This window comes from Atopobium sp. oral taxon 810 str. F0209, assembly GCF_000466405.1.
Lineage (GTDB): Bacteria > Actinomycetota > Coriobacteriia > Coriobacteriales > Atopobiaceae > Olegusella.
On sequence record NZ_KE952949.1, the window covers coordinates 77,498 to 180,055 of the forward strand.

97 protein-coding genes, 2 tRNA genes and 1 other RNA gene are annotated in these 102,558 nt (G+C 51.4%); 67 read left to right on the forward strand and 33 right to left on the reverse strand.

Annotated elements, in window-relative coordinates; all coding sequences use genetic code 11:
• Nucleotides 1-273: 273 nt before the first annotated feature.
• The 5 genes from efp to HMPREF9069_RS04570 all read left to right on the forward strand — a co-directional run bounded on the left by efp (nucleotide 274) and on the right by HMPREF9069_RS04570 (nucleotide 2,981).
• Complete coding sequence (gene efp / locus HMPREF9069_RS04550) at nucleotides 274-846, forward strand: elongation factor P (RefSeq protein ID WP_035438479.1); 573 nt, start codon at nucleotides 274-276, stop codon at nucleotides 844-846.
• A 127-nt stretch (nucleotides 847-973) separates the two neighbouring features.
• Entirely contained in the window at nucleotides 974-1,342 is a 369-nt protein-coding gene (locus tag HMPREF9069_RS04555; protein WP_021625990.1) for an Asp23/Gls24 family envelope stress response protein, read from the forward strand.
• A 6-nt stretch (nucleotides 1,343-1,348) separates the two neighbouring features.
• Nucleotides 1,349-1,957 carry a transcription antitermination factor NusB gene (nusB, locus tag HMPREF9069_RS04560; protein WP_021625991.1) on the forward strand — a complete coding sequence of 203 codons (609 nt, stop codon included), beginning with the start codon at nucleotides 1,349-1,351 and terminating at the stop codon, nucleotides 1,955-1,957.
• Complete coding sequence (locus HMPREF9069_RS04565; RefSeq protein WP_021625992.1) at nucleotides 1,957-2,241, forward strand: hypothetical protein; 285 nt, start codon at nucleotides 1,957-1,959, stop codon at nucleotides 2,239-2,241. The genes nusB and HMPREF9069_RS04565 overlap by 1 nt, the downstream gene beginning before the upstream one ends.
• A gap of 5 nt (nucleotides 2,242-2,246) precedes the next feature.
• Nucleotides 2,247-2,981 (forward strand): TlyA family RNA methyltransferase, encoded by a 735-nt coding sequence (locus tag HMPREF9069_RS04570; protein WP_021625993.1) that lies wholly within the window; start codon nucleotides 2,247-2,249, stop codon nucleotides 2,979-2,981.
• A 54-nt stretch (nucleotides 2,982-3,035) separates the two neighbouring features.
• On the opposite strand, the gene HMPREF9069_RS09575 is transcribed toward HMPREF9069_RS04570, so the two are convergent.
• Complete coding sequence (locus tag HMPREF9069_RS09575; RefSeq protein WP_021625994.1) at nucleotides 3,036-3,173, reverse strand: hypothetical protein; 138 nt, start codon at nucleotides 3,171-3,173, stop codon at nucleotides 3,036-3,038.
• 193 nt (nucleotides 3,174-3,366) lie between these two features.
• On the opposite strand from HMPREF9069_RS09575, the gene HMPREF9069_RS04575 reads away from it, so the two are divergent.
• Together HMPREF9069_RS04575 and HMPREF9069_RS04580 are read left to right on the forward strand one after the other, a co-directional pair.
• Nucleotides 3,367-4,221: an NAD(+)/NADH kinase gene (locus tag HMPREF9069_RS04575; protein ID WP_035438480.1), complete on the forward strand. Its 855-nt coding sequence runs from the start codon at nucleotides 3,367-3,369 to the stop codon at nucleotides 4,219-4,221.
• Nucleotides 4,222-4,223: 2 nt separating this feature from the next.
• A complete protein-coding gene (locus HMPREF9069_RS04580; protein WP_021625996.1) occupies nucleotides 4,224-5,855 on the forward strand; it encodes a DNA repair protein RecN in 1,632 nt (543 codons plus the stop codon).
• A 59-nt stretch (nucleotides 5,856-5,914) separates the two neighbouring features.
• Here the strand turns inward: HMPREF9069_RS04580 and HMPREF9069_RS04585 are convergent, their stop codons facing one another.
• Together HMPREF9069_RS04585 and HMPREF9069_RS04590 are read right to left on the reverse strand one after the other, a co-directional pair.
• Nucleotides 5,915-6,712 carry a TatD family hydrolase gene (locus HMPREF9069_RS04585; RefSeq protein WP_021625997.1) on the reverse strand — a complete coding sequence of 266 codons (798 nt, stop codon included), beginning with the start codon at nucleotides 6,710-6,712 and terminating at the stop codon, nucleotides 5,915-5,917.
• 5 nt (nucleotides 6,713-6,717) lie between these two features.
• Entirely contained in the window at nucleotides 6,718-7,533 is an 816-nt protein-coding gene (locus tag HMPREF9069_RS04590) for a tRNA threonylcarbamoyladenosine dehydratase (RefSeq protein ID WP_021625998.1), read from the reverse strand.
• Between the two features lie 255 nt (nucleotides 7,534-7,788).
• Here HMPREF9069_RS04590 and HMPREF9069_RS04595 point away from each other — a divergent pair, with 255 nt between their 5' ends.
• The 11 genes from HMPREF9069_RS04595 (at nucleotide 7,789) to HMPREF9069_RS04650 (ending at nucleotide 20,560) form a co-directional block, all read left to right on the forward strand.
• Nucleotides 7,789-8,076: a hypothetical protein gene (locus tag HMPREF9069_RS04595; RefSeq protein WP_021625999.1), complete on the forward strand. Its 288-nt coding sequence runs from the start codon at nucleotides 7,789-7,791 to the stop codon at nucleotides 8,074-8,076.
• A gap of 110 nt (nucleotides 8,077-8,186) precedes the next feature.
• On the forward strand, nucleotides 8,187-9,167 hold the full coding sequence (locus HMPREF9069_RS04600; protein ID WP_021626000.1) for a site-specific tyrosine recombinase: 981 nt from the start codon (nucleotides 8,187-8,189) through the stop codon (nucleotides 9,165-9,167).
• Between the two features lie 851 nt (nucleotides 9,168-10,018).
• Complete coding sequence (locus HMPREF9069_RS04610) at nucleotides 10,019-10,450, forward strand: division/cell wall cluster transcriptional repressor MraZ (protein WP_021626003.1); 432 nt, start codon at nucleotides 10,019-10,021, stop codon at nucleotides 10,448-10,450.
• A gap of 39 nt (nucleotides 10,451-10,489) precedes the next feature.
• Nucleotides 10,490-11,449: a 16S rRNA (cytosine(1402)-N(4))-methyltransferase RsmH gene (gene rsmH, locus HMPREF9069_RS04615; protein WP_084170328.1), complete on the forward strand. Its 960-nt coding sequence runs from the start codon at nucleotides 10,490-10,492 to the stop codon at nucleotides 11,447-11,449.
• Between the two features lie 178 nt (nucleotides 11,450-11,627).
• On the forward strand, nucleotides 11,628-12,101 hold the full coding sequence (locus tag HMPREF9069_RS04620; protein WP_021626006.1) for an FtsB/FtsL family cell division protein: 474 nt from the start codon (nucleotides 11,628-11,630) through the stop codon (nucleotides 12,099-12,101).
• A gap of 1 nt (nucleotide 12,102) precedes the next feature.
• Nucleotides 12,103-13,890: a peptidoglycan D,D-transpeptidase FtsI family protein gene (locus HMPREF9069_RS04625; RefSeq protein ID WP_021626007.1), complete on the forward strand. Its 1,788-nt coding sequence runs from the start codon at nucleotides 12,103-12,105 to the stop codon at nucleotides 13,888-13,890.
• Nucleotides 13,891-13,904: 14 nt separating this feature from the next.
• Nucleotides 13,905-15,365, forward strand: a complete 1,461-nt coding sequence (locus HMPREF9069_RS04630) for a UDP-N-acetylmuramoyl-tripeptide--D-alanyl-D-alanine ligase (protein WP_021626008.1) — start codon at nucleotides 13,905-13,907, stop codon at nucleotides 15,363-15,365.
• Nucleotides 15,365-16,396 (forward strand): phospho-N-acetylmuramoyl-pentapeptide-transferase, encoded by a 1,032-nt coding sequence (mraY, locus tag HMPREF9069_RS04635; RefSeq protein ID WP_021626009.1) that lies wholly within the window; start codon nucleotides 15,365-15,367, stop codon nucleotides 16,394-16,396. The genes HMPREF9069_RS04630 and mraY overlap by 1 nt, the downstream gene beginning before the upstream one ends.
• Before the next feature lie 76 nt (nucleotides 16,397-16,472).
• A complete protein-coding gene (gene murD, locus HMPREF9069_RS04640) occupies nucleotides 16,473-17,894 on the forward strand; it encodes a UDP-N-acetylmuramoyl-L-alanine--D-glutamate ligase (protein ID WP_021626010.1) in 1,422 nt (473 codons plus the stop codon).
• Nucleotides 17,887-19,446, forward strand: coding sequence for an FtsW/RodA/SpoVE family cell cycle protein (locus HMPREF9069_RS04645; RefSeq protein WP_021626011.1), 1,560 nt, complete (start codon nucleotides 17,887-17,889; stop codon nucleotides 19,444-19,446). Before murD ends, HMPREF9069_RS04645 begins: the two co-directional genes overlap by 8 nt.
• A complete protein-coding gene (locus HMPREF9069_RS04650) occupies nucleotides 19,436-20,560 on the forward strand; it encodes a UDP-N-acetylglucosamine--N-acetylmuramyl-(pentapeptide) pyrophosphoryl-undecaprenol N-acetylglucosamine transferase (protein WP_035438481.1) in 1,125 nt (374 codons plus the stop codon). Before HMPREF9069_RS04645 ends, HMPREF9069_RS04650 begins: the two co-directional genes overlap by 11 nt.
• An 85-nt stretch (nucleotides 20,561-20,645) precedes the next feature.
• Here HMPREF9069_RS04650 and HMPREF9069_RS04655 read toward each other — a convergent pair whose 3' ends face one another.
• From HMPREF9069_RS04655 to HMPREF9069_RS04680, 6 genes are all read right to left on the reverse strand, one after another.
• The gene (locus HMPREF9069_RS04655; RefSeq protein ID WP_021626013.1) at nucleotides 20,646-22,133 is read right to left on the reverse strand and encodes an ABC transporter ATP-binding protein; all 1,488 of its coding nucleotides are present in this window, start codon (nucleotides 22,131-22,133) and stop codon (nucleotides 20,646-20,648) included.
• Nucleotide 22,134: 1 nt separating this feature from the next.
• Nucleotides 22,135-22,857, reverse strand: coding sequence for an energy-coupling factor transporter transmembrane component T (locus HMPREF9069_RS04660; RefSeq protein ID WP_021626014.1), 723 nt, complete (start codon nucleotides 22,855-22,857; stop codon nucleotides 22,135-22,137).
• On the reverse strand, nucleotides 22,857-23,447 hold the full coding sequence (locus HMPREF9069_RS04665; protein WP_021626015.1) for an MptD family putative ECF transporter S component: 591 nt from the start codon (nucleotides 23,445-23,447) through the stop codon (nucleotides 22,857-22,859). Before HMPREF9069_RS04665 ends, HMPREF9069_RS04660 begins: the two co-directional genes overlap by 1 nt.
• Before the next feature lie 17 nt (nucleotides 23,448-23,464).
• Nucleotides 23,465-25,204: an ABC transporter ATP-binding protein gene (locus HMPREF9069_RS04670; protein ID WP_035438484.1), complete on the reverse strand. Its 1,740-nt coding sequence runs from the start codon at nucleotides 25,202-25,204 to the stop codon at nucleotides 23,465-23,467.
• A complete protein-coding gene (locus tag HMPREF9069_RS04675) occupies nucleotides 25,201-26,895 on the reverse strand; it encodes an ABC transporter ATP-binding protein (protein WP_198009720.1) in 1,695 nt (564 codons plus the stop codon). Before HMPREF9069_RS04675 ends, HMPREF9069_RS04670 begins: the two co-directional genes overlap by 4 nt.
• 97 nt (nucleotides 26,896-26,992) lie before the next feature.
• The gene (locus HMPREF9069_RS04680) at nucleotides 26,993-27,616 is read right to left on the reverse strand and encodes a TetR/AcrR family transcriptional regulator (RefSeq protein WP_021626018.1); all 624 of its coding nucleotides are present in this window, start codon (nucleotides 27,614-27,616) and stop codon (nucleotides 26,993-26,995) included.
• Between the two features lie 284 nt (nucleotides 27,617-27,900).
• Between HMPREF9069_RS04680 and murC the strand changes: the two genes are divergently transcribed.
• The 10 genes from murC (at nucleotide 27,901) to HMPREF9069_RS04730 (ending at nucleotide 37,365) form a co-directional block, all read left to right on the forward strand.
• Nucleotides 27,901-29,328, forward strand: a complete 1,428-nt coding sequence (gene murC, locus HMPREF9069_RS04685; protein WP_156894166.1) for a UDP-N-acetylmuramate--L-alanine ligase — start codon at nucleotides 27,901-27,903, stop codon at nucleotides 29,326-29,328.
• Nucleotides 29,328-30,242 (forward strand): UDP-N-acetylmuramate dehydrogenase, encoded by a 915-nt coding sequence (gene murB / locus HMPREF9069_RS04690; protein ID WP_021626020.1) that lies wholly within the window; start codon nucleotides 29,328-29,330, stop codon nucleotides 30,240-30,242. Before murC ends, murB begins: the two co-directional genes overlap by 1 nt.
• 11 nt (nucleotides 30,243-30,253) lie before the next feature.
• Entirely contained in the window at nucleotides 30,254-31,543 is a 1,290-nt protein-coding gene (locus tag HMPREF9069_RS08860; RefSeq protein ID WP_021626021.1) for a cell division protein FtsQ/DivIB, read from the forward strand.
• 366 nt (nucleotides 31,544-31,909) lie between these two features.
• On the forward strand, nucleotides 31,910-33,043 hold the full coding sequence (gene ftsZ, locus HMPREF9069_RS04700; protein WP_035438487.1) for a cell division protein FtsZ: 1,134 nt from the start codon (nucleotides 31,910-31,912) through the stop codon (nucleotides 33,041-33,043).
• Between the two features lies 1 nt (nucleotide 33,044).
• A complete protein-coding gene (locus HMPREF9069_RS04705) occupies nucleotides 33,045-33,851 on the forward strand; it encodes a purine nucleoside phosphorylase YfiH/LACC1 family protein (RefSeq protein WP_021626023.1) in 807 nt (268 codons plus the stop codon).
• A gap of 23 nt (nucleotides 33,852-33,874) precedes the next feature.
• The gene (locus HMPREF9069_RS04710; protein ID WP_021626024.1) at nucleotides 33,875-34,627 is read left to right on the forward strand and encodes a YggS family pyridoxal phosphate-dependent enzyme; all 753 of its coding nucleotides are present in this window, start codon (nucleotides 33,875-33,877) and stop codon (nucleotides 34,625-34,627) included.
• Between the two features lie 94 nt (nucleotides 34,628-34,721).
• Nucleotides 34,722-35,405, forward strand: a complete 684-nt coding sequence (locus HMPREF9069_RS04715) for a cell division protein SepF (protein ID WP_021626025.1) — start codon at nucleotides 34,722-34,724, stop codon at nucleotides 35,403-35,405.
• Between the two features lies 1 nt (nucleotide 35,406).
• Nucleotides 35,407-36,213, forward strand: coding sequence for a pyrroline-5-carboxylate reductase (gene proC, locus HMPREF9069_RS04720; RefSeq protein ID WP_021626026.1), 807 nt, complete (start codon nucleotides 35,407-35,409; stop codon nucleotides 36,211-36,213).
• A gap of 9 nt (nucleotides 36,214-36,222) precedes the next feature.
• The gene (locus HMPREF9069_RS04725; RefSeq protein ID WP_021626027.1) at nucleotides 36,223-36,486 is read left to right on the forward strand and encodes a YggT family protein; all 264 of its coding nucleotides are present in this window, start codon (nucleotides 36,223-36,225) and stop codon (nucleotides 36,484-36,486) included.
• 159 nt (nucleotides 36,487-36,645) lie between these two features.
• Nucleotides 36,646-37,365: a DivIVA domain-containing protein gene (locus tag HMPREF9069_RS04730; RefSeq protein ID WP_035438488.1), complete on the forward strand. Its 720-nt coding sequence runs from the start codon at nucleotides 36,646-36,648 to the stop codon at nucleotides 37,363-37,365.
• A 609-nt stretch (nucleotides 37,366-37,974) separates the two neighbouring features.
• Here HMPREF9069_RS04730 and rnpB read toward each other — a convergent pair.
• An RNA gene (rnpB, locus tag HMPREF9069_RS08890) (RNase P RNA component class A) lies at nucleotides 37,975-38,343 on the reverse strand.
• A gap of 209 nt (nucleotides 38,344-38,552) precedes the next feature.
• On the opposite strand from rnpB, the gene HMPREF9069_RS04740 reads away from it, so the two are divergent.
• From HMPREF9069_RS04740 to HMPREF9069_RS04750, 3 genes are all read left to right on the forward strand, one after another.
• Nucleotides 38,553-39,086 (forward strand): PTS sugar transporter subunit IIA, encoded by a 534-nt coding sequence (locus HMPREF9069_RS04740; RefSeq protein ID WP_035438489.1) that lies wholly within the window; start codon nucleotides 38,553-38,555, stop codon nucleotides 39,084-39,086.
• Between the two features lie 9 nt (nucleotides 39,087-39,095).
• Complete coding sequence (locus tag HMPREF9069_RS04745; RefSeq protein ID WP_035438582.1) at nucleotides 39,096-39,737, forward strand: IMPACT family protein; 642 nt, start codon at nucleotides 39,096-39,098, stop codon at nucleotides 39,735-39,737.
• A gap of 77 nt (nucleotides 39,738-39,814) precedes the next feature.
• Nucleotides 39,815-40,318 carry a GNAT family N-acetyltransferase gene (locus HMPREF9069_RS04750; protein WP_021626032.1) on the forward strand — a complete coding sequence of 168 codons (504 nt, stop codon included), beginning with the start codon at nucleotides 39,815-39,817 and terminating at the stop codon, nucleotides 40,316-40,318.
• Between the two features lie 147 nt (nucleotides 40,319-40,465).
• Here HMPREF9069_RS04750 and HMPREF9069_RS04755 read toward each other — a convergent pair whose 3' ends face one another.
• Both HMPREF9069_RS04755 and HMPREF9069_RS04760 read right to left on the reverse strand, forming a co-directional pair.
• Nucleotides 40,466-41,944, reverse strand: a complete 1,479-nt coding sequence (locus tag HMPREF9069_RS04755) for a C1 family peptidase (RefSeq protein ID WP_021626033.1) — start codon at nucleotides 41,942-41,944, stop codon at nucleotides 40,466-40,468.
• A gap of 91 nt (nucleotides 41,945-42,035) precedes the next feature.
• Entirely contained in the window at nucleotides 42,036-43,412 is a 1,377-nt protein-coding gene (locus HMPREF9069_RS04760; RefSeq protein WP_035438490.1) for a C1 family peptidase, read from the reverse strand.
• A gap of 157 nt (nucleotides 43,413-43,569) precedes the next feature.
• Here HMPREF9069_RS04760 and HMPREF9069_RS04765 point away from each other — a divergent pair, with 157 nt between their 5' ends.
• Both HMPREF9069_RS04765 and HMPREF9069_RS04770 read left to right on the forward strand, forming a co-directional pair.
• Nucleotides 43,570-44,964 carry a CCA tRNA nucleotidyltransferase gene (locus tag HMPREF9069_RS04765; RefSeq protein WP_021626035.1) on the forward strand — a complete coding sequence of 465 codons (1,395 nt, stop codon included), beginning with the start codon at nucleotides 43,570-43,572 and terminating at the stop codon, nucleotides 44,962-44,964.
• 377 nt (nucleotides 44,965-45,341) lie between these two features.
• Nucleotides 45,342-45,644 (forward strand): hypothetical protein, encoded by a 303-nt coding sequence (locus HMPREF9069_RS04770; RefSeq protein ID WP_021626036.1) that lies wholly within the window; start codon nucleotides 45,342-45,344, stop codon nucleotides 45,642-45,644.
• Between the two features lie 72 nt (nucleotides 45,645-45,716).
• Here HMPREF9069_RS04770 and HMPREF9069_RS04775 read toward each other — a convergent pair whose 3' ends face one another.
• The 11 genes from HMPREF9069_RS04775 to HMPREF9069_RS08870 all read right to left on the reverse strand — a co-directional run bounded on the left by HMPREF9069_RS04775 (nucleotide 45,717) and on the right by HMPREF9069_RS08870 (nucleotide 52,407).
• Complete coding sequence (locus HMPREF9069_RS04775) at nucleotides 45,717-47,084, reverse strand: hypothetical protein (RefSeq protein ID WP_021626037.1); 1,368 nt, start codon at nucleotides 47,082-47,084, stop codon at nucleotides 45,717-45,719.
• Nucleotides 47,081-47,632 (reverse strand): hypothetical protein, encoded by a 552-nt coding sequence (locus HMPREF9069_RS04780; RefSeq protein ID WP_021626038.1) that lies wholly within the window; start codon nucleotides 47,630-47,632, stop codon nucleotides 47,081-47,083. Before HMPREF9069_RS04780 ends, HMPREF9069_RS04775 begins: the two co-directional genes overlap by 4 nt.
• A gap of 69 nt (nucleotides 47,633-47,701) precedes the next feature.
• Nucleotides 47,702-48,124, reverse strand: coding sequence for a leucine-rich repeat domain-containing protein (locus HMPREF9069_RS09390; protein WP_021626039.1), 423 nt, complete (start codon nucleotides 48,122-48,124; stop codon nucleotides 47,702-47,704).
• 18 nt (nucleotides 48,125-48,142) lie between these two features.
• The gene (locus HMPREF9069_RS04785; protein ID WP_021626040.1) at nucleotides 48,143-49,081 is read right to left on the reverse strand and encodes a hypothetical protein; all 939 of its coding nucleotides are present in this window, start codon (nucleotides 49,079-49,081) and stop codon (nucleotides 48,143-48,145) included.
• A 2-nt stretch (nucleotides 49,082-49,083) separates the two neighbouring features.
• Complete coding sequence (locus tag HMPREF9069_RS04790) at nucleotides 49,084-49,332, reverse strand: hypothetical protein (RefSeq protein WP_021626041.1); 249 nt, start codon at nucleotides 49,330-49,332, stop codon at nucleotides 49,084-49,086.
• Nucleotides 49,333-49,672: 340 nt separating this feature from the next.
• Entirely contained in the window at nucleotides 49,673-49,858 is a 186-nt protein-coding gene (locus HMPREF9069_RS04795; protein ID WP_021626042.1) for a hypothetical protein, read from the reverse strand.
• The gene (locus HMPREF9069_RS04800; protein WP_021626043.1) at nucleotides 49,855-50,283 is read right to left on the reverse strand and encodes a hypothetical protein; all 429 of its coding nucleotides are present in this window, start codon (nucleotides 50,281-50,283) and stop codon (nucleotides 49,855-49,857) included. The genes HMPREF9069_RS04795 and HMPREF9069_RS04800 overlap by 4 nt, the downstream gene beginning before the upstream one ends.
• Complete coding sequence (locus HMPREF9069_RS09760; RefSeq protein WP_021626044.1) at nucleotides 50,280-50,966, reverse strand: putative minor capsid protein; 687 nt, start codon at nucleotides 50,964-50,966, stop codon at nucleotides 50,280-50,282. The genes HMPREF9069_RS04800 and HMPREF9069_RS09760 overlap by 4 nt, the downstream gene beginning before the upstream one ends.
• 7 nt (nucleotides 50,967-50,973) lie before the next feature.
• Nucleotides 50,974-51,855 (reverse strand): hypothetical protein, encoded by an 882-nt coding sequence (locus HMPREF9069_RS04815; RefSeq protein WP_021626045.1) that lies wholly within the window; start codon nucleotides 51,853-51,855, stop codon nucleotides 50,974-50,976.
• An 11-nt stretch (nucleotides 51,856-51,866) separates the two neighbouring features.
• Nucleotides 51,867-52,136, reverse strand: a complete 270-nt coding sequence (locus tag HMPREF9069_RS08865; protein WP_021626046.1) for a hypothetical protein — start codon at nucleotides 52,134-52,136, stop codon at nucleotides 51,867-51,869.
• 25 nt (nucleotides 52,137-52,161) lie between these two features.
• The gene (locus HMPREF9069_RS08870) at nucleotides 52,162-52,407 is read right to left on the reverse strand and encodes a hypothetical protein (RefSeq protein WP_021626047.1); all 246 of its coding nucleotides are present in this window, start codon (nucleotides 52,405-52,407) and stop codon (nucleotides 52,162-52,164) included.
• A gap of 384 nt (nucleotides 52,408-52,791) precedes the next feature.
• Here HMPREF9069_RS08870 and HMPREF9069_RS04825 point away from each other — a divergent pair, with 384 nt between their 5' ends.
• The 5 genes from HMPREF9069_RS04825 to HMPREF9069_RS04840 all read left to right on the forward strand — a co-directional run bounded on the left by HMPREF9069_RS04825 (nucleotide 52,792) and on the right by HMPREF9069_RS04840 (nucleotide 57,672).
• Nucleotides 52,792-52,959 (forward strand): FibroRumin family radical SAM-modified Cys-rich RiPP, encoded by a 168-nt coding sequence (locus tag HMPREF9069_RS04825; protein WP_084170329.1) that lies wholly within the window; start codon nucleotides 52,792-52,794, stop codon nucleotides 52,957-52,959.
• A gap of 1 nt (nucleotide 52,960) precedes the next feature.
• Nucleotides 52,961-53,113, forward strand: a complete 153-nt coding sequence (locus tag HMPREF9069_RS09020) for a FibroRumin family radical SAM-modified Cys-rich RiPP (RefSeq protein ID WP_021626049.1) — start codon at nucleotides 52,961-52,963, stop codon at nucleotides 53,111-53,113.
• A 129-nt stretch (nucleotides 53,114-53,242) separates the two neighbouring features.
• Nucleotides 53,243-54,646: a FibroRumin system radical SAM peptide maturase gene (locus tag HMPREF9069_RS04830; RefSeq protein WP_021626050.1), complete on the forward strand. Its 1,404-nt coding sequence runs from the start codon at nucleotides 53,243-53,245 to the stop codon at nucleotides 54,644-54,646.
• The gene (locus HMPREF9069_RS04835; protein WP_021626051.1) at nucleotides 54,643-56,763 is read left to right on the forward strand and encodes an excinuclease ABC subunit UvrA; all 2,121 of its coding nucleotides are present in this window, start codon (nucleotides 54,643-54,645) and stop codon (nucleotides 56,761-56,763) included. Before HMPREF9069_RS04830 ends, HMPREF9069_RS04835 begins: the two co-directional genes overlap by 4 nt.
• An 87-nt stretch (nucleotides 56,764-56,850) precedes the next feature.
• Entirely contained in the window at nucleotides 56,851-57,672 is an 822-nt protein-coding gene (locus HMPREF9069_RS04840) for a sce7726 family protein (RefSeq protein ID WP_051317791.1), read from the forward strand.
• On the opposite strand, the gene HMPREF9069_RS04845 is transcribed toward HMPREF9069_RS04840, so the two are convergent.
• The 4 genes from HMPREF9069_RS04845 to HMPREF9069_RS04860 all read right to left on the reverse strand — a co-directional run bounded on the left by HMPREF9069_RS04845 (nucleotide 57,669) and on the right by HMPREF9069_RS04860 (nucleotide 61,172).
• Nucleotides 57,669-58,739 (reverse strand): hypothetical protein, encoded by a 1,071-nt coding sequence (locus tag HMPREF9069_RS04845; RefSeq protein WP_035438492.1) that lies wholly within the window; start codon nucleotides 58,737-58,739, stop codon nucleotides 57,669-57,671. The genes HMPREF9069_RS04840 and HMPREF9069_RS04845 overlap by 4 nt on opposite strands.
• Nucleotides 58,740-58,795: 56 nt before the next feature.
• Nucleotides 58,796-59,866 (reverse strand): XRE family transcriptional regulator, encoded by a 1,071-nt coding sequence (locus HMPREF9069_RS04850; protein WP_035438493.1) that lies wholly within the window; start codon nucleotides 59,864-59,866, stop codon nucleotides 58,796-58,798.
• Between the two features lie 14 nt (nucleotides 59,867-59,880).
• Entirely contained in the window at nucleotides 59,881-60,201 is a 321-nt protein-coding gene (locus HMPREF9069_RS04855) for a toxin RelE (RefSeq protein WP_021626055.1), read from the reverse strand.
• Nucleotides 60,202-60,299: 98 nt separating this feature from the next.
• Nucleotides 60,300-61,172, reverse strand: coding sequence for a 5-methylcytosine restriction system specificity protein McrC (locus tag HMPREF9069_RS04860; protein WP_021626056.1), 873 nt, complete (start codon nucleotides 61,170-61,172; stop codon nucleotides 60,300-60,302).
• 42 nt (nucleotides 61,173-61,214) lie between these two features.
• On the opposite strand from HMPREF9069_RS04860, the gene HMPREF9069_RS09395 reads away from it, so the two are divergent.
• Together HMPREF9069_RS09395 and HMPREF9069_RS04870 are read left to right on the forward strand one after the other, a co-directional pair.
• A complete protein-coding gene (locus tag HMPREF9069_RS09395; RefSeq protein ID WP_232204043.1) occupies nucleotides 61,215-61,541 on the forward strand; it encodes a hypothetical protein in 327 nt (108 codons plus the stop codon).
• 79 nt (nucleotides 61,542-61,620) lie between these two features.
• On the forward strand, nucleotides 61,621-62,940 hold the full coding sequence (locus tag HMPREF9069_RS04870; protein ID WP_021626058.1) for a tyrosine-type recombinase/integrase: 1,320 nt from the start codon (nucleotides 61,621-61,623) through the stop codon (nucleotides 62,938-62,940).
• A 73-nt stretch (nucleotides 62,941-63,013) separates the two neighbouring features.
• Here the strand turns inward: HMPREF9069_RS04870 and HMPREF9069_RS04875 are convergent.
• Together HMPREF9069_RS04875 and HMPREF9069_RS04880 are read right to left on the reverse strand one after the other, a co-directional pair.
• Nucleotides 63,014-63,090, reverse strand: a tRNA-Glu gene (locus HMPREF9069_RS04875).
• A 22-nt stretch (nucleotides 63,091-63,112) separates the two neighbouring features.
• A tRNA-Gln gene (locus tag HMPREF9069_RS04880) sits at nucleotides 63,113-63,186 on the reverse strand.
• A 316-nt stretch (nucleotides 63,187-63,502) separates the two neighbouring features.
• Between HMPREF9069_RS04880 and HMPREF9069_RS04885 the strand changes: the two genes are divergently transcribed.
• From HMPREF9069_RS04885 to HMPREF9069_RS04900, 4 genes are all read left to right on the forward strand, one after another.
• A complete protein-coding gene (locus HMPREF9069_RS04885) occupies nucleotides 63,503-63,739 on the forward strand; it encodes a hypothetical protein (RefSeq protein ID WP_021626059.1) in 237 nt (78 codons plus the stop codon).
• Nucleotides 63,740-63,924: 185 nt separating this feature from the next.
• Complete coding sequence (locus tag HMPREF9069_RS04890; RefSeq protein WP_021626060.1) at nucleotides 63,925-67,311, forward strand: ABC transporter ATP-binding protein/permease; 3,387 nt, start codon at nucleotides 63,925-63,927, stop codon at nucleotides 67,309-67,311.
• Nucleotides 67,312-67,467: 156 nt separating this feature from the next.
• Complete coding sequence (locus HMPREF9069_RS04895; protein ID WP_232204044.1) at nucleotides 67,468-68,901, forward strand: D-alanyl-D-alanine carboxypeptidase family protein; 1,434 nt, start codon at nucleotides 67,468-67,470, stop codon at nucleotides 68,899-68,901.
• A 76-nt stretch (nucleotides 68,902-68,977) separates the two neighbouring features.
• Nucleotides 68,978-70,249: a lysylphosphatidylglycerol synthase transmembrane domain-containing protein gene (locus HMPREF9069_RS04900; RefSeq protein WP_021626062.1), complete on the forward strand. Its 1,272-nt coding sequence runs from the start codon at nucleotides 68,978-68,980 to the stop codon at nucleotides 70,247-70,249.
• Between the two features lie 102 nt (nucleotides 70,250-70,351).
• On the opposite strand, the gene sdaAA is transcribed toward HMPREF9069_RS04900, so the two are convergent.
• Nucleotides 70,352-71,953, reverse strand: a complete 1,602-nt coding sequence (sdaAA, locus tag HMPREF9069_RS04905) for an L-serine ammonia-lyase, iron-sulfur-dependent, subunit alpha (protein ID WP_035438495.1) — start codon at nucleotides 71,951-71,953, stop codon at nucleotides 70,352-70,354.
• Nucleotides 71,954-71,992: 39 nt separating this feature from the next.
• Nucleotides 71,993-73,516: a glutamate--tRNA ligase gene (gltX, locus tag HMPREF9069_RS04910; RefSeq protein WP_021626064.1), complete on the reverse strand. Its 1,524-nt coding sequence runs from the start codon at nucleotides 73,514-73,516 to the stop codon at nucleotides 71,993-71,995.
• A 324-nt stretch (nucleotides 73,517-73,840) separates the two neighbouring features.
• Here gltX and HMPREF9069_RS04915 point away from each other — a divergent pair, with 324 nt between their 5' ends.
• From HMPREF9069_RS04915 to HMPREF9069_RS04945, 7 genes are all read left to right on the forward strand, one after another.
• A complete protein-coding gene (locus HMPREF9069_RS04915; RefSeq protein ID WP_035438497.1) occupies nucleotides 73,841-74,572 on the forward strand; it encodes a P-loop NTPase family protein in 732 nt (243 codons plus the stop codon).
• On the forward strand, nucleotides 74,573-77,050 hold the full coding sequence (locus tag HMPREF9069_RS04920; RefSeq protein WP_021626066.1) for a YhgE/Pip domain-containing protein: 2,478 nt from the start codon (nucleotides 74,573-74,575) through the stop codon (nucleotides 77,048-77,050).
• Nucleotides 77,051-77,144: 94 nt separating this feature from the next.
• Nucleotides 77,145-77,927, forward strand: a complete 783-nt coding sequence (locus tag HMPREF9069_RS04925) for a TetR/AcrR family transcriptional regulator (RefSeq protein WP_035438499.1) — start codon at nucleotides 77,145-77,147, stop codon at nucleotides 77,925-77,927.
• Between the two features lie 14 nt (nucleotides 77,928-77,941).
• Nucleotides 77,942-80,275 (forward strand): replication restart helicase PriA, encoded by a 2,334-nt coding sequence (priA, locus tag HMPREF9069_RS04930; protein WP_021626068.1) that lies wholly within the window; start codon nucleotides 77,942-77,944, stop codon nucleotides 80,273-80,275.
• A 105-nt stretch (nucleotides 80,276-80,380) separates the two neighbouring features.
• Nucleotides 80,381-80,932 carry a peptide deformylase gene (gene def, locus HMPREF9069_RS04935; RefSeq protein WP_021626069.1) on the forward strand — a complete coding sequence of 184 codons (552 nt, stop codon included), beginning with the start codon at nucleotides 80,381-80,383 and terminating at the stop codon, nucleotides 80,930-80,932.
• A gap of 1 nt (nucleotide 80,933) precedes the next feature.
• The gene (locus tag HMPREF9069_RS04940; protein WP_353640731.1) at nucleotides 80,934-81,860 is read left to right on the forward strand and encodes a methionyl-tRNA formyltransferase; all 927 of its coding nucleotides are present in this window, start codon (nucleotides 80,934-80,936) and stop codon (nucleotides 81,858-81,860) included.
• Nucleotides 81,860-83,296 carry an RsmB/NOP family class I SAM-dependent RNA methyltransferase gene (locus tag HMPREF9069_RS04945; RefSeq protein ID WP_035438501.1) on the forward strand — a complete coding sequence of 479 codons (1,437 nt, stop codon included), beginning with the start codon at nucleotides 81,860-81,862 and terminating at the stop codon, nucleotides 83,294-83,296. The genes HMPREF9069_RS04940 and HMPREF9069_RS04945 overlap by 1 nt, the downstream gene beginning before the upstream one ends.
• Before the next feature lie 189 nt (nucleotides 83,297-83,485).
• Here HMPREF9069_RS04945 and HMPREF9069_RS04950 read toward each other — a convergent pair whose 3' ends face one another.
• Both HMPREF9069_RS04950 and HMPREF9069_RS08875 read right to left on the reverse strand, forming a co-directional pair.
• Nucleotides 83,486-84,481, reverse strand: coding sequence for a hypothetical protein (locus tag HMPREF9069_RS04950; RefSeq protein ID WP_021626072.1), 996 nt, complete (start codon nucleotides 84,479-84,481; stop codon nucleotides 83,486-83,488).
• A 418-nt stretch (nucleotides 84,482-84,899) separates the two neighbouring features.
• A complete protein-coding gene (locus tag HMPREF9069_RS08875; protein ID WP_021626074.1) occupies nucleotides 84,900-86,258 on the reverse strand; it encodes a thiamine diphosphokinase in 1,359 nt (452 codons plus the stop codon).
• Nucleotides 86,259-86,391: 133 nt separating this feature from the next.
• Here HMPREF9069_RS08875 and HMPREF9069_RS04960 point away from each other — a divergent pair, with 133 nt between their 5' ends.
• The 16 genes from HMPREF9069_RS04960 (at nucleotide 86,392) to ffh (ending at nucleotide 102,211) form a co-directional block, all read left to right on the forward strand.
• A complete protein-coding gene (locus tag HMPREF9069_RS04960) occupies nucleotides 86,392-86,595 on the forward strand; it encodes an FmdB family zinc ribbon protein (RefSeq protein ID WP_021626075.1) in 204 nt (67 codons plus the stop codon).
• Between the two features lie 272 nt (nucleotides 86,596-86,867).
• On the forward strand, nucleotides 86,868-87,056 hold the full coding sequence (gene rpmB, locus HMPREF9069_RS04965; RefSeq protein ID WP_021626077.1) for a 50S ribosomal protein L28: 189 nt from the start codon (nucleotides 86,868-86,870) through the stop codon (nucleotides 87,054-87,056).
• A gap of 162 nt (nucleotides 87,057-87,218) precedes the next feature.
• A complete protein-coding gene (locus HMPREF9069_RS04970) occupies nucleotides 87,219-87,563 on the forward strand; it encodes an Asp23/Gls24 family envelope stress response protein (protein WP_035097790.1) in 345 nt (114 codons plus the stop codon).
• An 88-nt stretch (nucleotides 87,564-87,651) separates the two neighbouring features.
• Complete coding sequence (locus HMPREF9069_RS04975; protein ID WP_035438503.1) at nucleotides 87,652-89,316, forward strand: DAK2 domain-containing protein; 1,665 nt, start codon at nucleotides 87,652-87,654, stop codon at nucleotides 89,314-89,316.
• Between the two features lie 15 nt (nucleotides 89,317-89,331).
• Nucleotides 89,332-91,503 carry an ATP-dependent DNA helicase RecG gene (locus HMPREF9069_RS04980; RefSeq protein WP_035438504.1) on the forward strand — a complete coding sequence of 724 codons (2,172 nt, stop codon included), beginning with the start codon at nucleotides 89,332-89,334 and terminating at the stop codon, nucleotides 91,501-91,503.
• On the forward strand, nucleotides 91,500-92,138 hold the full coding sequence (rsmD, locus tag HMPREF9069_RS04985) for a 16S rRNA (guanine(966)-N(2))-methyltransferase RsmD (RefSeq protein WP_021626081.1): 639 nt from the start codon (nucleotides 91,500-91,502) through the stop codon (nucleotides 92,136-92,138). The genes HMPREF9069_RS04980 and rsmD overlap by 4 nt, the downstream gene beginning before the upstream one ends.
• Nucleotides 92,119-92,628 carry a pantetheine-phosphate adenylyltransferase gene (coaD, locus tag HMPREF9069_RS04990; RefSeq protein ID WP_021626082.1) on the forward strand — a complete coding sequence of 170 codons (510 nt, stop codon included), beginning with the start codon at nucleotides 92,119-92,121 and terminating at the stop codon, nucleotides 92,626-92,628. The genes rsmD and coaD overlap by 20 nt, the downstream gene beginning before the upstream one ends.
• 89 nt (nucleotides 92,629-92,717) lie before the next feature.
• The gene (locus HMPREF9069_RS04995; RefSeq protein ID WP_021626083.1) at nucleotides 92,718-93,209 is read left to right on the forward strand and encodes a hypothetical protein; all 492 of its coding nucleotides are present in this window, start codon (nucleotides 92,718-92,720) and stop codon (nucleotides 93,207-93,209) included.
• Between the two features lie 5 nt (nucleotides 93,210-93,214).
• Nucleotides 93,215-93,766, forward strand: a complete 552-nt coding sequence (locus HMPREF9069_RS05000) for a YceD family protein (RefSeq protein WP_021626084.1) — start codon at nucleotides 93,215-93,217, stop codon at nucleotides 93,764-93,766.
• A 163-nt stretch (nucleotides 93,767-93,929) separates the two neighbouring features.
• Nucleotides 93,930-94,109: a 50S ribosomal protein L32 gene (rpmF, locus tag HMPREF9069_RS05005; protein ID WP_021735096.1), complete on the forward strand. Its 180-nt coding sequence runs from the start codon at nucleotides 93,930-93,932 to the stop codon at nucleotides 94,107-94,109.
• Nucleotides 94,110-94,208: 99 nt separating this feature from the next.
• Nucleotides 94,209-95,207, forward strand: coding sequence for a phosphate acyltransferase PlsX (plsX, locus tag HMPREF9069_RS05010; protein WP_035438506.1), 999 nt, complete (start codon nucleotides 94,209-94,211; stop codon nucleotides 95,205-95,207).
• 65 nt (nucleotides 95,208-95,272) lie between these two features.
• Complete coding sequence (locus tag HMPREF9069_RS05015) at nucleotides 95,273-95,512, forward strand: acyl carrier protein (protein ID WP_021626087.1); 240 nt, start codon at nucleotides 95,273-95,275, stop codon at nucleotides 95,510-95,512.
• A 9-nt stretch (nucleotides 95,513-95,521) separates the two neighbouring features.
• Complete coding sequence (gene rnc, locus HMPREF9069_RS05020) at nucleotides 95,522-96,289, forward strand: ribonuclease III (protein ID WP_021626088.1); 768 nt, start codon at nucleotides 95,522-95,524, stop codon at nucleotides 96,287-96,289.
• Nucleotides 96,289-99,831: a chromosome segregation protein SMC gene (gene smc, locus HMPREF9069_RS05025; protein WP_021626089.1), complete on the forward strand. Its 3,543-nt coding sequence runs from the start codon at nucleotides 96,289-96,291 to the stop codon at nucleotides 99,829-99,831. The genes rnc and smc overlap by 1 nt, the downstream gene beginning before the upstream one ends.
• Nucleotides 99,831-100,739, forward strand: a complete 909-nt coding sequence (ftsY, locus tag HMPREF9069_RS05030; protein ID WP_021626090.1) for a signal recognition particle-docking protein FtsY — start codon at nucleotides 99,831-99,833, stop codon at nucleotides 100,737-100,739. The genes smc and ftsY overlap by 1 nt, the downstream gene beginning before the upstream one ends.
• Before the next feature lie 53 nt (nucleotides 100,740-100,792).
• Nucleotides 100,793-102,211 (forward strand): signal recognition particle protein, encoded by a 1,419-nt coding sequence (gene ffh, locus HMPREF9069_RS05035; RefSeq protein WP_035438509.1) that lies wholly within the window; start codon nucleotides 100,793-100,795, stop codon nucleotides 102,209-102,211.
• Nucleotides 102,212-102,558 lie beyond the last annotated feature (347 nt).

Sequence of the window (102,558 nt, forward strand, 5' to 3'; positions counted from 1 at the left end):
AGGACTGCGACAGTTGAAACGATATGTGGCGTTTGGCATCTGGCGTGAAATGAAGTGTGGCTTTTGACAATAGGCATGGGACAATACGCAGCGGATAGTGCCTCGGATGAAGAGATGTGCTGATTTGCCTACGTAACCTCGGGCTGGCAAACTAGTCAAGATGTGTAAAAGCGCGACTCAGGCTTTTTGTGCTGCGTTTCTTGGCGTATAGTTAGCACGTATGCGAGTTGCCTGTCGCAGGTAGGCAGGCTGTAACAAAGAAGGGCAGCACCAGTGGCTACAACAACTATTAGCACCGCAGATTTTCGCAATGGCATGGGTATTTATCTCAACAATCACTACTACACTCTTGTTGAGTTTCAGCATGTCAAGCCTGGTAAGGGCGGTGCTTTTGTGCGCTACACCCTCAAGGATTTGCAGTCTGGCAAGACTCTAAACAACCAGACCTGCAATGCAGGCAGCAAGTTTGAGAGTGTCCAGCTTATTACCCATGAGATGCAGTATCTCTACAATGATGGCATCAACTATGTTTTTATGGACAACGAGACCTACGATCAGGTAACCGTTGATCCCAGCTACATTGGCGATAATGCTCAGTGGCTCAAGGAAAACGACACTTGTCAGCTGCTCTACGCTGATACCGAGCTTCTTGGTGTCCAGCCTCCCATGTTTATTGAGGCCGAGATTACTCAGACTGATCCTGGTTTTAAGGGCGACACTGTTCAGGGTGGTACTAAGCCTGCTACCATCGAGACAGGTGCCACTATTCAGGTGCCTATGTATATCAACCAAGGCGAGCGTGTTAAGGTTGATACGCGTACGGGCAAGTTTGTCCAGCGCGTTTAGTTTTTGCGTTTGATTGTGCGCTGACGTTTATAGTTGATGTGACGTTGGTATAGGCGTTGGTGCACATTTGAATTGTTTGTTCACAGCCGTAGGCGGCTTGTCCGCGGCGCGTCCGAAAGGATCTCACATGTCTAGCTCAGAGCTGAACATCGAAGGTATCGGCATCTCGCGCACGGTCGTGTCATCCATTGTGGCAGCTGCGGCCGAGAAGGTCGAAGGCGTTGCTTCTGTGGGCCAGAAGGCCACCGCTTCTAATTTGGTGTCGTCCTTCTTTGCTACGGGTTCTGCAACGCCCGAAAATGACCCAGTGGATGCTGAGGTTGTTGATGGTAAGCTGCACGCCACTGTGCATCTAACTGTTTTGTATGGCTATCCATTCACCCAGCTAGCTGCTTCTGTACGTGAGGCTGTTGAGCTGGCAGTCCAAGAGCAGATGGGCGTTCAGGTTGACGCTGTGGATGTGTGCATCGATAGCATTGTCTTTCCCAAGGAGTAGCCTCTCGTGCTAAAAAATGGATCTTTTGTCGGACGTAGCCTCGCCCGCTCTCAAGCGCTGCAGTTGCTTTTTCAAGCTGAGTTGCGTGATCGTAGTGTTGAGGACGTCCTAACTCAGGGACCTTGTCTTGAGAAGGGTCCCCTGGATGATTTTGGTCGTGAGTTGGCCTTGGGCGTTGAGGACTCTCTGCGCGAGCTTGATACTGTTATTTCAGCACGTTCTGCAGCTTGGCCTGTGGAGCGTATGCCGTTGGTTGACCGCAACTTGTTGCGCATTGCTATCTACGAAATGCTCTACGTTAAGGAAGTTGATATTGCTGTTGCCATTGATGAATGCGTCGAGTTGGCAAAAGCATATGGCACCGATGAGACTCCGCGTTTTGTGAATGGTATTTTAGGTCGTGTTGCCGATCAGCTTGAAGCAGGAGAAGATCCTGTTGAGTTGTCACGCGCAGAGCTCACATCGCGTAAGGCGTCGTCTGCATCGGGCTTTGGCTGGGAGAGCGAAGCTGCAGGTAACGAAGCTGGGGATGCAGATGCTCTTGATAGACAGACCGCAGTCGAGGTCTTTGAGGGTGCCGATGGGGATGTAGTCACCAGCGGAGGAGAGCTCTAATGGCAAAGCCCGATATTTCACAGTATCGTAGTTTCGACCAGATTTGTGACCGTTTAGACGGAATTATCGGATCTGTGCGCGATAAGGATACTTCCCTCGAGCGTTCACTTGACTTATTTGATGAGGCAATTGCTTTGGGTTCGGCAGCAGTCGAGATGGTCGATGTGACTGAGCTGTCTCCTACAGAAGAAGCGCGCCTTCAGGAAGAGGCAGCCAAGGCCACAGAGGACGTTTCTTCTAATGTTGATGCTTCAGTTGAGCAGAGTCCTTCTTCGCAGGATTAGCTGTAATGGTACGTAGGCGTCTCGATCTTGAACTGGTAGAACAGGGATTTTTTTCGAGTCAAACCGAGGCTGCTGCAGCGGTACTTGAGGGACGTGTCTCTACTTCTCATAAGCGGCTAGAGCACCCTGGAGACCAAGTTAAACCAGGCATTTTTTTGCATGTACGCGGGGCACTTTTTTATGTGTCACGTGGTGGCCTCAAGCTGGAACATGGTCTGGCCTATTTTGGTGTCGACCCTACCGGGTTTGCTTGTCTTGATGTGGGCTGCTCTACAGGTGGTTTTACTGATTGCTTATTGCAGCATGGCGCGGCAACTGTGCTTTCGGTGGATGTAGGTCGTGCTGAGTTTTCTTGGGCGTTGCGCAACGACCCGCGCGTGACCCTGCTTGAGGGTACTAATATCGTGGATGTAGCGACTCCTGAGCGTTGTTCCACCATTGACCTTGCTGTATGCGATGTGTCCTTTACCTCTGTTGAGACAATTTTGCCTGCCGTGATGGCCCTGCTTAAACCCACGGCTGCTTTTTTGACTCTGGTAAAGCCGCAGTTTGAGGCTCCGCGCGAGGATGTAGGCGAAGGTGGTATTGTCCGAGACCCCGCTGTTCGTCTTGCCACCGTACAAAAGATAGCTGACGCTTTTAGCCAAGCAGGTCTTTGTGTGGTGGGTAGCTGTGAAAGTCCCATTACTGGGCGTAAAGGCAACATCGAGTATCTCCTGTACGGTACTCGTAGCCGCTAGTATCTTGCGTTTGATGTCGCCTTTCATTTCCGAAAAAACTCCCAAGCTTTCACGCTAACTTTCGGTGCGCTGCGAACCCAGCCCGAAAAGGTCCCAATTTTCTCGTTCAATGAATCGTGAATCCTTTTCTGTTGGCAGCAGAGAATTGGAAACCTTTAGGGCGGCGGCGATGGCGGCGGGGAAGGAAATCATGTGCCCTTTTAGGTGGCGGTACCCAGCATTGGAGGTGGGATCAAAAAGACACTTTTGCGAAAGAGGATGGGGCGCGGGACGCGCAAAGGCTGGTGGGTGATACACTGCAGATAAGTTGAAACGTTTTCGCAGAACGGTGAAAACGAGTGCGCACTACTCGCTTGTTGCCAAAACTGCGTTGAATGGAGCCGATGTGAAAGTCCTTTTTGTCCCCAATTATTCACGGGAAGCCGCAGCGGAGGGTGCTCGTCAACTCGCCGAGTGGCTGGAAGAGCAGAACGTTGAGGTTGCATGGGCTCCTGATAAAAAGCTCTTCCCCAATGCACCGGCTGATACAGAAGATGTCAACCTTGTAGTCTCGTTGGGTGGCGATGGCACGCTTCTGCGTGCGGCGCGTCTCGTAGGCTATCAGGAGATCCCTATCATGGGTATTTCCTACGGTCACTTGGGTTTTCTTACTTGCGGTGAGCCAGACGAGATGTTCAAACTGGTGGAAGCAGCACTGGTGGGAGAACTGCACGCTTCCAAACGAGCAACTCTCGACATCGAAGTTGAGTTTGAGCAGGAAGATGACTCTACATGTATGGAACATCATTTTGCGCTTAATGATATGGCGCTCACGCATGGCGCGCGTGGTGACATGATTGTCTTTGATGTGGCGGTCTCAGGTCACCATATCGACCGCCTACGTGGCGACGGTTTTGTTGTGTCAACAGCGACGGGTTCGACAGGCTATGCGCTCGCGGCGGGTGGTCCCATCGTAACGCCCGAGTTCAAAGGCATGGTTTGTGTGCCAGTTGCTCCTCATACGCTGATGGCGCGTGCATTTCTTACCTCGCCGTCTGATGTTGTTGAGATTACTATCAGTGATGAGCGCAACGCAGACCGTCTCTTTTATGCTGACGGTCAGCCTATTGGTGATGGTAAACATCGCGGCATCAAAGCGACTGTGCGCCGCGGTCCTTCGGATATTATTCTTCTTGACCATAGTTCTAGGAGTTTTTACGAGTCGGTTTCACGCGTTTTTTATGGTAAAGCAGGACAATAAACATGATTGATGAGTTGCGTGCGCGTGATGTGGCGCTAATAAAAGATGCAACAATCAACCCGGCTGCAACAGGGCTTACGGTACTTACTGGCGAGACGGGTACAGGTAAGTCTGCTCTACTTTCTTCAATAAAGTTGCTGATGGGTGAGCGCGCCGATGCGGGAGCAGTACGTGAAGGCGCGGATGCCCTTGTTGTAGAAGCTCGTCTTTTTCTTGCCGATGGTGATCCTGATGGCATGATTGTGCGTCGGCGTGTTGAGGCTGGAGGCCGGGGTCGTGTAGATATTGATGGGCATATGGCTTCGGTGCGTGAGCTTGCTGAGCAAGTTGGTAGTTCAATTGATTTGTGTGGGCAGCATGAGCATCAACGGCTTATTAGTCAGTCAAGTCACGCCGCAATGCTTGATGGCTGGATTGGGAACGCAGCGTATGAAGCTCGGGATGCATATGGTGAGGCATTAGCACATGCGCGCGCGGTGTCGCGCGAGCTCGAGCGTGTGCGCGAAGATGGGCGCAACGCGACTGAGCGATTAGATGAAGCGCAGTTTACGCTTAATCGCATCAATGCGGTTGACCCTCACGAGGGTGAGTACGAGGAGCTCGAAGAGCAGTTGCCGCGCTTTGAGCATGCTGAAGCGTTGATGGGCGCCGCTTCGACGGCACATCGGGCGCTGACGGGCGATAATGGTGCGGAAGATCAGCTTTCTGATGCCATATCAAATCTGCGCGAGGGTGCGCGCTATGACAAGCAGCTCGCCCAGCTCGCAGACACTCTTGAAAACGCACTGATCGAAATTGAGGATGCGTCGCGTGAGTTGCGTGATTATCGCGATTCGGTGGACTTTAATCCTGTCGAGCTTGATCAAATGCAAAGTCGTATGGCAAGTCTGCGTGGTCTCATGCGCAGCTATGGCCCTGGTATACAAGACGTGCTTGAACGTCGCGAACGCGCGTCGCGTATTGTGGCGGCAGCAGCTGATGGAGGAGAAGCTCTGCGTAGAGCGGAGGCGGCGTTGGCTGCAGCTGAGGCCACACTTGCTCAAAAGGCAGACGCGCTCGATGCGTTGCGCCAGGAGGCAGGACCTCGCTTTGCTCGAGAAGTAAGCGAGCAAATGACCTTTTTACAGATGGGCAGTGCCTCAATAGAGTTGGCTGTAGAACGCTTGCCGCGCTCGCAGTGGAGTAGCGAAGGGCCTAGCCGCGTAACATTGATGTATCGCCCTGCTGCAGGTCTTACCGCGCGACCCCTTAGGCGTATTGCTTCGGGTGGTGAGGTAAGTCGCGTGATGCTTGCCATCAAGGTGGTACAAGGTGAGACGGACGTTAGCGACACGCTTGTCTTTGATGAGGTGGATGCTGGTGTTGGCGGTGCTACTGCCGTAGCACTGGCACAGATGCTTGCGCGCTTGGGCAAAAGCCATCAGGTAATTGTTGTGACTCACCTCGCACAAGTGGCAGTCCTTGCTACACGTCATTATTTGGTGTCCAAGTCCGATGGGAATGTGCCCGAGACGACCATCGAACAAATCACTGGCGAAGAGCGCGTTTATGAGATTGCCCGTATGCTTTCGGGTGATGAAACAGCAGCGTCTCTTGCGCATGCCCGCGAAATGCTTGAGGAAGCAGCGCGCTAGCGCAATGTAGCGATAAGTGTGGGATTGCTTGAAACTTTATAAAGGAAGGAAGCAGCGCACTAACGTAGCGTTGCAATAAGTTGCTGACTACGCTTGGAAACTTGCTCTGCCAATATAGTAGGTTCAACCTTACGTATATTTGCAAGCTGCAGTAGCGCTTGATGTAGCGCATCAGACATGCTCTGTGCAATATGTACCGCGTTTGCCGCATCGTCTCTCGGAGGATAATCAGTTTCAAGTAACAGTCGCTCAGCAGGCAACTGGCGTGCATATTCGCGCCCGCGCTTGGAGGCGAGCATAAGTTTGCCTATTGAAAAAAGACAACCTGCGCGTACGGCTCGTGTGAGTTCGGGACTGCTTGCAGAAAACCAGTGTATGATGCAAACACAACTGCGTACTACATCCGTCTCTTCCAAAATATCTAACACGGTATCTACCGAACGAACCCCATGAATAGACAAGATTGAGCCTGGCTGGATATGGTGTGCAAGACGGTCAAATGCTGCAATCTGAGCATCCTTAGAACCCAGGTGAGCAGCCCCAAAATCCAACCCCACCTCTGCGACCAAACACGGTTTTTTTGTAAGCAGATCTTCTGCGGCGCGTAGCTCTGCTTCCTTGCATTGACTAGCCCACCACGGATGGAGACCTACGCCCGCAGACCAATCGGTTCCTGCAAGTATCTGGGTGACCTCTGTGTGGCGCTCGGGCGTAACCATGCAGCAGAAGCCTCCTGCTATGTTGCGCTGTTTAAGTTTGCGTGTGGTATCTGGGATATTGGCGCAAAAATCTAGATGGCAATGCATGTCATACAAAGGGATAGGCAAATCGAATATGTCGGCAGAAGAACTCTTCATCTTTTTTACTTTCCCGCACCTGCGCCGCCGACTCCAGCATCAGGTCCACCCTTAATACTAGCAATACGACAAATCACATGTCCCGCGAGCATCTGACCCATGATGGGTGGCATAAATGATGCGGTTCCTAGAGGAGAACGCTCACCTGCGGCAGTACCTTTTACACGATTGAGCGGCACTTCAGTTGAGAAAAGCACCTCAAGCTTTTTGACTCCGCGTTTGCGACAAAGCTTGCGCAAGTCTTTACAGAGCGGGCAGGTATGTGTCTGGCTAATATCGGCAAATTGCAGCAGCTCAGGGCGGACTTTGTTGGCAGCTCCTGTAGCGGCTACCAGGGGAAAGCCCCGTCCTTCACGTTCGAGTTTTTGCACAAGATACGCTAGCTCGAGTTTTTGCGAGATGGTATCAATTGCGTCGATAACATAATCGAGCTTGCCAAGGTAGGGTTCAAAAAGCTCGGGCAGATTATCCCGTGTGACAAAAAGATGGTGTGTCTCAACCTTGCAGGCAGGGTTGATGTCGGCAATCATTTGACGCATTGCGTCGGTCTTGGCCATGCCAATTGTGGAATGGAAAGCGAGCGCTTGTCGATTGATATTGCTGGGTTCAACAACGTCGCGGTCGACCAAAATAAGATGTCCGATGCCACCACGCGCAAGTGCTTCCACGCAGCTGGAACCCACGCCGCCTAGTCCTATCACCATTACACAGGCGCCGCTAAGTTTTGCGAGCCCGTCTGCACCAAAGACAGGTAGCAGGCGGTCTTGCGCTGAACTATTATTTTGCGAACTAAGAAGCTGGCTGGTGGTTATGGCTGTCATATATATCCTCGATAAGCTATTCCGGCAGTTGCAGGCCGCCTACCATTTAAATAGGAAATACCAGCCTGCTATTTGTAAATATAACTAAAACGATTTGTAATTATTAGCCTAGAGCTGAGTGTTAGGCGAAGACCTTGATTACGTGAAGGAAATATTAATAAAAAGTTAGGCCTAGATTTAATAACTTGTATCAATATATAGCTATTACAAGCGGTGCATACACGCTTTAGGTTTGCTCAAAAGTAAAGGCACGCTATGACTGCTCAAGATGTAGAAGCAAAAAAGAGAATTTTTTCATGGCCCGTAGTCATTGTCGTTGATACCGTGATACTCCTTATTGTGGGATATTTGACTTGGAGAGGTATCGTAGACTCTAATCTATTCGGTCTTGTTATAGGAACATTATTTGCCCTCTCAGTCTTTGAAGACGCATGGATGAAAAATGCTGAGGGGGAGCGTGGCACAGCCAAGCTTTTTGTTTGCTTAGGACTCATTGTCTTTGCTGCTGATGTTATCTCCTATATTGTGTTGTCTGGCAGATAGGTTCGTCTGACGATGTAGAACGATGACATGGGATCGGGGTCATCATTAATTTTATAAAGACTTACATCAGAGATTAGCCACTACCATTGTAGGGAGGTAGTAATCCAGCAATGAATCTTGATCAAGCTCGAGATGATTTTTTGGGCTATCTCACTATTGAGCAGGGAAGCTCACGCAATACTACTGCCTCCTATGGTCGTGACTTGCAGCGCTATGTCGACTATCTTGCCAAGCAAAACATCACGGCTCCGGATTCTGTTAAACGTGCAGATGTGGAGACCTATATTGCTACGCTTTCAGATGAGGGCTATGCAGCGCGTTCCATTGATCGAGCCGTATCGGCCATCCGTAGCTTTCACCGCTTTATGGTGGCTGATCAAATTTGTGAAACATTGCCGACAGCAGATCTACCTGCACCTAAGGCTCCACTTCACCTACCCGATGTGGTGTCGCGCGAGCGCATGGCACGTCTTTTAGATGAGCAAAACTTTGAGGTGACACCACGTCCAGGCGAGAAGGAAGAGTCTTTGCGTTTCCGCAAACGAGTTGCCTGTGGTCTGCGTGACAAAGCAATGCTTGAGCTGCTATATGGTTGTGGTTTGCGTGTCTCGGAACTCTGCGGACTCGACCGGCGGACAGTCTTTCTGGATGATGAGCTGCTGCGTGTCTTTGGCAAGGGTTCAAAGGAACGCGTTGTTCCCATTATGGGAGCAGCTGCACGAGCGCTTGTGCGCTATTTGCAGGATGGACGTCCCGTGCTGGAGGGTAATCGCAGTGGAGATGCCATTTTTCTCTCTACAAGAGGAACGCGCATTACGCGCCAGGCGGTGTTTTCGATAGTGGCAGAGGCGGGGGAGCGTGCAGGCATTCCGACTCCCGAAGGTGTTGATGGAAAGCGTCATGGTTTGCATCCGCATACATTGCGTCACAGCTTTGCAACGCATTTGTTGGAAGGTGGTGCGGACTTGCGCGTTGTGCAGGAGTTGCTGGGACATGCGTCGGTTTCGACGACGCAGCTATATACCCATGTCGACCGTACTCATCTGCGCGAAGTGTATCTTGAGGCTCACCCTCGAGCGCATATTAGCTAGTTTTTTTGAGCTGTACTATGGCTTTATGGCGGTGCAATAGCGCCGCTCTGCTTCACACAATTTCTGCTTCACAAAAGCGCACTCACAAAAAACGTGCTCATCATTCGATAAAGGGTGCTTTATGAACCCGTTGTCTTCCATTTAATGCAGACGGTTCAAAACCGTACCAAACAGCTCGAGAAAGTGCAGGTAAATTTTCTTCCGAGGGTGCATCTTGAACCCGATGCAAGCAGAAGGGTGCTTATTGAACCGCCTGCAGGTAAAAAGGTGCTTCTTGAACCCGATGCATAACGTTTTCCACAGAAGGTTCAAAAGCGTACCAAGTGTGTGGAGAAACCCCAGATAAAAAATGGCGCGAGGGTGTTTATTGAACCGCCTGCAGGGAAAAGGGCGCTTATTGAACCCGTTGTGGGCAAAAGGGTGTTTTGTGAACCGCCTATGGGAAGGTACAGCTGGAAGGGTGCACGGCGGAGCTGGCTGCGACGGTGCATAATGCGTGGCTGGGCACAAAATGTGAGAACGGTTACAGGTACACCATTAAATCTCCACATTGAGAAAAATAAATTTTGCATTGAATTTCTTGTGGTTATCACAAATGCATTCCACTACATATAGTGGTTTAAAAAATTGAAAGTACTTTCTTTTTAAGAAAGCGCAGGATGTGACTGACACTAATTCTCAATTTCCCGACGGCATTTTTGCCGTTCGGGGCGCTTTAGTAGCTTTCGGCATAAAAATGTCTAATTGTGTCGAAAAGTGTCGCTAATTCCCTCTATAGTATTGCCACGGCCCTTTTTGGGGCGAGTGTTTGTTGTTGAGAAGAACAGTGACGTGTTAGAAGGGAGGCTCAGATGTATCTCACTGGTTCCAAGCGTGCAAACCTTGATTCCAAGTGCCGTCTGACCCTTCAGGCTGACTATCGCCGCGATTTTCCTGACGGCAAAATCAAGCTCGTTCCCGTTCAGGGCGCATTGTACGGATTCACTCTTGAGGGCTATGTCAGCTGGGTCACCGGCGTCTGCCCCAACGCGAGCGATCCCAAAAGCGCCGACGCCCGTCGTGCCCGTGCGCTCAATTCTCATGCTGTTGAGGTCGACATTGATGCCGCTGGCCGCATTAGCGTGGGCAAGTCGAGCGAGCACGACCGCGAACGTCTTGGTCTAAAGCGCGAGGTTGTGATTGCTGGTAACGGCGATCACTTCGAGATTTGGGATGCTGCCCGTTGGGATCAGTTGCAGGCGGATGCAGAGGACGAGGAATTTGAAGCATATCTCTTTGGCTAATCCAAGGTTGTATGTTTTGCCGCTGAAGGAGTGAAGGTTTTGACAGAAGAATATCGACACGTACCCGTGATGCTAAACGAAGTCCTCGCCGTGCTTGATCCCAAAGCAGGGGATGTAGTTTGTGATTGCACGCTTGGGGGAGCAGGGCATAGTGTCAAGCTTGCCGAGCGTATTGCACCTGATGGACTTTCAATTGGCATCGATCAGGATGATGCAGCACTTGCTGCAGCAACCGAGCGCTTTGATACTGAGGTGCCGGAAGCTGAGCGCATCTTTCTCAAGGGCAACTTTGACGAGATGGATAGCTTGCTGCTTAAAGCTGGAGTTCCCGGAGTAGATTGTTTCCTCTTTGACTTGGGAGTTTCTTCTCCGCAACTTGACGTTCCCGAGCGTGGCTTTAGCTACCACGAGGACGCACCACTTGATATGCGCATGGATCCGGAAAACAATCCAAAAAACGCAGCAGAGGTCATCAACACTACAAACGAATCCGACCTCGCCCGGATCCTCCGCGTATATGGGGACGAACGCTTTGCCAAACGTATTGCTCACGAGATTTGCAAACGGAGGGAACAGGCGCCAATTGAGACGACGCTTCAGCTGGTAGATGTTATCAAGTCAGCAATTCCTGCAGCAGCGCGCCGCAGTGGTGGACATCCTGCGCGTAAGACCTTCCAAGCGTTGCGCATCGAGGTAAATCATGAACTGGATGCACTCGAGCAGGGCCTGCGCGCGGCAGTTCGTTGGGCTAATCCTGGTGGCCGCATCTGTGTGATTTCGTATCACTCACTTGAGGATCGTATCGTCAAGCATGTGTTTGCCGAGTACTCACATGACAACACGCCGCCTGATATTCCGATTTCGACTTACGTGCCGATACTCAAAGTCACGACCCGCAAGCCCCTCATCGCCACTGACGAGGAGGTTGCCCAGAACGCGAGGGCAAGAAGCGCGCTTCTTAGAGCCGCTCTCAAGCTCGACGAGAAGGGCAAGGTATAGCAACTCCGACCCTCGGGTCGTCTTGCAAGGTGTTATTGCACTATCGCAGCATAAATGAAGTACTACGCAACAGCACAAAGTAGAACGAAGCTTAAACGCACTACCAACGCAGTACCAATGAAGTACTACCGCAACACAAACGATGGAGAGCTGAAGCTCTCAGATAGGAAGCAGAACAATGGTTTATGAGGGGGCCGAGGCACTTCGTCTCGAAGGCGCACAAGTACGTAGTGCGCGCCCCTACGGCGCACCAGTTGCTGCCCCCTCCTTCGAGGTTTACGAAGGTGGTGGTCTCGACGCTCGTGCCCGTCAGGGAGTCGATTCTACATTCATCTCTCGTGTGCGCATGGTTGCCATTGTGGTGCTTGCCGTTGTTATTGTGGGAGCATTTCGTGTAGCTCTATCTGCGGCAACGGTGAATTCACTTCAGGCTAGTTTAGGCTTGCGGAGCAAGGTTGAGAGTTTGCAAAACATGAATGCTAAACTTGAGATTGAACGTTCAGTAGAGTCTTCCTCACAACGTATTATTGCGATTGCAACTCAGAATTACGGCATGGTATACGCCAGCGATGTGGATACCATCAGGCTTGATCACAAAAGCACAGATACAAGCAGCGCAATCTCTGAAGCCTCGAGTAAAGTCGAGTCCTAAGATGGCCCGCTCGAGGGGTCGAGGCTTCGGGGATGTACCCGGAGCCTCTTATGATGAGGCTCGCCGCAATCGTGAAGAAAAGCGTCGCCAGCGCTTTGGATCGCAAGGTCAGGGTGCGACCGATTATGGCTTTGCTATTATCTTTCGCTGGTTTTTAGCGGTGGCTATTGTGGTTGCCGCGCGTCTACTTATTTTGCAAGTGATTGATGCTCCCAAGCTTGCGGCTACAGGCAAGGCGCAGCGTACCAATACCATTGCACTGCATGCCAAGCGCGGCACTATCTACGATCGCAATGGTAATGTGCTTGCGGTGAGCGAAGACTGCAAAACCATCTATGCCAATCCTAAAGAAATATCTGATGTACGCAAAGCTGCTCGTGCGTTGGCAAAGGTGTTTGGCGGCATGTCTTCGGACTATATTCCCAAACTGCGCCAAGATGCGAGTTTTGTCTATGTGCGTCGTCAGGTTGATACCAAGCTTGCAAAAGAGCTTCAGACCGAACTTAAAAAAAACAAGCTCACAGGCATTTACTTTCTCGATGACACTAAACGTGTCTATCCCTACAAAGGGGTGGCGAGTCAGGTACTTGGTGTTGTCGGCGTAGATGGGGAAGGTCTTTCAGGCCTTGAACTTTACTATGAAGACATTCTGCATGGCAGCGATGGTGAGATGATTATGGAGCGCGGCCTGTATGGCGAGCCCATTGCAGGTGCTACTGCCGAGATTACGCCTGCCAAAAATGGTGCTGACATCATGATTGGTCTTGATATCAATATCCAGCAGGTTGCCGAAGAACAAATTACTGAGGCAGTCAAGACCTATACCGCTGATTCTGGCTCGGTTATGGTGACCGATCCGACAACGGGGGAAATCCTTGCTGCTTGCTCGACACCCCTTCTTGATTTGACGGACCTTTCGGAGGCAGAAGCTGCAGCCTATACCTTGCGTCCAGTCACTAGCTCATACGAGCCGGGTTCGATTTTTAAAGTTCTTACCGCTGCTATCGGTGTTGATAACAAGTTAATGGAAGACACAAGTACCTGGACAGTGCCTGCTGAGGTCAAGGTAGGCGACAATTATGTTACCGATGTCGATAACCGTGACTATACAATGACCATGAGTCTCCGCGAGATTATGCGTCGCTCGTCTAATACTGGTATGGCTCTCATTGGTCAGCAGGTCATCGGTCCCAAGCGTTTCTCGCAAGGTGTTGATGATTTCCATATTGGCCATAAAACTGGTATTGACTATCCCGGTGAAACCAAAGGCATTGTGAAAACAATGAAGCAATACGACGGCTCTACTCTGGGCAATATGGCCTTTGGTCAAGGTCTTGCCATTCCTATGGTGCAAATGGTTGAGGCGGTGGGCTCTGTTGCCAACGGCGGCACGCTCTATACTCCTCATTTTCTCAAGACCAAAGATGACAAAGAGGTGGAGTGGAAGAGTCATGGCAAATCTGTCTCATCCAAGACTTGTGCCATGGTGACCGATATCATGCGTACCGTTGTCGATGAAGGCACAGCAATGGATGGTGATGTTGAAGGTTACGATGTCGCAGCAAAAACGGGTACAGGCCAGCAGGTGACCGAAGATGGATCTGGCTACAAGCCTGATAGTTTTGTGTCTTCCCTTATCGGTTTTGCAAATGCTAGTGACCCTCGAGTTTTGGTCTATGTAGGTCTTAACGGTACGGGATATCACGGCTCCGCAGCAGGACCTGCATTCTCGGCTATCATGAGTGAAGCACTTTCTGACATGGGAGTCAGACCGGCGAGTGATGAATAGCGCAAGGAGTGCCGATGCTAGATTTGAACGTTGCAGATATTGCGGCTGCAACTGCTGCAACTATAGTGTGTGGAGATACAGACAAGCAGGTCACAGCAGTAGAAACAGATTCGCGCCGCGTAGCGGCGGGGATGCTTTTGGTTTGCTTTCCTGGTGAGCATGTTGATGGCAATGATTTTGCTGCATCTGCAGTAAAAGCAGGCGCTGCTGCTATCGCTTTGACACGTGAACCTACATTCGATCTTGTGGCTGCAGCTCAGAGTGCCTCCTGTGCGCTCCTGCGCGTTGCGGATGATGACCCTACAGAATTTATGCTACGTCTGGCCGAGGCGTGGCGTCTTCGCAACCCCCAATGGGCTGTTGTAGGCGTAACGGGCTCGGTAGGTAAAACCACTACCAAAGATTTGCTAGCAGCGGGTCTCGGTGCTTGTTGGAAGACACATGCTACTGCAGGCAACTTTAATAATCTGATTGGCCTGCCCCTCACCTTGCTTTCGGCTGATCCCAGCGATGAAGTTGTGGTTTGTGAGATGGGCATGAATCACAAAGGCGAGCTTTCGCGTCTTACCAAAGTAGCGCGTCCAACTGTTGCTTTGATTACCAATGTTGGTACGAGTCACATTGGCCTGTTGGGTAGCCGCGAAAATATTGCACGCGCCAAAGCAGAAATTATCGAAGGTCTCCGGCCCAGCGCCGTGCTGCAGCATGTATCAATCGGTGACGTGCAATCTTGTTTGGTTATGACCAGCGACAATGATTTTGCCCCCTTTATTGAAGAAGAGTTTTGCCGTCCTGCAGCAGTTGAGACGAGCTATGTTGGTGTAGGCGAGCAGAGCACCTTGAGCTGCAGCTCCATTGCTCTTGACGAGTTGGGGCGTCCTGAGTTTGATGTGAGCTTCCCCGATGGCGCTATACGCCACAGCAAGTTGCAGGTCCCTGGCGCGGCGGTTGTTTCTGATTATCTCCTTGCTCTTGCTATTGCCGAGCGCTTAGGTGCCAATAGAGATAGGGTCTGCTCTGCTATGGAGCACATGTCTGCTTCTCATATGCGCCTTGAGGTAGTTGGCGGTGGCGAGCAGCCCCGTCTTATTGATGACTCCTACAATGCTAGTCCCACCTCAATGGCAGCTGCTCTCGATGTACTTGCATCTCTTCCTTGCACCGGCAGGCGTATTGCAGTGTTGGGCGAGATGGGGGAGATGGGCGTTGAATCTGCCCGTCTTCATGAGTACGTGGGCTGTTATGCAGCGGCGAAAAAACCTGACCTTATTGTGTGGGTTGGTACAAAAGATGCAGCCCTTATGCGCGAAGCGGCGCTCGTTATGGGGTTTTCTGATGACCGTATGGAATCTTTTTCTGATGCAGCAGCCGCGCTTACCACTATCAAGCCTATCCTTAATGCCAAAGACCTTGTTTTGGTGAAAGCCTCGCGTTCGGCAGGCCTTGATGCGTTTGTGAAAGGAGTACTTGCCTAATGTTTGGCAGTCCTGCATACCCTAGTTACCGAATCTTTTTAGCAACTGCTATTGCCGCAGTGGTTTCTATAGTGCTCATGCCGTTCTTTATCAAGCTGATGCATCACGAACATGTAGGACAGCAAATTCGTGCTGACGGTCCTGGAACCCATCTTGTCAAACAGGGCACTCCAACGATGGGCGGCATTATTATTTTGCTTGCTGCCTTAGTAGCGACAGCTATTCAGGCGCATTGGACGCCTGGTCTCAAGCTTGCTGTAATTGCAACTTTGCTTACAGGCTCTTTGGGTCTGCTTGATGATATTGAGTCAGTGGCTCACAAACGCTCGCTCGGTTTGACTCCCGGCCAAAAGATGCTTGGGTTAGCTTTGATTTCACTGGGTTTTTGTACCCTTGCGGTGAATTTTTGTTATGTGCGTCCTACAGTGGAATTTCCAGGCGGTTTTACCATTGATTTAGGGGTATTGACTTCTCATTTTTTGATTTTTGGTAAATGGGTTCATTTCCCTTGGCTCTACCTTATCTTTGTATTCTTGCTTATGGCTGGTCTGTCCAATGCGGTCAATCTTACCGATGGTCTGGATGGCCTGGCTGGTGGCTGTTCGATGGTTGTTTTTTTGATTATGGCGCTGGTTGCTTTTTCATATGATGAAGCAAATCTTGCCGTTTTTGCAGGGTCTCTTGCTGGCGCTATTGTTGGTTTTCTCTGGTATAACTGCTATCCTGCTCAGATTTTTATGGGTGATACAGGTTCTTTAGGTCTAGGTGCCGCTTTTGCAGCTCTTGCGGTACTTACCAAAACCGAGGTGAGCTCGCTGGTCATGGGAGGTCTCTTTATCGTTGAGGCACTTTCAGTCATGATTCAGGTTGCGTCCTTCAAACTGACGGGAAAGCGTGTCTTTTTGATGGCTCCTCTTCATCACCATTTTGAAAAGAAGGGCTGGTCGGAGACCAAAGTTGTCATTCGTTTTTGGATTGTGTCTGCTGCTTTTGCAGCGCTTGGTTTTGCTCTGTACTTCCAGCTTCGCTAGGGCAGAGTAGAGAAAAAAAGAACTTGTAAGAGACGCGGTTTTAAGCGTCTGCTAGTTGCTGGGGGAGTCTTGCAAGATGACAGAAAGCCAAACTATTCTGGGTCATGTGCTCGTCCTCGGAATGGGGATGACTGGCGAGTATGTCGCGCGTTATTGTGCGGCTTTGTTGGGCGGTCGCGTCTTGTCTGTCACACTTTATGGTGGGGCAAGTTCTGCTAAAGGTGATGCAAGTGAGGCTTTAACGGCGCAAGGTGTTCACTGCGTGCTGGGCTGCGAAGCAGTGGAGGGCAACTATGATCTCTGCATTGCTTCTCCTGGTATTTCTGAATTTTCCCCTTTTTTTGTGGCAGCCAAAAACTGCAGCAAGGAGATTATTTCTGAGCCCGAGTTTGCCTGGTGTGAATCGCCACGCAATTGGATTGCTATCACAGGTACTAATGGCAAGACCACCACAACTAGCTTGACGACTGCGATTTTGCACGAAGGTCAGCTTAGGGCAACGTCGGTAGGCAATATTGGCTTTCTTGCGACCAAAGCACTTGCAGGGCGAGCTGACGATGAATGGTTTGTGGCAGAGCTTTCGAGTTTTCAATTGGCCTGTAGCAAGACTTTGCATCCTCGTGTTGCGATGCTGCTGAATGTAACGCCTGATCATATCGCTTGGCATAAGTCGATTGAAAACTACGCCGCTGCCAAAGAGCGCATCTTTGCCAATCTTGAGGCAGATGACCTCGCTATCATCTCTGATACCGATGCGTGGTGCTGTGCTATTGCAGAGCGTCTACAGGCTCGCAATCTGCGGGTTTGTCTGCTTAATCCTGCACGTGATGCAGGTAGTTCTTGTGCTGCTTTTGTGCGAGCGGGGCAGTTAGTAGTTCGCCTAGACGGTACTGAGTACCTTTTGGTGCGTGCCGACGAATTGCAGATAAAAGGTGAGCATAATCTTGCTGATGCACTTGCTGCTGCGGCTGCAGCACTTGAGTTGGGCATTGATGCTGAAGCTGTTAATCGTTGCTTAAAAAGCTTCCATCCGCTTGAGCACCGTATTGAACCCTGTGGTGAGCTTAAGGGCGTTCACTTTGTGAATGATTCCAAGGCTACCAATGTTGATGCCACAGAAAAAGCGTTGGCAGCTTTCAAACCAGGCTCGTTGGTGTTGCTACTTGGTGGCCATGACAAGGGCACTAATCTTGATGAACTGAGCAAACTTGTAGTCAAAACCTGTGCTGGCGTTGTTTGTTTTGGCGAAGCAGGACCGCGTTTTGCAAAGACTATCCGTGCACATGTAAGTAAAGACTCGACGCTGCATCTGCGGACTGTGGCACATCTTGCTGATGCTGTGGATACCGCTTGGGAGCTTGCCCATGATGGTCAGACCATCTTGCTATCTCCCGCCTGCTCTAGTTTTGATGAATTTTCTGGTTTTGAAGAGCGTGGGCGTGTCTTTAAGGACCTTGTAGTCCGCCTCATTGCTGCAGGAGGTTTGCAGCATGAATAGAAGCGGTAGACGTGACGCATCTTCGCGTCAAAGAGGAAGAATCGAGCGGGCTATCAGTGGATGCCCCGAGCGTTTTGTACGACCTTTGACCCTGTTTTTGGTGGCATCCTTTGCGCTTTTTCTTTTTGGCTTGGTGATGATTTATTCTGCCTCGTCCATTATGGCGCTCACGAGTAAAAACTTTAACAACGATACTACTTTTTTTGTTTCGCGCCAGCTTAAGTATGCCGCTATTGGACTTGTGATTTTGGTCTTTCTTGCAAAGGTTGATTACCACATTTGGGGCGTTAAGTTGCTGCCAGTGTTTTGGGTCATTACCTTAGTGTTGCTGCTTATTGTTAAATTCACCTCATCTGGCTCTGATTCTTATGGCGCTACTCGTTGGATTTCCATTGCTGGTTTTAGATTTCAACCGTCCGAGTTTGCAAAAATTGTCATTGTGCTGACGGGTGCCAATCTTGCGCACGCATACTTTGAGGATGACTCTATTCCCTTTAAAAAATTTGTTTGGCTTTCTGTGGTTGGTATTGGTCTGCCCTTGTTGCTCATCCTTATTCAACCTGATAAGGGTACGACGATGATCTGTGCGGCAACACTGCTGGTTATGGTCTATCTCAGTGGCGTACCAGGCAAGCCCCTTGTTATGCTTGCGGGTGTTGGCGTCGTATTTTTCTTTGCCTATTCAATGAAAGATGCTTATTCGCGTCAGCGTATTCTTACGGTCTTGAACCCTTGGTCTGATCCTCTTGTTACGGGGTATCAGATTATCCAAGGTTTTTACGCCTTTGCGGCTGGCGGTATTTTTGGCGTCGGCATTGGAGCAAGTAGGCAAAAATACTCGTATCTTCCCTTTGCCCACAACGACTTTATTTTTGCTGTGGTAGGCGAAGAATGTGGTCTTGTAGGCACTTTGGGTGTAGTTGCAGGTTTTGCAGTGATCTTTTGGGCAGGTATGCGCATATCTCGCAATGCGCCTGACCTTGCCGGTAGGCTTATTGCTGCAGGTAGTGTATCGATGATGGTAATTCAGCTCTTCGTTAATATCTGTGGCGTTTTGGCAATTATGCCCATGACGGGTAAGCCCGTACCGTTCCTGTCTTATGGCGGATCTTCGATTATTTCAACATTGATGACAGTAGGCGTGGTGACATCAGTCGCTCTGCATTCACGCCTGGAAGAGACTGAGTCTGATCGTCGTCGTGAAGATTTCTCACTTGCGTCTCGCGGTCGCGCGCCTCGGAGTTATGAGGATAGCGGTATGGTTGGAGAAGCAGTGCCACGTTCTGTTCGTCCGTTAGGTACGCCTCTAACGCAGAGTACGCCGCTTACATCCAGCTCTGCTCGTCCACGTTTTCAAGTATACGAGGGTGGGAGTGGTAATCCTGTTGCTCAGCCACGTGCCAATCACACAGATTTGCAAAATCGTGGTCGCATTAGCGAAGATGCATATGGTCGCAGAAGAATAGACCTGGGACCGGATGCAGCGGAGCGCCTGCGTCCCAAACGCAATAATTCGGCTCGTCAAAGAAGGAGTGATCGACGTGGAAGATAAGCTCAAGATTGCTATTGCTGCGGGCGGTACTGCAGGCCACATCAATCCTGCGCTGGCGCTTGCCGATGAACTTGCTTCTCGCGGTCATGAAGTGCTTTTCTTTGGCCAGTCAACTCGTCTTGAGGCTCAACTAGTGCCGGCAGCGGGTTTTGATTTTGCACCAATTTGTGTAACGGGTTTTGATCGCAGTCGTCCTTGGACTGCCTTGAGTGCAGTTTGGCATATGCATAAGGCCGAGGGTACGGTAGGCAAGATTGTGGCTGACAAAGGCATACCCGATGTTGCTATTGGCTTTGGTGCCTACATTGAGATGCCCTTGCTGCGTTGGTGCGCATCACATGGCGTACCTTATGTGCTCCATGAGCAAAATTCTGTACCAGGGCTTGCCAATAAACTTTGTGCCAAGCATGCGTCTTGCCTCTGCTTGTCGTTCCCTGCAGCGCGTGGTGCCTTTGCGGGCAAAACAGGCGAGCAGACCCAAGTGGTGCTTACGGGAAATCCCGTGCGTCGCGCTGTAGTGCAGGCGAGTAGACGTGCAGGCCGTGCTACTTTTGGCATACCTGAGGATGCCACGCTACTTTTAGTCTTTGGCGGTAGCCTAGGTGCTCGTCACCTCAATCATCGTATTGCTGAGCTCAAAACACAGTTACTAGCACAGGATAATCTCTATATCATTCACTCGACAGGTGCCAAGGACTATGACGAGACGCTTGCTGCTTTGGATTTGACTGCAGAGGAGAAGGCTCGCTGGCAACTGTTGCCGTACATAGAGGATATGGGAGGAGCACTAGCAGCTGCTGACCTTGTCGTATCTCGCGCAGGCGCTTCGTCCATTGCAGAAATTGCAGCGCTTGCAGTGCCCTCGGTATTAGTTCCTTATCCTTTTGCAACAGAAAATCATCAGGAGACCAATGCTCATTTGCTGGTAGATGTAGGGGCCGCTCTCATGTACATCGATGAGGCTATTGATGAGCAAAGCTTTGCCGATGGCCTGTTAGGATTGCTCGCGGATGCCGATGCTCGCGCTCAGATGCGCACCGCTGCTCAAGGTCTTGGTGGGGCAACTGCTGTTGCAGCTTTGGCAGATCAAGTGGAAGCCACCGCTCGTCGTTAAGGTCGTTGGACACACGGATGCATAGATTGACACAGGTCAGATGCACTTCTGACCTTGAGGTATACTCCGAACCCCATGTTCCAAGCTAGTTCAGAAAAAACGAGGCTATTCGCGAGGCAGTCTCGTTGTTTATGAAATAGCTTTCAGTGGCGTATCCTCCATCCATCTGCACAACATAGTCAGCGCACAATGCGATGAGTTCCAGGTCATGGGTAATGATGAGAGTTGTCTTCCCAAGATTGCAAAGCATCTTCAGTACTTGAGCGGTCTGGCGCATGTGGCGGTAGTCGAATCCACTTGTAGGCTCGTCGAAAATTAGTATCTCCTCATCTGCGGCTAGTGCGCTGGCAATGGCCACGCGCTGTTTCTGGCCACCTGAGAGTGCCATTGGATGTTGCTCCGAAAGGTCTTCCATATCCATGAGTTGAAGCGCCTTGTGTGCCTTTTTCTCGCGCAGATCTTTTGGGATTGCCCCTGGCACACTGATTAACACTTCTTCCAGCACACTGTCAGTGAATAGCTGGTGGTTCACGTCTTGCATGACCATGTAGCAGAAAGACAGCATCTTGCCAATGGGAATTTCTTTTCCGTCTAGGAACACTGTGCCTTTTGCTCGTCTGTTCAACCCGCAAAGCGTTCGTGCCAGCGTGCTCTTGCCGGCACCGTTCCGTCCAACTATGGCTGTGATGTGGCTTTGGGGGAATGCTAAGTCCGGAATATCTATACCGAGCGTGCCTGAGTAATGGAAACAGACATCCTCGAGCCTTATCATGGGGGCTCTACTCGTGCTTCGGGTGGGGAAGGAAACAGAGCCTAGATCTGTCGTCCGAAGACCCATCCCCGCACATTCCCTAGTGGTCATCGCGGCGAATACATCCGCGTCCAGCGACTGGATAATCTCTCCATCGCGGAAGACTAGCACACGATCGGCAAGTCCTTTCAAAAAGAAGAGTCGGTGCTCTGCAATGATGACCGTCTTGCCCTGCTCCTTCCATAGGGCGAGCGTCTTTCGCAGTGCCTTGATGCTCTCCATATCCAAGTTGGACGACGGCTCGTCCAGTACAATTACGTCGCTGCCTGCTACAGCTACGCTACCGCAGGCAATCTTCTGCTTCTCGCCGCCAGACAGTGCGAACATATTCCGTCTCAACAGCGGTTTTAGGTCGAGTAGCTCGGCTGTATTAGCAATGTTATGTTTAATTTGCTTTGGGTCTCGTCCCTGGTTTTCTGCGGCGAAGGCCAATTCACTCGTGGTATCTACATTGAAGAACTGGTTGCGAGGGTTTTGGAAGACGCTGCCCACGCGTTTGGCCGTCTCGTAGAGGGGCTGTGCGGTAACGTTTTTGCCCGCCAGCAGAACCTCGCCTTTCAGATTTCCCTCGAAGTAATGGGGAATGAGCCCGTTGACTAGTCGACAGGCAGTTGTTTTCCCACAGCCCGAGTTGCCAGTGAGGACAACGAACTCACCAGTTTGGATGGACAGGCTCACGTCTTTCAGGGCCGAACGCATCCGAACGCTTCCGTCCGAGTCCGTTACACGATAGGCATAATAGACGTCTTTGAACTCGATCATGTCAAGTCACCACAAACAGAACTAGTACTGCTATGAGCAGTGTCAGCAGGATATAGTCGCGTGCGCGGAAGCCGACCTCGCAGATGTGTGTGCGTCTCACGCTGCCGCCGAGCCCCTTAGTCAATGCTGCCTGCGAGAGCTCGTCGGCGATACGCACGGTACTCATCATGACGGGGACTAGTTCGTACTCTATGCGCTTCACGAAACCTGAATGCATACCGGTAACCTGCCGCATCCGCATAGCATCGGTGATGGCGCTATTCTCTTCGGCGATTGTTGGAAAGAAACGGAACATCACTGATAAGGGAATCGTCACTGTAGACGGTATGCGCATACGTTCCATAGCGGCGATGAACTCGGCAACAGTGGTGCTCTGCATCACACAGTACCCCATCACGATGGGTGCAAGGAATCGTGAAATAAGCCCACCTAATATCATGACAATCATGTTGAGTGCACCGCTGGTTAGTCGGAAGGCTGCACCCTCCATTAATAATGCGAAGACATAGAGCGCTGTGTAAACTGCAGCGAACTGCCAACGTTGGAGTGCCAAGAGCCCGAGCAGCGGCAGGATGCAACAGACTAGACGCAGCCAGAAGTCGATACCGACGATGCTGCCATCAATCATCACGGAACTTACGGTCAGAATGGCGAGCAGTCCAACCCTGGGATCCAGAAGCGAACGCTCGCCAGTGATTTGGAATGTACTTAACTCAGCCTGCATCAGGCCATGCCCGCCTTCCTGAAGTGCTTCTTCAGTACTGCTGAGCCCATAAGACCGCCGATAATGCCGCCCACAAAGCACAGCGCGATCAATACGAACAACGCCCAATCTGGTGTGAGGCTGGCAAGGGTGTCTACGTAGGCTTGACCGTAGCTACTGACAAGGCCGGCAAGGTAGTTGTCGCGATAGCTGAAGAACAAGGGTAGCGCCATGCCTATCATCCACAAGGAAAGAATGCCAGAAGAGAGTACACAGGATTTCACACTCTTGTATTGGCCAGCCTTAAGGATCAGGTCGGCGCACAATCCAGCAGCAATTGCGATGAAGAGTACCGGCCAAGGTCGTCCCATCACCAGCTCCAGCAGGCCTAGGATAAGTGCCATGATGGTTACCATGCCAAATTTCTTCGCCCTTGTGAGGAAGAGCATATACGGGATTCCCGCAACGATGGGGCAGATGGCAGGAAGAAGAACCAACAGGATTGGGATATACCCGATGAAGCTGACGACGAAAAACACCATGAAGTAGAGTGAGGTGAACACGCCAATATTGATGAGGTCCTTTACGGCAAGTTTGTTGTTTTCTTCCATATTTTTCCTCCTTTTGCTTATTTGTCCATGAAACTACGCATGGAAGCTCTTTTTTGGACCATGTCCGCGTAGATGCCGCCTTGCGTTATGAGCGTCTCGTGGCCCCCGCGCTCGACGATTTGTCCGTCGTTCACCACCAGAATCTGGTCAGCACCAGCGATTGTGTGTAGGCGGTGAGCGATGACCAGCACGGTCTTGTTATTCACGAGCTCAGATATTGCATCCTGGATGTACCTCTCGTTATCCGCGTCTACGCTGGCTGTGGCCTCGTCCAAGACGACGATGGGGGCGTCCTTGAGAATGCAACGCGCAATGGAGATGCGCTGCTGCTCACCGCCGGAAAGTGACATGCCGCCCTCGCCGACCATTGTGTTGAAGCCTTGTGGCAGTGCCATGATAAAGTCGTAGCATCGGGCCTTCTTTGCAGCCGTGTACACTTCTTCTTTTGAGGCGTCCGTGCGACCCATGGCGATGTTGTTATATATCGTGTCTTGGAACAAGTAGACCCGCTGGAATACCATGCTGATATTGTCCATTACCTGGGCAAGCGGTACCTCGCGGATGTTCTTACCGCGAAGTCGTATACTGCCTTCCCTCACATCCCAGAAGCGGGTGAGAAGGCTGGCGATGGTTGATTTGCCGCCGCCAGAGGGTCCGACGAGTGCCGTCATGGTGTTACGTTGCGCTACAAAGCTGATTTTGTGAAGGACATCTTTGTCTCCGTAGGCGAAGCTGACATTCTCAAACTCGATTTCTGGTGAGCCATTGGTTGGGATTGCCTTGTTGCCGCTGTCCGAAAGCTCTGGTTCAGCGAAGATCGCCTCAATGCGATCTAAACAAGCATCCATCACGGTGAGCCGTGCTACCTGCCCGTAAAAGGCTTTGAGCGGCCTGAACAGCTCGAACACAAACAGCAGCATACCGATGAAGAAAGTAAGCGATAGAGATCCGCTTTGATATAACAGCCACATGGCGCCGAGCATTGCGGCACTGCCGAACCCGCAGGTCAGGTTGAGTGCCTTCGCCCACGGTTTGAAATCGAATTCGAAGCTCAAGTTCTTGTCGCATGATGCTTGGAAGCTTTCCGTTAACTCCTTAGACTTCTCACCCAGCATGTTGTAGGTCTTGATGATGCCCATGCCCTCAGTGAAGTCGATGACAGCCTCGGTGAGCTGCTGACTTGTCTCTTGACGCTCGTTGGAGTGCATCAGTGTGTTCTTCTTCATGGCCTCACCGATGCAGAACACAATGCTGGTGATGAGCAGACCAAGCAACCCCAGTCGCCAGTCGAGAATGAACAGGAACAGGATGAAGATGACAGTGGAAAAGATGTAGCTCATCAAGTCGGCCAGTACCATCATCAGGTTCTCTTCGATAAAGTTCATATCAGTGGAAAGAACGGAGCTTATACGTCCGATGTTACCCTCCGTGAAGAAGCCCATAGGCATCTTTCGTAGGTGTTCACCTAGCTTTAGGCGCATGTTTGCAAAAATCTCGAAGCCGGCTGCGGACTGGAGCCGATCGGCGATATTTTGGAACACGCACTGCAGCGCAATGCAGGTTACGATCGCGATGCCCGCCCAGAGACAGCTCATGTTCGTGACGGTGTTGTTTAAAAAGCCCATGATCAGGAAGAACATAACCACGATGGGCGCTTTACCCAGAAACGCCTTCAAGAAAGAGCATACGGCGGCCCCATAGATCCTCCTGCGCAAGTCCTGCGCAACCTTCAGGATTCTGCTGATGAATGCGATCATGCCCTTACCTCCCATGCGGCGCTCTCCTGCGCAGCCGCCCACAGGCGTCGGTATTCCTCCGAAGCACCCAGCAGCTCTTCATGCGTGCCTTGCGCATCTATGGTGCCGTCTTTTAGCACAACTATCTTGTTCGCCCCTGTAATGGTGTGCAACCGGTGGGCGATGACCAACACAGTCTTGCCCTTTATAATCTCGGAGATGGCGGCGTTCATCTTCTCCTCGTTTTCCGGGTCGATGAATGCAGTTGCCTCGTCCAGCACGATGACCGGAGAATCCTTCAGTAATGCCCGCGCGAGAGAGATGCGCTGTCGCTCGCCGCCGGATAACATCTTTCCACCATCGCCTGCGGGCGTGTCGATTCCTTGGGAAAGACGCGCAAGGAACTCATCGCATTGTGCACGGCGGGCAGCTTCTAACACCTCCTCACGGCTGGCCTCAGGTCGGCCAATGAGGATGTTCTCGTACAGACTGGTGTTGAACAGGAACTGCTCCTGAGAAACGTAGGAGATCTGATCGTTCAGTGCCTCGATGCGCATGTCGGTTAGGTCCTGCTCGCCCAGTGTGATGCGTCCGCTGTCAAGGTCGTAGAAGTGTACCAGCAGCTTTGCCAGGGTGGATTTCCCGCTGCCGCTCTCGCCTACAAGTGCTGTCATGGTGCCTTCATTCAGTTCCAGGTTGATGCCATGGATGACCTCGGTATCCTTGTAGGTGAAGTGCACATTCTCGAAACAGATATCGTGGTTTGCGCCCTCAAAGCTGCGCTCGGATTGCTTGAGCGCAGGATGCTCAATAAGCTTCTCCAGCTCGTCGATCTTGTAGTTGAGTTGCGGGAACTTACCGCCGAAGCTCATGGCCTTCAGCAGTGGTGACCCCACTGCAAACGACATGCACACAACTAGGATGAGGTTGGCCAGCGTGCTCCAGCCCTGTAACACAAACCAAGCACCGACGGGAATCGTGAACAGTGCCACACAAGGGATGATGCTGGAATAGAGCGCCATCCAGGGCCAGCAGACCTTGTACCACGCCAGCGTGAAGTCGCGGTAGCTCGTGATGTCGGTCTTAAAGCGCTTATAGCTTTCGCCGTCGCGGTTGAAGATCTTCACGACCTCCATGCCGTTGATGTACTCGATGATGGTGTTGTTCATCTTTGCTGCTGAGCCGTAGTAGGCATCCATGCGACTCATGCCTGCCTTGTACATCATGCCCATGGCCAGCAGGCCCAACGGCAGGGAGGCGATGCATAGCAGGGTAAGTTTCCAGTCCACGAAGAACATGGCTAAAATCACAATAACTGGTACGAGCAAGTTTCCGATGCCTTCGGGAATGGCGTGCGCAAGCAAGATCTCGATAGTTTCGATGTCATCGGTGAACATCTTTTTGATGCGTCCGTTGCCTAGTTCACGAATGGTGCCAAGCGGCTGCATCTCCAGCTTTTGCTGCAGGATGGTGCGGATATTCTTCAACGTGTTATAGGCACAGATATGGGAATATTCAAGGCCTTTCACATACAGTACTGCGTTGCCCGCCAGACACACCGCTGTACACGTCACTATTAGCAGCACGTATCCCATTTCCAGCGATTGTCCTGCGATTAGTGGAACAAGGATTTGATACAGGAAGAAGTATGGGACGACGCCCAACACGATGGCGATGCAGACGCACGCCACTGCCTTGTATGTGTAGCCCATGTATCCTTCCATGTATGGTCGGACTTTTTTAAACACTGAATCACCTCTCTTAGTTAGATTTATCTAACTCGATAGCTAAAAAATAAACTCTTCTTTATCAGGCCTTCGGCTCCGAAAAGCCAAGGGCGCGATGCCAATCGATGAATTGGATGGTCAGCTGACAGTGGAGCCGGATTTCCTCGTCGGTGAAATCATGTATGAAAGGTTCGAACATCGTGCTCCAGAATGCGGTTGTCAGCACGTGAAGTTCCCGCGGAGTGATGCCGACTCTGGCAAGGCTGCGATCCGCTGCTGCTTGATAACACTTGTAGGTTTCCGCGCATACTTTTTCGACAATCTTGTGTTGGAAGTCCTGATAGCGCGTTCCCTCCGAGCACTTGACGAGCAGTGTGAAGCCATCTTTTCGGGCGATCATGAATTCGAACCACCAGTCCATATAGCCTTCGGTTAGCGTCCACATGTCGTAGAGCTGATCATCTGTCATTGTGGAGTAATTGATGCTCTTGGATGCAATGACCGCGTCGATATCGTCCACGGTAGGCTGCACCAGTGCCTGGAAAAGGTCTTCTTTTCCACCGTAACGCTTGTACAACGCTCCCGTTGTGACGCCAGCCTTCGCGCAAATTTTACGCAGAGATGCGTTAAGAAAACCCTTTTCTAGAAATTCTTCTTTTGCACTCTCCTTAATCATTGGATCAATTGCTTTATCGAAGGTTGCCATACTGCTCCTATGTGCAGATTTCAAGTGTGATAACGTTGTTATCACAGTAAGTTAATGCTTGCTAACTTAGATGTCAACCATGATTTTCTTGCGGCATTACGTTGGGACTGTTTGTGCGTTGGACGGCACACAATCTCTTTCGAAATGAAGTCATGACGCGCTGCTGAGTAGGTGACGAGGCAAGATAAGAGGGTCTTTTCATGGCAACTGCTTGCTGCAGCTGCCCGAATATCTTTCTATCCGCTAAAGTATTCAAGAATGTATTTGCAAGAGAAGAGGCTTACATGACTCAAACTATCCAGACACCTAAGTTCTCGAGCGCGCATTTTATTGGTATCGGCGGCGCAGGCATGAGTGGTATTGCGCTTGTTCTTTTTCAGCGGGGTTGCAAGGTTACAGGCTCGGATCTCAAGAACTCGCGTTACGTGCGTGACCTTGAGCATGCAGGTATTGATGTTCGCATTGGTCATCAAGCAGCAACTATTGATGAGCTTAAGCCCGATGTGGTTGTTATTTCTACCGCAATCCCCGAGACCAATCCCGAGCTTGCTCGCGCGCGCGAGCTGGGTATTACCGTCTGGCGTCGCGCTCAGATGCTTTCTGCGTTAGGAGAGGGTGCAAAGACGATTGCCGTTGCTGGCACCCATGGAAAGACCACCACAAGCTCTCTGGTGGCTACGGTTCTTGATCATCTAGGTTGTGACCCTTCCTTCCTCATTGGTGGCATCGTTGAGGAATATGGCACCAATGGTCGCAATGGTTCTGGCGGCTACTTTGTTTGCGAAGCAGACGAGTCTGACGGCTCTTTCCTCTTTCTCAATCCCAATGTGGTTGTTGTAACCAATATTGAGGCTGACCACCTCGATCACTACGGTACGCTCGAGAATATCGAGAAGACCTTTTGTCAGTTCATGGACTTGGTAGGCAAAGAAGGCGCCATTATCATCTTTGGTGACAATCCCCACTATGTTGAGCTCGCCAAGTCTACAGGTCGTAAGGTTGTGACCTATGGTTTTGGCGAAAATGTTGACTATCGTTGTGTGCCCAGTGAGGCTCAGCGAGGTTTGCAGAGTTACTTTGATGTGGTCTGCCCTAGTGGTGTGACATTGCACTCTGGTCTGCATGCCAATCCAGGTAAACATAACATGGCAAATGCGACAGCGGCACTGGCTGTAGCAGGTGTTTTGAATCTTGATCTTGAAAAGGCAGCTGCATCTGTAGCCGAGTTCAGAGGTGCTCACCGTCGTTTTACTCATGTAGGCGATGCAGCAGGTATCACTGTGGTTGATGATTATGGACATCACCCCACTGAGATTGAGGCTACTCTTACGGCTGCTTCCAAACTTGACTTTGAACGTGTTGTCTGCGTTTTTCAGCCGCATCGCTACAGCAGGACTCAGGCGCTGGCTAGTGAATTTGGCACTGCTTTTGATAATGCTGATGTGCTCGTAGTTACTGACGTTTTCTCTGCTGGTGAAATGCCAATTCCTGGTGTTTCGGGCAAGACGGTTGCCAATTCGGTCAAGGGCAATGGGCATGTTCAACAGGTAGAATATCAGCCCAGTCGCCGTAAGCTTATTTCCCAGCTTGTCCAACTATGTCGTCCGGGTGATTTGGTGATTACTCAGGGCGCAGGCGATATTACTCAGGTGGGGCCAGCTTTGCTTGATGCTCTGCGAGAGCGTGATATGGAAGGGACAACCGAGGGCTAGTGAGCGTATTTAATGCCTACATAGCCCTTTTGGGGAAGATAAATGGTGAGGTAAAGCGAGACGTGCCTTTGTCTCGCTTGACTTCTCTGCGCATTGGTGGTGTGGCAGCGCTTTATGTTGCCCCACGTGACTATGCGGCACTTTCACGTACGATAGAAGTGCTAGGCACTCAGAAACTGCCTTGGGTTATTTTAGGCCGTGGGTCATCAATACTTGCTTCTGATGAGGGCTATCGTGGTTGCGTTATTGTCCTGACAGGTGAGTTTGACGAGCTTAGTGTAGATGGTTCAACTGGCATTGTGACTGCGGGCGCCGCCACGCGTCTGGGTAAAACCTGTTCGGCTGCCCTTACAGTAGGACTTTCTGGTATGGAGTTTCTCGCAGGTATTCCTGGTAGCGTAGGCGGGGCACTCTCAATGAATGTAGGTACTGAGCGTTGCTGGCTTAATAGTATCGTGCATGATGTAGTGAGCTTTAAGCCTGGTGGGGGGCTTGTTCGTCGCCGAGCCGTAGAGATTGATTGGGGCCGTCGTTGGTGCTCTTTGCCAGCAGATGAGATTATCCTTGAAGTTAGTTTTTCTTTGCAGTCAGCTAAGGCAGAGACGATTGCTCAGGAGATGGAAACTCATCTTGCTGAGCGCAGAATTTTGCCTTTAGGTGCTCAGAGTTGTGGGGCGCTTTTTGTAGAACCACGCGCTGCTTCGGTACATGAATTGGTGCGGCGCTGTGGTTTGCGCGGATCTCGTGAAGGTGGCGCACAGCTGCATCCCAGCCAAGCAAATTATGTGGTCAATCGCGGTGGAGCGTGCGCTGCTGATGTACTTGCTTTGATGAATCGTGTACATAGTGAAGTCTTGGCGTATAGTTCCGTTGATTTACGTTCCGAGGTTAAGCTCCTCGGTTTTGAGGTATAGGGGAGTCACGTATGGCTCAAGACAACACACCCAAAAAGCCAACTCCTCGCAAGCCTACCCCGCGAAGCAAAGCTTCTGTGACTGTGGGTCGCAAGAAGAGTGCACCTAAGCTTTCGGTACCTGCTAGCAGTACAGGTTCACGCCTACCTAAAGTGGGCAAGCGTTCTGCTCAAACAGGGCGCCTACAAACCCCTTCGACGGCAGTTGCGGCGGCTCCTAAAAAGAAGCAAATCTTTGCCGCTCCATCTCCTGCCGTACGCCGCAAGCAGCGTCAGTCAGCAACACAGCCTGATGAGGGTACGCGGCATACACCAACCCTCAAGGGTGTAGCCATTGCGGTTATTGTAGTGGCCACGCTCGCTGTTATCGCTGTTATTGCGCTTACCATCCTCTCACATACAGCCGTCTTTACTATTAACAATGTGGTTGCGACCTCTAGTGAGCATGTCTCTGATAGCAGTATCGTGCGCCTTGCTCAAGTAGAAGAGGGGGCAACGCTGCTCAATCTTGACGCTGACAAAATTGAGGAAAACATCAAGCGTAATCCTTGGGTTGCTGAGGTACATCTGTCGCGCGTCTTTCCTTCGACCCTAAAGATTACAGTGACCGAACATAAGGTAAGAGCCTTGGTCATTATGAATGGCAGTGAGGTTGTGTGGTGTTTGGGCGACGGTGGTGTGTGGCTCGAACCTATCTCAGTCAAAGCCGAGAGCGGTGAAAGTTTCAAAGCCGCTGTACTCAAGAAAGCTCAGAGTATGGGAGCTCTGCTTATTGCAGACTCACCTGCAAAGCTCAATCCACGCGCTGGTTCTAAGGCCACAGCCGAGAGTCTGCAAGCTGCTATCAAATTTGAGGAAGGCTTTACCGAAGAGCTTTCAAAGCAGATCTTGAGCTATTCTGCACCGTCTGCAGCGAGCGTGAGTTGTACGCTCAAGTCAGGCGTTACTGTTTCTTTGGGTAAGGCAACAGATATTACTGCCAAGGAATCAGTTATCTTGGCTTTGCTCAAAAAGCATGCGGGCAAGATTACCTATATCAATGTCCGCGTAGCAAGTAATCCGTCATATCGCATGGTTGACTCGGATAATGTCCAAGAGGGAACTGGAGCCTTAGGTGAAGGCGCCAGTGCTGATGACTCTGTCATTGCAGCAAATTCCAGTGGGTCAAAGACTCAGGATGATGCGAGCTCTGATGAGGGTAGTAGTGATGTGTCTGATGAGAGTGGCCAGAGCCCTGAAGGCGACAATGACAACTCTCAAGCAGATTCAAGTTCCACAGATGAGTCAAGTCCTGAAGCTTAAAGTATCTACCTTGAGACTTTTGGCACATTTGCAGCTAAAGGATTTAAGAGTCCACGTTAAGACTGGACAGATGGTTAAATAAGCCGCTTTTTCCTGCAATTTCCACAATTCAAAAATTTTACTTGACGTGACTCCGTGCATGTGCAAATATAACGCGCTTTAGAACAAACATCGAGGTCAACTTGAGGTTTAGGGTTTCTCGAGCTTTTCTAAAGTGCGTTCTGCCGCGCAAGCGGCGATGCACGGAGGCGCGGCAGAAAGAAGTACTACATGGCAAAAAACAGGAATGTACGTAAACGCAACACACATGCAATACAGGCACAGACGAACCAAAGAGTCGCACAACAAGCAACAGGAGGTCCTACCATGACGAACGACGATAACCTCAACAATTACCTTGCAGTCATCAAGGTGGTTGGCGTCGGCGGCGGCGGCACGAACGCTGTCAACCGCATGATCGAAGAGGGAATTCGTGGTGTCGAGTTCGTGGCCATCAACACGGACGCACAGCAGCTTGCCATTTCCGATGCTGACATCAAGGTCCACATTGGATCCGATTTAACCAAGGGTCTGGGTGCTGGTGCTCGCCCTGAGGTTGGTGCTGAGGCTGCTGAGGATTCTCATGATGAGATCAAGGCTGCACTTGCTGGCTCCGATATGGTCTTTATTACAGCCGGCGAGGGTGGCGGCACAGGCACGGGAGCCGCTCCCGTTGTTGCCGATATTGCAAAAAATGATCTGGGCGCTTTGACCGTTGGCGTTGTAACTCGTCCCTTTACCTTTGAGGGTCGTAAGCGTTCTGCTAATGCCGTTGACGGCATCGAGCAGCTTTCTGAGAATGTCGATACCCTCATTGTTATCCCCAACGATCGCCTTCTCGATCTTTCTGAGAAGAAGACCACGATGCTTGAGGCGTTCCACATGGCAGATGATGTCCTCTGCCAAGGTACCCAGGGTATTACCGACCTCATTACTGTTCCCGGTTTGATTAACCTCGACTTTGCAGATGTCACCACCATCATGAAGGGCGCTGGCACCGCAATGATGGGTATCGGTACTGCTTCCGGTGACAATCGTGCAGTCGACGCTGCCGAAGAGGCCATTTCCAGCCGTCTGCTTGAGAGCTCTATTGATGGCGCTACTCGCGTCCTGCTTTCCATTGCTGGCAACAAGGACTTGGGTATCCAAGAGATTAATGATGCTGCAGACGTTGTCGCTAAAAATGTTGACCCTGAGGCCAACATCATCTTTGGTACCGTTGTTGACGAGAGCCTTGGCGATCAGGTTCGTGTGACCGTTATCGCTACTGGTTTTGATGGTGGCAATGTCCAGGAGAAGCTGCCTGAGATGAATGTTGACCGTAGGTCTTCTCGCTCAAGCCGTCCTGCCACTTCTAGCTCTCGCAGTACTCAGAACACCACCCGCAACTCCACTCCTCAGCAGTCGGGCAATGACAAAGCTTTTGACATTCCCGATTTCCTCAGGAACAGCCGCATCTAGTATGCAAGCGCCGACTCTTTCCCGTCACGAGTCGTATGGTGTGACCCTGCTTGGCGATTTTGCTCGTCCTGGCGGGGTCACGCTTGCATTTACGGAACGCACAGGTGGCCGTTCACTGTCTCCCTTTGCTTCTCTTAACTTGGGGGATGCCTGTGGCGACGAGCCAGAGGTAGTGAACGCCAATCGCAGGCTTGCTCTTGAGGCATTGGGCTGTGAAGACTATGCAAATAAACTCATCAATCCTCATCAGGTACATGGTGATCATTTAGTTGTTTTGAGTGAGAAGGATAACGAAGCGTGGTCTGCAGCTTTTGCCGAGGCGCGAGCCGGTGCTGATGGCGTCATCTGTACCGTACCCAATGTGCCCGTTTTGCTTTGCTTTGCTGACTGTGTGCCTGTCATTCTCGTGTGTTCAGGTGGCTTTGCAGTAGTGCATTCAGGTTGGCGAGGAAGTATTGCGCGTATCTCCCAAAAAGCGGTATCTGTGCTCTGCGCAAAGACGGGAGTGTGTCCCCGCGAAATCAATGCGTACGTGGGTCCGCATATTGGACGGATGGACTATGAGGTGTCCGCTGATTTGGCTAAGCGTTTTATAGGTGAGTTTGGTGAGGCAGCGGCGGCTGACGTGCGCCATTTGGATTTGGGCTTTGCCGTGCGTGCGGCTTTGCTTGATGGGGGAGTTATTCCTGAGCGCATTGTTAGTGTTGAGGAATCAACAGCGAGTACGACAGGTCGCTTCTTTTCGTATCGCGCCGAGCACGGTCACTGTGGCCGCCATGGTGCACTAGCTTTTATGGCTGCAGAATAGCTTTTGTAGAGGAGGGAAGTGTAATGAATCCGCTTATCGATCAGAGTTACCGTGCGTCTGAGGATTACGAAACCTTCCTCATTGCGCGTCGTGCTGAAATCGTAGAGCGTATCGAGGCTGCTGCTCGACGTGTTAATAGAGATGTGGCCGAGATTTCTTCCATTGCTGTCTCAAAAACGGTTGATGTGCCTCAGCTTGTCTCAGCATATATGGCGGGCTATGAATGCTTTGGTGAAAACCGTCCACAAGAGCTCAGGCGCAAATTGGGACTGCTGGCAGATGTGCCTGGCCTGCCGCGTCAGCGCTTTCATATGATTGGCAACCTGCAAAAAAACAAAATCAATCAGGTGCTGGATTGTGATGTTGAGCTTGTGCATTCAGTGTCGTCTCTTGAGCTGGCTCGTGCGATTTCTAAGCGTGCACAAGCTCGGGACAAGCAGGTTGCTATTTTGCTTGAAGTTAACGTATCTGGTGAGCAATCCAAGTCGGGAATGACAGTGGTTGAGGCGCTGATGTGCGCCAATGAAATCGCAGCTCTACCTGCGCTTTCGCTTGAAGGCTTGATGACCATGGCACCGGCAGGAAATAGAGACGAGGCGCGGCAGACTTTCTCGGGTCTACGTGAACTTCGTGATCACCTGCATAAGGTGACAGGGTTGCCTTTAGAGATACTTTCTTGTGGTATGAGCGGTGATTTTGAGATTGCCGTGGAAGAAGGGGCGACCCTGTTGAGATTGGGTCGTGTGGTGTTTAGCCCTGACTTTCATTTGGAATAGTGGGGCAGAGTGGGTACGACCGTCTTGTTTGAGACGTGCTATATGAGTGAATGAGTGAAATTTGCGGCTTGCCGCGTGGAAGAAGGAGTAGGCGATGGGTTTTCTAGACAACTTGAGGGATAAATTCCAGCAGAACCGCGGTGACGAATATTACGATGATCAGGATTACGATGATGGTTACTACGACGATGAGCCCGAAGAGAATACCTCCGAGCACGTAGGTTTGCTTGGCAACTCTCGTCGTCCTGAGCCCGAGAGCGTCTCGGTTTATACTCGCTCTGGTCGTCCTGTTGCAGGAGGTGCCCCCGCTCAGACCGCGCCAGGCTATGGTGACTATCGCAGCGAAGAGCGTAGTGTGACGCCTCGCTCCCATCGTCCCTACGATGAGGACAGTTATGCAGCTCCTACGAGCCGTGACTATGGCATGGATGATAGTAGTGCCAGCAGCAATGTGACTCCTGGCGATTTGGGCGGCAGGACTATTGCTCGTCCGAGCTCTAGCGTGCTTCCTCCCTATGTACTCAAGCCTGCAGCGTATGACGATGTTCAGATGGTTGTTCGTCGTGTCCGTACCAACCAGCCCGTTGTGCTGGTTTTCCGTAATACCAATATTGAGGCCGCCAAGCGTATCTTGGACTTCTGCTTTGGGTTGGCCTGTGGTTTGGGCGGTGCCGTTCAGGAATTGGGCGACCGCGTTTTTGTTGTCCTGCCTGCTGGTATTGAGCTCTCTGATTCTGATATCGAGAAACTTGTCAACGACGGCGACTTGGTGAAGTAGCATGTCTCAGCTCGATTTTTCACTTGGGGTTATAGGCGCTGGCTCTATGGGCGCAGCTATTGTGCGTGGCCTGCTGGAAGCGGGAGCACTACCCGCTGAGCGCGTTTTTGTCTGCAACCCTGGTGAAGCAAAGCGTGCAGTTTTTGCTCAGCTTGGCTGCCCTGTGTATGCTGATGCTGCAGATCTTATGGCGGCTGATACCGATGTGGTTATTCTTGCGGTTAAGCCACAAGTGTTACCCGCCGTTATGGCCGAGATTGCCGATAGTGTGGCAGGGCGCTTGCTTGTTTCTATTGCGGCGGGTGTTCCTCTTGCCGTGCTAGAAGCAGCGCTACCTGGTGCGCGGGTACTACGCGTGATGCCCAATTTGCCCATTCAGGTGCGTTCAGGTGCCTCTGCACTCTGTGTGGGTACTTCTGCGACCTCAACTGACGTTGCGCGCGTCTCAGCTATTTTTGAGACGTTGGGCGCCTGTGCACAGATGAGCGAAGTACAGCTTAATGTCGAGGGTGCCGTCGTAGGTTGTAGTCCTGCTTTCTTTGCTTTGGTGATTGACGCGTTTACGCGTGCAGGCGTGCGCGCGGGACTTCCTGCGACGTCATGTCGAGAAATGTTGATTTCTACAATGGAAGGTGTTGCTCGTCAGTTGAGAGAAGGGGAAGAGCATCCCCGTGCATACATGGAAAAAGTGACATCTCCCGGTGGTACAACTGCTGAGGGTTTGCGGGCTCTGGAGCCAGCATTGGTTGAAGGCGCGTATACTGCTGTCGATGCAGCTCTTGCGCGCACGCGAGAGTTGGCTGGATAAGGAGCGCGAATGTTTGCATTTATTTCTTTTTTGATGAGAGTGCTTGATTTTTATGAACTGCTCATCGTTGTGTGGGTTATTTTAAGCTGGATTCCTCTGTCGGGTGATGGCATTATCGGTGACGTGGCAGGGGCGCTCGATAGGATTGTCCGCCCATATGTGGATATCTTTAGGCGTTTTATGCCAGTTGTGGGAGGCTTGGATTTTTCTCCCGTTATTGCGATGGTTATTCTCGAGGTCGTCAAACGCGGTCTTGTGGGTATACTCATATAAGCTTATGAGCATGAGTTTTGTGCTTGTGGGCAGACGTGGGCTTTGCTTGCTTTGTGCGGTATTCAATCCGAGCATGCCCAAGTGTACATGGCAATGTGCATTCGAGTAAAATTGCTGATAGTTTGCCTTGTAAGGCATGTATAGATGAAAGGGATAGAGATGGCAATCACACCAGCCGACATCGAACAACTTACCTTCTCTCCGTCTAAGAATGGTTATGACACCGAGGAGGTTGACGCTTTCCTCGATACACTTTCTGCTGAGCTTGACGCTATGCTGCAAAAGATTGCAGACCTCAAGTCTCGCCTGACCAACGCTGAGTCCCAGCTTGGTGCATCCCAGGCACAGGTTTCCGAGCTGCAGATTCAGCTTGAGAATGCTAATGTCGCCGCTGCCAATGCGGCTGCAGCTCCGGCTCCCGCCCCTGCACTCAATGCACTTGCTGCTTCCGAGAGTCAGATTTCCAAGGTCTTGATTGTGGCTCAGCAGAGCGCAGATAAACTGGTTGCTGATGCTCGTGAAAACGCTGAGTCCATTCGCAATGAGGCCGATCAAAAGGCTCGTGAGGTTATTCGTCAGGCACTTGCTGAGAAGCAGGCCGAGCTTGATGAGATTGATCGTCTCAAGCAGTCCCGTGAGGACTTCCGTGGTGAGTACAAGAAGCTTCTGCAGCACTTCATGGATGACGCTGACTCTGTTTTTCCTGCGCGTGCGTTGCCCAACCCCAACGGTAGTGTTGCCGCACCTGTAGCTACGCCTGTGGTTGCACCCGCGACTCCCGCTGCCGCTCCTCAGGATGCTGGTGCAACTGTACTTACCAGCAGCATTGGTGCCGCTACCCCTGTGACCTCTGCTGATGATTTCAACGACCTCGACTAGTTTTGGTTTTGACGTAGCGGTGTGGCAGCATTGATATTGTTGTCGCGCTGAAGCAGTTGTGTTGTCTGTGCTGTTGTGGCTACCAGCAGTAATGTCAACGTTCCGACCCCGTTTCTACGGGGTCGTTTCATTTTTGTAGCTCTGCTTCTCCAATCAGCATTGTTTTGCTTGCCAAACGCCACACCTTCTTTCAAGCAGCACGGCCCTGCTTGCCAAAAGCCACGTTCTGCTTCAGATTGCACGGCTCCGCTTGCCAAACGCTACGGATTCTTTCAGTTGGAGCAGCCCTACGTGCCAAACGCCACGTTCTGTTTCAGAAAAAATGTCAAAAGCCACGTTCTGTTTCAAAGGACCTGACGTTTGCGCAGGTAGATTTTTTGGGCGTGAAGAGATGTGTGGCTTTTGGCTAAAAAAGTGAAGTAGAACGTGGCTTTTGGCATTCGGTATGAAGCAGAACGAAGTTACGTGGCTTTGGAGTTGGGTGAGGAATCGTGAATCCTTTTAGAGTCGATGTGTGGTGCCACAAGCTTTTAGAGTCGATGTGTGGTGCCACAAACTGGCATAAGAATTAGGAACCTCGGGCGAGATGAGAGCGTGTGACAAGAAGAAATGCGAAGTGGGCCGATGAGCCGGGTTCTGTCGTGGACAATCATTTATCTACGAACGCCATTACTGGCGTTCTCTAGCACGCTACCCGAGCGCGGTGCGGGCAACACCATGGCGCTCCTATATGCGCTTGCTCCGGAAGGGGCTTGCCAAGCCACCCAGTTGCCCGAGTGCTGGTGGTCTCTTACACCACCGTTTCAGCTTTTCTCTCACTCGCCGAGGCGAGCAGCGGGAGTCTTCTTTTCTGCGGCGCTTTCCGTCGGGTCACCCCGCCTGGCTGTTAGCCAGCTTCCTGCCCTGTGGAGCCCGGACTTTCCTCATGACAGCATTACCGTTGCCGGAAAGCTGCCCCGCGATTGTCTGACCCACTTCGCACGAGCGATGATACCACGCGCAAGGGTGTTACTGCTGTGCAATTATTCACCTGCAGCTAGAGCATACAAATGCGCGAGATGATTAAGAGACGTTACAAAGCAGTTGTGTCCTGAGTTCTGAAATTTTTGGTCCCGGCCTCTATAAGTTATGATGAGTAAGTGCCGATGTGCACCGATCAGCGATTGTGTATGAAAGGGACTGGGAAGATGAGCCTCTTGGATAAATTTCGTAAGACAAATGCGGCAGAAAAGCCCGAGACGATTGCGTTGCAGCTTGCTCCAAATACTGTTGTGGCACCTTGTTCGGGTAAGGGTGTATTGATGGCAGACCTGCCCGATCCAGTTTTTGCGAGTGGAGTTATGGGAGCGTCTTATGGCATTGAACCTGTGGGTGATGTGCTGTATGCACCAGTTACAGGTACGGTGACTGCAACAACTCCCACCTTACATGCGCTCGGACTTGAAAGCGATGATGGGGTAGAGGTTCTGCTTCATATTGGTGTGGATACAGTGACCCTACGAGGCGATGGCTTTGAGTCTTTTGTCTCTCAAGGGCAGCATGTCATTGCAGGTGAGGCACTGATGCGTTTTGATCGCAATAAAGTTAAGGCAGCGGGTTTTGCAGATACCATTATTACTGTTGTCACCAATTCTTATGATTTTGCGCAGGTAGATACCATTGAAGCGCATGATGTTGAGGTTGGGCAGACGATTATACATATCACTCGAGCCGAGGCATAAATGTCGCCTATGTCACGGTCATCATATTTGACTTTGCCTTCTGGGCGAGAACTCAATTCCGAACTCATTGATAAGCGGAGTCGTTTTATTGCTCAGCTCGTTCATGTGGACAACGAACGTGCTGCTGACGAGTTTGTTGAGCAGATCCGCGCACGTCATCACGATGCGCGCCACCATGTACCCGCGTGGATATTATCCGATGGTAGGGAGCGTTGTTCGGATGATGGAGAGCCGCGAGGTACGGGTGGCATGCCAGTGCTAGAGGTACTGCGTGGTGCAGGTTTGGTAGATGCGTGCTGTGTGGTAACTCGCTATTTTGGTGGTACGTTGCTGGGGCCGGGCGGTTTGATGCGTGCTTATTCTGGGGCAACTAATCAAGTGGTTCAGCGGGCGCGCGAGGAAGATGCGATTGTCGAGATGACACTGGTAACCCCTGTGACCTGTGTTATTCCCTATGCGGTTTACGGACGAGTAGAACGTCTTGTTCAAGATAATGGTGGCAAAATTCGCGACAGCATTTTTATGGAAGATGTGCAGCTCAATTGCGTATTTCGTGCGGGAGATGAGATAGCATTTATCGAAGCAATGCGTGAGCTTGCAGCAGGGGATGAGCTTTGTAGTGTTGGCGAGTCTCGCTTTGCCGAGTTTTAGCCTTCAGATGCCGAACGATAGAGTGCCAATATGATTCAATTTCTAAAATTAGTTAATTAAAGTAGGCGGGGACATAGATGTTGGAAGTTGAGTCACTGTCCGATATATATACGGTACGACAGTTAGATAATAAAGATGTTTATAAAGTTTTAGAGCTTGAAAAGGGAAACCCCTTATATTTTGAATTTGCCCCTCCTGCCCCCTCAGTTGATAGCATTCTTGATGATATGAGGGTTCTTCCTCCCAATATGAGATATGAAGATAAATACTATGTTGGATATTTTGATCACGTTTCATTAGTTGCAGTAATGGATATTATTGTCGGCTATCCGCAAAAAGAGACGATTTTTATTGGCTTCTTCATGATGAACAAAGTCTTTTCAGGGCGAGGTATTGGAAGCAGAATAATCGCTTATGCACTGAATAAGTTTTTAGAGATGGGATATTCTAAAGCAAGATTGGGATATATGAAGAATAATATGCAAAGCAAATCGTTTTGGTATAAATGCGGTTTTATTGAGACAGGAGAAGAGGTAGAGATTGACAGGGGGACGGTTGTTGCGATGGAGAAAGTACTGTAGGTGAGTATCAAGAGGTGTTGACTTGTATTAGTGCCTCTCAATTAGGCGCATTTTTTATCCTATAGAGATAAGCAAAAAACCCGCAGGCCACATGTTCTGACCTGCGGGTTTTCTGACTTGTATAGTTTGCTTTTAGGGCTGTAGCTTTTAGGCCTTTGGAGCAACCGCAGCAGCGATAGCCGACCAAGGATCTACATCCGTAGCAGGTGTTTCGTCCCACTGACGCAGAGTTTCGGCGTCGACAAACTCTCGACGTACAGATACCTCACCACCATACAAACGGAACCAATCAGCAGAAACTACCAAGTATCCGTCCTTACAAGCATCCTTACCCCAACTATTTTCAACACGCCAAGCCACGGGTTCGCCCTGCTCATCTAGCTCAACACCCTGGAAGGTCATAGCGTGGGTCAGAGAACTCTCGCGCATGTCGTACATGTCAGCGCGCTCCATCGATAAATCCACATCAAAGAGCGCGTCGTAATCCATGGTATCTAGCGCCAAAATTCCAGGGAAGTCCTCAATGCCACGAGGGAATTCCTGCATGACATCACAAGCCATCTCGCAAGGCACGCCTGCCTTAAGTGAAGCAATGGCTGCCTGCTCAAGCGTGTGCTGATCGACGTTGAGCATGCGAAGTTGCTTTGCACCTTCGACACTATCCATGTAGCGAATATGCCAAGCAGTGCCAAAGGGACGAGTCTCGCCTGGAATTGAAACAAGTTCTACATAGTCCTGAGGGTCTACTGGTACATAGCGCTCGGCAAACTCGCGCGGAGTGATACCACGGTCGCGTAGAACGCGGCGAGGCTTGTCATCGTCTTTATTTTTGCTATCAGCATCGTCTGCAGCTTTTGAGTCATCCTTGCGGTCATCGCCGGTCTGCTCGTATACCTTTGTTTCGTCTACCTTGGCATTCTTTCCTACAGACTGAACAAAGTCAAAGCGCACAGGTGGCTCACCCAGACACACCGCAAGAAGGCGCCATACTTCCTCAAGCATTTTCTCCTTTTCGGTGCGTAATGTTGCCTCGTCAGCACCCTCGGCATGCATCGCACGCAGAATGCTCGCATCGCGATGCAGCAGGCGCTCGAGCTGAGTATTCATTTGGGTGGAATCCTTAGAGCAGGCAGACTCGGGCATTGCATCCTTGGGAACAATGCCCCACTTGCTCACGAGATTCATTGCGTAGGGGTAGTAGCCACCATCACCCACGCCCTCCTCAAGTACAAAGCAGAGCGCGCGGTCATCAATGGGCTTATCTATCAGAGAAATGACATTTTCAAGCATGCTGTTGGACTTCTCTAGCTTGTCGTAGAACATGCCAAATGCTTGCGAAAACTCAAACGTATCAACATCTAGGAGCTTCATCGTGGCGGCACGCAGCACGTTAAATGAGGAAAACATCCAGCAGCGACCAGAGTGGCGTTGGTTGGTAACCTCGCCTGTTTTTGGGCGACTGACCGAGAATGTGTCGTGATAGGTGCGTAGGGTAGAGGCATTACGCGCGGCTTTCATAATGTTGTCAGAAGTAACAGCATTGCGAGCGACGCGGTTGCCGCGATTGGCCAAAAACTCCTCGCGACGCTCATCAGACCAGCTGGGGTCGATTGCGGATTGAGTCATTTTGAACTCCTCCTTGAGATAAATATTTCATGTAAAAGCGGAGGCGCTGCTTATCTTTTTGACAAGCAGTACCTCAAGGCAGAGCTAATTGTTAGTGGCAAAGCGCCAGCGAACCCATGGGATCCCAAGGTGCAAGTACGGTTGCTTCTTCGGTCTCATAGATGGTACGTTCCTCATCGCTGAGGTACTTCTTGTCCACAACAATCTGGAAGACGTACTCGTTAAACCAGTCGTCAGATAGGGTATCAAAGCCATCGCGGCCATGATCTTTGCCCCAGCTATTTTCAACCTTCCAAGACTGGGGTTTACCGTTAGTATCCAGACGAACGCCCTCAAGCACCATAGCGTGAGTCATCAGGGACTCGCCGTAATCCAGACGTTCTGCCTTGGTAAGACCGCCTTCTACCGTCATGCCAAGCAGCCCGTCAATATCGAGAGCAGCGGTATCCATGATGCCCTCATTGCGCAGATAGGACTGGTTAACATCGCAGCCAAACCATACAGGTAGATCGTCGCGCATCTGAGCAATAGCGAGTTCCTTGAGGCGATCGATAGGGAGGTTGAGATAGCGTACGCCGCCCGCTTCGATAACGTTGCCTAGACGTGACACGGTGAAGGTGTGACCAAAGGGCTTATCGGCAGTAGGAGCGGAAATCAGCGAGACATAGTCGGAAACCTCCATGCCTACAGCCGCCTTAAAGAACTCCTGTGGGGTGAAATGACCAGAGATAGCCTCGACCAGCTGGTCGTCTTTGTCGCGAACACGGGACTCAAAGCTCTCAGGAGGCGTGCCCAAGCAAATAGCAAGCAAATGCCAAACCTCAGAAATCATCTCGGCGCGCATTGCTTCAAGGTCATCTGTGCTTGCTCCGGCAGCGGCAGTCTCACGCAGTCGCTTGGCGCAGCTGCGCAGGTAGCGAGTTAGATAGCCGTCCATATCGCGGGTATTTTTGGAGCAGGCAGTCTCGGGCATGGCCTCCTTGGGGACAACACCATATTTTTCTACTAGTGCACGGAACATATCCCACTGGCTGCCATCGCCGATAGGGTCAGTGAGCAGGTAGGACACGAGGCGGCCATCCAAAGACTCATCGAGCGTATCGAGAATATTGGATAAAAACCAGTTGGACTTCTCCAATTTGTCGAAGAACAGGGGATATGCCTGAGAAAGCTCAAAGGTCTTGAGGTTGTATTTTTTGATGGTGCGGAAGCGCATGGTATTGAGGCTGGCAAACATCCAGCAACGACCAGAATGCATTTGGTCGCAACGTTCGCCCTGCTTGACTTCAATATCAAAGCCGAGTGCGTTTGCTGCAATGCCCTCGGGTATGCGAGCAGCCTCACGCAGACCCATAGAGCTGGTAGCATTTTTTGCAATCTGAGCCGCGCGGTCAGCAGCGAAATCCTTTCGCGCTTCGCTTAGGGCATCTGCGCCAATGGCGCGTAAACTTTCGTTTTCACTTGCCATATGACCTCCAATAGTCAATAACAGCTGTTGTGAGTACATCCTCAATGAGAATAGCACCAGGCACTAACAACGAGTCGGCGGTATACTGGTTCTACCGAAAATGCAGCGACTTTTTTACGCGCCAGCAACCCGCACTTTTGCTGAGGAAGGAAGTTGAATGCCTCTCGCGACATCAGACATCTCTCTTAAGCTCCCGAGACCTGCTCTGCGTGTAATTGAGGCGCTAGAATCTGCAGGTTTTGAGGCGTGGGCAGTTGGTGGCTGGGTGCGCGATGCCTTGTTGGCAAGGACAAGCCATGATGTTGATGTAACTACTTCAGCTAGCTGGCAGGAGTCAAAACGGGTACTTTTAGCTGCGGGAATGGCAGTGCACGAGACGGGCACGGCGCACGGCACTATTACAACTGTTTGCGATTTTATGCCTATTGAGGTTACAACCTATCGTGTTGAGGGTAGTTACAGCGATCATCGACATCCCGATGAAGTATGCTTTGTCCGCGATGTTTGCGATGACCTAGGGCGGCGCGATTTTACGATTAATGCAATGGCATATCACCCTGTTCGTGGTCTGCTTGACCCCTATGGTGGGCAAGCAGATCTTGAGCGAGGTTTGATATGCGCGGTCGGGGCGGCGAAAGAGCGCTTTGAAGAGGATGCCCTGCGCGTGTTGCGCGCGGTGCGTTTTGCTTGTCGTTTTGGCTTTGAGGTGGAAGAAGAAACGCACGCTGCCTTGGTTGCTTGTGCACCTCAGTTGGCAAATGTTGCCCAAGAGCGCATTGGACAAGAAATGCGTGGCATCGTGGAGTCAGGTCATGTTGACTGGGCATTGATGCATCAGACCGATGTTATGGTGCAGGCAATTCCTGAGCTTGCAGCGATGGTGGGCTTTGACCAATGCAGCCCCTACCATGCCTTTGATGTGCTAGAACACACGGCGCGCGTGTGTCGCGCGGTAGAGGAGTTTGAAGGGGGAGTGGTTGCCCCGGAGCTACGCTGGGCAGCTTTGCTTCACGATATTGCCAAGCCAGCGACTTTTAGCAAAGATGACACGGGACGTGGACATTTCTTTGGGCATCCCAAGGTTGGTGCTGCGATGGCAGAAAGCATTATGCGTCGCATGGCGTTGCCTAGTGAGTTGGTCAACCCTACGCGCATGTTGGTGCGTATGCATGACCATGTGGTTGTGCCTACTACGCGTTCTATCAGACGTACGTTGCGCAAGTTTGAACTTGCTTGTCCAGGTCGTGCGGTGGCGCTGACTTGGCAGTTGATTGATCTTAAACGTTCCGATGCGGTGGCCAAGGTACCTCGAGTGGCGAACTATGCCATAGAGTTGGATGTTATTGCGCGTGCCCTGCGTCGAGAAGTTGCGTCAGTACCTGCACTGACCGTACGACAGCTGGCAATCAGTGGGGCGGATGTCATAGCAGAGATGCAGCTTGAGCCAGGACCAGCAGTGGGTCTTGTGTTGGATACCTTACTGGCTGCTGTTATTAATGATGAAATCCCCAATGAGCGCGAGGCTTTGCTTGCCCAGATTAGGGGAGTATAGGCTCAAAGAAAGTCTGGCTATCGACAGTTGCAAATGATTTATGCGTACGGCGTCGGGATGCTGCATGAGAGTAACAAAAAAGGCCAGAACCGAAGTTCTGACCTTGAACATGGTAGCCCGTACCAGATTCGAATTGGTGATCTCCGCCTTGAGAGTGTCTGAAGGGGTCATGACAGCAACTGTCAGAAATTGAAAACAGTGCTTTGAACAGGCGTTTTGCGATGACACCAGTACCACCCAGTGACACCATATGACACTGGTTTTTTCGCGAAAGTCCCCCGAATGTCCCCCAATCTGGGGGCATGTGGGAGACGGGTTTTATGCAGCTAGGACCATGTTTTATGCAGTAGCGAAATAACCGATACGGAGGTAAGACGATGATGAACGAAAACTGGAACGACCTCTGCCAAGCCGAGGACATGGCATATTTCCGAGCCGACATCTGTCTCAGCTCGCCCGAGAGTTACACGCTTGAGGAGAAGAGCCAAATCTGCGACGACATGATCAGCACAAGCGCCGCCATCCTGGATGCCATGCGCGCCGACTTCGAGACCTATCCGCCCGAGCTCCGTGCAAAGCTGCTCGACGCGCTCTGCAGCTCTGGCACCGAGACGCCCGAGTGGTGGTGGGATGTGCTCGTCGGAGACGGCGACCCGCTGTATAGGGAGCTATTGGCCTAAGCAACGAGTGTTGGGCGGTATGTCATCAGTTGAAGGGCATGCCGCCCATTTCTTTGGCTCAGCCGGAAGCCGTCAGTCAAAGACAAGCACGTAGCCTTCAGTCACATCGAGAAACGTCTTGTCAACCTCGTCGTAGACCAAGGCCAGCTCCTCGTCGGTCTTCCCTCTCACGTACGCATCGCGAGCCGCAGGTTTCTTGAAGATCACCCACTTGGCCTGAGAATAGGAATACTTTGCAAAGGCTAGCCATTGCGGATAGTTGATGTCCATCGGGTTCTTGGAGAAGTAGACCTTGCCTGCGTTGACGGCAGTCGCTGCCGTGTGCCCAATGAAGAGCATGGTGGCAAGCTTTGGATGCTTTGTCCTGTCAAGCGAAAACGGTATCGAGTCCCTGACCTTATGCCCCTCTTTGATGCGCTTGAATGCATAGCCGAGCCGTACAACCACTTCCGTGATCATCACAGGTATCGATTGCGCACAGAAGTGGATGAAGTCGTAGCCTTCGTAGTACATACCTTGAACGATTTCCGCAACAGTCTGCTCCGCTTCGCCGATGCTGCCAAATTGCAGCAGGTTGAAAAGACCCATCAGCGGGGCTGGCAACCCCATGGAAGTCGTTATGTCAGACTTGAAGTGGATGATCTGCTTGGCGATGGCGGCGAAGATGTCCGCTTCGGTCCTGTCTGCGTAGTTCGCCATAACCTGGACAACGACTTTGCCAGTCTTGTCCACGGTAGTCATCGTCCCGTTCATTATGTCAGCAACCCCGAAGACAAAGCCAAGAATCGGATCATGCCCGAGCGAAAGCAGCCGGTGGTAGTATGCCGAGAGCCCTTCGACGCGGATGGTGGTATTGCGGTTATCCTGCGCGTCAAAAGGTACTTTGCTGACCTTGGAGTTTGCGAGCTGCTGCATGTCGGCTTCGGGAAAGCGCTTGTCGAAGTAGTCCCTCACGTAGTCCGAGAGCGGCGCTGACCTAAGTCCCGTAGTGGTCCTGTGAGGTACGCCAACGAGAAGGATGTCCACCAAGGCGGATATAAGACCGGCGACGGCGCTGATGGCCACGTCGTAGCGGTCGAGCCTATGCAGGGTGTTGTACTCGTCGTTGAGCATGCGCACGGCGAGCTCATTGCTGGCGAGTTCTTCCGGAGTGAACAGATCCTCGAGAGCTACTTCCCCCTCTATCTCTCGATCAGACTCCGCGCATAGCTCTTCCCACGAAGGCACGACGAGGGTCTTCTGCGTTCGCGGCGAAATCGACTGTGCGGGCTTCGCGGAACCAGGGTCGATGCCAAGCTTTCTGAGTAGCTCCTCGGAGCTGGCTATGCTTTCGTCGACAGAATGGAGATCTGGGAAAGAAATACCATCCAGTTCTCGAGCCTGGTGCTTCAGAACCTTGTTTGCCTGTCTCTCGAGCTCGTTGTACTGGTATCTGCTCATGTCGCCGACTTGCCAAGGTCGCTTGCGAGATCCTTTATCGCCTGCTGGAGCAGGATGTTCAGCCCCTGCAGATACTCGATACGCTCCTTGCTCGCGTTCGCCTCGTTCTTGAGTGCCCTGATGATTGCTTCGTGCTTCTCGAGTGCGGCTTTGTAGAGGCGCTCTTTCTCCTGTCGTAGCTGCTTGTTCTTCAGATGACTGGCAACGCCAACCCCGACTGCCGCCAACACGGCCACGGGAGCGGCGAGCACAAAGACGCCCGCAACCATCCCGCCGCCAACAAGTGTCCCAGCTGTCGCAAGGCCTGACGTGATCCCGGCGGCGGACAGACCCACCGTTCCTGCGCCGTAGAGTGCGGCGAACGAGATTGCTCCGCCACCGACGGCGCCGACGGCACCTCCGACAACCTCCGGGATGGCGCTCTCTCGAATCATCCGGCTCTTATCGTTGAGTGCTGCGTTTGCGTCGTTTACAACGTTGACAACCTGCTGAAGCGAGTCAACGCTGGGGAAGTTCATGTCCTTCTTATTGGTGACATATTTGCCCATGGCGTCCTCCGTGGTAGCGTGGGGAACTACGTTAACTTCTTATTTTACTACCCTCGGACCGCACCATCATTAGCTCACAGCGGTGAGATATCCAGCTGTCCCAGTGGCATCAATTCTCATGTAAACATAGCTCGTGTTAGAGCTCGACCACGCCGTCCCGTTTCCACCGACAAGCGCATTGCAGCTGTAGAAGCACTGCGAGCCCGAGATGCCGCTCGAAGGCAACGCCCAGGTGGCGTCTGCGTAGATCGTCGTGATGTTCCTTGAGTCCGAGAAGCAGTAGAACAGGTCAGTCAGGTGCGACGGGTCGAAGCCCCTGAAGTCAAGCGATGTGAGCCCCGTGCACGATGCGAACATGTAGCGCATCTTCGAGACGTTGCGCAGATCGCCAAGGCCGGACACCGAGGTGATCGCGCTCATGCTGTAGAACCAGTAGCACATGTTCAGAGAGGCCACATCGGCCATGTCCTCGGCGAACGTCACCGTCCTCATGCTAGACCTGTTGTCATACTAGGGCATCGCGCCTGCGGACTGGTAGACCGCATTGGCGCAGAGACGTCCGCCGGCAAGCAGCGAACGTGCGGAGTCAGCGCTGGCGGAAGCCTGAACGACGAGTTCGCCATCGGAGTAAAGATACCCGTAGATCCACGTGCGCTGGTCAGCTGCGGGATTGGTAAGAAGCCCGCCGTCATCGAGCTTACAGTAGGTCGCGCTCCCGCTGTAGGGACACCCAGTGCCCGTGCCTCCCACCAACTTGTTGCAGCTGTAGAACATCAGGTAAGAGCTCGTGATGGTTGACGCGTCGAACTCCGTCGCCCAGATCGTCTCAAGCTGTGTGCAGGAAACGAAGCATTGCTTGGCGCTCGTCGCTCCCTGCAGGTATTGAAAGCCAACGACCTCCGTGATGGACTGCATGCCGTTGAACCAGTAGTCGATATTGGTGACACCCACGCTTGCAAATGAAGAGTCGATGACAACGCGCGTCAGATCGAGCCTCACGCCGTCCCACGGCCTCGCGCTCGCAGAGGCATATCCAGTAGGATCTACCTCGTACGCATTCACGGGCGTGCCGCCGATGGTGTTCTGGCGTCCGTCGAGGTAGTTGAACTCAAGCGTGCCGTCGGAAAGAAGGACAGTACGAGGCTTCAGGCCGGTATCCCAGCTCAAGGCAAGAATGGCAGCTGCCATGTCCCCAGGCTTGTATACCGTCGCGGACCCGTTCTGCCCGCGTATGGCGGCGCCGATGCGCGTGAAGTGCCCAGAGCCCAGCACGCCGGTATCAGTGCCCGTGTATCCAACGGTCAGAGGGCTACCAGCGTTGGTGCCATCCAAGGCGGCTATGGCTGCGGGCATGTCGGCGGGCTTGTAGCGCGTCTGTGTCCCGTTCTGGGTTCGAATGGCGTCGGCGATGTCGTAGAGCACCTTCTTTTCGATCTTCTCGGCAGTCATAGCTAGAACTCCATCCCGCTCAGGTCCATGATGCCGGAGAGGTCGACCGAGAGCACCCCGTCTGCATCGACCGCCAGCCCCGACCCGAGCGTCTTTACCGTGCTGGACCCAAACACCAAACCGCCATCGGCGGTCATCGTCCCGGCGACCCACTCGTTGCCTTCCCAGTCGAGCGTCCGCGCGTTGGATCGCGCGGTGGAGGCGGTCCCGTTGCCTATGATCTCCGCGTAGGTGCCCGCCGAGTCCGACACGTTGTACTTGCCCGAGACGTGCTGGTAGTCCGACTGCGCTGACGTACCGCAACCCTCAGCATGCGACCCCGCGCCAGACGCGGTGCTGCTGCCTGACCCCTCGCAGTGAGCCCCGAGTACAGCAGATGCCTCAGATTCGAGAGACCCGCCATATCAAGTGCTGCGTGCGAGTCCAGGAAAAGCCTCACGCGAATCGTCCTCGGCGCGATCCTGCCAACCAGCAGTAGCGCACCAGCCCTGCCGGGAATAACCTGTGAAGTCGGTACGACTGCATGCGGCCCCTCGATAACCTCGCACGTCGTGTACGGCGAGAAGTCGTGCCCGTTGTAGGTGATGGAGCTCACAACAGCCCCCTCGCTCTCCCGTATGCGATGGACCGTCGCTGCGTCTCAAGCGACAGCTCGTCGAGAGACTTGAAGCCCACCTCAGCCTTCTTCTGGTTTTCAGCGTCGTCCTTGTCGGCAATCGCATCCTTCGCTGCCACAAGGTGTTCTTGAGTCTTCCCACGAGATCTCTTTGTGCTCATGATGGCCTCGCAATCGTTACGTAGACCTTGAAGTCCCAGAGGTATCGCCCAGAGCCGTCACGCCCGCGAAACTCGGGCGCGTCGGTGTCGATGCCGGTGATTCTATTGAGGTAAGCCCCAGCACGCGTGTCCCACTCAGCCGTTCGTAGCGCCTGCTCACACGCAAGTGAGACAGCCTCTGCCACGGCGTTGACCTCTCGGCATACGATCACGTCCAGCACGCGCTCACCACGTTCCGCGCCGACCTGCTCGGAATCCCTGTCGTAGCTTCCAACAAGAACGACAATCGGCTCCGGACACACCGCCGCGCTCAAAGATTGTGTGAAAACGTTTGTGAATTCGGCATCTACCAGCAGGTTTGCAACCTGCGTTGCCACAGAGCCGCCAGCTGCGTCATATGCCGCAACAACCGATTCGTCGCTCATCGCACCGTCAGCTCCCAATGATGCACGCGGCCACCGAACCCCTCGCACCGCTTGCAAGCGACCACGATAAGCGAAGCGCCATCGATTTCGACACACGACCCAGCAGGCACCTCGAAAGCGTCAGCGCTATTCACTGCATCGACGTAGACTTTGCCAGCCCCAGCATCGGCCGATCTGCGCGCGTCATCCACCACACTCTGCGTCCTGGAGAACCGCACGTTTCGCACAACCATGCCCTCGGAGAACGTCCCGTCCGCATTCTGCGTGCGCACGACCATCGTGTCCGGCAACGCTCGTCTGGGTATCGGCTTCAGGGCAATCATCAGCGCACTCCCGTGAAGGAGAGCCCCGTCCCGTAGAGCTCGGCCACGGCGGCAGCAGTAGCCTGCTCGATGCCGGTGCCTACGCGGTCGCTCACGTACTGAGACACCCTGAAGTCGCCTATGGAGAACCCGCCGACCTTGTTCCTCGCCGAACTCAGCGAAGGCGTCGCACGCCGCGCACAGCGCCCTGTTGTAAGCCGCATAGGCTTCATCATCACCGTCTGCGTCGATGGAAGCACCTCCCGTGATCTGTACGAGTACGCGCAACACAGCGGGAAGCACGGAAGAGAAGGACTCCACCGGAAGCTCCCCGCCGTACGTGTCACGGTAGAACTCGTATGTCACCGAGGCGGCGCTCATGGCGAGCCTACGAGGTCGCCTTGGACACGTAGATGCCTGCGAGCTTCTGGTCAAAGAGCTCGACGATTCCGTACTTGCGATACTTCATCATGTAGGAGTCAAGACTCTCCAGCTCGTCGGGACTGAACACGCGGCTCGCCACGTGCTTGTCGAACTTGATCACGGCCGACTTCTCAACCACCATGTAGTTGATGTCCTTGCCCGTGGTCGCGTTCTTCGCGTAGCCGAAGTTCGTATCGCCGCTGTTCAGTGTGATATTCGTGTAGAAGCGGCTCTGGGGCACCTCCACGATGCGGCTGAAGCGCGAGAGCACGGCGTTGCTACGGTTCGGGTTCGCCAATGAGAAGTCATCGAGCGTGCCCTTCAGAGTAGGTGTGATGAACAGAATGCGCGACCCCGTGGAGACTTCGGCCTCGTCCATTGTGTTTGTCACGTCGCGCAGGTTGCCCAGGATGTCCTCGGCTGTTGCCGCACTCAGGTCCTCTTCCACAGGCGTCACGCCCGTGTGTGAGGCGATGGCCGCGAAGGTGAACGCGTCGCCCTCGGGAGCCACCTGCGTGCGCTGTAGCTCGCTGCCCGCCTCGACGAAGCAGTCCAGAATTCCCGCCTCTTCCACGTCCATGACGTCTGCAAGCAGGCGCACGCCGCGGTCGTAGTTGAAGGTCTTGGTCTCGAACTCGTACGTGATTGCGCCGTCCTTGTAGCCAACGTTGCGGGTGTAGTCGCCCAGGCCCGTGACGGAGATCTTCGGGATCATAATCTCTTTCGCGTTGCGACCGGCGCGCATCATGCGACGTCCGCTGTTGAGCACGGTCGAGCACGCCGCCTTCTTGTAGACGGCGTCCAGGATGGTCGTGTAGTTCTTGATGTACTCGATGCTGTTAGGCATGGTCAGCCCCCTTATTCGTCATCGGATTCGTCGAGGCCGGCGAGCCTGCGCCAGCGCTTCATGGTCGCGTCCTTGTCCTTGGCGACGCCTGCGGGTTCCAGGCCAGTCGTGCCGGTTGTTGCCGCGGACTTCGCGTTAGTGAAGAGCCACGGCTCCGCCTTCTTTAGAGCAGCAATGTCGCCGTCGTGATCGCCCAGGAGCGCCTTGGCAGCCTTCACGTTGCGCACGCCAGCGAGCTTCAGCTGGAACTCCACGCGCTCGTCTGCTGCCTGCGCCTTCACCTGCTCGATTTCGGCGGTCAGCTTGTCAGCGTTCTCCTTGGTCTGGGCAGGCCTCGGCCACCTGACCTTCTAGCTCCTTGATGCGTGCGTCCTGCTTGGCGAGAAGTGCCTTGAAGTCCTCAGCACCGTCATCGGTGCCCGTCAGCACTTCCTCGTCCGCTTTGTGTTGCGCCGCCTTGTCTTTTTTGCCTTCCGGCTGCTCGACCTGCGTTTCTTCGCCATGGCTCTCAACCTCCATGTCATCCGCCTTCCAACGTCGTGAGGCAGACATGAAGAAACCCGCCTCGATTGCTACTCCAAGTAGCCTAGGTGGGCGTCGCAAAGTGAAGCAAGATGGGCAGTGAGATACTGTTTACCGGCAAGTTTTCCACCGTTTATCACGTGTCAAGCTTGCATACAACTTATACACAACATAGAAATTCAGCAAATAACCGTGTTTATCAGGGGTTTTGTGAATAATTTGTCGGTTTCCAATAATTAATCATTGCTGTTAAGAACTCGCTCTTTGAAGCATCTACCTGCGATAACGCAAACATCAAAACCATCAACGTATACCTCGTATCTTGCGTATATTGACCGGGTCTCACCAGGGGCGTAAAATCTTGTGCAAGCACAAGGGTGCGAGGTATCGGTGCCACGCCTAGGGGTGATTGACATGATTCAGGTCAGCTCAGACGCCTATGCTGAGATGCTCGGGAGCATTGATGCAAAGGCCTTGATTACTTCGGTGAAGTGCGTCAGCCAGTGCACTGGCTGCATGTGTAACTGCCGCTGCTCTTGCTCCGGCGGTCTTATTTCTGACTTCGAGTGGGAGGAGCTGTAACATGAGTGCAAGCTTTAGCGATTACCAGGAGCTCTTTGGAGCTATCGAGTCGGACCCCGTTGTGATGGCACGTTGCGCTTGCGTCGCATGCAATTCCTGCACGTGTGCTTGCTCCTGCCGCGCTTTCCCCGAGCAGGATGAGATTGAGTGGTAGTCAAGCGACTCCACAAGTAAGAAGTAACGTGGCCCGTCTTGCTGCCAAGCAGGACGGGCTTCTCGTTTTGTCGAATAGATTCACCGGTTGCCCCGGTTTGGTTCATTAGTCCTGCAGGAGGAATTCCAGATGGTTGCCATGTCTCGCTTCACGCACGTCTTCGATTTCGGCAAAGATGTTGCGCTGTACCATTCGCTGAGGATGAAACCCGTCTACCTCACTAAAGAGACGTACGAGACTCTTTGCACGTGGCTGCAAAACGCTCAGAACGGCAGCATCGAGGATTCTCCGCAAGATATCAGCGCTGAGGTGAGCGAGCTCGCTAAATACAAGATTCTCGTTCGTGCCGCGGATGAGGACGATCGAGTGCTCCAATTCGTTCGCTCGAAGATACCCGCACCCGCCACGAACGTTTGCTACATGATCCTCAGCGAGCAGTGCAACCTGGCTTGCAAGTACTGCTTCCTCGGCAACAACGACGAAGTAAAACGTAAGAACTTCCTCTTGGAGAACATGTCCGAGGAAACCGCCGATAAGGCTCTCGACTTCTTCATCCGGCAGATCAAAGCTTCCGGACTCGACACCGAGACGAACGAGCCGGTGCTCATCTTCTATGGTGGCGAGCCGCTTATCAACTTCGAAGTGCTTGAGCATGTTGCAGAGAGGGTCAACTCACTTCGCGAGAGCGTTCCCTGCATCAAGAACATGGAGATGTCGATGGTCTCCAACGGGCTTCTGCTCACAGAGGATCGCATTCTCCGTCTCCAAGAACTGGGTGTCGGCATCGCAATTTCTATTGACGGGTTCACCGTCGAGGCAAACCAGATGCGTGTCGATCGAGCAGGCAACAAAGTGTTCCCCCGAATTCTCGAGAAGCTCGATCTTTGCAAGAAGCTCGGAGTCGATGTGTCGCTCTCGGTAACCATCAGCGAAGAGACCTTGAAGAACGAACAAGATGTTCTGAGGCTCATCGACGAGTACAACATCAAGGGGCTCGGCTTCAACATCATGATGTCGGATGAGAAGTTCACGCTTCCCCAGAGCTACAACGAGGCCGCAGCCCAATTCATCATCGATGAATTCGTCGAACTCAGAAAGCGCGGCATATACGAAGACCGCATCATGCGCAAACTCAAGTCGTTCTCGAAGGCGCAAGTCTACTTCTCCGACTGTGCAGCAACCGCTGGCGGGCAAATCGTCATCGCCCCTAACGGTAGGGTCGGTATATGCCACGGCTGCCTCTTCGACAAGGAGTATTTTGTCGCAACGATTGATGACGACGACTTCATTGCCATCCAAGATCCTAACTTTCTAGAGTGGTCACAGCTGACTCCTCTCAACCACGAAGAATGCTACGATTGCCAAGCACTCGGCATTTGCGGAGGTGGCTGTCCGATCAATGCACGAAACCTGAAGCCAGAGAATACCATCCACTCAATCGACGAGCGGTTCTGCGTGCACGCGAAGAAGACGCTTGAGTTCTTCATCGCCGACCTCTACCGCATCATCCTCAAGAACCGGGCAGCTCAATGAGCGACCACATCGACATATGGGGCGTAAAGACCAATAACCTGAAGAGCATCGACGTCTCCATCAAGAAACATGCAATCAATCTTATCATCGGCCCATCGGGCAGCGGCAAGTCTTCACTCGCTTACGAAACCATTGCGCAGATTGGTCAGCACGAATACGCCTCGATGTTTGCAGACAACGTAGCAGAGCCCACATACCGTGTGGACGGCTATTCGAACATGATCGCCTCGGTACCAATTCGGCAATCGAACTTCAACAACAACATGCGTTCCACCATAGGCACCTATTTCGGCATTAATCGAAGCGTCGCTCTCGTGTACGCAACACGTCTGGGATTGCAGGAAAACTTCTTCACTCTCAACAAGGAAGGAAATCTCTGCGAAGAGTGCCATGGCCTTGGTTACATTTCCACGCTTGATCCCAATCGCGTCATCGATTACGACGTGCCCCTAGCGAAAAACCCGGTCAAATGCTGGAACAGATACAAAGACTTCTACTGTCAGATCATCAAGGAGTACTGTGTTGAACGAGGGATAGACCCGAGCAAGACCTTTAGGGATTTGTCGGAGAGCGAACGTCATGAGTTCCTGTATGGAGAAAGCGCAGGCAAGTTCTCCATCCGGTACAAGAAAACCGGCTCGTTCTCACGCAGGACCACAAAGTTCTACGGAATCATGACCAGCACACCGATGATGGTCGGTTTCACTCCCGCGAAACGCTTCTACAGCGACGTCACATGCGACAGTTGCCACGGTAAAAGGTATGCACCCCTCTTCAATGACTACAAGGTCGCAGGTTTGTCCATAGGCGAATTCATGACCATGCCGTTTGAGACCCTCATGGCCCATGTAGAAAGAATCAAGGACGATGGCAGTTCCTCAGGCGCGGCATTCGCCATCAAGCGCATCCACGCTTTTCTCTCAAAAGCGGTGGAGCTTAATCTGGGACACCTGAGTTTGAACCGCTCAATCCCAACGCTGTCGGGTGGCGAGTTACAACGCCTAAGGATGGTGCAGCTCTTCAACGCACAGCTGTCCGACATGCTCGTCGTGCTCGACGAACCGCTTGCAGGTCTATCGGGCGAAGAGCGAGACTCGGTATTCGACAACATCGTGAACCTCGCCTCCAAGCACACGATTGTAGTTGTGGACCACAGCGAGATATTCGTCAACCATGCCCAGAACATCATCGCCCTCGGCGAGGGTGGCGGGAGGAATGGCGGAAAGCTCATAGACGTTGAAGCATTTCTTGAGCGCCAGAGAAAGCCCCTCAGCCTTACGGTCGTCAAGCCAAAGCGTATGATCCAGCTGGTATCTCACAATAGCGTCTACAATTTCACAGGCATCGATGTCTCGATTGGAGAAAACGCACTCAACCTCGTGTCGGGTCCCTCGGGCGTCGGAAAATCGACACTGCTGCGCGAGTACCTTCCGCAGCATTTCGACCACTACCTCTACGTCAACCAAAGGCCCTTAACGGGCAACAAATACTCCCATGTTGCAACGTTGCTTGATATCTTTATACGCATAACCGAGCTCTTTGCTGCTAAGTACAAGAAGGACAGGAAGTACTTCACGAACCAACTCGGCTGCGACGGGGCCTGTCCTGTCTGCTCGGGAGCGGGATATCTCGATTATGGTGATGGCACGTCAAGGTCTCGCATCGAATGTGGTGAGTGCGGTGGCACAGGCTTCCACAAGAGGCTCGTCAAATACGCACTCGACGGAAAGACGATGTCAGATATCTGGAGAATGACCATCGATGAGGCAGCAGAGTTCTTCCGCGACAAGGACAAACGCATATCCGAGACCCTGGGTGCAGCTTCAGACCTGATGCTCGGCCACTTGGTGCTCGGCCAGTCGTCAGAGTCCCTTTCGGGTGGTGAGAATATCCGCATCAAGCTACTCAAGTCGATGGGCACTGCCTCAAAGTTCATCGGTGTCGATGAACCATTCAAGGGGTTGAGCAATGAGGAAATTTATCGAGTAGCTGAGTATCTAGACGCGCTTCGTGCCAAAGGCAAGACGGTTATCGTTGTCGACCACACTGATAACGCTGTGAAATACTTCGGAACGCGCATCGTTCTCGCCAATGTAGAGGGAATCCTGCAAGGCTAGAAACAGGTGCCGCGCCTTTCATGCCTTCTCGCGGTGAATTTCTCGGTGACTTTGAAGCAGCGTGATACCATTCATGCTGGAGGAGCCATGGATACGAAATCAGTATATAGTACGGAAGAGGCGCAGGCTGCTAAGCAGCTCTATGATGCATACTCCACTGTGCACTCCGAGACCAAGCTCGCCTCAATCCTGAGCAGCATCCTAAACGGTGCCGTTGCCGATTTCACCCCAGCGAAGTCCGCGCGTGATGCTATCAACCAGATCGTCCTGCGCTACTACCCGAACGAGGCGACAATAAAGGCGAACTTCATCAATCGCGAGCTCCTGCCCCTCAACCCAAAGAACATCTCGATCTTCGAGCTCCCCATCGGCAAGAGCCGCGTGGACATATGCAAGGTCAACGGTCACAGCGCCGCCTACGAGATTAAGACCGAGCTCGACACTTTCTACCGCCTTGAGGGCCAGCTTGCAGACTATTTCGATGTATTCGAGACGGTCTACGTTGTAGTTTCCGAGACCCGCGTTAACGAGCTGCCGGCCTACGTTCCGGAAGCGTGCGGCATCTACACGTATCGCCAAGAAGATATTGACGGCAGCTACGTCTTCCATGTGTACCGAAAGGCGATAAAGAGACATGACTTGGATCCGGTGAAGCAGCTGAGCGCGATGCCCAAGAAAGACCTCTGCAGGCTCTTCGGGCTCGACGGTAAGGGAGTCACAAAGACGGCGCTTATCCAGCAGTGCGTCGACGCGTACTCCCCAAAGTGGATAAATACCCAGTTCAAGCGCTATCTCAAGCAGCGTTATGGCGCGTACTGGAGTCGCTTTCGTGAGAATTGTTCTGATATGTATGAAATAGACTATGAGTGGTTTTACCGAAGCCGACTTGAACCCAGTCTTATTTACTAGGCAAAGAGCGGCCTCCAAGTTGCAATTTGCTGAATATAACGCGTGAGCGTGTACTCAATCCAGAGTGCGTAGGTTCCCTCTTTACCAGCATGGAAGCTCTTCGTTGCAGCGTTCAGTGCAAGGCAGGTGCCATCAGGATTGAGCTCCGGATCCGCTATCACCTTGGGCAAGACAACCCGGAAGCCTTTAGAGCCCTTCTTCACATCATCGCAAACGAATGATTTAAAGGTGTTGAGCTGAGCGATGTACATGAGTATGAGCGCTCTTCCGTTTGTAGCGACTCCGCCAGAAGGAAGCTTGTCACGAAGGCCACCGTAGTCACCGACACTGTCAAACCCATAGCTCTTGTAGCAGTCAAGATGACTGTTGTTGATGAACTTTGCGTATGCACCGTTCGGGAAATCTTTGCCCGCTGCATCACGAGGCCGAGGTGAGCAGAGTGCGATCTTATGTGCATCGAGCTGCATCTTCTTGAGCTTCATGCACTCATCAGGCTTTGATCGTATCGGCGTTTCATTGAAGTCATAGATAAGGAAGTCTTTGGCAGTGAGGACCTCCTTTATTACGTCCGCATAACCATCAAGCCCATCGATTCTAATGGCAATGCTGCGGTTAGAGTTAATAAGCCTAATCTGATCGACTATTTCACGAATATCGCTAGGAGACAGCATGTCGATACCGTGTTTGATGGTAATTACTGGGATGAGATTGCTGTATTCAAGGATACCAAGAAGCTTCTTCTTGTAGCGCTCAAGACTAAGCGTGAGCTCTACAACCAATCCGACTTCCTCAGCATCGTGCTCATACTTGCTCAAATCGCATCTAAAGTAGTCGACAAAAACCTGTCTATCAGGAAACAGTTCGCTAATCATCTGGAGTGTTCTTGCATTGTGAACGTCTGGGTCTTTCACTTTCTCGTGTCTGATTTTGCCGCCCTTAATCTTCTTTGGGTACCTTAGGTACTCACCAGTATTTGGGTCTCTCATGTAATCAAGCTCTTCCCTGATGACCTCGACAAGCGGCATCATGTCATCACGCAGATAACCGTTTGCTATGAGTTTCGTCATAGCCAGCCGCTCGCACTGCCGATTTTTCATGGCGATTACATACAAGACAATACCCCCTAATTCATACGACTCTTGAGGTAGTTGAGCTGCTGGTATCCCAGGCGCCGATCATGCTGCAGGAAGGCTACGACAATGCCAGGCGCCACATTTTGGCTAGCTGCAAAGTCCCGAACGGCAGCGGAAGAGAAGTCCTTCGCTTCAACGAAGTTATCGTATTCGCATTCGTCAATAAAGAACTTCCTTGCCAGTCTGTTCGCCTCATCGTCCTTCTCAGCGCTGCTCTTCACTGCAGGCTCTTCCGATTTATCCATAAGGAACTGTACTTGTTTTGGGTCGTAATGCTCAAGTAGGTGCATAATCTCATGAGCGATGGCAAACCAGATGTCTGCATGAGTCTTAAACCGTCCGCTTATGTAGATGACTGGGTGTCCATTGTGTTTGCCGAGGGCACCGCGAATCTTTGGCTTTCCGACTTCCGGATGGTAAACAAGATACACGCCAGCCATGTTGAGAAGGTTGCGGCAGCTGTTGATAGATTCCTCGATGTTTGTGTTGAGCGCTACGTCCTTGAGCATGCCGAGCATGCTCCGGAGTTCTTTCTCCGAATAGGGGGGCTCGGTCAAGTCTGCGTTTTGGATGTCGATCTCTTGGTCGCAAAGCTTAATCCATACAACAACGGACTCAGGCTCACCGCCATCTTGCATGTATTCCATATTAGCTGGAATTGCGTAAGGGTATCTGTCAAAGCTCGATATTCCCAGTATTTTCAGCATGGCAAGTGCTTGTTCCGTTAGTGTCATGCCTGCACCCCTGAACACCTCCCTGAAATTGAATCGCTTAGCAATGTCCTTGAGGTCGAGTCCCTCAATTTCATGCTCTTCTCTCTCCCTAGCTAGGTATTCCTGGTACTTAACCTCGTAGTTCAGCCAAAAGCTCGCTGGCACGTCTGGCATAATCTTTTCAAGCTTCAACGCCATTTCTTCAGTGAGACGCGTCTTGCCATTGAGCATGTTAGAGAGGTGCTTTTCGCTCACGCCGAGGCGCTTGCATACCTCTTTCTGACTCAAGCCGCGTGCGTCCAGATATTCCTTTATTACCTCGCCCGGGGCGACGATGAATCCGCTCATATGTCTCACCTCTCTCATCGTTTGTGGTAGTCCTCAACTGCTTCAATCTTCACTGCCGTTATTGTTGTTAGGTCGTCAGGTTCATAATTACCAATGGGATGTATTATGAGTCGCTTGTTCTTACTGAGATCGATTCCCCAGCATCCAGCCCAGTTTCCTATGAGCTTGTGTCGCCTCGGTGGCGGAAGGTGAGATATCTCTGAGAGATTTTTAGCAACTCGGAGGTCCGAGAGTCTGAATTTCAGGTGACTGGCAACGTCGCTGTAACGTCTTACGATAAGACGGGGATTCTCCATAATCTTCTTCATCCGCTTGTCAGCATATTCGATTTCCATATTCACCTCCGTATACCGACATTCTAATAGAATTGACCTTAGAGGTCAATTCTGATATAAGAGCCAATTATCCTTAAAGAGGAAACTACCGACTGCCTTTAGTAGATAAAACTCTGCGTTAGATACATACCAAGCTCTGTAGCGAACTTACTCATGCCATGCGAACCCAATAAGCTTGGATCCACGCGCACGCCGTAGATATCCCAATTATCAGTTGTAACATGTTGGAACTGCTCGAAAAACGTCCCGTCAGTAATCTTGCCGAATGGATACAGAAGGACCAACTTGGGAATGCCGGTCGCCTCGATAAACGCCCGGCCCTCATATACGTCAGCGTTCGCAATGGTCCCTGCGGCGGCGTCACCATATTTGTATTTCGCATCAACAAGCAAGTTGATCCCGTTGTTCGAACGAATAATGTAGTCCGGCCTAACCCTGATAGTAAAGTTGTCTCTGCGCGCAAACGGGTGCTTTTCCTGGAACGCAACGCTGCAGTCCTTCATCCCAACCACAAGCGCCTGCCTGAACAGTTCCTCCCATGCATCAGACGTGCGTACGACAAACCCTGGACTGAGCACTTCTCCCTGCGTGACATAGTCGATGCCGTAGCCGTCAAGGATATCGACGCATAGGCTATAGAGATCCTGCCAGTTTCGAAAGCGTGAGGGTACGCTGCGCTGCGGCACTGCAGGTAGCCTAGATTGCTTGCCCAGATGTTGGATTGCGCGGATGAGCCGTGCTTTCAAATCAAAGTCGCTAACCGATTGTGACAGAATATGGGCCGCCTCGACAATGACGGCGTTGTATTCGTTCTGTCGGGAGAACTCGGTGATAGTTTGCGTGAAGCCATCTCGCTCGGGGTGGAAGACAGATTCCTCGTCGAGCTCTCCCTCAACTTCGAATGCCTGTCGAAGAACACGGGCAACGTGTTCGTGGAGATGTGTCTTTCGTATGCCGTGGACCAGATGCACCTGTATCGCCCGCGCGACATAGAGGACACCGTGCGAGGCTACGTGGCGGCAGCCTTCTCGCTGCTCCTGTCAGACGAGACGCGCAAGGTGCTCGAGACGACGCTAGAGCCGTACACGTCGAATAACACGATCCTCTCGGCAGCCTGGTCCTTCTTTGCAACCGGACTCGACAAGGAGGAAGGCTCGGAAGCGATCGGAGTATGCAAGTACTGCGGCAAGTTCTTCCAGCAGCTGCGCTCAACCAAACAGTTTTGCAGCGACTCCTGCCGCGTCATGTATCAGCGTAAGCATGCGGACGAGCCCGACACGCCACTGCCGGTAACCAAGACGGTAGAGCTGCGCAGAAGGCTGAGGGAGAAACTCAAATAGCCATCACGCGCCGATCGCGAAACGGCGCTTTTGGAATAGTCATCGAAAACGCCTCGGATAAGCAGAAAGGAGGGAAACCATGAGTTACGGAGAAGGTTCAATCACGGAGAAGCTCAAGCCCAACGGAAAGAGCTACAGCCCCAAGCGTTGGCGCGTCTGCCTGTCCTACGTCGTGCAAGTCGAGGAGGATGGCCAGATCAAGAACAAGCGCAAGAAGGTGCAGCGCATTGTCGTGGGCACCAAGGCTGAGGCAAAGGCGCTGCGCGACAAGCTCAAACAGGACTATGACGGCGGCCTGTCGCTCAAGGACGACCAGCTCACGTTCGACGTCTATGCCAACCAATGGCATGACAAGCGCGTGCTCCAGGCCGAGGTCGGAAAGGCTCGTCTCGACCGCGAGAAGAGCATCGTCAACGACCTCGCGTCGGTTCTTTCGGGCATCCGCCTGCAGGACATGACGCCCCAGACCGTCGACGCCGCCATGCTCGCAATCAAGAAGCGCAAGCAGGCTGAGGGCCATCCCATCAGCAACACCACGCTCAACATGGGCTTCAAGGTCCTGAAGCAGGTCCTAAAGAACGCTGTGGACTACGACCTCATCCTGCGCAACCCCTGCGACCGCGTGAAGGCTCCCAAGATAGACGCGCCGGAGCGCAAGTCGCTCGAGGCGTCCGAAGCCGCACGGCTGCTCGGCTGCGTCGACCGCGAGGAAGACGAGGCATGGGCGAAGCTCGAGGAGAAGGAAGCCCGTCAGGCCCAGCGCGGCAAGAACGAGAACCGCAAGATGATCATGGGTCTCAACGACCTCGGATTCATCCAGGCGGTCCGCATCGGCCTCGCCACTGGCATGCGTCGCGGCGAGGTGTTCGCGCTCACGTGGAAGTATGCCGACCTCGATGCGGGCAAGCTGCGCGTCGCCGCGTCGCTCACCGTCTACGACGAGGTCAAGGCTCCCAAGAGCCGTGCAGGCTACCGCGTCATCTCCATCGACGCCGCGACCTGCGAGCGCCTGCGCGACTGGAAGGAGCGCCAGGCGGTAGAGCTCAAGAAGCTCCGCATAGTGCAGGGTCCGGATACGCCGGTGTGCTGCTCCGCCACCGGCACCATCGCCAAGCTCGCCGGCTTCGAGCGCTGGTGGCGTGCGTTTCGCGAGCGCAACGACTTCGGTGATTTGAAGTTTCATGAGCTTTGCTACACACAGGCAACCCAGCTCCTGGCCAACGGCATCGACGTCAAGACGGTTCAGACGCGCCTGGGGCATTCCAACGCTTCGCTCACGCTCAACCAGTACGCGCACGCGATACCGGAGAACGACGAGCATGCGGCCGCACTCGTGGGCCAACTTTATGCGCTACCCGAGGAAGAGGATTATCGAGAGGAGGAGAGGGCTTCGGCCTAGTTTTGCCGAATGTCCCCCAAGCTGGGAAAGGGCAAGAAAAAAGGTCAGAACCGAAGTTCTGACCTTGAACATTTGGTAGCCCGTACCAGATTCGAACTGGTGATCTCCGCCTTGAGAGGGCGGCGTCCTAAACCGCTAGACGAACGGGCCATATACTGTGTAGGACGGAAAATGGCTGGGATGGAGAGAGTCGAACTCCCGCTGACGGAACCAGAATCCGTTGTCCTACCACTAGACGACATCCCAATGATTTTCGTCCTTGCGCTAAGCTCGTGCTCCTCAACGCGAGAAATCACTTTATAGGAAGGTGCAGTGCAATGCAAGCCCTCTTTTCAAAAATCTTTTCGGGAAGGTAAAAAGTTGAGAATTTATGTACATTTCCCTGCTCATTAAGCTCTTCGATTGCCTATATCAAGCGCCTACATATACATGTTAATCCCTTGAGTATGCATCCCTAAATAGTAACGATTTTATTGCCGGGCTGTTCTCGCAGGTAAAAAACCGCTAAAGTATTAGCAAGGGCTCGTTTATACGAGACCATGTTGTCGATGATTGGGAGATTATGCGCAAGACTAAGATGTTTGAAGGTAAGCGTCATGTCTATGACACTGCTAAGGCTACCGAGGTTGCACACCGTAGCTTTGGCGGCTTTGGCGATCCTGCTGGTTATGAGGAAACCCTCTATCAGACTAAGCAGGGTCTCTATTTTGTCGTGGGCGTAGGCGGAGCCGATTCCCTGTATCCTACCGAGGATCTCAAGCCCATTTCCAAGAAGGATGCTGAGGCTTTCGAGGCGTAGTTCCTCTGTGATTACAATTTAGCAAGAGAAAGGGCGAGGGCTTATGGCTTCTTGCCCTTCTTTTTAAGGCGAGCGGTGAAGTAACGGCTCACTCTGTAAAATCGGCGCATTTCAAAAAAGTGGTTTTGATTTTTAGTCAATGGGTAGACTTTTCCCGACTGTGATTTATTGCTTTGGGGGAATTGATGATTTACCTATCTGACCTGCGCAAATCTTACAGAACGGGAGACTTTGTTCAGCGCGCCCTTGATGGAGTGTCAGCAAAGTTTCGGGATTCTGAGTTTGTTGCAATTTTGGGACCGTCGGGCTCGGGCAAGACGACTTTACTCAATGTAATTGGCGGTCTTGATCATGCTGACTCTGGCGACCTTATCATTAATGGTGTGTCGACCAAGGGTTACCACGCTAAAGATTGGGATGCATATCGCAATCACCATGTAGGTTTTGTCTTTCAGAGTTACAACCTGATTCCTCATCAGACGATTTTGTCCAATGTTGAGTTGGCTTTGACGCTGGCGGGCATTTCTCCTGCCGAGCGTAAGCGTCGTGCACAGGAGGCGCTGACGCAGGTAGGTCTGGGCGAGCACATTCACAAGAAGCCATCTCAGCTCTCAGGCGGTCAGATGCAGCGTGTTGCTATTGCTCGCGCTTTGGTCAATAACCCCGATATTGTGCTGGCAGATGAGCCTACAGGCGCCTTGGATACTGAGACAGGTGAGCAGGTCATGGGTCTGCTTGCCGAGGTCGCAAAAAAACGTTTAGTTGTGATGGTGACGCACAACCCCGAGCTTGCCGAGAAGTACGCTACACGTATCATGCGCATTGCCGACGGACGTATTGTTGACGATACAGATCCTTTTGAGGGAGTAGAGCAGGACATTAGTCACAACGTTGCGACTACTACCAGTTCTGCAACGATCAATTCTCCAAAGTCCGCTGCTACAGCTACAAAGCCGCATCCAGGACGCGCGTCGATGAGCTTCCTTACGGCGCTGGCTTTGTCTTTTTCAAATCTCATGGCCAAAAAAGGTCGTACGCTACTGACTGCTTTTGCGGGTTCAATTGGCATTATGGGCATCGCGGCGATTCTTGCCCTCTCAAATGGCGTGAGTAACTACATCGATAAGGTACAAGAAGATGCCCTGTCATCATCCCCGCTAACTATTACTAAATCGAGTTTTGACATCACTTCGATGATGACCAAAACAACTGAGTATCGCACAGGTGGCAAAAAGTCAGCGAATGATACGGCTACAGACAAGAAGAAATCCAAAGACGAGCTTATTCCTTCGTCGCCCATCATGAGTGACGTCCTAACCGATGTAAAAAACAATGACCTCAAGAGCTTCCGTGCGTTTCTTGAGAGCGGCAAATCGGGGATGGAACCCCATGTCAGTGCTATTACTTATGGATATGGCATCAAGCCCCAGATCTATATGGCTGACAGCTCAAAAGGCGTAAAGCAGCTCAATCCTTCCTCGCTTAGCAAGATCATGTCCAATGGAGTTTCATCAATGTCAGCGATGTCTGTAGGAGGCTCAAATATGGGCTTCCAAGAAATGGTTGATGATCAGGACTTGCTCGATGCTCAATTTGATGTTGTTGCCGGTAAATGGCCCAAGAAGTACAACGAAACTGTGCTTGTACTCAACAAATCAGGCGAACTTTCGGACTATACACTTTATTCGATTGGTGTGCTTGATCCCGACAAATTGTCAGATATGCTCTCTGACGCGATTGCATCCAAAAAAGTCACTGCTCCTGCGACTGATGTCAAATTTAGCTATGATGATGCGCTCAAATTGAAGTTTAAGCTGGTCAATCAAGTCAATCTTTTTGCTCGCAGTGAAGACGGTAAAACGTGGACTGATCACTCCAATGACAAAGACTTCCTTAAATCCGCAGTTGATGCGGGTACTGAGCTGCGTATTGTGGGTGTCGTCAAACCCAAGGCAACCGCATCGAACACTTCACTCAATGAGGGCGTTGCCTATCGTCATGATCTGATTTTGCATTTGATAAAAGAGGCAGGGGAGTCCGAAATTGTCCAAGAACAGCTTGCTCACCCCGAGACGGACGTCTTTACTGGCAAGACCTTTGATGCGCTCAAAAAAGAGCAGGGCAAGAAGCTCGATATGTCTTCACTCTTTTCGGTTGATCAGTCACTTTTGGCGAGTGCCTTTACGCTTGATCAATCCAAACTGAATGCGGGCAAAATTGACCCATCTGCTTTTGATTTTTCCAAGCTCAAATTTGATACAAGCTCTCTTAAGCTGCAGATAGACCAAGCGGCAATTGCAGAGTCTGTTCGTCAGTCCTTGGCAAATAATCTACCAACTCCTGATGCGGCTGATCTGGGCTTTGGTGATCTTGTAGACATATCTGGTGCGCCTGACGAGGCGACAGCAGCACGTCTTGCAAATATGCAGGCCGTATCTCAGGCAGTAGGCGAAAATTTCCCCAAGCTATTGCAGGGCTATATTGCGAGCTTGGGTAAGAAAATCCAAGCAGGTGACGATGTCAGTAACTATAGCCAGTTGATGACAGATTACCTTGCAACACCCGTATCTCAAGGTGGTGGCAAGGACTACTTTGATGCTATTGTGGCCGCTGCTGGTGATGAGACCCAACAGCAAAAGACCAGTGCTGCTTTGACGAAATACTTAGTGAATTCAGTAGCGCCGAGTGTGCAGGCTACGTTGAGCTCGGCAGTGTCGAGTGCTTCTTCTCAGGCACTTAACCAGGCAATGGATCAGATGAAGTCTCAGCTTGCTCAGACTTTGGCCGATCAGATGGGCCAAGCAATGCAGACGCAGATGGCAGGTTTTGCGACGAGTCTCAAGAGTGCTATGAGTGTTGATCCCACGGTGTTTGCAAGTGCTATCAAGGTCAACATGGACCAAGAGGACTTAACATCTCTGCTTGCCAATTACATGAATGCAGAAGAGCTGAGCTACGACAACAACCTTGCCAAGCTCGGTTATGCCGATGAAGCAGAGCCTGAGTCGATCAATATCTATGCCAAGAGCTTTGATGACAAGCAGGAGGTCAAAAACCTCATTGATGCCTATAACAAAGACCAAGAGGCTGCACATAAAGCCGATCGTTCCATTTCGTACTCTGATTTAACGGGCGTACTGATGGGTTCGGTCTCCGATATCATTCACATGATTTCTCTGGTTTTGATTGCTTTTGTGTCGGTGTCGTTGGTGGTGAGCTCAATCATGATTGGCATCATTACCTATATCAGCGTGCTTGAACGCAAAAAAGAAATTGGCATTCTACGTGCTATGGGTGCATCCAAACTCAATATTGCCAATATATTTAACGCTGAGACCTTCATTGAAGGCTTGTTCGCTGGTGGCTTGGCGATTGTTATTGTGTTGTTGGTTTCGGTACCCGTCAATATTTGGGTGGAAAAGACTTATAACGTTGAAAATATCCTTGCTCTGCCTTGGACTCAAGCAGCCATTTTGATTTTGATTTCGGTTATTTTGACGCTGGTAGCGGGTGTTATACCGTCGACTGCTGCAGCGCGTAGAGATCCGGTGGAAGCTCTTAGGAGCGAATAGCTACGTCGATGAGCAAGTCCTACGGGGACATATGCCTGTGAGATTTTTGCAGAAGCGCTTCGCAAACGAAGAGATATCGTGCGAAGCGCTTTTTCTGTCCACTGAGGCTGCTATGCTAAAAAGACTAGATTTCGATAGATGAAGCGGAGACGAGGAATGTCGATGTCTACTTTTAGCAAGAACGTCCGTGTTATGCGACTGTTAGTTGCCTGTGTGTTGAGTCTTTTGATGGTGGCCCCAGCCTCTGTCGTATGGGCTTCCTCAATGCCGCAGCTACCCAAAGACGCAGCAATCTATCTCATAGATAACCAAACAGGTGACGTTATTGCTTCTCAGCGTGCAGATGAAAAGATGTATCCCGCAAGCCTTACCAAAATGATGACCGCGCTTGTCGCAATGGATTATGTAGGCGACAAGTTGGACGAAAAAGTGAGCGTTGGCGATGAGGTCAAATTAACGCCTGAGGACAGTACAATCATGGGCTGCCATTCTGGCGATGTATACAGTTGGCGTGATTTGATATATGGCATGATGCTTCCATCAGGAAGCGATGCAGCATTGGTGTTAGGCACTCATGTAGGTCGTCTGTCAGCAAATGATTCTAAGCTTGACCCCAAAGATGCTCTTGCAAAATTCATTGCTTTGATGAATGAAAAAGCCAAGACAATGGGCTTGACTGGGACTCACTTTAATAATGTGCATGGCTTTCATGACAAAAATCATTACAGTTGTGCGCATGACCTAACGTCTATTGCACAGGCGGTACTCGCAAATAAATTTTTGAGTGAGGTAGTCTCGACTCAATCTCATGAATGCGTCAATAAAGAGGATGCTAACGTTACGGTTTACAACACCAACTGGCTAGTAGACAAAACAGCAGGCAAGATCGAGAAAAACGCGCTGGTAGATGCGGGTGAGACGGGTGTTGATAATCCTTATTACAAGGCAGAATGCCAAGGTGTCAAGACGGGCTATACCGAAGAAGCAGGTCGTTGTCTTGCCTTTGCGGGTAAAAATAAAAAGATGTCTTTTGTTGGTGTAGTCTTGCACCTGTCTGATAAACCCACTATCTACAAAACAACAGGTGCTGCTCTTGAAAGCGCACTCAATGAGTATGAACGCCGTCGTTGGGGCACAGATGTGTTGCCTTATACGGTGACGATAAGCAATCCCTCTTTACAGGATTTTCTTAACCATAACATCAAGCTGAGAGTGCGTCGCAGGGATACTCCAAAGACCGTAACTATTGACGCCACATTGAAATATGAAACTAAAATTGCTTGGGATAAGAAATACGTTAAAGAAGGCTCCGAAGATACCTGTGAGTTGCAGAGTGCTATCAAGTCAGGCAGTCAGATTGCGACTATGCAGGTGTTTTGTGAGGGCAAGCTGATAAGTGAAACTCCGCTGTATGTGGATCAGACCATGATGCCCTTTAGTAATGAGGACAAGCTCGTGTTAGCTGGTGTGGCTACGGGAAGTGTTTTGCTCATCATGCTCATTATTGCGGGTATACGTATGATTGTTAAACGCAATAAGCATGATGAAAGCCAAAGTCCAAAAGAGGCTGACGATTTGGCAAAGCAGTAGTTGTAATGTGTGCAGTTTTGCTTGTCTGCAGTAAAATATTTGTACTCATGAGTGAGCGGTATAGGAAGTAGGCGACGTGACAAGTACAGCCAATAAGGCGCACAAGAGCGTTGCTACTGAGCACAAGCTTAAGCCGCGAGTGAGCCGTAATACCAATAATGAAAATGAGGCAAAGGCACGCAAGGGAGCACTTTTTCTTGTTGGAGCTGTGATTGCCTATATCATTTATCTGATAGTTTCTGGACAGATGAGTAGTTTTATCGCAGCTCTGCGCGGAGTTGATATGCGCTGGGTCTGGTTGGCGGCTCTCTGTTATGTCTTTTATTTCATCTTTGGCGTCATTGCCTATGCGGTGGCAGTTGTGCTTGATCACGAATCACCCGTGGGTATTCGTGATCTCATGAGTGTTGAGGCCTCTGGTGTATTTTTTGGCAATCTCACGCCAATGATGGCGGGTGCGGTGCCTTCTCAGATTTTGCGACTTACGCATACTGGACTTGATGCGGGCGAAGCAAGTGCAACGCAGTTTACCCGCTTTATCATGTTTCAGTTGGGTGTGGTACTTTTTGCAGCCATCATGCTGATTGCAAAGTTTCGCTTTTTTCTCGAGAGTTATGGCGACATCGTTATCCTAAATCTCGTTGTTTTTGGGGTACATTTTCTCGAGTTAGTTGCACTTTTTGTTATTTGCCTTTGTCCTTCTTTTGTCCGAAATATTGGCAACTGGAGCATTAATTTTGCTGAGCGTCACAAGTGGATGCGCAATCCCGAGCATGCACGCGAGCTGGTTAACGTGCAGGTGCAAGAGTTTGCTGATGCATTTCGTCGCGCTGCCCAAGATATGCCTTCCATGCTGCTAACGCTGGTGGTTACGATGGCACAGTTGGCGTCTTTGTATGTGATTCCTTGGTTTGTCTTGCGTGCTTTTGGACATAACGCAGATTTTCTTGCCTGTATGGCAGCGGGGTCGATGGTGCAAATGGTAGCTTCGGCTGTACCTCTGCCTGGTGGTACAGGTGGTGCCGAAGGCGGTTTTGCTCTGTTTTATGGACCCCTTTTTGCAGATGCTGCTCCTGCGGGATACTTGGTCTGGCGTATTGTGACCTTTTTTGCGCCGACTTTGCTGGCAGCGCCCTTGCTTGGCTTTCGTTCTGATTCGGGTGTGAGTATTTACCACCGTTGGATGCGGCTTACAGGACGTGAGTCGGGAGCTGCTACTGTCAAGGGTGGTTTTCGCTTCAAAAAGATTTCTGGAGCACATGAGAAAAACGGCACATCAAAAAAGCGCGGCAAGATTCCTGGTGTTGCTTCTGTTGACCTCAAGTCTCTCAATAAAAAACGCAAATAGTTGCATGTGAGCGTTATATATGCGCTAACGCCAGCGCAAAAGTGTTTTCTCGCAACGGTTTGAGAAGTAGAGAAAAACACGTTTGTGTTAAAGCATGAAGTATTAGTCGCAAAGACCGCAAATGGAGCAGCGGCTGCGAGCGCTATGTGCAGATGGGGTAGCAGCGAGACCACCTAGTGCAGTTTCACGTAGGGTCGCAGGCAAAGCTGCACCTACTTGGCGCATAGCTTCGACGACTTCATCAAAAGGCAAGGGGTCAAGGACACCTGACAGCGCCAGTTGAGCAGAACTAAGTGCTGCGCTGACACCAATAACATTACGGTCTTGGCAGGGATGCTCAACGAGTCCACGTACTGGATCGCAGACCAAGCCAAGCAAATTGTCGATAGCAGTAGAAGCGGCTGATAGTGCAACTGAAGGAGTTGCTCCCAAAAGTTGAGCAACTGCAGCAGCAGCCATAGCGGCGGCAGAACCCACCTCCGCTTGACAACCTCCTTCAGCGCCAGCAACAGTAGCGTTGCGGGTCATAATGGCTCCAATGCCAGCGGCACACCACAAGGCTTCCTTAATCTGTTGATCATCTGCGCCAATCGCCTCGCTTACGGCAAGGACGGCGCCAGGAACAACACCAGACGAACCGGCTGTAGGAGCAGCCACAATGACACCCATGGAAGCAGAACGCTCGAGGGTTGCCATTGCATAGGCAGAGGCTCGAGTGAGCGTATTACCCATTAAGGGAGCAGCAAACTTATCTGCATTATCAAAGACAGCACGTGCCTGTCCTCCAATGAGCCCACCTAAAGAAGGACGAGGATTGTTAATGGGATCTATGGTCTGGCCACGCATAGCGGTAAGTACACGCTCCATTTGTGCATCTACTGCTTTGGCATCACCTGAGCTCAGCTCAATCTCGCGAGCACGAGTCAGCGCACCAATTGAGAGCTTCTTATTTTGGCAAAGCTTTAGCAGCTCATGACCATTGTTATAATCAAGTGTGATTTCTGCATCGGCAGAAATAGGCGTTGCACCAGGGATTTCAACTACGCAGGCGCTGATGACCTTAGGTAGTTTTCGCAGTCCTTCAAGCTCCTTTGTGGAGGCGGATTCGTCCAGCTCAATGATGGTATATGCCATACCACCGCGTTCCTTACGGAACGTATTGATGGTAGCGATATTGGCACCAGCAGTAGCGAGCGTGCCTGTTAGGGCGGCAAGCACTCCAGGGTGGTCACGGTGTGAGATAAATAAGGTGGGATAATCGCCCGAAAGCTCCACATTGACACCGTCTACCTGGCTGATGCGTATGCGTCCACCACCCAATGATTCGCCGGTGACCGAGACAGTATTGCCATCAACGCCAGTCATAACGCAAGTCACTGTATTGGGGTGGCGACCTGCTCCTTCTTCATCAGAAGCGGGAGCAAAGCTAAAGATAAGTCCCGTGTTGGTTGCTTGTGCAAAAGAATCGCGTATACGTTCGTCATCGGGAGCAAAGCCTAGCATTCCAGCTACGAGGGCACGGTCGGTACCGTGCCCACGGTAGGTTTTGGCAAAAGAGTTATATAGAGTAAAGTCCACACGCGCCAGATGCTCAGGTCCTAGCGAACGTGCAACCAACGCGATGCGCAGGGCGCCTGCGGTGTGCGAGCTTGAAGGACCTACCATAATGGGCCCTAGAATCTCGAATGCCGAGATGTTCACGATAGTACCTTTCTGTCACACATGGCAGCGTGCGATAAAATTTTAGAGAGCTAGAGGTAGTGCGCGTTCCAAACGGGCAAGACCAATCTCACGACCCAGCAGCTCGATGGAAACACCCAGTGGGGGAGAAACCTGATTTCCGCATTCAGCTACACGGACCGCACCATAAAATTTGCGTTTGTTGACCCCAAGGGTTTCGGGCAGTGGCTCGAGAGCGGCATCAATTTGCTCGGTATGCCACTCGTCCTCACCAAGCTTACTTAATGCCTCGTAAGCTGCACTAACAAAGGAACGCGCACCTTCCTTGGCAAGGTTTTTTGCCACAGACTTCTCGTCCATCGTGACGTCAGCACCCTCATAGAGAAAACGCGCCTTGTCGACAACCTCAGGTATGAGGGTTGTACGGGGTTTAAGTTGTTCAGAGAGCAAATCAAACCAAGCGGGACGTGTTGCGTAAGCGCTCTTTGCGTCACCGCTTTCAAGACCCGCAGCAACTAGCTGGGGCACCAGCACCTGCTGAGAAAACTCTGAATTGCTCATTGCCTGCAGATACTGCTGCTGAATCCAGTCGAGTTTTTTGGGGTCAAAGGTAGCAGGGTTTTTGCTGACGTGGTCAAGGCTGAAGCTTTTTGCCAGTACATCGCGGGGGACAACAGTGGTCTCGCCATCGGGCGCCCAGCCAAGCAAAGCAAGATAGTTTACAAAAGCATCGGACAGATAACCTGCATCGCGATATTCCTCAACAGAAGTTGCGCCATGACGCTTGGAGAGCTTCTTGCCATCAGAGCCTAAAATCATAGAAATATGCGCAAATGTTGGCGTGGGATAGCCCAGTGCCTCGTATACCATGACTTGACGTGGAGTGTTGGACAGATGGTCATCACCACGGATAACGTGGGTAATACCCATCATGGCATCGTCAACGACAGTGGTGAAGTTGTAGGTGGGCGTGCCGTCAGTACGGATGAGGATAAAATCATCCAACTCACGCGCATTGAAGCTTACGCGACCATGCACTGCATCGTTAATGACTACATCACCACGGTCCAAGGGCACCTTGATGCGAATGGTATAAGGTTCACCAGCGGCAATACGTGCCTTGGCCTCGGCAGGGTCAATGTTGCGACAGGTGCGCTGATAGCCTTGGAAAGAATCGTGGCGCTGTTGGGCGGCTTCTCTATCAGCAGCAAGCTTTTCGGCTGTGCAGAAGCAGGGATAAGCCCTGCCCTCCGCTACCAGACGTTCTGCTGCCTTATGGTAGATATCAATACGATTAGTCTGGCGATAAGGGCCATAAGGACCACCAATACCTTCGCCCTCATCCCAGTCCAGCCCCAGCCAGCGCATGGCACGCAAAATAATCTGAGTGTTTTCCTCAGTAGAACGTGTGGGGTCGGTATCGTCGATACGTAGAATAAAAGTGCCTTCATGTGCACGAGCAAAAGCCCAGTTAAAAATTGCAGTACGCGCGCCTCCTACGTGAAGCTTGCCCGTAGGTGAGGGGGCAAAACGCACACGAATTTTGGGTGCGCCGTCAGTTTGTATGTTGTTGTCGTGCGAAGCCAAAACAATGCTCCTTTGAACTTATCGGACGCACGTAGCGTCAATCAATAGTGGTAACAAAGACGAAGCACAGTATACCTGCTCAGCGAACCTGTTATGCACTCAACACTAAGTGTCAAAGAAGCAACGGAAATCTTCTTGGATACGGCGGATTAAAACTTAAGTGTGAATGTGTTGTTTTAATTTTATTCGAAATATTAAAAATATTTGAAAAAGAGTCAAAAACTGGTCAAAAAGGGGTAGAGTGCCCTACGGCTGTTGATGAACTGCTCACACAGAGCTCCTACTGACTCTGCCGAGCGCATGTGTAGGGAGATGAATTTGCCTATGAGTACACAAGCCGAAGTCAGCTTGTTGGGACCTGCCATTCATGCACAGGCGCTGACGATGAAAACCGCACGTATGACGGCATACAAAGACATTAATTTGGATTTAGCCGCAGGCCAGGCGCACGCTTTGCTTGCTGAGCACAAGGCCGGTAAACGCGAATTGCTGCTGACCTTGGCGGGCCATATGTTGGCAAGCTCGGGTGAGCTTACGATAGGTGGGCTTAATGCACGCTCGGTTAAAGGACTTCACGCAATAAAGAAGCTCTCTGGTCTGGGTTGGTTTTCTAATGTCAATGAGCTCGAAAAAGTACTGAGAGTGCGCACTTGCATTTCAGCTGAATTGGGGCTGATGGGCAAAAAATCCAACCGAGCAGCAACCGATGCCTATCTTGAGCAGTGGGGACTTTTGGATGTAGCCGAAAAGAATCTCGAAGAGCTTGACCGTATGACCTATGACTTAGTAGGCATTGCGCTAGGTATGGCAGGGGATCCCAAGCTTTTGGTAGTACAAGAAATCGAGCGTGACCTAACTGAGCTTCAAACCATGCAACTCATCGATATTCTTTGCGAAATCTCTCATGGTCGCGGTGCGACTGTGGTTTGTGGCATGTGTGATTACGGCATCGCAAGTAAGTTTGACAGTATCAGCTGCCTGACCGAGGATGCGCGCGCACAGCGCGATGCAGTACTTGGTCAAGCTGCTCAAACGACGCCTCTGGGGGTGGCATAAATGAAAAACCCATTCCGTGGACTGCGCTTTTCTCTGCTTGATTTTCATAACGCTCGTGCAAACGCGGGTATGAAGGTCGCGCTTGCAGCTATCTGCTGCATTCCTTTGATTTATGGTGCACTCTATCTAGCGGCTTTTTATGATCCGTATGGCAATATTGACAAGGTGCCAGTTGTAGTAGTCAACCAAGATAAGGGTACAACCACCAAAGACGGCAAGGCACTCAATGCTGGCGACGATGTTGTCAAGCAACTCCGTGATGCCAAAGCGCTTGACTTTAGCTATGAAAAAGACGCGGATAAAGCTCAGCGCCAACTTGAGTCGGGCAAGTATTACATGGAGCTTATTATCCCTGAGGATTTCTCTGAGAAGGTCTCTTCTGCTGAGACTGATAAACCGCAACAAGCAAGTTTTAAGCTCATTGGTAATCAAAGTGCCAATTCAATTGCAACAACAATGGGCACCTCAGCGTTTCGTGTGATTACTTCCAAGGTCAACTATGCCATCGGCCAAGACTACTATGTACAGATTTTTGACACCATTGATGACTCAACAGCTGAAATTAAGGTTGCAGCTGATGGTTCGGCAGAGCTTAGTGATGGTCTCGCGTCGGCTACGGATGGTTCAAAAAAGATTGCTGATAATCTATTGGTAGCAGGTACGGGTGCAGATGAGCTTGCTGCAGGCATTGTGCGTGCAACAGATGGTTCCAAGCAACTCAAAGACGGTCTTTCTACTGCTAAAGATGGTGCTAAATCCTTGGATGGAGGTTTAGGCAAGCTCTCAGATGGTGCAAGTAGCGTGCAAGATGGTGCCGATCAGCTCTCTGATGGTATTTCTAGCGCTAAGGACGGTGCAGATACCCTTGCCGACAAACTCACCGAAGCCAAGAAAGGCTCCTCAACGCTTGCAACAGGCGCGAGTCAACTCAATGCTGGCGCATCCCAGCTTAAAAAGAGTCTTGATGGTCAAAAGGCTAATATCCAGGCTTTAGATAATGGTGTAAATGAGCTTGTGGGAACCGTTGGCCAAACGGGACAAAAGCTCAGTGGTGTTGCTGCTCAATTGGGTTCTGAGGGCTCTTCATCTGGTAGTACTGCCTACGCTGCAATCAAGGGCGTTGAAAATAGTTTGGCTGGTGCGCAAAAGGCCAGTCCTGATGGGACAGTAACTTTGACTGCCGAGCAATGCCAACAGCTTATCGGCACACTTGATGCTGCTGCTTCTGGTGTTTCACAAGCAAGCTCTGGTTTGGCAGATGCTGCAAGCGGTATTGATACCAATAGCTTGGCGCAACTCAAAAATGGTGCCGATGCTCTTGCAACCAATCTCACCGTATCGACTGGTAGCACAGATCCTTCTTCAATGACGCTCTATGATGCGGTGACCAATCTCTCTGCTGGAGCCAATCAGGTTTCCTCGGGTGCTACTCAGCTTGATCAAGGCGTTGGCCAGCTTGCAGATGGCGCAAGTCAGCTGGCTGGAGGACTTGATTCTGCAAAGACGGGTGCCACTGCACTATCTGCGGGTGCCTCTCAGCTTAAGACGGGCACTCAGTCTGCAAAGGACGGTTCAAGCTCCTTGCTTGGCGGCATTGATAAGCTTTATGCAGGCTCGGCAAGTCTAAGCGACGGTTTGGGCGATGCAGAGAAAGGCTCTGGTTCTTTAGCTGATGGCATCAAGAAACTTGCAGATGGTGCAACTACGCTTACCAAAGGCATTAGCTCTGCTCAAGATGGTGCAGATCAGCTGGCAGATGGCTTAAGCGATGGTTACAAAAAGGCTCAGGAATCTACCGCTAACTCTGATGCTAAGTCCGAGATGATGAGTGAGCCCGTCAACCTCAAGTCTTCCAACTACACTACCGTCTCCAATTACGGCTCTGGTTTTGCTCCTTACTTTATTGCGCTGGGTCTTTGGGTGGGCGCACTGATGACAACCTTTATTATCAAGCCACTCAACCAGCGTTTGCTGGCTTCTGGTGCCAACCCCATTGTGGCTGCTTTGGCAGGTTTGTTGCCTGCACTGATGGTAGGCGTTATCCAAGCAGTGCTTATGGGTCTGGTATTGCAGTTTGGTCTCAAGATTGACCTGCTTCATCCTGTAGCGTACTACGCACTTTGTATCTTGACTGCGCTCTGCTTTGCAGCGTGGAACCAAGCACTTGTTGTAGGCTTGGGCTTCCCTGGCAAGTTCTTGTCAGTTGTATTGCTTATGCTGCAACTGACTTCAGCTGCCGGCACCTTCCCGCTTGAGGTTGTGCCGCATTTCTTCAAGATTATCAATCCGTTACTGCCGATGACCTATTCGGTGCGTGCTCTGCGCGTTGCAACCACTGGCTTGGATATGTCACTGATTACGCCGAATGTCTGGATGCTACTTGCCTTTACGGCAGTACCCTTTGTGGTGACCTGCTTGATTGCTGCTCGCAAGCGCCTGGTCACGATGGGGGACTTGCATCCGCTCGTACAGCTCTAAGGCGATACGCTAGTATTAAGAAAACGCTCGCAATCAATTCATGCGTCAGGTGCCTTATGCGCTTGGCGCATGTATATCAAATGTGGTGAGAGATATGGCTGCAAAAGAAGCTCAAAACAAGAAATCGCTCAACCATGTGGTTGGAGTTGACGCGCCAGGCATCCAAGAACTAGTTGGTCGTGTTGAAGCGGCGCATCAGGCAGTGCGTACCGCAGCTCGCAAGGTTGCTCGTGATGCGGTTGAAGCAAAAACTGCAAAAGTACGCGAGACCAATCGTATGAGCAAGTCCGAGCGTACGCGCGTACGTATTCTTGCAGCAGCTTCCGAAATTATCATGGAGCGTGGAGGTATCGATTTTCAGATTGGCGAGGTTGCTGAGCGTTGCAACATTTCTAAAGGTGCGCTTTATTATTACTTTGCAGATCGCGATGCCATTGTGGAGGAACTCTTCTCACAGGTGGTTGAGGACTTTGTTAGTTCTCTAGAAACAGATGTTGCTCATGCAAGTTCCTCTCACGAGGCAATGCGCGCAATGGTCAGACGTCTGTGTTATTCAGTGCATGAGGGCGGAATTTTTATTGCTGCAATGGCAACAGCGCTACTCAAGGATGGCACCTCTATGTTGCCGCGGCTCGAAAATCGCTATACGCGCGTTACACATTTGGTTGCTAATCAACTGATACGCGCGCAAAGTGAGGGTCTGGTTGACTTTGAGGGCAATCCCGAGATGGTTGCGGCAAGTATTTGTGGCATGATTTTTTTTGGCGCTTCACGTCAGATTGAAATCGAGCCCGATACTGATGTGGACGAGCTGATCGAGCGACTTATTCGCTTGGTGGAATTTGGTATTTCTGCTTCTCGCACCTCTGACGCATAGGGAGGGTTGGGTTCATGGCCTTTGCGGCAGTAGTACTTGATATCGCAACGCGCGAACTTGATCGTCCCTATGATTATGCTATCCCAACTGAGCTTGCGTTTCAGGTAAAGATAGGCGTGACAGTTCTGGTGAACTTTTCTGGCAGAGTTGCCGTGGGCTATGTAGTGGCGTTATCTGATACTCCTCCTGCAGAGGTACCGCTTAACAAAATTTTGCCAATCAAGCAGGTTTTGACAGAATCAGCTTTTGATGAAGCTGCAGCACGTGTAGCACTTTGGTTGGCGGCTGAATACGCCTGTCCGCTTGCGGTGGCTCTACGACTTTTCTTAGCGCCAGGGCAAAAGTTGCGTGTGCATCGTGTGGCGCCTGATGCGCCTTGGGAGCTTGTGCGTGAAAAAGCAGGACCTATCGATACTCGTTGGGTTTCTTTGAGCAAAGCAGGACTTTCGTTTGTTCCTCAAAAAAATGCTTCCCGTCAGCGAGAATTACTTGCTGCTCTTGCTGCGGGTCCTCAGCGCATGGCAGAGCTTGCGGCGATGGTGCCGGGGGCAAGTGCGGTTGTCAACGCGCTCGCTAAACGCAGCGTAGTGAGTATTGAGCTCCGCCGACATATTCGCGGAAGCGGGGAGACTACGAGCTTATCAAGTGCTCACGCAACGCGACCCGACATGCTGACTGAAGGGCAAAAAAACGCACTTGAGACAGTTGAGGCGGCGCGTCTTGCTGCTCGTGGTGATGTGGTTTTAGTTGATGGTGTGACGGGTTCAGGCAAAACCGAAGTATATCTTGCGGCTATTGAGCGAGCTCGCGCAGCTGGTCAGGGTGCGTTGGTGCTTGTTCCTGAGATCTCTTTGACAGCACAGACTGTCGGTCGTTTTCGCAGTCGCTTTGGCGAAGATGTTGCGGTGCTTCATAGTCGTCTTTCGGTGGGTGAGCGTTTTGATCAGTGGGATATGGTACGCCGCGGATATGCCCATGTAGTAGTGGGTGCTCGCTCTGCTTTATTCGCTCCAGTGGCAAATTTGGGTCTTATTGTGATTGATGAGGAACATGAAGGTTCTTACAAGCAAGACTCTATGCCACGCTATCATGCACGTGAAGTAGCGGCGCGCATGGCAAAAGAGCGCGGCTGTGCCTTGGTATTGGGTTCGGCTACACCGTCACTCGAAAGCCTTGAGCGTTGTCGCTGTGGCAGCTATGCGGGGGTATCTTGGACGCGTGTCGAGATGCCCGAGCGACCAGGTACTACAGAGTTACCATCAGTTGAAATTGTGGATATGACTCAGCAGTTCGCTGCGGGTAGACGTACGTTTTTTTCTTTACCACTAACACAGGCATTAGAAGATGTAGTGCGCCATCGTGAAAAAGCAGTACTGCTCCTTAATCGACGTGGCTTTGCCAATTTTTTGATGTGCCGAGAATGCGGCTGTGTGCCTGAATGTCCGCACTGCTCTGTTGCACTGACGTATCACGAACGCACTCATGAGCTGGTTTGTCATAGCTGTGGACGCTCGTGGCCACAAAAGAGTTACCCCGATCCATCCTCGCGGTGTCCCAATTGCGGGAGTCGCTATATGGGGGCCTATGGGGTAGGTACGCAGCGTGTCGAAGATGAGCTACATATTTTGCTCAATGATTTGGGAGAAGCTGGGGACGATGTTGAGATAATCCGTATGGATGCGGATACGACGCGTACCAAGGGCGCTCACCAAAAGCTGCTTGAGCGTTTTGATGGTGCAAACTGCGCTATTTTGTTGGGAACGCAAATGATTGCTAAGGGCCTCGATTTTCCCGAGGTTACCTTGGTGGGTGTTATCAACGCTGATACGACACTTAAGTTACCCGATTTTAGAGCTGCTGAACGCACTTATGATCTGCTCGAACAGGTGGCAGGTCGTGCAGGGCGCGGTGATAAAGCGGGGCGCGTAATTGTGCAGAGTTATTGGGCGGGCCATCCCGCTATTGCATCGGTAGCACTGCATCGCCGTGAGTTGTTTGTGGATAGTGAGCTTGATCTGCGCGCTGAGGCCTCATACCCGCCCTTTACGCGTCTTTCCAATGTGTTGCTTTGGGGGACACAAGAGTCTCAGGTCAAACGTTGTACTGCGGAGGTTGCCGAGGCAATACGTGCTGCCATTAAAAGCTTTGATGATGCAGATAACTGGGAGGTACTAGGTCCTGTTGAATGCATCAAAGCGCGCGTTAAGGATCGCTTCCGCCGGCATATCTTAATTAAATCTCCCCTTAATTCAAAACCTGGCCCCTTGCTTTCTGCCTGTGTAAAAGCTGCAAAATTACCCCGAGGTATTACGGTGGCAATTGATGTGGATGCCGCTGACCTCATGTGAGTCTCATGGGTCGATGACTTATGCCGTTTTATGGGTATGATTGTGAGGAAACAACTTATGTTGCCCAAGCGCTACTTTTAGGCAACATTTTTCTAAGGAGTTACGATGAGCGCGGTTCAAGATATTGTCTTTGGCAATGATGACCGCTTGCATGTTGAGTGCGAGCCGATTGAGACCATTGATGACGATGTGCGGCAATTAGCAAAGCATATGCTTAAGGATATGTATGCGACTGATGGCGTTGGGCTTGCAGCGCCGCAGGTGGGCAAACTGGTGCAGATGGTTGTTATCGATGTTGATTATGCCGAGTCAGGTGGACGCAAGAATCCTTATGTGCTTATCAATCCCAAAATCATTGTGGCGGACGGTCCTGAACGTACAACAGGGGAGGGCTGCCTATCCTATCCCGGCATTACTTGTGAGGTCACTCGTCCTTCTCATGTTATTGTGCAAGCGCTCAACCTTGATGGTGAATTAATGCAATATGAGGCTCGCGATAATCTACTGGCAGTTTGTTTGCAGCACGAGATCGATCATATTCATGGTGTGACAATGGTTGACCATCTGCGTCCTTTGGCACGTGCAGCAGCCATTCGCGATTTTGAGGCTGCACTTGCCCGTGGTGCTAAGCCTGGAGATGTTGGAGGGGAAGACTAGCATGTCGCTGAGAGTTGTCTTTATGGGCACTCCCGATTTTGCTGTGCCCTCTCTATCTGCCCTATCGCATGAATTTGATGTGGCGCTTGTGCTGACAATGCCCGATGCGGTGCGTGGGCGAGGCAAGCAGCTTATAGCGTCTCCCGTTAAAAAGCGTGCGCTTGAACTGGGCATCCCTGTTATCGAAACAAAACGTATTGGCGCAGCTGAAATCGCGAGCATTCGTGAGGTGGCACCTGATGTTATTGCTGTTGCTGCCTATGGTGCGATTTTGCCGGATGAGCTGCTGTCGACTGATTTGGCACGCTTTGGTGCGCTTAATGTACATGGGTCGCTGCTGCCGCGCTGGCGCGGTGCCGCTCCTATTCAGCGCGCCATCCTCGCTGGCGATGATCGTATTGGCATCTCTATCATGCGTATTGCTCATGAACTTGATGCGGGACCGTGGTGTCGTCAAGCATCTATTGACCCTAAAGGTCTATCGGCTGCAGAAATTACCCAGAGCTTAGCTGAACTTGGCGCTACCGAGCTGGTAGACGCCATCCATGAGATGGAGGCAGGTACTGACAGATGGACTGAACAGGACACCTCTCAGGTCTGTTATGCAAAAAAGATAAACAAAGCTGAGATGCGCTTGGCGCCTGCCGATGGCACATGCACTAATTTGTTGCGTATCAGCGCGGCTACTGATGCTGCTCCTGCGCGTGCTATGGTGTGTGGGCGTGGCGTGCGTGTCTTGCGTGCGGTTGCTGCACCTACCGTGAATATCGCTGCTGGTGAAGTATTGATTGATGGTACGAGGCTCTTTTTGGGTTGTGCTGATGGCGCGCTGGAATTATTGTTGGTAAAGCCTGATGGTAAGCGAGAAATGCCCGTCTCTGCTTGGGTGGCCGGCCTTCGCGGGGATCCTGTCTGGGGTGATATGTAGTGTCTGCCCTCTCGCCTGCACGTGTAGTTGCTTTTGAGATGGTGTCCGAGCGCCGCCGGCGAGGGGCACATATGCGCGATTTATTGCGCACATCTCGAGCGATGGCTGGACTTGCATTGCGAGATAGGGCTTTGGCATCCCGTTTGGCTTTGGGTGTGACGGCTACCGTTGGCGCACTTGATGCCATGATTGACTCTCACTTGAGGCATGGAGTGCATATTGAGCCACGTGTGCGGGATGCGTTGCGCGTTGCTTGCTATGAGCTCTGCTGGTTGGATACCCCAACAGCGGTGGTTATAAGTCAGGGTGTTGAGTTGGTGCGTCGTGCTGTCCCGCGTGCAGCGGGTCTTGCCAATGCGGTGTTGCATCGTGTGTCCGAGCAAGATGTTGCAGCTATCTGCGAAGCCGAGCGTCGTATATATGATGGCAGCTCAGATTTGCTTGCCAAAGACATTGCGATTGCCTGCGGAATGCCCGAGCCGTTGATTTATCAACTGTTGGCTTCGTGCGGTGAGGAAGTGTGTCGTGAGTGCGCTTTGGCGCAGCTCGAACCAGCACCAGTGTATATTGCAACCAACTTGGCTATGTTGAGTCCCGAGGAAGCTGCGCGACGGATGCAACAAGCTCGTCTTGAAGCACAGCCGTTAGTTATTCCGGGCTCTTGGCAGGTGACAAATCCTGCTCGCTTGGCACCTTCTGGATTGGTGCGCAATGCTATTGTCCTGCCCGTAGATTTAGCAGCTCAGATGGTTGCTCGTATTGCAGGTCCTCTTCCAGGTCAGCGTGTGTTGGAAGTAGGTCAGGGTAGAGGTACCAAAACATTGTTGTTACAAATGGCTGCGCTCGAGCAAGGTGGCCTTGCTGAGATAGTGAGTATTGATTCCGAGGATTATAAGGTACGGCTTGCGTCCAGCCGTATGGCCGTAGCTGGGGTTTCTGCTCACACGCAAAACCTTTGTTTTGACGCTTGCCAGCTCGATTCGCCGCAGTTGCCCGCTGTGCTGAGCGGCGGTTTTGACATGGTCTTTATAGATGCGCCGTGTTCGGGTACGGGCACATTGCGCCGCCATCCAGAAATTGTTTGGGGCCTTTCCCGTGCATCGGTGATGTCTCATAGAGCAGATTCACTACCTGCCTTACAGTTGCGTATGCTTCGCGCCGCATCGCAACGAGTGCGTCCGGGTGGCAGTTTGGCCTATGCGACCTGCTCTTTGCTCGAGCAGGAAAATACCGGTGTGGTTCAAGCATTTCTCGAGAGCCCCGAAGGCCGTTCATTTGAGCGAGTCTCTGTGCTTGAGGCTCCAGCAGTGCGTTCTTTAAGCGATGCTGCATACGGACTTGTGGCATCTTGTGTTACGTCTGAAGGCTACTTTGCCTCGCATCCTCGCGTTGCTTCCTTTGATGGTCACTTTTGCGCTCTTTTCCGCCGCAACTAAGCCAATTTATTCTTCGACTCTTATCCACACAGATGGTTCATCCTTCGGCCTACCGAAAAAAATGACCAGCTTTTGTGTACTCCAACTTCGAAACTTGAACCATCTTTAGTAGCACATTTCAAATTGAGTAGCACATACTGATGCAGAGGACGCAAAACTAAAAGCCATCAGTCCCAAAACTAAAGGCCATTAGTCCCGGGTGATGAATGGTTGTAGTGCATGGGGAACTCCAAATGACTGTAATAGCTGGTAAAAGAAAGCTAAATCACATGCATTTGCGAATGAAAAGCGCATGATGCTTGCTAGTCGGGAGAGACGCGATTCTCGCAATCGTTCTGCTGTTAAAACATCAATGGCAGAGCGTCCTTGGGTCATGTCTGGATCTACGTATTTCTGTCGTCCATCTAGTTCCCCGATAATCCTTTGTCCTGTGGGCAATGTCCAGAGAAAATCAACTCGATATGTTGCTTTGCTTATGGGGTCAATAATTGTTGCTTGCAACTCTGGTGAAGCAAAGCCAAGTTCAAGAATATGGGCGCGAGCTATTGACTCGCCTCCGCTTTCTGCACGCGCATCGGCAAAACCTGCAGTAATTCTTGCCTGCGCAATCCCTTTCTGGCGGAATCCTAAGTGGTTAACCTCGTTAAGTAACCATTCTTTTGCCTGATTTAATGTGCGCAATCCTGAATCTGCTATACATAATCCATCAGCAAAATTAGACATTCGCAAACATTGGGCCAAAGTTTCTGCGGTGCTAAGGACGGGTATTCCTGCTGAAATGTATGGGTGTTGCAATCTGTTTTTCATGCGCGGGATATAACGATGATGGCAGATGTATTGGTTTTCGCGAGAGCAGCTTTTTAGATGTGTAACGTGAATTTTTTGAAGTTGCCAATAGGGAACCTCAAAACCGTATGCTAATGCTGCAGTTGGACCGCAAAAAATCCAGTTAGGATGCTTTGCAGTTAGAGCGCGCGCAATATAAAGATGTTTATTATTAAAATTCAATTGGTTCCAATATTCTTTGCGTATATAAAGGCTGGGCACAGGACTAATAATGTCTCCTCGTGCTTTGCAATGACAAAAGGTGTCTTGCAAGGCTTTGTTGTTCGTCCAAGCACATGTTTGTCTCTGCTCTGCTTCATCAAGCATAGAGGTAATGATTTGCATGTGGAAGTTGGCCATTTAATCACCGAAGCCCATAGACGAGAATGTGTAAAAATGCTTCAAGAAGCAGCGAATCAATGTGCTCTATGCTGCTTTTTTGAGCTTAGATTAACCTCAGTGATAATTGGTGAATATGGTATTGATTCCGAAATATGGCTTCCCTCAAACTGACCTGCAGCTTGCACAAAACTGCCCTAGGATTTCAGCAAGTAGGCTACTAAATAATCCTTTTTGCTTGGCAGACGGTTCAAGTGTCGGAGTCTTTCCAAATAAATGGTTCAAGTGTCGGAGTTGGAGTACACAAAACAGCTGGTCATTTTTTTCGGTAGACCGAAGGATGAACCATCTGTGTGAGTGTGCGCCGAAGAATGAACCGTTTGTGTGAGAAAAGCAAAGCAAAGCGGTCAAGCAAAACGTAAGCTGTGTCGAGGTGTTGCTAGGACAGCAAGAAGCAAGCAAGGATGCCTTGGTGGCAGTTGATACGGGCATTTTCAGAGACAATTTCGTTGGAGATGCCAACATCGGACAGCAAGGCAAAGTTTTTGTGATTAACTTCCCAACGCAGTCCTATTTCGGAAGCAAATGTGTCGGGTGTCAATGCTACTGCAGAAAAAGTCTTGCCCACGGCTCCAGCATCAAGTGTCCAGCTTGTCTCACCGGCAGGGGAGAGCAGACGACATTCCCAAGCAGAACCTTCATTGTCTTCCACAATATGTGGACAAGCATTGGCATAGGCTGTCAAGTTGCCCCAAACACCCAACTGATGGTCTTGTCTGCCACCTGAGATACAGCTGAGTGTCAGGCGCAAATTTGAGTTGCGACGCGCTGCTTCGTGCGTTGCGCTCTCAAGGGCGATGGCTAGGTCGGTTGCATATTTTTTTGTGGGATAAAGCAAGGAAGTATGTGCTACTGAGCGGGCCCAATCGCATGTAGCAGGACTTGCTGTATCGTCGTCTCCACAAAATGCATCGGGTTTAATACCTGCGGCTTTTAGTGTCTCAGCCCCACGATCGACAGCAACAATCCAGTCAGCATCAGCGGCAAGGCGTGTAACAAGATCTGTTGAGCTTGGTGTGGGAGAACCTCCTATTACCAAGCAATGCAACGTGTCTGTAGGTGCTGTGGTGAGCGATCGGGCATAGTCAGTTAATAAATCCAGGCTTAATTCGGGATATCCATGGACAAAAACGTCACAGTTGGCGCGCATAAAGTTCTCATCGCGTCCATCATGGTCGTTAAAAAGGCATATTGTGGGAAATCCTGCTTTATGAGCAGTGTTAACACCAAATGGCGCATCTTCAAATACCCATGTTTCATCAACAGGTGTATCCAGTACATCACGAGCAGCAAAATAGATGTCAGCCTGTGTTTTGTCGGCACCAACCTCACCTGTGTACAGTATGTCCGAGAAATAATCGAGTAAGCCATGGTAGGCAAGTGCCTCCTTGACCAAAGGTGTTGTGGTAGACGAGGCAATGACCATTGGAATTTTTGCCGTCTTAAGCGTCTCAAGCCATAGGTCTACACCTTCAAATGGCGCAACTTCAGTCTCGTAAGCTATACGTACTTGTGCACAAACTTCAGCAAAAGCTTCTTCACGACTGGCACACACACCAAACTCATCATGAAAGAAAAAGCACTCGTCTTGAAAATTCATGTACTCATACTTTTCGGCAAGCATGTGAGCATTAGGAATATTATGGCTATCCAACCAATCGGGAAATATCCTGTTCCACATGGGCATAGAGTCAAGAATCGTGCCGTCACAATCAAAAATTGCACCAGAGATTTTCATATTGAGCTCCCCTTGTGGTTTGCTGTTAGCTTGTCATATTTTTGTCAGATGATACGTGACTTGGAGAATTTTCCCAAGGTTGGGTAGAGTGTTTTTGGGAAACACATCGCAAATGTATTTACTCGGAGGAATAATGGCACGCTATGACTACAAATGCAGCTCCTGTGGCAATGTTTTTGAAATTGAGCATTCTATGAGTGTTCATCCTAAGATTTCTTGCCCTAAGTGCGGCTCGCATGCGGAGCGTATGTTCAAAACCTATGGTATTGAATTCAAAGGTTCTGGCTACTACAACACCGATCAACGTGGTCGTTTAGCCTCGAGTACAGGCAAATAGTTTGTGTGCGTTGCAGTTGCAAAACTGCAGGCAAAGTGAATGTAGCTTGCTTACTTGCAATAAAGAATACGCAAGCAGAACGTATGTGAAAAAGTTTTTGGAATGATAGTCGTAATTACTGTGTGCTTTGAGGGTTTCTTGTCCACAATCAGCACAATAAGTAGGGGTTGTCCCTTGCATAAGGCACATTGTGTGCTATTTTAATACGGCTATGCAGTTTGCGGGCGCGGAGCCCATATGGGCGCAGGAGCGCCGCCTTGGAGGTAGGAAGTATGTCGAAGGTTTGTGATATCTGCGGCAAGCATGCCGTCGCTGGTCGTTCAATCAGCCACTCTCACCGTACGGTTAACCGTGCGTTTAAGCCCAATATCCAGCGCGTCCATGTCGTCAAGGATGGCCGTCGTGTCCAGATTAATGTCTGCACCCGCTGCCTTAAGAAGGGCAATCTCGTTCGCGCATAGCGCCTGCGGAATTTACTCTGAAGTTTAGGGGCTCCCTCGGGGGCCCCATTTGTGTATCAGCAGCTTTTGTGCCAAAACTCCGCTAGCATGTATTGGTGCGCTATACTTTCCAAAGAATATTCTGGGTCGAGACGACGTTTCGACCGTATGGAAGGAGAGGTCATGGCAAACGCCACCCCAGGCATCCTCAAGGTTTCCAACGATTGTATTGCAGACCTTGCGGGTTACGCTGCCCTCGAATGCTACGGCGTCGTGGGTATGGCCGACACTGAGTCTCAAACAGGTGTTATTCGCTTGCTTCCAACCTATCGTCTGCGCAAGGGCATCGGTGTGAGTGCCGAGGGTTCTTCGGTTGTTGTTGACCTGCACGTAGTAGTCGAGTCTGGTGTCAATATTGGCCAGGTTTCCTCGAACCTTGTGAGCGCAGTCAAATTCATCCTGAGCCAAATTGCCGAGCTCAACGATGTTGAGGTCAAAGTTCACATCGAGGGTATGCGCGTAAGCTAGGCAGCTTAAACGCTAAAACCCCATGCAAGAGACGTCCGTCAGGCAGACTCGCATCGCGCCTTTGCCGACACAGCCAAGAGGATCAAAGATGATTTCCAAAGTTATCCGCACATGTTTTCCGATTGCGGCTCAGGTCGTTGCCGACAAGGCAGAAGAAATTAACAAACTCAATGTATTCCCCGTGCCTGATGGTGATACGGGTACCAACATGTCTTTAACCTTGGGTACGGTGGTCAAGGAGGTTGAGTCTCTGCCGAGTTCAGCTACGGTAGAAGACATTGCCAAGGCGATTACTCATGGATCCCTGATGGGTGCCCGCGGTAACTCGGGTGTTATTACCAGCCAGATTCTTCGTGGTGTGGCTGAGGGCTTGACTCTTGCCAAGGGCGCAGATGCAACTCCTGGTGATATTGCAGTTGCTCTACGCAACGGTGTCAAGGTTGCTTTCAAAGCTGTGCGCAAACCAGTAGCAGGTACCATTTTGACCGTTCTCAAGGATACTTCTGCCAAAGCAGATGAACTTGCTCGCACCAAGATTTCGGTTCCTGACATGCTTGATGCACTAGTGGTTGAGGCATATGAGTCGGTTGCACGTACTCCCGAATTGCTTCCTGTCCTCAAAGAAAATGGTGTTGTTGACTCTGGCGCCTTTGGTCTTGCAACTTTCTTTGAAGCCTTCGTCAACGCTTACCAAGGAAAGGCGGGCGAGATTAGTTCCTTCAAGACAACCGTTGATGCCAAGGCAGATGTCGCCAATGTGGTTGATATTGAGCTCAACGATGATTGGGAGGGCTCTGAGTTCCGTTACTGCACAGAGTTCCTCTTCCATGCAGATAGTGCCCAGTTTGATGAGGCAGCATGCCTCGGTTACCTGTCTGCTCAGGGCGACTGTGAGCTCCTTGTTGGCTCCAACCCTGACTACAAAATCCATGTTCATACCAACAGGCCTGATCATGTCCTGCGTCACATGTTGCATCGTGGTCAGATTTACAATGTTTTTGTACACAATATGGATCTTGAGGCTCAAGAGCGCACCGAAAAGATTGCTGCTGATAAGGACGCAAAGTCAGCTTCCAATGAGCCTCGCAAATCATTAGGTTTTGTCGCTGTGGCTGCTGGTAGTGGTGAAGCAGAGATTTTGAAGTCTTTGGGCGTTGACGTGGTAGTTTCTGGTGGTCAGACGATGAACCCCTCGACTGCTGATATTCTTGAGGCTATTGAAAGTGCTCATGCCGAGCAGGTTATTGTGCTTCCCAATAATGGCAATATTCGTATGGCTTCCGAAGCGGCTGTGAGTGCCTGTGAAGATGTGAAAGCAGCGGTTGTTCCTACCAAGACTGTCCCTCAAGCATTCTCGGCCATGTTTGTTGTCGATCACGAAGCAAGTCTCGAGGATAACGTCGAAGAAATGAGCGCTGCAATTGCTGATGTTCGCGATGGTGAGGTTACTACCGCGGTTCGCGATTCACAGGCAGCTGATGGCAGCCCCATTCATTCTGGCGACGTTATGGGTATCGAGGGCGGCGAGATTACCGTTGTTGGTAACGATGTTGCTCAGGTTACACTTGACCTTATCGCCAAGATGATGGATGACGAGGAAGGCGATACGCTCACTCTGCTTGCTGGTTCTGATATGGATGACGAGGCATTTGAGCAGCTTCAAGAGCGTATTGAAGAAGTTCAGCCTGATCTCGAAATTGATGCTCAACGCGGCGAACAGCCTCTGTATCCTGTGATTTTCTCTATCGAGTAGGTGATGGGAGTCCCTATGGGGCATGCTCCCAGTATTGGTGAGGCGGCAGGTCGCCTGCAAAGGACAGCTTTGCTTGCAGGCGGGGTGTCCAAATTAAGATTCGCATCTCGTTTCTCTGGAGGAACGGGTGGCGGAGCTTTGGCGAGGCTGGGTATCGGGCGTGCTCGGGATCTGCTATTGCATATTCCTACTCGCTACAGCGACTATTCTCGCGTAGTTCCCATTGCCCTGGCGCAGGTGGGAAGCGATGCAACGATTATTGCGACTGTAGACAAAGTTGAGCTTAAGCAGCCTAAACCTCGTCTGCAATTAGTGGAACTTGCACTGGTAGACGATTCGGGCATTATGTTGGCAACGTTTTTTCGTCAGCCTTGGGTCGCCGATCAGGTAAAGCCAGGTGACCGCATTATGCTTTCGGGCAAGGTGAGCTTTGGCTATGGCTTTAGGCGTATGAATCCTGCTTTTTGGGAAAAGCTTGACAGTGATAATGACCAAGCAAATCTCGCTCGTTTGATTCCTAACTATGCTTTAACTGAAGGTTTAGGCGCGGGTTGGATGAGGCGTTTAACCTCGGCAGCTCTTGCAGATATGGGGGACGTTTGCGATCCCTTACCTGCGGCTCTTGTGGCGCGTCGTCAGCTCATGGGTCTTGCTCCTGCATTGCGTTCCATTCATTACCCTGACAGTAAAACTGAGGCCGAGCAAGCTCGTCGTCGTCTTGCTTATGATGAGCTACTCTGCTTGCAGTTAACCCTACTTGTGCGACAGCATCTACAAGATGCGGGTGTGCGTCCTGTGCAACACTGCATAAATGGAGAGCATCTGCATGCCCTAACTGCTGCTTTACCTTTTAAACTTTCGGACGAGCAGAGCCGTGCAAGTCGGGAAATCCTGCGCGATATGGCGGCTCCCCAAGTGATGAATCGCTTGCTTCTTGGTGATGTAGGTACAGGCAAGACTGTTGTTGCTGCCTTGGCTTTGGCAACTTGTGCGGATAGTCGTACTCAGGCGGCCATGATGGCACCGACTTCGGTTTTGGCTCGTCAATATGCTGAAAAACTTGGTCCATTGCTCGATATAGCACACATCAGCTGGGCTTTGCTTACAAGCGCTACTCCTAACTCTGAGCGCGCTGATATTACAGAAGCCGTAGCAGCGGGGGAGTGCAGCATCGTATTTGGTACGACGGCTCTGCTCTCAGATACGTTGCAGTTTCACAAACTCAGTCTTGTTGTGGTTGACGAGCAGCACCGCTTTGGTGTTGACCAGCGTGTGGCCTTGCGGCGAAAAGGTCCTGGCGCGGACTTGCTGGCTATGACAGCAACACCTATTCCACGTACCCTTGCGCTGACTTTCTATGGTGACATGGAGTTTTCTGTCATTAAAAAGCGTCCTCTCGCGGGTGCTGGCGTAACAACTCGCTCGGTGGTTCCCGCCAATTTAGATCTTGCCTGGGGAGCTATACGCACTGCTGTTGCCTCAGGTCAGGCTGCCTATGTCGTATGTCCTTTAATTGACGATAGTGATGAGGGTAGCGATCTTGAAGACATTCCCGAGACCAATAAAGTTGCATCTCAGCAGCTACATTCAGTTGTTTCTACCTTGCCCGAAGTGCAGCGCATGGTACCTGGAGCACAGGTAGCTATGCTGACTGGTCGCATGACTGCTGCTGACAAGGATGCGGTGATGGAGCAATTCCGCCGTGGTGAAATTCAGGTACTGGTTTGCACTACGGTTGTTGAAGTTGGTGTTGATGTGCCTCAGGTTACGGTCATGTTGGTTTTTGACTCTGATCGTTTTGGTTTGGCAACCTTACACCAACTGAGAGGGCGTGTTGGTCGAGGTCAGCTTGCAGGTCAAGCTTGGATGGTGTGCGCCTCAAAGAAAAATAGCCCTGCTCGTAGACGTATTGATGCGCTTGAGGCAACCTCCGATGGTTTTAAATTGGCAGAGCTCGACCTCCAATTGCGCCATGAGGGAGAAGTGCTAGGCTATCGCCAACATGGCGGCATGAATTTGCAGCTATCTGACCTTGCAACCGATCAGGATTTGATTGGATGGGCTCATGAGGATGCACTTGCCTTGATGCAAGCAGACCCAGAACTTCAACTACCCGAGCATGTCCCCCTTGCCATAGAATTACACGATCGTTTTGGAGTGTATTTTGAAGAGGTGGAGCGCGTATGAGTGGGCAGCTGCGCATTGTAGGTGGCATGTGGAAAGGAAAAACTCTTGAGACACCCAAAGGTCGTGAGGTAACACGCCCCTCAACAGACCGTACACGTGAGCGTATTGCCTCAATGGTCTTGTCATCTTTTGCTTTGGATTTGAGTGGCATACACATACTTGATGCTTTTGCAGGAAGCGGAGCCTTGGGACTTGAGCTACTATCTCGCGGGGCTGCAAGCTGCTCTTTTGTAGATATTAATCGTAATTCTGCTGCAGTTGTCAAACGTAATTGTGCAGCGCTGCAGGCACAAAGAATGACTCGTGTAGTCGTAGGTGATATATGGACCCTCATAAAGCGCGGAGGTCTTTGGGGTGCTCCTTTTGACCTTGTTTTGCTTGATCCGCCCTATGCGATTGCAGCGGGGCAGATTTCTCAGTTGGTTGAGGATCTCGACCAACAGGGTCTGCTTGCTCCGTCGGCACGCATACTCTATGAGCATGAAGTCAAGACTTCTGGTCTTACGTTGCCCAAAGCGATGCTCATGAAGTCAAAAAAGCAAGGAATTACTACTGTTGATCTGCTGATATATGATGTCGGCAAGACGAGTGAAGCTGATGATGAGGGACGTGTATATGAGCGCGCAAATTATTGATCATGTAGTGGTGCCTGGTACTTTTGATCCAGTTACCTTTGGACATCTTGATGTCATTGAGCGTGCGCGGCGCCTCTTTCCCAAGGTCACGGTGGCAGTAGCAGCTTCTCAGGGCAAAAATGGGGTAGGTACGGCATTTTCTTTGGATGAGCGTGTGTCCATGATTGCTGGTGCGCTTCATGCAGAAGGTATTGATGATGTGGACGTAAAGCCCTTTAGTGGTCTGCTGGTGAGTTTTTGTCAGCAGCTCGGTGCTCGTGGAGTGGTCAAGGGTCTGCGTGCAATGACCGATTTTGAGTATGAACTTCAACAAGCAGCCCTTAACACGCGTCTTGATTCGGATATTGAGTCTATTTTTGTCATGTCGGCAAGCAAATATGGTTATGTTTCATCATCAATTGTGCGTGAGCTGGCCTCTTTGGGATCTGATGTGTCTTTTTTGGTACCGCCCAATGTGCAGTCTTGCTTGCTTGAGCATTATGGTGCTTAAGTTTCTGCTACCATTCTAAAATAAGTGTGAGATATAGCAGCTTGGACTTAAGCTTGCTCAAAACGAACTCAGGACGGAAGGAGTCCCAGATGCAGCCAGGTGAGGAGATCGAGAGCCTGGTCGGCGAGCTCGAGCAGATTATCAGTGAGGCAAAGCAACCCTTTGCTGGCGGTGCTCAAAAGAAGGTTGTCGACGCCCAGGAGATCTACGAGATCCTGGATGAGATTCGTGATCGTTTCCCCCAGGAGTTCGCCGATGCACGTCGCATTGTCAAGGAAGAGCAGGAGACTCTTGATCGTGCGCAGCAGCAGGCTGATGCTATCATCGCTGATGCGCAGCAGCAGGCGATGATTTTGGCTGGCGACCAAGAGGTAGTTCGTTTGGCTCAGCATCAAGCCGACCAGATTCGTGACCAGGCTTCTCAGTATGAGCGCGATACACGTTACAATGCCGAGTCCTATGCCGACTCCGTACTCGCTCATCTTGAGGACAACCTTAAGTCGATGACGAGCTCAGTTACGCGAGTCCGTCAGACGATTGAGGAAGGTTCTTCCTCTCGTCGTGAAGAGGCAGGTTGGTAGACGGCATGCAGCCGCTGATTATTCCTTTAGACGCAAGACTTGCAGATCCCGGTAGTACTCTACCGCTGATGGGTCATCTTGACGAAGAGGGCTATACCCTCGGTGATCATGATTTCACACTCCCTGCAGGTATTGATTATGATTTGATGTTCACCAATGCTGGTGAAGGTATTTTGGCTACGGGTATGCTCAATGCGCATGTTGTTGGCTCTTGCGATCGCTGCCTTGAGAAGGCTGAGTTTGATGTTGCGGGTGAAGTAGACGAGTATTTTCTCTTCCATGAGCCTGATCCCGCTAGCTTGGGTGACGATGAAGATGAGATTGACTTTGCGTTGGTCTCTGCCGATCAGACCATTGACTTGTCTGAAGCGCTTAGTTCAGCTCTGTTGATGGAAACCCCCTTCGTCGTTTTGTGTAAGCCTGACTGTCGCGGTCTTTGTCCTGTATGTGGTGCCAATCTCAATGAAGAAGATTGTGGCCATGCAGCTCAAATCGAGCAGGACAGATTGTCATCAAGTCCTTTTGCCAAGCTCAAGGAGCTTAAACTGGAGGATTAACATCGCGTAGCTTACTTGCTCCTGCGGCTTTTTGGGAGAAAGATATGCAGATAGTGGCACACAGACTATATGCGTGCTACAATCTCGTTTTGTGTGATTAGGTAGGACCGTGCCGTCGCATAGACTACGGACGGTGCGAGATGAGTTGGAAGCAGAGGTCAACATGGCAGTTCCTAAGCAAAAGAAGGGTCGCGGTGCCACCCACACCCGCCGTTCGGCAAACAGCAAGCTCACGGCACCTAGCCGCTCGGTGTGCCCCCGCTGCGGCGCCCCCAAGCTGCCGCATCATGTGTGCCCCAACTGTGGCTACTACAAGGACCGCGAGGTCATTGTCACCGAGTAGCCTCATGCTGCAAGGGACAGTCTGGGGTCGGTCTCCTCGTGGGGTCGACCCTTTTTTATTAGGTTTTAGGCGTAGTCTGCCAATTGAGAGGAGTTCCGCATGACCTGCATCTGTGTTGATGTAATGGGCGGAGACAAAGAGCCTCAGGTAGTTCTTGATGGAATTGATGCTGCTTTGGCTGAGGATCCTCAGTTACAAATCTTGGCTGTTGGTGCGGCTGAGTTTGTAGAACCATTTGCTGCTGTACGTCCCCGTGTTGAGGCGTTGGTATCGACTGAGGTTATAGGCATGGAAGAACATCCAGCTGAGGCAGTTCGCAACAAAAAGGATTCTTCAATTGTTCGAGCTTGCGCAGCGGTACGAGCGGGCAAAGCTGATGGTTTCTTTTCTGCAGGGGCAACAGGTGCGATTTTTGCAGCAGCAACTCTCGGTGTAGGCAGGATTCGTGGTGTAAAGCGTCCTGCTTTGGCAGCGGCTCTGCCAAGTGGCAGTGCGCATAGGACGGTTTTTGTGGATCTTGGAGCCAATGCAGATGCTCGTCCCGAAATGATGGTGCAGTTTGCTCAAATGGGACGTGCTTATGCCAAGGTGACTTTGGGGGTGGCAGATCCCAAAGTGGCTCTGCTTTCCAATGGTGCAGAAGAGACCAAAGGCTCTGAGGCAACGCTTGCAGCTCATGAAGCGCTGGTAGAGACTACAGCTAGCACGGGCTGGTTTGCTGGCAATTGTGAGGGCTCTGATCTTTTTGGGGACGCCTTTGACGTTATCGTGACCGATGGATTTACAGGCAATGTGGCGCTCAAGACCCTTGAGGGCACCGCAAAGTTTTTGGTTTCCGAAATCAAAAAAGCCGCCAAGGCATCACCTGTGGTTGGCCTTGGCGCGCTGCTTATCAAATCGCCTCTTAAAGAAGTAGCCCTTGCACTTTCGGGCGATGAGTACGGTGGAGCAGTACTTTTGGGTTGTAAAGCACCCGTGTTCATTGGTCATGGCGCCACTTCAGTTCAGGCAATTAAGCACGGTACTCTTGCAGCTGCTGCTGCTGTCAATTCTGGTCTCGTTGCCAAAATTTCCGATGAGCTTGTGGCAACAAAATAAGGTGCCCCAGGGGTTACAATCTTCTCAAAGTGTTTGTTTTGATTTGTTGTTTAAGAGAGGACTGAATGATGGATCGCAGCGAAATTTTTGACAAGGTCGCCACGCTTATCGCTGAGACCCTTGAGGTTGATGCTGACGAGTTGACCGAAACTACGAGCTTCAACGATTTGGGTGCTGATTCCTTTGACATGCTTGAGCTTGTAACTGCCATGGAAGATGAGTTTGAAGTCACCGTGGACGAGGATGGTCTAGGCGAGATTGAGACCATTGGCGACGCGATGGACGTCATTTTGAAAGCACAGTAAGGGGCTCTTTTGAAGTTGCACCAACGCATCACCGCCCTTGAGGAAATTCTTGGACATCATTTTCTCAATCAGCGGTTGATTAGCTCTGCCATTACGCACCCTTCAGCCGTCGAGGGTCATCCCGTCTCCGACTCCTACGAACGCCTTGAGTTTTTAGGCGATTCCATCATGGGGGCCATTGTCGCTACCGATTTGTTTGAGCGTTTTCCTCAGATGGATGAAGGGGAGCTTACCCGTCTCAAAATTTCTCTGGTTTCAGGCCCCATGTTGTCCGAGGTGGCGGAGGATTTGGGTATCGGCGAACTTATCGTGTTTGGCGAGTCAGAGCGGGGTACCGGCGCTCGCGGTATGAGGTCTGCTCTTGAGAATGTTTATGAGGCAGTTGTTGGTGCACTGTATTTGGATGCAGGGTACGAGAAAGCACATGATTTTGTGCGACGTACCTTGGGTCCACATATTACCCCTGAAATTGCCGAGCGACCTATTTCACCTAAATCACGTCTGCAGGAAGTGACTCAGCGTGATCTGCATGAGGGACCCGAATACAAAATCGTGGGACAAAGTGGTCCTGCTCATCAACCCACTTTTAATGCTGTGGCTCTGGTACAGGGTAGACGTATTGGTCGTGGTTGCGGCGGCTCAAAAAAAGATGCCGAAAGCGCTGCAGCTCAAGATGCTCTTGTGCGTCTAGGTTATATTGAGGATGCCACAGCCCCTAGTCCCACAGCCCCAATGACACTCTCGCATTATTTTGCCCAACATCAGGAGGAAGACTGATGTATCTCAAGTCGCTCTCCCTCAAGGGCTTCAAATCCTTTGCTGACAAAACGCAGATGTCTTTTGACCCTGGTCTTAACGTTGTAGTAGGACCTAACGGTTCGGGCAAATCAAACGTGTCCGATGCGGTACTTTGGGTATTAGGCGAGCAAAGCGCGCGCATGTTGCGTGGTCAAGCTATGGAAGATGTTATTTTTTCAGGTAGCTCTGCTCGTGAGCCAGTGGGTGTGGCAGAGGTCACGCTCGTTTTGGATAACGAGGACCATACTCTTCCAATTGATTTTTCTGAAGTGGCACTTACACGGCGCATGTATCGCTCGGGAGAGTCTGAGTATTTGGTCAATGGTGCCCCTTCGCGTTTGCGTGATATCCAAGACATCCTGCATGATTCGGGATTGGGCAAAGACACACATTCTATTATTAGTCAGGGCAAGCTGGATTCAATTTTGTCAGGTCGTCCCGAGGAACGTCGTGAGCTTATCGAGGAAGCAGCTGGCATCTCCAAGCATCGCCGTCGTAAGGAGCGCGCCGAGCGCAAGCTGACAGCGATGGATGCCAATTTGGTTCGCGCCAAAGATGTGCAACGCGAGCTCAATCGTCAATTACGCCCCCTTGAACGTCAGGTGGATCAAGCGCGCCGTCACCATGATCTTAAAGCGCAACTTCAAGGTATTCGCACCTCGCTTGCCGTTGATGACTTGCGGCAGTTGCAGCTGCGTCATCGCGAGCTTAGTAGTGCTGGCAACGAAGCGGCGGCTCGAGTAGAGCTAGCTCAGTACCGTCTTGACGAGCGCAATCATGAGCTTGAGAAATACCAGTCTCTGCTTGAACAAAAGGGCATTTTTGTTGGTGATCTTGATGGTCAGCGTCGCCGTATGCAAGATTTGTTAGGGCGCATGGATTCCGATATACGTCTTTTGGAGGAGAAGGGCAAAAACATGGTTGCCCGTCTTTCTGAAATGCGTATGAGTTTATCGACTGCAGAAACGCAGCGCGCAGATGCTGAGCATTTGCTTTCTGCAGTTTCGTCTGAGCTTGCTGAAGCACGAGGTGCCGAAACTGAGCTGCGTAGCTCTGTTAAGGAGCTCAAGCAGAGCTCTGAGGAAGCTACGGCGCACCGTCGTGAATTGGGAGCTCAAGTCAACAAACTCAATAATGAACAGCGTCAGGCACAGCACGTATCTGATACCGAAACGCTTGCGTATGCACGTCTGCGTGATCAGATTGAGTCTGCTGAGACAACAGATGAACTCTATGAGCAGCGTTTGTCTCGCATTTCCGAACAGCTTACCCAAAATGAAGCCGCTACAGAAAAAGCTGAAGCGCGCAAAAAGCAGCTCGAGACGTCGCTTGCTCAGGCGCATGCCGACCAAGATATTGCCGAGCAGCATATCGCTGAATGCCGCGAGGCTGTGTCTTTGGCACGTGAGCATGAAGTATCTGCACGCAAGGCCTTATCTGCTGCAGAGGCAGATCTTGCTGCTACAGAGGCTCTTGATCGTGCAGGAGAAAATCAAAGTGACTTGGTGGCAGCCCTGGCTCGGGGTCCTCAAAAAGATTTGATTCGCTATCGCTTAGCTGATGTGATGGAACCGGCTCCCGAATATGAGGCAGCGTTTGAAGCGTTTTTTGGCGGCGATCTAGCAGCTTTGGTAGTCGATAGCGTCAAGGAAGCAGGACTGCTGGCACAAACTGCTCTCGAGATGAATAGCAAGGGAACAGCAACACTGCTTTCCCTTGAGAGCGCCTCGCTTGCGCATGAGGATGCAGACAATCTGCCTGGTGTTGCTTTGGCAGGCAAGGTTGTGGCGCAAGCAGGTTGTGAGGCTTTAGTCGCATGCCTGTTAGATGGTGTGCGTTATGTAGAAAGTGCTGAGCAGGCTTTGCAGGCGCATGAGATGTATCCAGGACTTAGCTTTGTTTCTGCTGATGGCGCAGTGGTTCATGGTGATGGTCGCACATCAGTTGGTAAACTTGCCTCTGTCTCGGCAGGCGCTCTTGAGCGCAAACGTCGTCTACGTACTCTCCGCGCATCTATGCCGCAGCTTCAGGCTAATTTGGAAACAGCGATTACAAGTCTTGCCGATGCTGAGGCTGCTTTAGCTACGGCACGGGATGAAAGTTCTGCTGCTCGTGGTGAGCTTGCACGAATGAAGGGTGAGCTGAGTTCAACCACTTCTGAATTAGGTCGCCTTGCGGCTCAGCATGACTCGGCATTGTCCGAAAAAAAGCAAGTAGAGCGTACGCGTCAGGCCGCTGCTGATAAGGTTGCTGAGGCTCGCGAACAGGTACAGCGTCACAAGCAAGCAGCCAATGAGGCACAGGCGCGTGCAAAAGAAATTGCTGCTCAACTAGAAGATATCAATGCTGAGCGCAGTCGTGCAAGTCGCGAAGAGCGCGAAGCCCAAGACAGGTATTCGGAAACCAAGCTGCGTCTTGCGACAACCTCTGAGCGTCGTAATCATCTAGAGTCTCGTGAGCGTGAACTTCTGCGTTCGGTCAAACAACTCACAGAGCGCCTTGAGACAACGCGCCTGGCTGCTGCATCACTGGATGTAGTGCGCCTGCGTGTAGAGCCGCTACATGAGCGTTATGATGCCGTACGTGGATGTGCTTTTAGATGGGCAGAGCGTCTGCGCGACCGCGCTTCTCTTGAAGAAGCAAGCTCTGATTCATTGAAAAAGACCATCGCAGAGGCACGTGCAGTGGCTGATGCTGCAGCAAAAGAGCTGGATGCTGCTAAGGCTGAAGAGGCTTCGGTCAAAATTGAGATTGGTAAAGTTCAAGTCGAAGTTAAGCATGCTGTTGAGGCTATTGCAGCAACTGGTATGCCTCTTGAGGAGGCACTTGAGCTACCTGCTCCTGACAATCGTGAGGAAAGTGAACGTCGCGCCGAGCGTATCGCTCATCAGCTGGAATCCCTAGGCCCAGTTAACGAGGCCGCGATGGATCAATATAGCAAACTCAAGGAGCGCGCTGACTACATTGCCTCTCAGGTTGAGGATCTTGAGCGTGCGCGTACTTCTTTGCGCAAAATTACTTTGGCTATTGAGCGCAAAATGCGCAAGAGGTTCCTTACCGTTTTTGACCAGGTTAACGTCAATTTTTCTGAGGTTTTTTCTTTGCTTTTCCCCGGCGGCAAAGCACATCTTGAGATGGACGATCCCGATCATCCCGATGAGACGGGCATTGAGATTTCAGCGCAGCCACGTGGCAAGCGTATTGCAAAAATGACTCTGATGAGCGGTGGTGAAAAATCGCTTACGGCTTTGGCATTGCTTTTTGCCGTATACAAGACGCGCACGGTACCCTTCTATATCTTTGATGAGGTCGAAGCCGCACTAGACGATGCCAACCTCACCAAGCTTCTGGATGCTATCGAGCGTCTTAAGGAAACGACGCAGCTCATTGTTATCAGCCACCAAAGGCGCACGATGGAACAAGCAGATGTCTTGTATGGTGTATCCATGCGTGCTGATGGTGTCAGTCGTGTGGTCAGTCAGCGACTTGATCGCGCAACAGGAAAGGTAGTTGATGCCTAATGGGTTTTATGGAACGCCTGCAGAAAGGCCTTTCTCGTTCTCGTGAGGCACTTTCTGAGATTTTTTATATGGGTGGCGAGGTTGATGAGGACTTTTGGGAGGACCTCACAGATCGTCTGGTAATGGGCGATATCGGTGGCGAAGTAGCAATGCAGGTTACCGATGATTTACGTGAGCAGGCTGCTCGTGAAAATCTTGTCCGTCCCGATCAGTTGCGTTCTGCTTTGGCAAAGCGTCTGGCACAGGCATTTACGCCTGCTGAACGTGATCCGTTTTCTGATTTGCCAAGCTGTGTGCTCTTTGTTGGTATTAATGGTGCGGGTAAGACAACCACTGTGGGAAAACTAGCAGGGGCTGCAAAATCTGCTGGCCAAGGTGTTGTGATTGGCGGTGCGGATACTTTTCGCGCTGCTGCTATCGAGCAGCTGCAGGTTTGGGGCGATCGAGCTCATGTGCCTGTAATTACTCGTGAACGTGGGGGAGACCCTGCGAGCGTCTGCTATGACGTATTAGATGCTGCTGAGAAAAACAACAGCCAACTAGTGCTTATCGATACAGCAGGACGCCTGCATACCTCGCCTGAACTTATGCGTGAGCTTGAGAAGGTTGTGCGTGTCACTCGCAAGCGTGCCGATGGTGTGTTCCCTGTATCGGTAGTTTTGGTGATTGATGCTACAACTGGGCAAAATGGTCTTGCTCAGGCGCGCGAGTTTAATGATGCACTTGATATTGATGGTCTGATTGTTACCAAACTTGACGGTACAGCCAAGGGCGGTATTGCTATTGCCATCTCACATGAGCTAAAACTTCCGATTTATCGTATAGGCGTAGGTGAGGGTATTGAGGATTTGCAGTCCTTTGATGCACTTTCCTATACGACAGCATTAGTGGGAGATGTCACTGCATAGCTTAAGCGTGATTTTGCGTATGTTTTTTAGTGTATGACCCTGAAGGGATGTATATGTTCAACAGCCTCTCTGATCGCTTGCAAGATACTTTTTCCAAGCTGCGCGGCAAGGGCCGCTTGACCGAGGACGACATTAATGCAGCTATGCGTGAGATTCGCATGGCTCTGCTTGAGGCTGATGTAAATTATCGTGTTGTCAAGGATTTTGTGGCAGCTTGCAAGGAACGCTGTATGACTGCCGAGGTTCTTGACTCGCTGAGTCCTGCTCAAAATGTTGTGCGTATTGTACTTGATCGCCTAACTGAGCTTTTGGGCACCACTGATTCCAAGCTTGCGCTTGCCCAGAATCGCACGCCTAATGTCATTATGCTTGTGGGTCTGCAGGGTTCTGGTAAGACTACTGCAGCTTCCAAGCTTGCCTATTTGCTCAAGAAGCAGGGCCACAGTCCTTTGCTGGCTGCCTGCGATACTCACCGTCCCGCTGCAGCTGACCAACTTGAGACCCTTGGTGGAGAGATTGGTGTGCCAGTATGGCGTGGCGATGGCAAAGATGCAGTTGAGGTCGCAAAGGGCTCCATCCAAAACGCTGTTGATCGCATGTGTGACATCGTTATCGTCGATACTGCAGGTCGTTTGCAAATCGATGAGCTTATGATGCAGGAAGCAATTGCAATCAAACAGGCTGTCAAGCCCGATCAAATCCTCATGGTCGTTGACGCTATGGGCGGTCAAGATATCGTCAATGTTGTATCTACCTTTGCCGAGCGTACAGACTTTGATGGTGTCATCATGTCCAAGCTCGACGGCGATGCTCGTGGCGGCGGTGCTCTTTCGGTACGTGCTGTTACTGGTAAGCCTATTAAGTTTGTTTCTATGGGCGAGAAGCCCGATTCACTCGAGGTTTTTCATCCTGATCGCATGGCCAAGCGTATTCTTGGCATGGGCGACGTTATTGGCATTATTGAACAGGCTGAAAAGGTTGCTACCGAGCAGGATATTGCTGATGCTGAGCGTATGCTCAAGTCTGGCTTTACGATGGATGACATGCTCTCGCAGATGCAACAGATTCGCAAAATGGGTGGTCTAGGCAAGCTGATTGGCATGATTCCTGGTGGCGAGCGTATGATGGCTCAGGCTGGCGGCAATCTTGATGATACGCAGATTACTCGCATTGAGGCTATGATTCACTCAATGACAGTGGGGGAGCGTGCAAACCCCAAGCAGATTAATGGTCAGCGTCGTCGCCGTATTGCTGCGGGTTCAGGCCGTAGTGTTCAGGAAGTTAACCAGCTGCTCAAGCAGTGGGGTGAAATGAACAAAATGATGGGCAAGATGCGCCAGATGGCTGGCAATATGGGTGGTAATTCCAAGCAAGCAAAGCGCCAGATGCAGCAGATGATGCGCGGTATGGGCGGTATGCCTGGAATGGGTGGTATGCCTGGCTTTGGCGGCAAGCGTGGAAGACGCTTCTAGAGTCTCAATATCGTTCCCAACCACCCCGCCCCGCAGGCGGTCCACTCGGTTCACTACCGCCCCAGCCTCCCGCAAACGGTTCAATACCGTCCCAAATCTCCGCAGACGGTTCAAAACCGTCGCTCCGCTTCAACAAAAGTGTTGCTTACCTTTTTACTGAGGGTGCCTCTTGAACCGTTTGCAGATAAAAGGGTGCTTCTTGAACCCGTTGTAACCACTTTTCCGCAGGCGGTTCAAAACCGTACCAAACGGCTGAAGAATGCCCAGATAAAAATTTCCGCAAGGGCGTTTATTGAACCCGATGTGGGCGAAAGGGTGCATATTGAACCCGATGCGAGTAAAAGGGA

Excerpts from the sequence above, each read along its gene's own strand:
- HMPREF9069_RS04555 (WP_021625990.1), top strand. The coding sequence starts at position 974 with ATGTCTAGCTCAGAGCTGAACATCGAAGGTATCGGCATCTCGCGCACG.
- HMPREF9069_RS04565 (WP_021625992.1), top strand. The coding sequence starts at position 1,957 with ATGGCAAAGCCCGATATTTCACAGTATCGTAGTTTCGACCAGATTTGT.
- HMPREF9069_RS04570 (WP_021625993.1), top strand. The coding sequence starts at position 2,247 with ATGGTACGTAGGCGTCTCGATCTTGAACTGGTAGAACAGGGATTTTTT.
- HMPREF9069_RS09575 (WP_021625994.1), bottom strand. The coding sequence starts at position 3,173 with ATGATTTCCTTCCCCGCCGCCATCGCCGCCGCCCTAAAGGTTTCCAAT.
- HMPREF9069_RS04580 (WP_021625996.1), top strand. The coding sequence starts at position 4,224 with ATGATTGATGAGTTGCGTGCGCGTGATGTGGCGCTAATAAAAGATGCA.
- HMPREF9069_RS04585 (WP_021625997.1), bottom strand. The coding sequence starts at position 6,712 with ATGAAGAGTTCTTCTGCCGACATATTCGATTTGCCTATCCCTTTGTAT.
- HMPREF9069_RS04590 (WP_021625998.1), bottom strand. The coding sequence starts at position 7,533 with ATGACAGCCATAACCACCAGCCAGCTTCTTAGTTCGCAAAATAATAGT.
- HMPREF9069_RS04595 (WP_021625999.1), top strand. The coding sequence starts at position 7,789 with ATGACTGCTCAAGATGTAGAAGCAAAAAAGAGAATTTTTTCATGGCCC.
- HMPREF9069_RS04600 (WP_021626000.1), top strand. The coding sequence starts at position 8,187 with ATGAATCTTGATCAAGCTCGAGATGATTTTTTGGGCTATCTCACTATT.
- HMPREF9069_RS04610 (WP_021626003.1), top strand. The coding sequence starts at position 10,019 with ATGTATCTCACTGGTTCCAAGCGTGCAAACCTTGATTCCAAGTGCCGT.
- HMPREF9069_RS04620 (WP_021626006.1), top strand. The coding sequence starts at position 11,628 with ATGGTTTATGAGGGGGCCGAGGCACTTCGTCTCGAAGGCGCACAAGTA.
- HMPREF9069_RS04625 (WP_021626007.1), top strand. The coding sequence starts at position 12,103 with ATGGCCCGCTCGAGGGGTCGAGGCTTCGGGGATGTACCCGGAGCCTCT.
- HMPREF9069_RS04630 (WP_021626008.1), top strand. The coding sequence starts at position 13,905 with ATGCTAGATTTGAACGTTGCAGATATTGCGGCTGCAACTGCTGCAACT.
- mraY (WP_021626009.1), top strand. The coding sequence starts at position 15,365 with ATGTTTGGCAGTCCTGCATACCCTAGTTACCGAATCTTTTTAGCAACT.
- murD (WP_021626010.1), top strand. The coding sequence starts at position 16,473 with ATGACAGAAAGCCAAACTATTCTGGGTCATGTGCTCGTCCTCGGAATG.
- HMPREF9069_RS04645 (WP_021626011.1), top strand. The coding sequence starts at position 17,887 with ATGAATAGAAGCGGTAGACGTGACGCATCTTCGCGTCAAAGAGGAAGA.
- HMPREF9069_RS04655 (WP_021626013.1), bottom strand. The coding sequence starts at position 22,133 with ATGATCGAGTTCAAAGACGTCTATTATGCCTATCGTGTAACGGACTCG.
- HMPREF9069_RS04660 (WP_021626014.1), bottom strand. The coding sequence starts at position 22,857 with ATGCAGGCTGAGTTAAGTACATTCCAAATCACTGGCGAGCGTTCGCTT.
- HMPREF9069_RS04665 (WP_021626015.1), bottom strand. The coding sequence starts at position 23,447 with ATGGAAGAAAACAACAAACTTGCCGTAAAGGACCTCATCAATATTGGC.
- HMPREF9069_RS04670 (WP_035438484.1), bottom strand. The coding sequence starts at position 25,204 with ATGATCGCATTCATCAGCAGAATCCTGAAGGTTGCGCAGGACTTGCGC.
- HMPREF9069_RS04675 (WP_198009720.1), bottom strand. The coding sequence starts at position 26,895 with ATGGGCTACACATACAAGGCAGTGGCGTGCGTCTGCATCGCCATCGTG.
- HMPREF9069_RS04680 (WP_021626018.1), bottom strand. The coding sequence starts at position 27,616 with ATGGCAACCTTCGATAAAGCAATTGATCCAATGATTAAGGAGAGTGCA.
- murC (WP_156894166.1), top strand. The coding sequence starts at position 27,901 with ATGACTCAAACTATCCAGACACCTAAGTTCTCGAGCGCGCATTTTATT.
- HMPREF9069_RS08860 (WP_021626021.1), top strand. The coding sequence starts at position 30,254 with ATGGCTCAAGACAACACACCCAAAAAGCCAACTCCTCGCAAGCCTACC.
- ftsZ (WP_035438487.1), top strand. The coding sequence starts at position 31,910 with ATGACGAACGACGATAACCTCAACAATTACCTTGCAGTCATCAAGGTG.
- HMPREF9069_RS04705 (WP_021626023.1), top strand. The coding sequence starts at position 33,045 with ATGCAAGCGCCGACTCTTTCCCGTCACGAGTCGTATGGTGTGACCCTG.
- HMPREF9069_RS04710 (WP_021626024.1), top strand. The coding sequence starts at position 33,875 with ATGAATCCGCTTATCGATCAGAGTTACCGTGCGTCTGAGGATTACGAA.
- HMPREF9069_RS04715 (WP_021626025.1), top strand. The coding sequence starts at position 34,722 with ATGGGTTTTCTAGACAACTTGAGGGATAAATTCCAGCAGAACCGCGGT.
- proC (WP_021626026.1), top strand. The coding sequence starts at position 35,407 with ATGTCTCAGCTCGATTTTTCACTTGGGGTTATAGGCGCTGGCTCTATG.
- HMPREF9069_RS04725 (WP_021626027.1), top strand. The coding sequence starts at position 36,223 with ATGTTTGCATTTATTTCTTTTTTGATGAGAGTGCTTGATTTTTATGAA.
- HMPREF9069_RS04730 (WP_035438488.1), top strand. The coding sequence starts at position 36,646 with ATGGCAATCACACCAGCCGACATCGAACAACTTACCTTCTCTCCGTCT.
- HMPREF9069_RS04740 (WP_035438489.1), top strand. The coding sequence starts at position 38,553 with ATGAGCCTCTTGGATAAATTTCGTAAGACAAATGCGGCAGAAAAGCCC.
- HMPREF9069_RS04745 (WP_035438582.1), top strand. The coding sequence starts at position 39,096 with ATGTCACGGTCATCATATTTGACTTTGCCTTCTGGGCGAGAACTCAAT.
- HMPREF9069_RS04750 (WP_021626032.1), top strand. The coding sequence starts at position 39,815 with ATGTTGGAAGTTGAGTCACTGTCCGATATATATACGGTACGACAGTTA.
- HMPREF9069_RS04755 (WP_021626033.1), bottom strand. The coding sequence starts at position 41,944 with ATGACTCAATCCGCAATCGACCCCAGCTGGTCTGATGAGCGTCGCGAG.
- HMPREF9069_RS04760 (WP_035438490.1), bottom strand. The coding sequence starts at position 43,412 with ATGGCAAGTGAAAACGAAAGTTTACGCGCCATTGGCGCAGATGCCCTA.
- HMPREF9069_RS04765 (WP_021626035.1), top strand. The coding sequence starts at position 43,570 with ATGCCTCTCGCGACATCAGACATCTCTCTTAAGCTCCCGAGACCTGCT.
- HMPREF9069_RS04770 (WP_021626036.1), top strand. The coding sequence starts at position 45,342 with ATGATGAACGAAAACTGGAACGACCTCTGCCAAGCCGAGGACATGGCA.
- HMPREF9069_RS04775 (WP_021626037.1), bottom strand. The coding sequence starts at position 47,084 with ATGAGCAGATACCAGTACAACGAGCTCGAGAGACAGGCAAACAAGGTT.
- HMPREF9069_RS04780 (WP_021626038.1), bottom strand. The coding sequence starts at position 47,632 with ATGGGCAAATATGTCACCAATAAGAAGGACATGAACTTCCCCAGCGTT.
- HMPREF9069_RS09390 (WP_021626039.1), bottom strand. The coding sequence starts at position 48,124 with ATGAGGACGGTGACGTTCGCCGAGGACATGGCCGATGTGGCCTCTCTG.
- HMPREF9069_RS04785 (WP_021626040.1), bottom strand. The coding sequence starts at position 49,081 with ATGACTGCCGAGAAGATCGAAAAGAAGGTGCTCTACGACATCGCCGAC.
- HMPREF9069_RS04795 (WP_021626042.1), bottom strand. The coding sequence starts at position 49,858 with ATGAGCACAAAGAGATCTCGTGGGAAGACTCAAGAACACCTTGTGGCA.
- HMPREF9069_RS04800 (WP_021626043.1), bottom strand. The coding sequence starts at position 50,283 with ATGAGCGACGAATCGGTTGTTGCGGCATATGACGCAGCTGGCGGCTCT.
- HMPREF9069_RS09760 (WP_021626044.1), bottom strand. The coding sequence starts at position 50,966 with ATGAGCGCCGCCTCGGTGACATACGAGTTCTACCGTGACACGTACGGC.
- HMPREF9069_RS04815 (WP_021626045.1), bottom strand. The coding sequence starts at position 51,855 with ATGCCTAACAGCATCGAGTACATCAAGAACTACACGACCATCCTGGAC.
- HMPREF9069_RS08870 (WP_021626047.1), bottom strand. The coding sequence starts at position 52,407 with ATGTCTGCCTCACGACGTTGGAAGGCGGATGACATGGAGGTTGAGAGC.
- HMPREF9069_RS04825 (WP_084170329.1), top strand. The coding sequence starts at position 52,792 with ATGATTCAGGTCAGCTCAGACGCCTATGCTGAGATGCTCGGGAGCATT.
- HMPREF9069_RS09020 (WP_021626049.1), top strand. The coding sequence starts at position 52,961 with ATGAGTGCAAGCTTTAGCGATTACCAGGAGCTCTTTGGAGCTATCGAG.
- HMPREF9069_RS04830 (WP_021626050.1), top strand. The coding sequence starts at position 53,243 with ATGGTTGCCATGTCTCGCTTCACGCACGTCTTCGATTTCGGCAAAGAT.
- HMPREF9069_RS04835 (WP_021626051.1), top strand. The coding sequence starts at position 54,643 with ATGAGCGACCACATCGACATATGGGGCGTAAAGACCAATAACCTGAAG.
- HMPREF9069_RS04840 (WP_051317791.1), top strand. The coding sequence starts at position 56,851 with ATGGATACGAAATCAGTATATAGTACGGAAGAGGCGCAGGCTGCTAAG.
- HMPREF9069_RS04845 (WP_035438492.1), bottom strand. The coding sequence starts at position 58,739 with ATGACGAAACTCATAGCAAACGGTTATCTGCGTGATGACATGATGCCG.
- HMPREF9069_RS04850 (WP_035438493.1), bottom strand. The coding sequence starts at position 59,866 with ATGAGCGGATTCATCGTCGCCCCGGGCGAGGTAATAAAGGAATATCTG.
- HMPREF9069_RS04855 (WP_021626055.1), bottom strand. The coding sequence starts at position 60,201 with ATGGAAATCGAATATGCTGACAAGCGGATGAAGAAGATTATGGAGAAT.
- HMPREF9069_RS04870 (WP_021626058.1), top strand. The coding sequence starts at position 61,621 with ATGAGTTACGGAGAAGGTTCAATCACGGAGAAGCTCAAGCCCAACGGA.
- HMPREF9069_RS04885 (WP_021626059.1), top strand. The coding sequence starts at position 63,503 with ATGCGCAAGACTAAGATGTTTGAAGGTAAGCGTCATGTCTATGACACT.
- HMPREF9069_RS04890 (WP_021626060.1), top strand. The coding sequence starts at position 63,925 with ATGATTTACCTATCTGACCTGCGCAAATCTTACAGAACGGGAGACTTT.
- HMPREF9069_RS04895 (WP_232204044.1), top strand. The coding sequence starts at position 67,468 with ATGTCGATGTCTACTTTTAGCAAGAACGTCCGTGTTATGCGACTGTTA.
- HMPREF9069_RS04915 (WP_035438497.1), top strand. The coding sequence starts at position 73,841 with ATGAGTACACAAGCCGAAGTCAGCTTGTTGGGACCTGCCATTCATGCA.
- HMPREF9069_RS04920 (WP_021626066.1), top strand. The coding sequence starts at position 74,573 with ATGAAAAACCCATTCCGTGGACTGCGCTTTTCTCTGCTTGATTTTCAT.
- HMPREF9069_RS04925 (WP_035438499.1), top strand. The coding sequence starts at position 77,145 with ATGGCTGCAAAAGAAGCTCAAAACAAGAAATCGCTCAACCATGTGGTT.
- priA (WP_021626068.1), top strand. The coding sequence starts at position 77,942 with ATGGCCTTTGCGGCAGTAGTACTTGATATCGCAACGCGCGAACTTGAT.
- def (WP_021626069.1), top strand. The coding sequence starts at position 80,381 with ATGAGCGCGGTTCAAGATATTGTCTTTGGCAATGATGACCGCTTGCAT.
- HMPREF9069_RS04940 (WP_353640731.1), top strand. The coding sequence starts at position 80,934 with ATGTCGCTGAGAGTTGTCTTTATGGGCACTCCCGATTTTGCTGTGCCC.
- HMPREF9069_RS04950 (WP_021626072.1), bottom strand. The coding sequence starts at position 84,481 with ATGGCCAACTTCCACATGCAAATCATTACCTCTATGCTTGATGAAGCA.
- HMPREF9069_RS08875 (WP_021626074.1), bottom strand. The coding sequence starts at position 86,258 with ATGAAAATCTCTGGTGCAATTTTTGATTGTGACGGCACGATTCTTGAC.
- HMPREF9069_RS04960 (WP_021626075.1), top strand. The coding sequence starts at position 86,392 with ATGGCACGCTATGACTACAAATGCAGCTCCTGTGGCAATGTTTTTGAA.
- rpmB (WP_021626077.1), top strand. The coding sequence starts at position 86,868 with ATGTCGAAGGTTTGTGATATCTGCGGCAAGCATGCCGTCGCTGGTCGT.
- HMPREF9069_RS04970 (WP_035097790.1), top strand. The coding sequence starts at position 87,219 with ATGGCAAACGCCACCCCAGGCATCCTCAAGGTTTCCAACGATTGTATT.
- HMPREF9069_RS04975 (WP_035438503.1), top strand. The coding sequence starts at position 87,652 with ATGATTTCCAAAGTTATCCGCACATGTTTTCCGATTGCGGCTCAGGTC.
- HMPREF9069_RS04980 (WP_035438504.1), top strand. The coding sequence starts at position 89,332 with ATGGGGCATGCTCCCAGTATTGGTGAGGCGGCAGGTCGCCTGCAAAGG.
- rsmD (WP_021626081.1), top strand. The coding sequence starts at position 91,500 with ATGAGTGGGCAGCTGCGCATTGTAGGTGGCATGTGGAAAGGAAAAACT.
- coaD (WP_021626082.1), top strand. The coding sequence starts at position 92,119 with ATGAGCGCGCAAATTATTGATCATGTAGTGGTGCCTGGTACTTTTGAT.
- HMPREF9069_RS04995 (WP_021626083.1), top strand. The coding sequence starts at position 92,718 with ATGCAGCCAGGTGAGGAGATCGAGAGCCTGGTCGGCGAGCTCGAGCAG.
- HMPREF9069_RS05000 (WP_021626084.1), top strand. The coding sequence starts at position 93,215 with ATGCAGCCGCTGATTATTCCTTTAGACGCAAGACTTGCAGATCCCGGT.
- rpmF (WP_021735096.1), top strand. The coding sequence starts at position 93,930 with ATGGCAGTTCCTAAGCAAAAGAAGGGTCGCGGTGCCACCCACACCCGC.
- plsX (WP_035438506.1), top strand. The coding sequence starts at position 94,209 with ATGACCTGCATCTGTGTTGATGTAATGGGCGGAGACAAAGAGCCTCAG.
- HMPREF9069_RS05015 (WP_021626087.1), top strand. The coding sequence starts at position 95,273 with ATGATGGATCGCAGCGAAATTTTTGACAAGGTCGCCACGCTTATCGCT.
- smc (WP_021626089.1), top strand. The coding sequence starts at position 96,289 with ATGTATCTCAAGTCGCTCTCCCTCAAGGGCTTCAAATCCTTTGCTGAC.
- ftsY (WP_021626090.1), top strand. The coding sequence starts at position 99,831 with ATGGGTTTTATGGAACGCCTGCAGAAAGGCCTTTCTCGTTCTCGTGAG.
- ffh (WP_035438509.1), top strand. The coding sequence starts at position 100,793 with ATGTTCAACAGCCTCTCTGATCGCTTGCAAGATACTTTTTCCAAGCTG.